The sequence below is a fragment of the Amycolatopsis sp. lyj-90 genome (assembly GCF_046549035.1).
Classification (GTDB): domain Bacteria; phylum Actinomycetota; class Actinomycetes; order Mycobacteriales; family Pseudonocardiaceae; genus Amycolatopsis.
The window spans coordinates 1015455-1126909 of sequence record NZ_JAJPWP010000002.1; the positions used below are offsets into that span (position 1 = coordinate 1015455).

The following is a 111455-nucleotide window of genomic DNA, read 5'->3' on the forward strand; positions in this document are numbered from 1 at the left end:
GAATCCGTACCTGCTGGCGGCCGCCCTGCTGTTCGCCGGGATGGCCGGTGCCGACGAGGAAGCCTCATTGCCGGAACCGGTGGACGTCGACCCGGGAACGCTCACCGAGGAAGAACGCGGCGCACGCGGGATCGAGCGGCTGCCGGTGAAACTGGCGGACGCCGTCGCGGCGTTCGAAGCGGACAAGGATCTGACGGCCGCTTTCGGCGCGCCTCTGGCCACGACGATCGTGGACGTCCGGCGGGCCGAGATCGAGCGGTTCGCGCACGCGAGCGCGAAGGAGATCACCGAAGCGCAGCGGTGGCGGCACTGACCACCGCCGCGCCTTCGGCTGGGATCAAGCGGGGGCGACGGTCTTCCGCACCCCGGCGGACAGCTCGGCCGAGAGCTCGCGCACCGCGTCGAGCCCGCTCGCCGCGGCCGTCACCAGCGCCGAGCCGACGATGACGCCGTCCGCGAACCCGGCGACCTGCGCCGCCTGAGCGCCGGAACGGACACCGAGACCGACGCCGATCGGCAGCTCGGTGTGCGCACGAGTCCGCTCGACGAGGTCCTCCGCGTGCACGCCGACCTGGTCACGAGCGCCTGTCACGCCCATCACCGCGGTGGCGTACACGAAGCCCGAAGAAGCCGCGACGGTCTTCGCGATCCGCTCCTCCGAGGAGGACGGCGCGACCAGGAAGATCCGGTCCAGACCGTGCTGCTCGGACGCGGCCATCCAGTCGTCGGCCTCGTCCGGGATCAGGTCCGGGGTGATCATGCCGAGTCCACCCGCGGCGGCGAGATCCCGCGCGAAACGGTCGACGCCGTAGCGGTGCACCGGGTTCCAGTACGTCATCACGACGGCCTTGCCGCCGCGCGACGACACCGACTCGACGACCTCGAACAGGTGCTTGAGCTTGAAGCCGCCGGAGAGCGCGCTCACCGACGCGGCCTGGATGGTCGGGCCGTCCATCACCGGGTCCGAGTAGGGCACGCCCACCTCGACCAGGTCGGCGCCGCCCTCGACCACCGCGGCCAGCAGGTCCTTCGAGCCGTCGACCGTGGGGAACCCGGCGGGCAGGTACCCGATCAGTGCTCCGCGGCCCTCGGCGCGAGTCTTCGCGAAGACCTCGTCCAACCCACTCATGCGTTCTCCACCAGGCCGAAGTACTTCGCGGCGGTGTCCATGTCCTTGTCGCCACGACCGGACAGGTTCACGATGATCAGCCCCTCGGGGCCGAGCTCACGGCCCAGCACGAGCGCGCCGGCCAGCGCGTGCGCCGACTCGATCGCCGGGATGATGCCCTCGGTCCGCGAAAGCAGCTTGAAGGCGTCCATCGCCTCGGCGTCGGTGACCGGCCGGTACTCGGCGCGGCCGCTGTCCTTGAGCCACGAGTGCTCCGGGCCGACGCCCGGGTAGTCCAGACCGGCCGAGATCGAGTGCGACTCGACGGTCTGGCCGTCCTCGTCCTGCAGCAGGTACGTCATCGCGCCGTGCAGGTTGCCCGGGGTGCCCTTGGTCAGCGTGGCGCCGTGGCGGTTGCCCTCGATGCCTTCGCCGCCCGGCTCGAGACCGACGAGGCGGACCTCGGGGTCGTCGATGAAGCCGTGGAAGATCCCGATCGCGTTCGATCCACCGCCGACGCAGGCCGCGACGGCGTCCGGTAGGCGCCCGGCCTGCTCCAGGATCTGGACGCGGGCCTCCTCGCCGATGATCTTGTGGAAGTTCCGCACCATCATCGGGAACGGGTACGGGCCCGCCGCCGTGCCGAACAGGTAGTGCGTGGTGTCGGCGTTGGTGACCCAGTCGCGCAGCGCCTCGTTGATCGCGTCCTTGAGCGTGCGCGAACCGGTCTTCACCGGGATGACCTCGGCGCCGAGCAGCTTCATGCGGGCGACGTTCAGCGCCTGCCGCTCGGTGTCGACCTCGCCCATGTAGACGATGCATTCCAGGTCGAGCAGCGCGCAGGCGGTGGCGGTGGCCACGCCGTGCTGCCCGGCCCCGGTCTCCGCGATGACCCGCTTCTTGCCCATCCGCTTGGTGAGCAGCGCCTGGCCCAGCACGTTGTTGATCTTGTGCGAACCGGTGTGGTTCAGATCTTCGCGCTTGAGGAAGATCCGGGCGCCACCGGCGTGCTCACCGAAGCGCTTGGCCTCGGTGAGCAGCGACGGACGACCGGCGTAGTCGCGCAGCAGGCGCCGGAACTCGTTGACGAACTCCGGATCGGTCCGGGCCTTGTCGTACTCGGCCGCGACCTCGTCGACGACGCCGATCAGCGCCTCGGGCATGAACCGGCCGCCGTACGGGCCGTAGTAGCCCCGGTCGTCCGGGTCGTGCTCGCCGTGCGGTGTCTCGGTGTACTCAGTGGTCATCGAGAAGGCCTCGGGCACGCGGGGTGCGAACCGGCGGTGACCAGCTTGACCAGCGCGCCCTTCGGGTCTCCGGAGGCGACGAGCCCTTCGCCCACGAGGACGGCGTCGGCGCCGTGACCCGCGTAGGACATCAGGTCGCCGGGGCCGCGGACACCGGACTCGGCGATCTTGAAGACGTCCATCGGCAGGCCGGGGGCCAGCCGCGAGAAGACGTCCCGATCGACCTCGAGCGTGTGCAGGTTGCGGGCGTTGACGCCGATCACCTTCGCACCCGCCTCGAGGGCCTTGTCGGCCTCTTCGGCGTTGTGGATCTCGACCAGCGCCGTCATCCCGAGGGATTCGACGCGGTCCAGCAACGCGATCAGGGCGTTCTGCTCCAGCGCCGCCACGATCAGCAGGACCATGTCCGCGCCGTGCAGCCTGGCCTCGTGGACCTGGTACGGGCTGACGATGAAGTCCTTGCGCAGCACCGGGATGTCGACCGCCGCGCGGACCGCGTCGAGATCGGCGAGCGAGCCGCCGAACCGCCGCTGCTCGGTCAGCACGCTGATCACCCGGGCGCCGCCGTCGGCGTAGTCCTTCGCCAGCGCGGCCGGATCCGCGATTTCGGCCAGCTCGCCCTTGGACGGGCTGCGCCGCTTCACCTCGGCGATGACGCCGATGCCGGACTCGCGCAGGGCGGCGAGCACGTCACGGGGAGGTGCGACCTGGGTCGCACGCTTCTTCAGTTCGTCGAACGGCAGAACCGCCTCGCGCTCGGCGAGATCGGCGCGGACGCCGGCGACGATGTCTTCGAGCACGCTCACCGGAGTCCCTCACCAGCCGTCGTACTCACGGATTCCTTCGCAAGGTCGCTCACAAAAACCTTCCCCTTCCCGCCGAAACGATGCTAACCCCCGCACGAATACGGCCTGGTTCCGGGTATGTCCGTTACTCCGAATGCCAACCGTGTCATCTTTGCCGGGAAAGATCTCCGAAACCCGCGAAATCCGCGGTCGTCACCGGGTCGCGGTGGGATCTTCGCCTTCGGACAGCGCCTCCCACAGCTCGGTCTCCGGATCCTTCGCGGCCCGCTTCTTCGTCCCCGGCGCCGCGTACTTCGCGCCGAGGCGTGGCATCCGGCCCGCGCCCTTGATGGCTGCCAACCCGCCCGCCGCCACGAGAATTCCCCCGAGGATCGCGAGGCCGCGTGCTCCCACCATCTGGGCGACGGGCAGTCCGTCGGCGAATCCGCCGAACGAGCCGCCCGCGACACCGATCCACACCGCCGCGACGCCGGACACGGCGAGTACCACGCCGAGCACCCGGCGTGGCCATCCGCCGGTGGCGATCAGCCCCGCCGTGCCCGCGAGCGCCAGCAGGGCGAGCGGAACCAGCGCAACCGCACGCTGTGAACCGGTTTCCGAGTACAGCACGGTGCCGCGCACCCCGCCGTCACGGAACTCCGCGAACCACACGAGCCGGGAGGACCCCCACAGCGCGATCGCGCCCAGTAGCAGGCCCACCACGGCGATCCACAGTGGACGCTTGGTCTTCCTGGCAGGCGGAGCCGTGTCTTCCGGCGCTTCAGACACGAGCGCTGTCACCCGCCGGGTCGAGCTCGTCCGCCGCGATCATCGTTTCCGCCGCCGCGACGGCGGAAAGCACCGTGCGGGCCTTGTTGAGCGACTCGGTGTCCTCGTAGTCGGCGACCGAGTCGGCGACGACTCCCCCGCCCGCCTGGACGTACGCGGTGCCGTCCTTCATCAGCGCGGTGCGGATGGCGATCGCGGTGTCGGCGTCGCCCGCGAAGTCGAGGTAGCCGACGACACCGCCGTAGAGCGCCCTGCGGGTCGGCTCCAGCTCCTCGATGAGCTGCATCGCCCGGACCTTCGGCGCACCCGAGAGCGTCCCGGCCGGGAAACAGGCGGTGACGGCGTCGAAGGCCGTCTTGTCGTCGAGGAGTTCGCCGGTGACCGTGGAGACGATGTGCATGACGTGGCTGTAGCGCTCGACGTCGAAGAAGTCGACGACGCGCACGGTGCCGGGCTTGCAGACCTTGCCGAGGTCGTTGCGGCCGAGGTCGACGAGCATCAGGTGCTCGGAGCGCTCCTTCTCGTCCGCGAGCAGGTCCTTGGCCAGCTGCGCGTCCTCTTCCGGATCGGCGCCGCGCCAGCGGGTGCCCGCGATCGGGTGCGTGGTCGCACGGCCGTCCCGGACGGTGACCAGCGACTCCGGACTGGACCCGACGATGTCGAAGCCGTCCAGGCGCAGCAGGTACATGTACGGGCTCGGGTTGGACGTGCGCAGCACGCGGTAGACGTCGAGCGCGTCGGCCTGGGTCTCGATCTCGAACCGTTGCGAAGGCACGATCTGGAACGCTTCGCCCGCCTTGATCGCCTCGACGGCCTTCTCGACGGCCGCGTGGAAGTCCGGCTTGGAACGGCGGCGGGTGAATTCGGGCGCGGGCCGGTCGAAGACGGCGGCCGTGGCCGGGGCCGCGACGTGCAGCTGCTTGGTCATCGCGTTGAGCCGCGCGACGGCGTCGTCGTAGGCGGCGTCGACCCGCTCGGCCGAGTCGTCCCAGTTGACCGCGTTGGCGATCAGCGTGACCGTGCCCTCGTGGTGGTCGAAGGCGGCGAGGTCGGTTGCCAGGAGCATGGTGAGCTCGGGGATGTCGAGGTCGCGCTCGGCGAGCTCGGGGAGCCGTTCGAGCCAGCGGACGGCGTCGTAGCCGATGTAGCCGACCATCCCGCCGGTGAGCGGCGGCATTCCGGGCAGCTGCTCGGTGTGGAGCGCGGCGACGGTCTCGCGCAGCACGGTGAGCGGGTCACCCTCGGTCGGCAGGCCGACCGGCGGGGTACCGGTCCAGACGGCCTTGCCGTCACGCACGGTCAGCGCGGCGGGGCTGTCGACGCCGATGAACGACCATCGGCTCCAGGAAGCGCCGTTCTCCGCCGATTCGAACAGGAACGTCCCCGGCCGGTCGGCGGCGAGCTTGCGGTAGACCCCGATGGGGGTCTCACCGTCGGCGAGCACGCGACGGACAACGGGGATGACGCGACGGCCCTCGGCGAGCGCGCGGAAATCCTCGCGCGAAGGGCTGACCGAGCCGAGCCCCGACGGGCTGGCATGTGCGGCGCTGACCATGCCGCCCATTGTGCTGCAACGGCCGGGCGGCCGGGGACCGGGGGATGAATTCAAGTCTTGTTGAATTTTGCGCCGGTCCCGTTCATGATGGCGCCATGGCTGGTGAAGACACTACCGCGCGCCGCCGGGGACGGCGGCCCGGTGGACAGGACACGCGCGTCGCACTGATCGAAGCGGCCCGCGCGGTGTTCGGCGAGAGCGGCTTCGACGGTGCGACGGTGCGCGCGATCGCGACCCGCGCCGGCGTCGACGCGGCGATGGTCAACCACTGGTTCGGCAGCAAGGAGGGGCTGTTCGCCCAGGCCGTCCTGAAACTGCCGTTCGACCCGCACGAACTGCTCGCGGAACTGACGAACGGCCCCGACGACGAGTTCGGGCGGCGGATCGTGCGGACCTTCCTCACCCGCTGGGACGGCGCGGGCGGCGAGGTCTTCCAGGCACTCGTCCGCAGTGTCGCCGGGCACGAACAGGCCGCGCTGGTGCTGCGCAGCTTCTTCCAGAACTTCTTCACGAAGATCATCGCCGGACTCGGCTCGGACCGCGTCGAACTGCGGACTTCGCTCTGTGCCTCGCAACTGGTCGGGATGGGGCTGGTGCGGTACGTCGCGAAGTTCGAGCCGATGGCGACGAGCGAGATCGAGCCGCTGGTGACCGCGATCGCGCCGACGGTGCAGCGCTACCTGACCGGGGACATCGACTGAGCCGGGTGATCAGGGATCCGTTCTCGCGCCCGGCATCCAGGCCGCGGGAACCGCGTACCGCTTGGCCGAAAACCGTCCGCGCGGGAACAGCACGACCATGTCCTGCCCTTCCCCGCCGACCCAGACCGGTACGTCGTGCCTGTCCCGGTAGGGCCGGACGACGTGACAGGTGGAATCCCACGTCGACACGTGTGTTTCGGATCCGTCCGGGAAGTCGAGCCGAAGGTCCGCGGGCGAGCCGCGACGCGACGCCAAAGTGCGGGGTCTCCCCGTCGCCCGTGCCTCGCGCCAGCCCGTCGTCACGACCGACCGGTATCGCCGCGGCCACCGTGTCGCGGCCAGCAACGAGTTGACGCCGATGACGGCGCCTGAAGCGAGAGCGAGGATCGAGCCGAGCACGAGCAGACCGTGCCCCGCGGAGTTCGTGTCGTAGGCGGGAAGCGACGAGTCCGCCATCGCGCGGAGGGCGCCCGCGGCCCCGGCGGTGAGCACCGCGACCCAGAAGATCGTCCAGAGGAACGCGCGGTGCCCGAGCGGACTCAGCCGTCGCGTTTCGAGGTCCCCGACGGTCTCGTCGAGCTCCATGCGGAGCCCTTTCGCCGACAACGGCTCCTCGATGGCCTTCGCCGCCGCGAACGTCGCGTCGAACCGGCGCGCGTTGACCCTGCTGCGCCGATCGGCGATGACCGTGCCGACCAGGCCTCCGGCCAGGAGGGCGGTTTCGGCGGCGATCCCGTTCCCGAACCAGTCGGACCGGGATCCGCCGATCCGGAGGGCGAGCCCGATGGCCCCGGTCACCGCGACCGCGCCCGCTGCGTACGAAAGCACCCGGAAGAGATCCCGCCGGGTCATGTAGGTCTCCGGCCAGACGTATCCGCTCTCGCTCATGGGAGGCTCCTGACCGGTACCGCGCACGGGGGAACCGAGGGACCACGGGGAAACAGCACGACCATGGACTCGCCTTCACCGCCGATCCAGACCGGGACGTCGGGACGCCAGCCGAAGCGATGGCCCGTGCGGAACGTGAACTGCAACCCACGCAGGCGGTTTCGCTCGCCGTCAGGGAACTTCACGTCGTAGATCCACGGCTCGTCTCCCGGGACCGCCGTGTCCTTCCGCTCCACGGTCACCGTCGCGGGGCGCCATCCGGTGGCGAGGACGGACCGGTACCGCCTGCGCCAGGCCTCCTTCGTGAACAGCCCCGCCACGACGCCGCCCAGGCTCATCACGACCGTCGCCGCGACGGCGGCCATCCGATCCTCGGCCGGATCGGGCAGGTAGTTCACTTCCAGGACCACGATCGCGGCCGCCAGTGGGATCCAGCCGACCGTGAAGCCCCACACTCGGCGGTACACGGTGCGCAGCCGCCGCGTCTCGGCTTCCGGATCGGCGCCGTCGAGCCCGTCTTCGAAGGACGGCGAGACACCGAGTTCGGCGACCGCCTTGTCCAGGAGCCGATCGTTGACCCACACCCGATGTCCGCAGACCACCGCCAGCGCCGCCGTCACGAGGAGAACGAGGATCGCGGCCATTCCCACGCTGTCGGACCAGCCTTCGAACGCCCCGAGCTCCGAGCCGAGCTGGAGCACCCCCATCATCACGGCGGGCGAACCGGCGCCCAAGAGCACGGCGATGCCCAGATACCTGGTCCGTCTGCGCCAGTACGTCTCCGCCGGCACTTCCTTGACGACCATGCGAAACGCCCCCAATCAGCGAGGGCGGCCGACGTCGTTCCTCCCCATCGGAACTCGTCTGGTCGCCCTCGACCTGGGAAAAGACTACGCCCGGAAGGTCGTGGTCAAGAAGGGACCAAGGTCCTGCCGTCAGGCCGTGTCCGGCTCGATCTCCTTGACCGGCACCGCGTAGAGCGTGTCCTGGGCGAACCGTCCGCGCGGGAAGATCACGATCATGTCCGTTCCCTCACCGCCGACGAAGACGGGAACCTTCCGGACCCGGGGCGCGATCCTCAGCGAACGGCGCGTGGCGAGGAACTTGTAGTCGTTTTCGAAGAACACGTCGATACGGGGGAACAGCCACCCGGGCCGCACCGTCGCCGTGGCCTCGCGCAGGCCGGTTTTCGAGGCGGAGCGATACCGGCTCCGCCAGAGCCAAGCGGCGGCAAGGCACACCGAAAAGCCCAGGAACGCGAAGAAGGACAGCGGGAACGGCACGTCGCTCACCTGGCAGATGACGAAGAAGATCAGCCAAAGCACCGACAAACCCAGTGCGCGCACCGTGAAGTGCGACAGTTTCTCGATCAGCGGGCCGGCCACTTCTTCGTGCACCGTCTGCGAGGCAAGGCTTTTGAGGTCGTCGACATCCGAAGAGGACAGCGGCCGCCCGGCGACGCGCGGAAGTCGTTTCGCACGATCACGGTCGGCCGAGCTTCTCTTCCCTCGCCCCGGTTTCATGCGCTGAGGTTAGCGGGAAAAAGGGCGTTCCCGGGATAACGAGTTCCCTCTCTCTCCAGGGCAACCGCGAGCTCTCGCCGAGCGTGCAAGTGAGCAGGGTGCCATCCGGTCGCCCCGTTTCACGAGCGCCGCTTACCTCGGGGCTTCAGCGGCTTCTCCCGGGGCGGGACGTCGCGGAATTCCAGTCCATGGCGGCGAGCGGTATCGAGGCGCTCCTCCGGCACGACCTCGGCCTGTCCCTTGCCTCCCCGGACGTCGCTCGCGGCGAACCCGTCGGAACGGGCTTCCCTCACCGGCACCTCGTAGGGCCTTCCCGTGCGCCACCGGCCGTCGGGGAAGACCAAGACCACGTTCTGGCCCGTCCCCGCGACCGAGACGGGTACGTTCCCGCCCTCCTTGAACCGGGTCGCTCCCCGCGTCGACATCACCGCGCGGAACCTGGTGACGGCGCCGTCCTCGAACTTGACGTCGATGTCCGGGAGTTTCCTCCCCTTCCTGTCCCACACCGTCGCCTTGCCCGCGCGCCATCCCGTGGCCAGCACCGCCCGGTAGCGGAGCCACCACATCACGGCGGCGTACCCGGACGCAGGGGCTCCGACCAGGGAAAGGAGCATCAGGACAAGGAACAGCGCCGTGGCGATCCCGTCCTTGTTGGCCTCTTCGAGCGTCCGGACCGAGCGGGGATTCGCGGGGTCGTAGATCACCGTGACCGGCTGACCGACCGTGTAGGCGCGCCCGGAGTCCGGGTCGATCGTCGCCGTGAAGGAGGCGGAGTCCACGCGATAGCCGACGATGATGGTCGGGTACTTGCCGGTGCGGTCGAGGTGAACGCTTTCCACCGTGCCTTCGGCGCGGCTTCCGGTCGCCAGCAGTTCGTCGGCTGAACGCTGAAGGAAGTCCGTCCCGAACACCGCGCCGACGAAGACCGCGATCCACAGCAGGACGAGAACGATCGAGCGTCCGCATAACGCGCGCACTCTCAAGGATCTGTTGTTCGCCGCGGTTTCCCCGTCCCCCAGTCCCATGGACCGAGTTTACCCGGGTGGTCAGCCCGCGATCAGCACCGCGATCAGCGCCAGCGTGCCCGGGACCACCTGCACGAAGAAGATCCGCTTGCTCGCCGTCGCCGTCCCGTAGAGCCCGGCCACGATCACGCACGCGAGGCCGAAGATCTTGAACTGCCAGGCGGTACCGCCGGTCGCGATCAACCCCCAGATCAGCGCGGCGGCCAGGAAACCGTTGTACAGCCCCTGGTTCGCCGCGAGCGGCGCGCTCTCCTTCGCGAATTCCTCGCTGGTGCCGAAGGCGGCGCGAGCGCGCGGGGTCGTCCACAGGAACATCTCGAGCACGACGATGTACAGGTGGATCAGGGCGACGATGCCGACCAGGACGTTGGCGACGACATTCACGGGGTCTTCTCGCTCTCGTCGGCCAGCAGCAGCCGTTCATCGGTGTCGAAACAGGTGTGCGTGCCGGTGTGACAGGCCGGACCGGTCTGGTCGACGCGCAGCAGGACGGTATCGCCGTCGCAGTCGATCCGCATCTCGCGCACGTGCTGGACGTGGCCGGACGTCTCGCCCTTCATCCACAGTTCCTTGCGGCTGCGCGAATAGTACGTCCCGCGCCGGGTGGTGAGGGTGCGCTCGAGCGCCTCGTCGTTCATCCACGCCATCATCAGGACGTCCGAAGTGGAGTGTTCGACGACGACGGCGGCGATCAGCCCGTCGGCGTTGCGCTTCAAGCGATCCGAGAGGGCGGGGTCAAGCGTCATTCGTGGCTCCGAGAAGGTGCCGTTTCACCGGCATCGAGTTGAGCAGGACCGCCGCGTAGATATATCCGGCGAAAAGCAGCCCGGACACGATCTTCACCCAGAAGAGTTCCGCCGCCAGCATGGACAGCGCGTGCAGCAAGGCGAACAGGAAGCTGACGACGAACCCGGCGAACCGCGCCGAAGACATCCTCAGCACCAGCCCCGCCACGACGAGACCACCGAGCACGACCGACGTTCCTGGGAGCAGGAAAGTCCGGGCGGAGGAGTACGGCGCGAACATGAGGATCACGGCCATCCCCACGTACGCGAGGCCGAGCCCGAGCATCAGCGCACAGACGACCTTGACCTCGGTGGCGGCCTTCCACTTGTTCGGGATCACCGGACCACGACTCCCCCGGCGCGCAGGGCGCCCTTGACCTCGCCGATCTTCAACTGTCCGAAGTGGAACACGCTGGCCGCGAGCACCGCGTCCGCACCGGCCTCGACGGCGGGCAGGAAGTGCTCGAGCGCGCCGGCGCCGCCACTGGCGATCACCGGGACGCGGACCGCCCGGCGCACCTTGGTCAGGAGTTCGAGATCGAAGCCGTTCTTGGTGCCGTCGGCGTCCATCGAGTTGAGCAGGATCTCGCCGACGCCGAGCTCTTCACCGCGCGCGGCCCACTCGACGGCGTCGATACCGGTGCCGCGGCGCCCGCCGTGCGTGGTCACCTCGAATCCGGACGGCGTCGGTTCGGTCCCGTCGGGGACGCGGCGGGCGTCCACCGACAGCACGACGCACTGCGCGCCGAACCGGCGGGACGCCTCGCGCAGGAACTCCGGCCGCGCGATGGCCGCGGTGTTGATGCTCACCTTGTCCGCGCCGGTGCGCAGCAGCCGGTTGACGTCGTCGTTCGTGCGCACGCCGCCACCGACGGTGAGCGGGATGAACACCTGCTCCGCGGTCCGGCGGACCACGTCGAAGGTGGTCTCACGGTCCCCGGAGGAAGCCGTGACGTCGAGGAACGTGAGCTCGTCCGCGCCCTCTGCGTCGTACAGGCGGGCGAGCTCGACGGGGTCGCCGGCGTCGCGCAGGTCGGCGAAGTTGACACCCTTCACCACTCGGCCCGCGTCGACGTCGAGACACGGGATGACCCTGACTGCGACTGACATGGGGACAAGCGTAGTCAAGGGCGTTCTAAGCTCGCGGAATGGCACAGGCGGGGCGGCGGCCGGGGCAGACCGAGACGCGGGAGGAGATCCTCGACGCGGCCCGGCGCAGGTTCGCCGAGCAGGGCTACGACGGGGCGACCGTGCGCGGCATCGCGGCCGACGCCGGGGTCAACGCCGCCCTGCTGCACCATTTCTTCGGTACCAAGCAGCGGCTCTTCGCCGCGTCGATGAACCTGCCGATCGACCCCGGCGAGATGGTCCCCCGCATCCTCGAAGGCCCCGAGGACGAGGTCGGCGAACGTCTCGTCCGCGCGTTCCTCGGTTTCTGGCAGGCCCCGGCGGGCCGCGAGCCGTTCCTGGCGATGATCCGGTCGGCGACCACGAACGAGCAGGTCGCGACCATGATGCGACAGTTCCTCGAACGGACCGTGCTGGCGCGGGTCGCCGAAGCACGCGGCGTGCCGAAGGTCCGGGTGGCCGGGATCGCCGCGCAGATGGTCGGGTTCGCGCTGCTGCGCTACGTCATCCGGCTCCCGCCGTTGGTGGACGCCTCGGAGGACGAGGTCGTCGCAATGCTGGCGCCGGTCGCGCAGTACTACCTGACCGACGGCGTTAACCGGCCGGACAACTCGCGCGGCTAACTTCCCCTGGATGCGCATAGCTGCTCTCCTCCCTCTCCCCCTGCTGGCGGCTTCCCTGCTCACCGGTGCGCCCGCCGAAGCGAGCACCGACCCCTCGCCCGTGGCGCAGACCAGGGCGTTCGTCGACGACGCGGGCGCGGACCCGGCCAACGCCGACGCCGACGACCCGGCGATCTGGGTCCATCCGAAGAACCCGTCCCAGAGCGTCGTGCTCGGCACGCTCAAGGAGGGCGGGCTGGCCGCGTTCGACCTGAAGGCGCGGCAGCTCCAGCAGCTCGCCGTGCCCGCGGGCAGGCGGTTCAACAACGTCGACGTCGTCGGCGACCTGGCGGTGGTGAGCGACCGCGGCCGGGACCGCGTCCGCGTCTACCGGATCGACCCGGCCGGTGCCCCGGCGGGCTCGCACGTGCTGCGGGACGTCACGGATCCTTCCGCCGCACCGGTCTTCTCCGCTTCGGAGTCCGAAGTGGACGAACAGCGGACGGCGTACGGGCTCACCGCCGGACGCGATCCGCGCACCGGTGCGCGCTGGGTCGCGGTGACCCGGCGGCACGAAACCCGCGTGGCGCTCTTGCGACTTGTCGACAAACCGGGCGGCACCGTCGGGACCGCGCCGATCGGCACGATCGACCTGCCCACGTCGTTCCGCCTGCCGAACGGCAAGACGTGGTCGCCGTGCGGCGAACCGGACGAGCGACCTCAGCTGGAGGGTTCGGTGCTCGACGTCGAGCACCGCGTGCTCTACACCGCGCAGGAGGACGTCGGGATCTGGCGGATCCCGGTGCGCGGTGACGGTTTCGGGCGTCCCTCGCTGATCGACAAGGTCCGTTCCTTCGGGGCGCCGCAGCGCTTCGACGAGACGACCGAAGAATGCGTCGCCGACGGCCCCGACCCCGGCTTCGGCGGCAAGTGGCTGACCGCGGACGCCGAGGGGCTGACGCTGGCCGCCGGCAAGCTGCTCGCGTCGAGCCAGGGCGACTCGCGGTTCGTGGTCTACGACCGCACCGGCCGCAACGCCCCGCGGCGCGACTTCCGGATCGTCGCCGGACGCGGCACCGACTCGGTCGAGCATTCCGACGGCGCCGCGATCACCACCGCGCCGCTGGGCCCGCTGTTCCCGCACGGCCTGCTGGTGGTGCACGACGGCGAACGCCGTCCGGCGGCCACCGGCCCCACCGGCGAGGAACTGGCGACGACCGGATTCGCCTTCGTCCGGCTGGAGACCGCCGTGCGGTGATCACGTTCACCCGGAAAAGTTCCGCTCCCGATGCATCAGCCGGGTGGTCCCGTGCGTCACTAGAGCGAGACCATCGGCTGAGGGGGACCACGTGCCTGCGACCTTCGACGAGTTCGTCGCGGATCGCCTGGACGGGCTCCTGCGCTACGCGACCGTCCTGACCGACGACCCGTACCTGGCGCAGGACATCGTGCAGGAGGTGCTGCTGCGCGCTCAGCAACGCTGGCCGAAGATCGACTCACCGCCGACGTACGTCCGCCGGATGGTGACGAACGAGTACCTGTCGTGGCGACGGCGCCTCGCGGTCCGCCGCGTGGTGCCGTCGTCGCCGGAGATGCTCGACCTGATGAGCCCGCCGGTCTCCGATCACGCCCTCGAATACGACGAACGCGACGCGATGCTGGACAGGCTCGCGAAGCTCCCGCGCAAACAACGCGCCGCGATCGTGCTCCGCTACTACGAGAACTACACCGACGAGGAGATCGGCGCGGTGCTCCGCTGCGCGACGTCGACCGTGCGCAGCCAGATCTCGCGCGCGCTCGCGACGCTGCGGGAAACCGGCTCGTCCTCGTCTGTTCAGCCCACGGGAGCCCGCAAATGACCCGACTGAGTGAAGAGAACACCGAGGACCTGATCCGGGAGAGCCTCGAACACCTGGCGACGCGGGCGCCCGACGGGGCCGAGATCCGCGACGCGCTGTCCCAACGGCCGCGAAGCCGTCCGAAGATGGCCCTGGCGCTGGTCGCGGCGGCGGTCGCGATCATCGCGCTCGGCGTCCCGCTGGGCCTGCGGGCCTTCACGTCGGTTCCCCCGGCTTCGGCGCGCAACGCCGATTGGTCGGTGCTGCCGTACAAGCCCGGCTGGCTCCCCGCCGGTTTCAAGGAGGCGAGCCGGGGTGGGAAGCCCTATCCCGCACCGTTGTCGAGATCTTGGGCAGGCGGCGAGCTCGGCCAGATCGACCTGCTCATCACACCGATGAGCGACCGGTCCGCGCCGTGGACGATCGCGCCCGCGCCGAACCAGATCATCGTGCACGGCAAGGTCGGCATGGCGACCGAGATCAACGCCGGGTCGACGATGCTGACCTGGTCCCCCGACGACGTCTATCTGCTGAGCATGACGTTGTCCAACATGAAGGACCCGCGCGCGGTCGGTGAGCGGATCGCCGAAGCGATGGTCGAGGACGGGCGCGCCCGGGTCTCGGGGGAACTGCGATTCGGCAGGCTGCCCGCCGATCTGGAGTTGTCGGGGGTCAAGACCTTCATGAACGTCACCGGGGGCGTGACCGAGCTGGAAGCCACCAGCGCCGGGCAGCCCACCGCGGCGGCGGTCGTGACGGCTTCGCTCAGCGGCGACCGGCCGGTGCCGGACGGCGCGGAACCGGTTCCGCTCAAGGTCCGGGGTCTCGACGGCTTCCATCTCCCGGAGCGGGAAGGGCCGCTCGGGCATCAGAACGGGACGGTCGCCGTGCAGCTCGAGGGCGGACGTTGGCTCACGGTGTCGGGCAAGCGGGACCGGGACACCTTGCTCGATATCGCGAACAGCCTCCAGATCGTCCAGGGCGACTACAGCTGGTTCGGGAAGCCGCCGGAATAGGCGCGGGCGGGCGGAGGTTGTCGACGGCATGACGGACACCTACCGCTCCATCGCGTTCACCGAATACGGCGACTCCGGGGTACTGCACGTCCTCGACCGGGAGCTTCCCGAGCCGGGCGCGGGCCAGGTCAGGATCGCCGTCCGCGCCGCGGGGGTGAACCCGATCGACTGGAAGATCCGGTCCGGGCTGATGGCCGAGGTGTACCCGTCCACGTTCCCCGCCGTCCCCGGTGGAGACGTCGCCGGCGTGATCGACGCGGTCGGCGAGGATGTGTCCGGCTTCGCCGTCGGTGACGAGGTCCTCGGGCGCGGGAACGGCGGATACGCGGAGTTCGTGCTCGCCGATCCGGCGGGCCTGACCCGCAAGCCCGAGGCGCTGTCCTGGGAACTGGCCGCGGCGCTGCCCGTGGTCGTCGGCACCGCCTACCGCGCGCTCAACCTGCTGGAGCTCGGCGAGGGCGAGACGCTGCTCATCGACGGCGCGGCGGGTGGTGTCGGCACCATCGCCGTCCAGCTCGCCGTCGCGCGCGGACTCACCGTCGTCGGTACCGCGAGCGAGGCGAACCACGAGTACCTGCGTTCGCTGGGCGCCGTCCCGGTGCGGTACGGCGAACGACTCGCCGAACGCGTCCGCGAGGTCGCGCCGCAGGGCATCGACGCGTCCTTCGACACCTCCGGTCGAGGCTCGCTGTCGACGCTGGTCGAGCTGACCGGTGGCCCGAAACGCGTCGTCACGATCGCCGCGCCGGACGCGGCCGACCACGGCGTCCGTTTCACTTCGGGAGGTCCGGCGGAGCAGGTTCCCGGCGCGCTGGCCGAAGGGGCCGCACTCGCCGCCGAAGGCAAGCTCGACCTGCCGATCGCCCGGGTCTACCCGCTCGCCGAAGCGGCCGCGGCCCAGGACGAGAGCGAAGCGGGCCACGTCCGGGGCAAGCTCGTCCTGGTGCCGTGACCCTCCCCGCCGCGGCGAGCTGGCGACATCAGGATTCGAGGACCGGCCTGGAAGTCGCGTTCTTCAACGGGCACGACGGCGGTTGGCGAATCAATGGCGCCACGACGGCGGTCGAGGACGGGGAATCCTGGTTCGTCGAGTACTCGATCGCCGTCGACGCCGCCTGGCACACACGGCGGGCGGAGATCTCCGGCAGGTCGGCGTCGGGCACCCGGCGCACGGTGCTCGAGTCGGACGGCGACGGGCGATGGCGGGTGGACGGCGTCCCGGATCCGCGTCTGGACGGCTGTTTCGACGTGGACCTCGAGTCGTCGTCGATGACGAACACGCTGCCGGTGCACCGGCTCGGCCTCACCTTGGGCGCCGCCGCCGAGGCGCCCGCCGCGTACGTCCGGGCGGGTGACCTCACCGTGGAGCGGCTGGAGCAGCGCTACGAGCGCATCGGCGACCGCGATTTCGCCTACTCGGCACCGGTTTTCGCGTTCTCGTGCGTCCTGCGCTACGACGAGCACCTGCTGGTGGTCGACTACCCGGGCATCGCCGTCCGGCTGCCCTGAAACACGGCCTCTTGACTCAGGCTTCTCAACGGGCGCAGAATTAAACACATGACTAATTCGGCGATCTCCGTGACCGGCCTGCGGGTCGTCCGCGGCGGCCGCGAGGTCGTCAGGGGAATCGGGTTCGAGACGCCGCGCGGCCGGATCACCGGCCTGCTCGGGCCGAGCGGCTGCGGCAAGACGACGCTGATGCGCTCGATCGTCGGCGTGCAGATCGTCGCGGGCGGTGAGGTCACCGTGCTCGGCCATCCCGCGGGCAGTCCGCCCTTGCGGCGGCTGATCGGCTACGCCACGCAGAATCCGGCCATCTACGCCGACCTCACCATCACAGAAGCCTTGCGCTACTTCGCTTCCGTCCTCCGCGCGCCGATGTCCGATGTGGACAGAGTGCTCGCCGAAGTCGGCCTCACCGACCACGCGGGAAAGCTGGTCGGCTCGCTGTCGGGCGGCCAGCACAACCGCGCGAATCTCGCCGTCGCACTCCTCGGGAAACCCGAACTGCTCGTGCTGGACGAACCGACCGTCGGCCTCGATCCCGTGCTGCGCGACGAACTCTGGTCGCTGTTCCGCCGTCTCGCCGACGGCGGGGCGACGCTGCTCGTGTCCAGCCACGTCATGGACGAAGCCGCGCGATGCGATCGGCTGCTGCTCATGCGCGAGGGCCGGATCCTCGCCGACGACACCCCGGCCGGACTGCGCGAACGCACCGGGACGGCCGAGCTGGAGCAGGCGTTCCTGCGGCTGGTCCGCGAGACGGAGGTGACCCAGTCGTGAATCCCGCCCTGACGCTGGCCACGGCCCGGCGCATCCTCCTGCAGCTGCGGCACGATCCGCGCACCGTCGTGATGCTGGTCGTCGTCCCGTCGCTGCTGATGGTGCTGCTGCGTTTCGTCTTCAACTCCGAAGCGGTGTTCAGCCGCGTCGCCCCGGCGCTGCTCGGTGTCTTCCCCTTCCTGATCATGTTCCTGATCACCTCGATCACGACCCTGCGCGAGCGGACCACGGCGACGCTGGAACGCCTGATGACCCTGCCGATCGGCAGGCTGGACCTGCTCTTCGGCTACGCGATCGCGTTCGGCTCGATCGCGATCGTGCAGGTCGGCGTCGCGGCCGGGATCTCACTGGCGTGGCTGGGCCTCGACATCGCGGGCTCGATCGGCATGCTGCTGCTCATCGCCGTCCTCGACGCCCTGCTCGGGATGGCGCTCGGCCTGTTCGTGAGCGCGTTCGCGCGGACGGAGTTCCAGGCGGTGCAGTTCATGCCGCTGTTCGTGCTGCCGCAGATCCTGCTGTGCGGGCTGTTCGTGCCGCGCGGGGAGATGGGCTGGCTGCTGAACCGGCTCTCGGACGTGATGCCGCTTTCCTACGCCGTCGAAGCGCTCACCCGGGTCACCACATCGGGCACCGTGGACGCGACGCTGATCCGGAACCTGATCGTCGTCGGCGCGTGCGCGCTGGCCGCACTGGTCCTCGGCGCGGCGACGTTGCGCCGTCGAACGGCCTAGACTCTCCACATGGGATCGGAGTTCGAGCGGATCGCCGCCGAGAAGTACGTCGTCCTGACCACCTTCCGCAAGAACGGCACCCCGGTGCCGACCCCGGTCTGGGCGGCGGGCGACGGCGGCGAGCTGGTGCTCTGGTCCGAACGCAAGGCGGGCAAGGTCAAGCGCATCCGCAACAGCGGCCGGGTCGAGGTCCAGGCCTGCGACCTCCGCGGCAAGAACACCCACGGCGACGTCGTCGCGGGCGAGGCGCGGCTGCTGGACCTCGACGGAACCGAACGCGTGCGCAAGGTGATCGCGCGGAAGTACGGCGTCACCGGGCGGGTGACGATGTTCTTCAGCAAGCTGCGGGGGCCGAAGGACCGAACGGTGGGCATCGCGATCAAGCTGGCCGAGTAGCGCTTCAGCGCGTGCTATGAAAGGCCCGTTACTTGCAAATTTTGCAAGTAACGGGCCTTTCATAGCACGCGCGCCACCGGAATCAGGCGGCTTGGAGCGCCCTCAGCCCCGCCGCCATCGCCGCCGAGTCGTGGTCCGGCCCGCAGCCCTCCACCAGGATCAGGTCGCCGGGGATGTGGTCCGCCCGCAGGGGCAGGATCTCCCGGTACGCGGGCGAGTCGTACCACTCCCGCGCGATCGGCATGCTCGGGAAAGAGATCATCACGAGCGCCCCCGGCCACTCGCCTTCGACGACCTCGACCTCGGCTCCGTGCACGAGGAACTTGCCGCCGAAGGGATCGAGCGTGGCCTGGATCCGCTCCAGGTACTCGAAGACCTCTTCCACCAGAGCACCGGTCGGGCGAAGGTGGGCGATTCCGTAGGCGGTCATGATGTCCCTCCAGGTTTTGTCGTCCTGGAAGGAATCCTGACCGAACGACGGCGTGGCGTCGATTACCCCGGAGGTAAAGCTCAGAACTCCGCGACGGCCGCGAGCGCCTCGGGCAGGGTGAACGCCCCGGCGTAGAGCGCCTTGCCGACGATGGAGCCCTCGACACCGTCGCGGGCCAGAGCGGCCAGCGCGCGGAGGTCGTCCACACTGGACACGCCGCCGGAGGCGATGACCGGCGCGTCGGTACGGGCGGCGACCTCGCGGAGCAGGTCGATGTTCGGGCCCTGGAGGGTGCCGTCCTTGCTCACGTCGGTGACGACGTAGCGCTGCGCGCCGTCGCGGTCGAGCCGGTCGAGGACCTCCCAGAGGTCACCGCCGTCCTGCGTCCAGCCGCGAGCCGACAGCCGGTGCCCGGCCTCGGTGATCCGCACGTCCAGCCCGATGGCGACGCGGTCGCCGTAGGACGAGACGACCTTCGCGGTCCATTCCGGGTCCTCCAGCGCCGCGGTGCCGAGGTTGACCCGGCGGGCGCCGGTGGCCAGCGCGGCCTCAAGCGAGGCGTCGTCGCGGATGCCGCCGGACAGCTCCACCTGGACGTCCAGCTTCGCCACGACCTCGGCGAGCAGTTCGCGGTTGGAGCCCTTGCCGAACGCGGCGTCGAGGTCCACCAGATGGATCCACTCCGCCCCGTCCCGCTGCCAGGCGAGTGCCGCCTCAAGCGGACTGCCATAGGAGGTTTCGGTGCCGGCCTCGCCCTGGACGAGTCGCACGGCCTGGCCATCGGCCACATCAACGGCGGGAAGGAGCGTGAAAGTCACGCGCCCACTCTAAGCGAGGGTCCCGAGCCAGTTGCGCAGCAGGTGCGCCCCGGCGTCCCCGGACTTCTCCGGGTGGAACTGCGTCGCCCACAGCGGCCCGTTCTCGACGGCGGCGACGAAGTCCTGACCGTGGTTCGCCCAGGTCACCTTGGGTTGCTGCCCGGCGAGGCCGGAGTCCAGTTCCCAGGTCCGCGCGGCGTAAGAATGCACGAAGTAGAACCGCGTGTCCGCGTCGAGACCGGCGAACAGTTGCGAGTCCTCGGGCGCGCGCACGGTGTTCCAGCCCATGTGGGGCAGGATGTCGGCTTCCAGCCTGTCGACCGTGCCCGGCCATTCACCGGCGCCGGCCGCCTCCACGCCGTGCTCGACGCCGCGTTCGAAGAGGATCTGCATGCCGACGCAGATGCCCAGGACGGGACGGCCACCGGCGAGGCGTTTGCCGATGATCTTCTCCCCCGACACCGACAGCAGCCCCTCCATGCAGGCGGCGAAGGCGCCGACACCGGGGACGACCAGGCCGTCGGCCTCGAGCGCGGCATGGGGGTCGGCGGTGACCTCGACGTCCGCGCCGGCGCGCTGGACGGCGCGTTCGGCGGATCGGAGGTTGCCGGACCCGTAGTCCAGGATCACCACGCGGGGAGTAGACACGCGCCCAGGTTAGCGGACCGGATTTTCTTCGGATTCCCTGTTTCGTCCCTCACTCGTCTGGGTAATAACGCCTCCGAGTGAGGCCGGCGCAGGACCGCCCTGCACTTCTGGAGGATCGATGCAGGACACCGACGAGCTGACCGGCCTGTTCCAAGCCTGGCGCGAGGACATCGACAGCGTGCCTTTTCCTACCTTCGCGGAGCTGCTGATCCCCCAGCAGAAGCAGCGCTCCGCCCCCAGCCGGACGGCGACGGCATCGGTTCAGGTGACGAAGACCACCGGATGGCGCGATCTCTGACACCCGACTCCGGTCGTGTGTGTGGTTTTCTTCATAGGTCGTGACCCACCGAGCCGACCAGGAGTGACCGCATGAGCAGCAGCCCGGATCCGCGCGACTTCCTCGATCTCGACGCCGAACTCTCCGAGGAAGACCGGGCCATGAGGGACGCTGTCCGCGCGTACGCGCAGGACCAGCTCCTCCCGAATGTCGCCGAATGGTACGAATCGGGCAACCTGCCCGCCGCCGAGCTCGCCAAGGGCTTCGGTCAGCTCGGGCTTCTCGGCATGCACCTGGAGGGTTACGGCTGCGCCGGGACCAGCGCCGTGGCCTACGGCATCGCCTGCCGCGAGCTGGAAGCCGTCGACTCCGGGCTGCGCAGCTTCGTCTCCGTGCAGGGTTCGCTGGCGATGTACGCGATCCACAAGTGGGGCACCGAGGACCACAAGCAGGAATGGCTGCCGCGGATGGCCGCGGGCGAGGCGCTCGGCTGCTTCGGCCTGACCGAACCGGACGCGGGCAGCGACCCCGGCGCCATGCGGACCCGCGCGGTGCGCGACGGCTCGGACTGGGTGCTGAACGGCACCAAGATGTGGATCACCAACGGCACGGTCGCCGACGTCGCGGTTGTGTGGGCGCAGACCGACGAGGGCGTGCGCGGCTTCGTCGTCCCCACGAACACGCCGGGCTTCACCGCGAACGAGGTCAAGCACAAGCTGTCGCTGCGCGCCTCGCTGACCGCGGAACTCGTGCTCGACGGCGTCCGCCTGCCGGAGTCCGCCGCGTTCCCCGACGTCAGGGGCCTGCGCGGACCGCTGTCCTGCTTGAACGAGGCGCGCTATGGGATCCTGTTCGGCGTCGTCGGCGCCGCTCGCTCCTGCTACGAATCCGCGCTGGAGTACACGCTGAGCCGGGAGCAGTTCGGCAAGCCGCTGGCCGGGTTCCAGCTCACGCAGCGCAAGCTCGCCGACCTCGTCGTCGAGGTCAACCGCGCCGGGCTGGTCGCGCTGCGGATCGGACGGCTCAAGGACGCCGGGACGCTGCACCACAACCACGTCAGCTTCGGCAAGCTCGCCAACGTCCGCTCCGCGCTGGAGGTCGCCAGGACCGCGCGCGCCATGCTCGGTGCCAACGGGATCTCGCTGGAGTACCCGGTGATGCGGCACATGTCGAACCTCGAAACCGTGCTGACCTACGAGGGCACCGAAGAGATGCACGCGCTCTCGCTCGGCCAGTCGGTCACCGGGATCGCCGCCTTCCGCTGAGCCTCCGAAAAGCCGGCCGCCGGAAACTGTCGGTGCGGGCCGCTACGGTCCGCCGCATGACCGATTTCGCCGAGTTCCAGTCCGTCGTCGAGCTGCGCCGGTACACGCTGCACCCCGGCCGCCGGGACGAGCTGATCGAGCTCTTCGAGCGCGAGTTCGTGGAGCCACTGGAAGCCTCCGGCATGCGCCTGTTCGGTCTGTTCCGTGAGCCCGCCGCACCGGACAGGTTCGTGTGGCTGCGCGGATTCCGGGACATGGAGAGCAGGCGGGCGGCCCTGGAGTCGTTCTACTACGGGCCGGTGTGGCGTGAGCACGGCCCGGCGGCGAACGAGACGATGATCGACGCTTCCGACGTCCTGCTGCTGCGGCCGTCCGGGCCGGGTTTCCCCGTTCCGGACGGCGCCCCGGATTCCCGGGTACTGGCGACGATCTGCCATCCCCTCGGGCCGGTCAAGGAGTTCTCCGAGTACTTCGCGGACTCCGTGGCTCCGGCTCTGAGGGAGGCCGGATTGGACACCTTCGGGCACTTCGAGACCGAACCGGCCGAGAACACCTTCCCCCGCCTTCCCGTGCGAGAGAACGAGACAGTGTTCGTCTGGTTCGCCAAATCCACCGGCGACACGGAGACACACCGGGACCTTCTCGACCGGATCGGCGAGGGGCTCTCGAGCAGGCTCGAACGCCCGTGGCAGCGGCTGGAACTCACCCCGACCCCGCGCTCACTCCTGCGCTGAAAGGAGTTCGGTGAGCCCGTCCGGGTACAGGATCGCCTTGCCGCTCACCACGTCGGCCATCGGCAGCCAGTGCACGCGTGCGCCGTCGTCGAGCACCACGCCGACCTCGTCGCGCTCGTAGAAGGCCTTGTCGGTCAGCTCGGCGGCGAACAGGAACACGATCTCGTGCCCCGGCCTGCCCTCGAAGGTGAACACGTTCTCCAGGACGGCGATCTGCTCGACAGCGGTCAGCTCCGCCGCGAGTTCCTCCTGGAACTCGCGGTGCAGCGCCTCGACGGCGGTCTCCCCGAACTCGATGCCGCCGCCGAGCGGGCGGTGGTAGGTCTCGCCTTTGGCGTTGTCCCGGCCTTCGAACACGAGAAGGTCTTCGCCGCGGCGGATGACCCCGAGCACGAGCGGGCGGATCTTCGTCATCCCGGTGACGCTAGCGGAGGAATTCCTTGACCGACAAGGCGATCGAACCGGCGTCGAGACCGTGCGCGAGGTCGTGGTCGGCCATCTCGCCGTAGATCCGGACTTCAGCGTCACGCCGGACACCGAGCGAGAGCAGCCGGTGCGGGATTTCGGACAGCGCGCCGGAAACCGAATGCGCCGACGTCCCGGCGAGGTAGGGCTCGACGAGCACGACGTCGCTCGCGCCCGCGGCTTCGACGGCCGAGCGCAGCCCCGCGGCGTCGAACGGCCGGATCGTCGAGGTGTAGAGCACGGTCACGTCGAGATCGGCGGTCGCTTCCCGCACCCGGTCGAGCATCGGCCCGACGGCCACCACGACACCCCGGCCGCCTTCGCGCACCGTCTGCAGGCCGGCGCCCAGATACGGTTTCGCGTTCTCCTGCGCGGAGAGCCGGAGGTACACGCGCCCGTTGCCCGGGATGGACTCCAGCAGCAGCCGCCGCGCTTCTTCGGGGTGTCCCGGCACGTGCACGGTCCAGCCCGGCAGCGTGTCGATGAGGGCGACGTCCCCGGGCGCCTGATGCGTCCGCCCGGCGGTCGGCATGTCGTAGGACGCGCCGGAAGACACCAGCACGGCACCGACGTCCTGGTGCCCGAGATCGAGTTTGACCTGCTCGAACGCCCGCTCCACGAGGAACGACGAGAAGGTGTGGACGATCGGCCGCATCCCGGCCAGCGCCAGCCCGCCCGCGGTGCTCATCATCAGCTGCTCGCGGATGCCGACGTTGAGCACCCGGTCCGGATGCTTCCTGGCGGCGAAAGCCAGTTGTGCCGCCGAAATGTCGGCGAGCACGACGGCGACGTTCGGGTCGGTGTCGAGCACCTCGGCGGCGGCGTCGAGGAACGTTTCACGCATGTCCACGGGTTCAGGCCTTTCGCTCGACGGTCGCGACCACGGCGAGCGGCCGGTCCGGATGGGGAGTGGTGAAGGCTTCGTAGAGCGCTTCGTGATCGCGGCCGTCGACGGTGCGGGTCACCCAGCCCTCGACCTCGAACCGGCGGGCGATCCCGCCCGGCCAGCCGTGCGTCGCCGAGGAGTTGTCGATGACGACGGTGGTCAGCTGCGGCATGCCGATGCGGCCCGCCACCGCGATGGCCTCGGAGTTGGAGCCCTCGTCGAGTTCCGCGTCACCGACGAGGGTGACGACCCTGGCGTCACGGAACCCCTTGGCGCGCAGCCCGAACACGGTGCCGATGGCCAGCGGGAGCCCGTGCCCGAGCGAGCCGCTGGCGATCTCGGCGCCGGGCAGCCTCGCCCGGTCGGGATGGTGCCCGAGCCGGGATTCGGCCGAAGTCCAGTCGGCGAGTTCGTCCTCCCGGATGAAGCCCTTCTTCGTCAAGACGGCGTAGAAGGCCATCGGGCCGTGTCCCTTCGACAGCAGGAAGCGGTCGCGGCCGGGATCACGGAAGGTCTCCGGGGTGATGTCGAGCACACGGTCGTAGAGCACCCACAAGACGTCCACAGTGGACTCCGCGGCCGCTTGATGCTTCTCGTCCCCGGTCATCAACGAGATCAGCCGCGGCAGATCCTCGTAGCCGGTCCTGGTGTCAGTGGTCATGTACCGAGGTTGCAACCTCGACTTAGGTCGAAGTCAAGGCTAGCCTGGCGACGTGACGAGATTGGCTGAACACCTGAGCATCGGGCAGGTCGCCGACCGCAGCGGCGTGCCCCATACGGCTTTGCGTTTCTACGAGGACAAAGGGCTGATCAGCTCGGAGCGCTCGGCGGGCAACCAGCGGCGGTATCCGCGCTCGGTGCTGCGCCGGATCGCCTTCATCCGGGCCGCGCAGCGGGTCGGCCTCAGCCTGGACGACATCAGCTCGGCACTGGAGACCTTACCCAGGGACCACGCCCCCACCAAGGCCGACTGGGCCCGCCTGTCCCGTGGCTGGCAGGACGAACTCGACGCGCGGATCGACGCGCTGCAGCGCCTGCGCGACAGGCTGACCGGATGCGTCGGCTGCGGTTGCCTGTCCCTGCGCAGCTGCGGGCTCTACAACGCCGACGACCAGATGTCCCGATTCGGCCCCGGCGCGGGGAAGCTGCGCCCGGCCTCCGAGGGCGGCTTCTGAATTCCGTTGCCACGCGGGTGCCGGACGTGCGTCACTGTGACTCGAAATGGACAAGAAGAACCTCATCCGAGTCTCGAAACGACTCTCCCGGCACCTGCGGCACGCGCCCGGCGACATCGGCATCACCCTCACCCCTGACGGCTGGGTGGAAGTCGGGACGCTCTTGGCCGCGCTGCGGCGCCACGGCTTGACCCTGACCCGCGACCAGCTCGACGAAGTCGTGGAGGGCAACGACAAACGGCGTTTCGCCTTCGACGAAACCGGGCTGCGGATCCGGGCCAGCCAGGGCCACAGCGTCGAGGTCGACCTCGCGCTGCCCGGCGCCACCCCGCCCGACGTGCTCTACCACGGGACCGTGTCCCGGTTCCTGGGCGCGATCATGACCGAAGGCCTCCGGCCGATGAAGCGGCACGCCGTGCATCTCTCGGCCACCGTGGACACCGCGCGGGCCGTCGGGGCCCGGCGCGGCGTCCCGGTACTGCTCGCCGTGGACGCCCGCGGGATGGCGGCCGCCGGGCACGAATTCCAGGTCAGCGCGAACGGCGTCTGGCTCACCGCCGCCGTTCCCCCGGAGTTCCTGCGGCGTCTCCCCTAGGCCAGGCCGTTGGTGCGCAGGAGCGACAACGTGTTCACGGTGAACAGGCCGTTCCACTCCAGCGCGGCCGCGGGCGAATAGCTGGTGTAGTCGACCCGCCAGCCACCGTCGTCGTGCCTGCCGTCCGCGACCCGGCGCAGATCCGCTTCGACGACGTCCGGCCGGAAGAGCTTCCGCGCCGGGCCGTCCGGCACCGGGGCGAAGTCGAGCGGGCGCATGGCCTCGCCCTCGATACCACCGCCGACGGCGACCACGCCGTCGTCCGGGATGAACCGGCCGAGTTTCTCGACCAGGCGTACGTCACCCAGGGCGTCCACCAGCTTCATCGCGAAAGCCAGTACGAGCGCGTGCGGGGCCTCTTCGAGCTTTTCGATCTCGTCGAGGCAGTAGCGCGTGGCCTTGGCAAGCCAGGGATGCGCGGCGACCGCGGGATCGTGCGCCGCGACGCGCTGTGCGGTGAACGCGACGATCGCCGTGATCTGCAGCGAAGAGACCGAGGGGTCGGCGCCCGCCCAGAACGGCGCGCTGCCCACCGGATCCGGCATCGGCAGGGCGAACGGGATCCCGCCGTCCGGCAAGGAGATCGACGCGAGCCAGTCGCACAGTTCGGCCGCGCGCGGGCTGGTCGCCGGGCCGGCGTCGGCGAAGACCTCGAAAGCGTGCAGCGCGCCGCCGGGCTGGCTGTTCGCCGAGCGGCAGTCGGGTTCGAGCCCGTGTCCGTAGCCGCCGTCGGGATTGCGGTATCCCTCCAGCGCGGCGAGCGCCGCCGCGGGGTCGCCGTCACGGAAGAGGACCTCGAAACGGCGCTTGTCGAGCAGCCGGGCTCGCGTGGCCATGAAGGTGGCCGACTCGTGCGGATCGATGTTCGTGAGCACGTTGTTCATGACCACAGCGTCGCGCGGATCGCGGCGCCTGTCTTGAACACATCGGTCATGCGCGGCGGCGCGGGCGGTTGTAGAGCTTGCGGCCGACGCCGAGGAGCGTTTCGCGCAGCGTCTCGTCGTCGAGCGAAGCGACCTCGGGTGAACCGCCCGCGATGGCGATGCCCGCCAGGAGTACCTGGGCCGTCACGATCGCGGTGAGGTCCGGGTCCGGGCCGACCAGGACCTCCAGCAGGCGATTCTTGAAGCTTTCCGAGCTGTGCACGGACTTCTCGATCGCGCGGGCGATGCCGGGGTCGCTGGAGAACAGCGCGACCAGCGCGCGGTGGCGCACCACGAGGTCGACGAACCCGTCGAGCAGATGGTCGATCTGCGCGCCGCGGGTGCGCTGGGCACGGGCGTCGTCGACGATGCCCTCCAGCTCCAGCAGCACGGGCTCGGCGACGGATTCGGTGATCTCCGCCTTCGTCTTGAAGTGGTAGTAGACGGCGGCCTTGGTGACGCCGAGGGCGTCCGCGATCATCTGCAGCGAGGTGCCTTCCACGCCGTGTTCGGTGAACAACCGCAACGCCGTTCCCAGTAGTCGCGTGCGGGTGTCCTCCGCGTGGACGACGTCCATGATCCCTCCTCGTTCAGCCGTCGGAGATTACGTCAAGCGTGGCCGCCGGGCCAAACCAGTACTAGCCGTGCGGCTAGTCACACACTTGCCGATCGGCTTGTAGGCCACTAGCCGATCGGCTAGCTTGGAATGAACCTGATCGAGTGAACGGGAGACTTTTGTGGCCAGCTTCCTGTACCGCCTGGGCCGGTTCTCGTTCCGGCGCCGGGCACTGGTGGCGGCGGTGTGGGCCGTTGTCCTGGTGGCCCTCGGCGCGGGAGCGCTGACCCTGTCCGGCCAGCTTTCGAACTCGGTGACCATCCCGGGCACCGAGTCCCAGAAGGCGATCGACCAGCTCGCGGACCGGTTCCCGGAGGCCGCCGCCGGTGGCGCCACCGCCCGCGTCGTCATCTCCGCGCCCGGTGACATCACCGACGCGAACGGGCAGGCGGCGATCGCGGGCCTGGTGAAGGGGCTCAAGGACGCGCCGAAGGTCGCCGGAGTGGTCAACCCGCTGGAGATGCAGGCGGTCTCGCCCGACAAACACGTCGCGCTGGCCCAGGTCAGCTACCGCGTGCCGGGCTTCGAACTCACCGAGGCCGACCGCGAGGGCCTGATGGCCGCCGCGAACCCCACCAAGGCCGCCGGGTACACGGTGGAATTCGGCGGTGACGCCGTCCAGGCGATGCCCGCCACGAACGCCACCGAAGGCCTCGGTGTCGCCGTCGCCGCCATCGTCCTGATCATCACCTTCGGCTCGCTGCTCGCGGCCGGGATCCCGCTGCTGACCGCGCTCATCGGTGTCGGCATCGGCATGGCGGGCATCACCACGGCGTCCGGATTCCTGGAACTCAACACGAACACGCCGGTACTCGCGCTGATGATCGGCCTCGCCGTCGGCATCGACTACGCGCTCTTCATCGTTTCCCGCTACCGGCACGAACTGGAGATCGGCCGGGATCCGGAGGAAGCCGCCGGACGTGCCACCGGCACGGCCGGATCCGCCGTGGTGTTCGCCGGGCTGACCGTGATCATCGCGCTGGCGGGGCTGACCGTCGTCGGCATCCCGTTCCTCGGCGAGATGGGTATCGCCGCGGCGATCACCGTCGCCATCGCCGTCGTCATCGCGCTGACCCTGCTCCCCGCCATCCTCGGTTTCGCGGGCGGCAAACTCGCGGGCGGCAAGATCCGCTTGCGCCGCAAGGAAGGCGCGACGACGCACGGCGAACGCTGGGCGCGTTTCGTGGCCCACCGCCGGATCCCGGTGCTGATCGCCGCGATCGCCGGCCTCGCGATCGTCGCGATCCCGGCCGCGAGCATGCAGCTCGGCCTCCCGAACGACAGCACCGCCGCGCCGGACACCACCCAGCGCAAGGCCTACGACACCGTCAGCCGCAGCTTCGGCGAGGGCGCCAACGGCCCGCTGGTGATCGTCGTCGACCTGACGGGCAGCACCGACCGGCAGGCCGCGCTCCAGCAGGCCGCCACCCGGATCAGCGGCCTCGGGGAACGCCCGATCGTCACGCCGCCGAAGGTCAACCGCGGCGGTGACCTCGCACTGCTGACCGTCATTCCGCAGAGCGGCCCGAGCAGCACCGCGACCGAAGACCTCGTCAGCGACATCCGCGGCCTGAACGCGGGACTGGGCACGGCCACCGGCGCGTCCTTGGCGGTGACCGGCCAGACGGCGGCGAACATCGACGTCTCGGAGAAACTCGCCGACGCGATGCTGCCCTATCTCGCGCTGATCGTCGGGCTCGCGTTCCTGTTGCTGATGCTGGTGTTCCGCTCGGTCGTGGTCCCGCTGAAGGCGACACTGGGCTTCCTCGGCTCCGTGGTCGCGACGTTCGGCGCCGTGGTGGCGGTGTTCCAGTGGGGCTGGCTCACCGACCTGCTCGGGGTGAAGACGACCGGGCCGATCATGAGCATGCTGCCGATCCTGCTGATCGGCGTGCTGTTCGGGCTCGCGATGGACTACCAGGTGTTCCTGGTGACGCGGATGCGCGAGGAGTACGTCCACGGCGCCGACCCGCAGCAGGCGATGGTCACCGGTTTCCGGCACGGTTCCCGCGTCGTGGTCGCCGCCGCGCTGATCATGATCAGCGTGTTCGCCGGGTTCGTCCTCGCGGAGTCCTCGCTGATCCAGTCGATCGGGTTCGCGCTGGCCTTCGGGGTGCTGGTGGACGCGTTCGTGATCCGGATGACCATCGTGCCGGCGCTGATGTCGCTGCTCGGCCGCGGCGCCTGGTGGCTGCCGAAGTGGCTGGACCGCGTGCTGCCCGATGTCGACGTCGAAGGCGAGAAGCTCACGAAGCAGCTGGACTCACCTGACGAACGTGAGCTGGTCGACGCTTCGAAGTAGGTAAGTACGTGAAGGCCCCCTTCATTGCGTCTAGCGCAATGAAGGGGGCCTTCACGTACTTCGGGCCTCTCCGAGCGCAAACCCGAGGAGATTGAGCCCGCGCCAGCGTTCCGCGTTCTCGACATGCGGATGGTCGGCCGCGAGCCCGATGCCCCAGACGGCGTCGAGTGGGCTGGCTTCGACCAGCACGCGGTTCTTGGTACCGAGCAGGAAGTCCCGGAGTTCCGGATGCTGCCCGAACTTCGCGACCGTTCCGGCCAGGACGATGCCGTAGCGCTCGGCTTCCCAGCCTGCTTGGTCGAACCCGCGGACCTCGCGGCCCAGGGCCTTGGCCTCCCGCGGATGCCTGGCCTTCAGGATGCGCGCGGCGCTGTCGGTGTCCCCGAAGAGAAGCGCCTTGCGCCACATCATGTAGTGCTCGGCCGTCGCGAAGGTCTCGCCGTCCACTGTGAACCGCGCGGGCCACCACTGGCTGAAGCATTCCGGCCCGATCGTTCCGTCACGCCGGGGCTGGTGCCCCCAGAAGAAGAGGAACTTGACGCGGCTCCCCGATCGCTGGAGCCGGACGACTTCGGCGACCGAGCGCGGGTTCGTGGACATGCCGGAAGCATGGCCGCCGGTGACCCGGCGCGCACGCGATTTACCGGAGGGGCCTACGCCAGCCAGGCGATGGCGCCGCCGATCGCCAGCAGCGCACCGATGCCCAGCACCACGGCCAGGAACTTGACGCTCTTCCAGGTCGCGTAGACGCCGCCGATCAGGAAGCCGCCGAGCGCGAGCAGCAGCACGGCGATGGTCGTGTTACTCATGCCCGCCAGGCTGCCACACCCTCACCCGCCCGACTTCCCCGGGTGCACTCCGCAATTCGTCCTCTGGTTGCGGTCCTCAGCGTGTGCAACTATCGCAACCAGAGGACGAAACGCGGAGTTAGAGGACGCCCTTCGTGGACGGGATGCCGCCGGCGCGCGGGTCCGGTTCGGTGGCGGCGCGCAGCGCGCGGGCGACGGCCTTGTACTCGGCTTCCGCGATGTGGTGCGGGTCCCGGCCGTGGATCACGCGCACGTGCAGCGCGATCTGGGCGTGGAACGACAGCGAGTCGAACACGTGCCGCGTCAGCACGAACGGGTAGTTCCCGCCGATGGTGAAGCTGTTGAACTGCTCCGGCTCGCCGAGGTGCACGCAGTACGGGCGCCCGGAGACGTCGATCGCGGCGTGCGCGAGGGTTTCGTCCATCGGGATCCACGCGTCGCCGAAGCGGCGGATGCCGCTCTTGTCGCCGAGCGCCTGCCGCAGCGCCTGGCCGAGCACGATCGCGGTGTCTTCGACGGTGTGGTGCGCGTCGATGTGCACGTCACCGGTCGCCTGCACCTTGAGGTCGAGCGAACCGTGCACCCCGAACGCGGTGAGCATGTGGTCGTAGAACGGGACACCGGTGTCGATCTCCACCTGTCCCGTGCCGTCCAGGTCGAGCTGGACCGAAATGGACGATTCCCTGGTGGTGCGATCCACCTTGCCGACGCGACTCATCGCGGCACCTCCTTGCTGGCCTCGAGAAAGGCGTCGTTCTCTTCCGGCGTGCCGATGGTCACCCGCAGGTGCCCTTCGATACCGACGTCCCTGATCAGCACGCCGTTGTCCAAATAGGACTTCCAGGTCGCGGGCGCGTCCGCGAACCGTCCGAAGAGGACGAAGTTCGCGTCGCTCGGGACTGGGGTGAAGCCCAGGCCCAGCAACGATTCGACCACCCGGTCGCGTTCGGCGGCGAGTTTGGCGACCGAAGCCAGCGTGGCGTCCGCGTGCCGCAGCGCAGCCCTCGCGGCCGCCTGTGTGAGCTTCGAAAGGTGGTACGGCAGCCGTACCAGCTGCAAGGCGTCGACGATCGCGGGCGCGGCCGCCAGGTAGCCGAGCCGTCCGCCCGCGAAGGCGAACGCCTTGCTCATCGTGCGCGACACGATGAGCTGCGCCGGGTACTCCTCGAGCAACTCGACGGCGCTGGGCTGCGACGAGAACTCCGCGTACGCCTCGTCGACCACCACGATGCCCGGCGCCGCTTCGAGCAGCCCGCGCAGTTCGCCGAACGGGATCGAGCCGCCGGTCGGGTTGTTCGGGCTGGTCACGAACACGACGTCCGGACGGCGTTCGCGCACGAGCGCGGCGGCCTTCTCGGTGTCGAGCGTGAAATCGCCGCGGCGCGGCACCGGCAGCCAGTCGGTGCGGGTGCCCGCCGAGATGATCGGGTGCATCGAGTACGACGGCTCGAAGCCGAGCGCGGAGCGGCCCGGGCCGCCGAAGGCCTGCAGGATCTGCTGCAGGATTTCGTTGGACCCGTTGGCGGCCCACACGTTCGACTCCGACACCAGCACACCGGTCGACACCGCGAGGTAGTCCGCGAGGTCCTGCCGCAGCGCGACGGCGTCACGATCCGGGTAGCGGTGCAGCGAAGCGGCCTCGGCGCGGACGGCCTCGGCGACGTCGGCCACCAGCGCGTCCGGCGGCGGGTACGGGTTTTCGTTGGTGTTGAGCCGGATCGGCACGTCGAGCTGCGGCGCGCCGTACGGGGTCTTGCCCCGAAGGTCTTCCCGCAGCGGAAGCGCGTCGAGCGTGATCTCCTCGCCGATGGTCATGCCCGCTCCCCCTCGAACCTCGCCGTGATCGCCTCGCCGTGCGCGGGCAGGTCCTCGGCGTTGGCCAGCGCGACGACGCGGCCGGCGATCTCGCGCAGCGCGTTCTCGTCGTAGTCGACGATGTGCACGCCCTTGAGGAAGCTCTGCACCGAAAGCCCGGACGAGTGCCGCGCGAAACCGCCGGTGGGCAGGACGTGGTTCGACCCGGCGCAGTAGTCGCCGAGCGAGACCGGCGCGTACGCCCCGACGAAGATCGCGCCGGCGTTGCGCACGCGGGCCGCCACCGAACGCGCGTCCGCGGTCTGGATCTCCAGGTGTTCCGCGGCGTACGCGTCGACGACACGGAGACCGTCGTCCACAGTGGACACCAGGATGATGCCGGACTGCTTGCCGCTCAAGGCTTCCGTCACGCGCTCGGCGTGCTTGGTCGCGGCCACGCGGCCGGTCAGTTCCCTGTCGACGGCGTCCGCGAGCTCCACGGACGTGGTGACCAGCACGCTCGCGGCGAGCGGATCGTGCTCGGCCTGGCTGATCAGGTCGGCGGCGACGTGCACCGGGTCGGCGGTCCCGTCGGCGAGGATCGCGATCTCGGTCGGGCCCGCCTCGGAGTCGATGCCGATGATGCCGCGCAGCAACCGCTTGGCGGCGGTCAGGTAGATGTTGCCGGGCCCGGTGACGATGTCGACCGGCTCCAGCGTCGTTCCGTCGGTGTCGGTGCCGCCGTACGCGAGCAGCGCGACGGCCTGCGCGCCGCCGACGGCCCACACCTCGTCGACCCCGAGCAGCTCGGCGGCGGCCAGGATCGTCGGGTGCGGGAGCCCGCCGAACGCGGCCTGCGGCGGCGAGCACAGCACGAGGGTGCCGACGCCGGCGATCTGCGCCGGGACGACGTTCATCACCACGGTCGAGGGGTACACCGCGAGCCCGCCCGGCGCGTACAGCCCGACACGCTCGACCGGGATCCAGCGCTCGGTGACGGTGCCGCCGTCGACGACCTCCGTGGTGACGTCCTGGCGGCGCTGATCGCCGTGGACCTTCCTGGTGCGGACGCATGCCTCCTCCAGCGCCTCGCGGACGGCCGGGTCCAGGTTCTCGAGCGCGCTCGTGAGCTCGGCGGCGGCGACCCGCACGCCTGCCGGGCGGACCTTGTCGAACTTCTCGGTGTACTCGAGAACCGCCTCGACGCCGCGATCGCGGACCGCCTCGACCACCGGCCGTACGTGATGCAGCGCCGCGTCCACGTCGTACTCGGCACGCGGGAGCGTGCTCCTGAGTTCGGCAACGGACGGGACCTGTCCACGCAGGTCGGTACGGTTCAGCATGGGTCAAGGGTACGAGGTGGCCCGATCGCCCCGAGCAGGCACACTGGGGTGGTGACCAGCGATCCCACGATGAGGGAGGCCACCGTGCCGCGAATCGGGTTGTGCCAGCTCACCGCCGCCGAGGATCCCGAAACGAACCTGAAGCTGATTCGGGAAGGCGTGGCGGCCGCGGCGGCCGGCGGCGCGCGGATAGTGGTCTTCCCCGAAGCGACGATGGCGCGCTTCGGCGTCCCGCTGAAACCCCTCGCGCAACCCTTGGACGGCCCGTGGGCGTCCACTGTGGCGGCCGTCGCCGAGGAGCACGGCGTCGTGATCGTCGCGGGCATGTTCACGCCGTCGTCCGACGGACGCGTGAGCAACACGCTCCTCGTCACCGGCGCCGGTGATCACTTCGGCTACGACAAGATCCATCTGTACGACGCGTTCGGGTTCGCCGAGTCCGACACCGTCGCGCCGGGGGCCGCTCCGGCCACCTTCGAGGTCGACGGGGTCACCTTCGGCGTCGCGACCTGTTACGACATCCGCTTCCCCGAGCTGTTCCGGAAGCTGGCCGACGACGGCGCCGACATCGTCCTCGTGCCGACGTCCTGGGGCGCGGGCGAGGGCAAACGCGAGCAGTGGGAGGTCCTGGTGCGCGCCCGCGCGCTCGACTCCGGCTGCTGGGTCCTCGGCTGCGGGCAGGCCGATCCGGCCGCGAGCGGGACGCCGGTGAATCCGAAGGCGCCGACCGGGATCGGCTACTCCACGGTGTCCGACGGCTTCGGACGCGTCCACGCCCAGCTGGGCGCCGGACCGGACATGGTGGTCGTCGACGTGGATCCGGCGGTCAGCGGGAAGGCTCGGGCGGCGACGGGCGCGCTGGCGAATCGTCGCCTTTAGCGTCCACGGAGCGTTCGAAGAACGATTCGAGCACCACGATCGTCTGCGTGCCGGTGACGCCTTCGATGGCGTACAGCCTGCGCAACGACGCCTGCAGTTCTTCGGTGGTCGGCGTACGCACCTTCACCAGGAGCGAGGCCGGGCCCGCGATGACGTGCGCCTCCACGACCTCCGGCAAGGCCTCCAGCGCGGCCTTGGTCGGCGGATCACCCATCCACGAGCCTGCCTCGACCAGCACGAACGCCATCACCCCGCGACCGACCGCGGCCGGGTCGACGTCGACGGTCGTGCGCCGGATGACGCCCTGTTCGCGCAGCTTGCGGACCCGCTCGTGCGCGGCGCCCGCGGACAGTCCGACGGCCTTGCCGAGCGCGGCGTACGCCTGAGTCGCGTCCTGCTGCAACTCGGTGAGCAGTATGCGATCCACCTCATCCATGGGTTGACCATATCAAGTTCGGCGGTTCATGATGAGTGCAATATTTCGTTCAGATCACTGGGGTGAGCGTGGATAAGGTCAAGGCGCGTTTCGAGGTCCTCGACGAGCGGTTCGCGCGCGTCAACGGCGATGAGTGGCTCCACCGGCTGCACACCGGCTGCCGGTGGACCGAGGGGCCCGCCTACTTCCCCGCCGGCCGGTACCTGGTCTTCAGTGACATCCCGAACGACCGCGTCCTGCGCTGGGACGAGACCACGGGCGCGGTCGGCGTGTTCCGCGAGCCCGCCGGATTCCACAACGGGCACACCGTCGACCGCCGGGGCAGGCTCATCAGCTGCGAGCAGGGCGGCCGCCGGGTGACGCGCACCGAGCACGACGGCACGACCACCGTCCTCGCGGAGACCTATCAGGGGAAGAAGTTCAACAGCCCCAACGATGTCGTCGAGAGTTCGGACGGCGCGATCTGGTTCACCGACCCCAGCTACGGGATCGACAGCGACTACGAAGGCCATCAGGCCGAGAGCGAGATCGGTGCCTGCCACGTCTACCGCGCCGACCCGGTGGACGGCTCGGTGCGGATCGTCGCGGACGATTTCACGCGGCCGAACGGGCTGGCCTTCTCCCTCGACGAGTCGCTGCTCTACATCGTGGACACCCGGCAGGATCCCAGTCACATCAGGGTTTTCGCCGTGAACGACGGCGAACTTTCCGGTGGCGAGGTCTTCGCGACCTGTGACGCCGGCGTCTTCGACGGCGTCCGCCTCGACGCCGACGGCCGGATCTGGGCCGCCGCGCACGACGGCCTGCACTGTTTCGCTCCCGACGGCACGCGGATCGGGAAGCTGCATGTGCCGGAGGTCTGTTCGAACCTGACCTTCGGCGGGCCCCGGCGGAACGATCTGTTCGTCACCGCGTCCAGTTCGGTCTACACACTGCGGGTGAACTTCTCGGGACCGCGGTTCTCCTGACGGCCGCTCGGGTCCCGCGAGCTCCGTGTGCGCGTGCTATGAAAGGCCCGTTACTTGCAAAATTTGCAAGTAACGGGCCTTTCATAGCACGCGCGTCACCGCGAAACCGCACCGTCGGGGCGCAACTAGCGCAGCAGGCCTTCCCGGATCGCCACCCGTACGAACCCGGCACGCCGCCGTTCCCCGGTCTTGTCCCGGATCCGGTCCAGATAGGACCGCACCGTCCGCACGCTGATGTTCAGGATCTCCGCCACGTCGACGTCCCGTTCACCGGCCGCGACCAGCCGCAGCACCTGCTTCTCCCGTTCGGACAGGACGATCTTGGGTCCGGCGTGACGGTCTTCGCTGTCCTGGATGATCATCCCGGCCAGCGTCGGCGACACGTAGGCGTTGTCGTCGGCGATGGTGCGGATGGCGCGCAGGAGCTCGTCGCCGTCGACGTCCTTCGAGAGGAAGCCCTTCGCCCCGGCCTGCATGGCTCCCAGCACCTCGGGCTGCTCGGCGTGCGCGGACACCACGAGCACCTTGTGCCCCATCTGCCCCACTTCGAGCACCGCGGCGGCGTCCTGGACACCGCGCAGCTTGAGGTCGAGGACGACGACGCTGCCCGGAGGCTGCTCCTGGACGGCGAACCGCGCGACGGAGTCGGCGACGGCGCCCAGCGCGATGTCGGGGGCTTCGGTGAGGACACGCGCGACGGCGTCCCGGTACAACGGATGATCTTCGATCACCCCGACGTTGATGGGTGTGGTGCGTTTCGGCTGCTGCTCGTCTGCGTTCACCGGCGTCCTTCGAATCCGCCCACGTCGTCGCGGGGCGCGACCGGCCGAGACGGGCCGGGCACCTCCGGCGGAGACGCGAGCCCGAGCTGGATGGCCTTGCGGACCAGACCGGCCCGCCTTCTCTCTCCGAGTTTGTCACGGATCCGGTCCAGGTAACCACGGACCGTCCGGACCCCGATACCCAGGATGCGGGCGATGTCGACGTCGCGTTCGCCCGCCGCGACCAGTCGCAGGACCTGCTTTTCCCGCGCCGACAGCGCGATGTCCGGAGCCCGGACGGGACGGTCGGCGTTGTCCTTGATGATCATTCCGGCCACCACCGCGGAAACGTAGGCCCTGCCCTGCGCGACCGTCCTGATCGCGATCAGGAGTTCGTCGACGTCGACGTCCTTGGACAGGAATCCCTTGGCACCGGCCGCGATCGCGCCGAGCACCTGCTCGGATTCCGCCTGCGCGGACACCACGAGCACGTGATGTCCCAGTTCACAGACCTGGAGCACGGCCGCCGCGCCGGCGATCCCCGGCAGGCCGAGGTCGAGCAGCACCACGCTGCCGGGCGGCTGCGGATGGACGTGGAACCGGGCGACCGAATCGACGACGGCGCCCAGTTCGATCCCTTCGGCCTCGGTGAGGACCCGGACCACGGCATGCCGGTACAACGGATGGTCCTCGATCACCGCGACGTCGACCCGGTCGGTCTCCGGCCTGTCTTCAGTCATCTGCACGTTCCCGCTCACCCCGTCCCACCTGCCGCGGACACCGCACGGCCCGCCTGCGCCGGATCCAGCGCGGGTCCGCGCGGGACCAGTGCCAGCAACCCATTCGGAACCGGCTGCCGTTCGGCTTGGCCGTATCCGAGTGAAGCGAGTGCCTCAGTGCTCGCCACCGGGTACTTCAGGCCCGTGTCGGTCACGACGTAGGCCGTGCCGGAACCGGATTCCGTCACCACCGCGCCTCCCGACGGAGGCACGAAAACCGCGTCGGCGACGAGCGCGTCCGTGCGCGCCGTCACCGGGATCGCCTTCGCACCTTGCGGCAAGGGGACCTGTGCGGAGATAACGATTCGAGAACCCTGTGCGCATAACGTCACGGACTGTCCGGTAACGGGCGCTTTTCGCGGGATGCGGTCCGGATACTCCGCGGGATCGGCCCCGCCCGTCCTCGCGGTGCCCACCTTCGGCACCGCGGCGACGTCGGCCGCGCGCACCGCGACGGGGGCCGGGACGCCGGTGTAGGCGTCCGCGTTCTGCGGCGTGTTGATCAGCAGGCTCGCCTCGGTCTGGCCGATCGGTTCGAGCCCTTCGGCGCGGACGAGGTAGTACGAAGTCGCGTCGTTGGGGGAAGCCATCGCGTCGATGACGCCGAGCACCGAACCGACCTTCGTCGGGGTGCCGCCGACCTTCGGGCCGGGCCGCCCGGCGTCCTCGACCGCGCGGTAGGCCAGATCGCGTCCGGCGGCGACGGTGCCGATCCACCGGGACGAAACCGCGATCGCCGGATAGGTGTCGAACTGCAACGCCGTGGCGGCTTCCGCGGTGAGCTTGTAGCGGCGTCCCGCCGTCACCAGATAGCGCTCTCCCTCGGGGACACGGACCACGACGGCCTGATCCTTCGGCAGGTCGACCCCGGAGGCCGGCGCGCCGAGGAGCACCGTCGTCTCCGGTTCGGACGACGCGGGCGCGTCCTGGGTCGTCCGCGAGCAGCTCGTCCACGGGGTCTTCAGCAGCGCGGCGGCCGCGGGCAGCGAATCGGGTGCGCCGGGAATGCCGACCTGCGCACCGCGTGGCGCCTTCGCGAGCTTGTCCGCGGGGACGGTCACGGTGGCTTCGCCGTTGCCGCCCGCCATCAGCCGGGCGGAGGAGTAGTTGAGCACGGGGTGCAGCGCGCCGTCCTGACCGAGGATGTAGCGCGCGCCGGTGCCCTCTTCGACGATCACCTTGCCGCCCGCCAGCCAGTCCTTACCGCCGGAGGGGTTCAGCAGGCCGATCACGCCGAAGACCGCGGTGATCAGCAGGGCCACACCGAGGCCGCACAGGGTTCCGATGACCAGCCTGCGGCTCGGGGCGACGGGATGGTTGGCGTCCGCCGAGACCAGTGCCGAAACCAGTCTCCTGCGGAGGAATTGGTAGGCCTGGATCTGGTCCCGCTGCGTCCACACGCTCCCGTACCCCGCCGTTCTTACCCACCCCGTTCGAGGGTGCTCACGTTAGGTTCCGACCTGCTCCACGGTGAGGGTAATTTTTACGCCCTCCCCCGCACGGGAGCCCACTACCGTCGTGCACGTGCACGGAGGAGGGGAATTCCTTGTCGGTTGACGCTCCAGCGGTGGGGACACCCCGCCCGGCCCCGGCTCGCGGCGGCCCCGCGGGCGCGGCGCCGTTGCCTTGGCTGCTGCCGATCCGGCCGCTGCAGGCGGCACTGTGGGAGATCGCCGGGATCGCGATCCTGCTGGCCCTCACCGTCGACGGACTCCCCCAGGCCGCGTGGATCAGCATCCTCGCCGCGGCCGGCGTCCTCGTGCTGACGACGTCGGTCCGCTTCGCCGGGCGCCACGCCGCGGGCTGGCTGCTCACGTGGGCCGGATACCGGCTGAAGCGCCGTGACAAGCACGAGATCCCCGACCCGCTGCACCGGCTCGCCGGTCCCGTCCGGGTGCGCCAGCACGTCGACCGCGCGGGCAACCGCTTCGGTGTCGCCGAGGTCCGCGACGGCTGGAGCGCCATCGTGCGGCTCAAGCCCGGCGCGATGTCACCCGGCCCGGACGCCTTGGTCGGCATTCTGCGCGAGGCCTACGCGAGTACCGGGATCCCGTTGTCCAGCGCGCAACTGCTGACCTGGACCGTCCCCAATGGACAGTCGGTGCTCCGGGTCCGCTGGCTCACCGTCCGGTACCGGCCCGAAGACGCGCCGATCGCGGCGCTCGCCCGTGGCGGCGGGGAACTCGGCGCGCTGCGGAGCACCGCCTGCGCGGCGTTGTCACTCATGGGCGCGCTGGCCGAAGCCGGTTTCGAAAGCACCGTGCTCGAAGCCGGTGAAGTGGCGGAGGAACTGCGCGTCGCGATCGGAAGCGGACAGGACGCGCCGGTGAACGGCTGGCGTTCGTGGGACTGGGGCGGCGCGTCGCAGGTCTGCTACCGGCCGCGGTCGGAACGGGATCTCGCGCGGACGCTGGATCTTCACGTGCCCGGCTCGGCGTTCACCGCGACTTCGTACACGCTGCACCGGACCCCCGGCGGACGGGAGAAGTCCGAAGTGACCATCCGGGTCGGCGGACGGCCGGGAGCGGAGACGGTCCGGCCGGACGGGATCGCGGTGACCCCGTTGCACGGACGGCACGCGGCGGCGGTCCGGCGGACCCTGCCGCTGGCCCTGGAGAACTGAGGGGACTGTCCGTGAAGGATTCCTTTCCTCTCTGAGGGTAGGGAAGGAATCCTTCACGGACGTAACGCGATTAGTCCTCTGGATGCGGTGGTTGCGTGTGGCAAGTACCGCAACTAGAGGACTAATTGCGTAGAGGGGGGCGGGGCTCTCAGCCCCGGACGGCCTCGTAGACCCCGGCGATCATGCCGACGAACGGGATCAGCGAGAGCAGCACCAGGAACTCGACGATGTCGAGAGTCCTTGCCCAGTAAGGAGAACGACGCCCCTTCGCGACCCGCGTCGCGTACGTGAGGCAGACGGCCGCCGCGACGACGACCGCACAGCCCGCGCCGAACACGAACGACCGCGGCCCGCCCGCGGCGAGCCAGAAACCGGCCGCGGCCAGGGCAGCCGCGCCGAAACCGATGAGCACGAGCCGCTGTGAACGGCCGGCGAACGCGCGCGAGCGCAACATCAGCGCCAGCCCCAGCAACGCGCACAGGCCCGCTTCCCAAGCCCCGCCTGAAGACGCCAGGACCACCGAAGCCGAGACCACGGTGAGCCCGAGCGCGACGAGCAGCCCGGTCAGCAACGCCTGCGCGTAGGTCGTCCCGCCGACCATGTCCTCGCCGAGCGAAGGGTTCTCGTCGGCGCGGAACGCGTCCATGTCGTCGGGCACGCGGGGCAGCGGCAACCTGCCGAGCCGCAGCGCCATCATCGGCGCCACCGCGGCCAGCCCCGTCGCCACGACGGCGACCACGGCGGCCGCCGAAACCGCGCGCACGTCGGCCAGCAGGACGATGGCGGTGGTGATCGCGCCGAGTCCGGCCGAGACGGTCACCGCGACGAACCACGGCAGCCGGTCCGCCACCGAAACGGCCGCGATCACGCCGTACACGGTCACCACGGCGAGCCCGGCGGCCAGCGGTCCCGCCGACAAGGAGAACAGCGGATGCGGCGGCAGGATCGACATCCCGGCCAGCAGCGCCGCGCCGACCCCGGCGAGCGCGCCGGCGGCACCGGCCTCCGCGTCGCCGTACGCGCGGCTCAGCGCGCCACCGCCCAGTACCAGCACGAGCGCCAGCAGCCCGGTCCCGATCGGCGCCAGCACACTGCCCGACGCCGCCGCCTGCACCAGCAGGCCACCGGCGAGCAGCAGCACCACCGACGCGACGATGCCCGCCTTGCGCGCCACCGAAGGTCCCCAGCGGCCGGTGCCCGACTCGGCGACGCTGGCGATCGAATCGACGACGTCGTCGAACAGCAGCGGACCCCGCGGGCGTTCCCGCGGGGTCAGGTGGAGGACTTCTCCGTCGCGCACTTGGGCCGCGGCGACGGTGAGCCCGAGCGCGAGCGGGGCGCCGCCGAGCCGGGAAAGCACCCACCCGGGATGCTCGGCCGACGCCTGCCCCGAAGCACCCGCGAGCCGCACGAGCTGCGGGACGAGTTCGGCGAACGTGCTCTGCTGCGGCAGCGCCACATCGACCCGCGCCCGCGGTGTCACCACCGTGACGCGGCGGGTGGAGCCCGCGATCGCGGCCGTCATGCTTCGATCGACTTGGCGGACTCGATGACCGGGGCGAATTTGGCGCTGCTGGCCTCGGCCAGTTTCTGCAGCCCGTTGTTGACCGCCTCCAGCACGATCTCCGAGAGGTTGCGCGCGTCGTACTGGCGCAGCGCGCGCGGGTCGATGTCGATCGAGGTGAACCGGCCGTCACCGCGCAGGACGACGGTGACCTCGTTCTGCCGCGAGTGCGCCTTGACCTCCATCGCCTCGACCGAACGCTGGATGCGCTGCACCTCTTCGGTCTGCTTGCGGACCTGGTCCAGCAGCTCGTCCATGTCCGGCATGGCGTAGGGGTCGGTGGTCACGAGTCTTCTCCTTCATCTGCGGTGAAATCCCGCCGGACGTGGACACTGCCCACGAACCGCCGGAAGTCGTCGCCGAGACGGCGGGCCGCCTCGGGCGTTGCGGTGCAGGCGATCTCGAGGATCAGCCGTTCGGCCGGGCTCGCGCCCGGCACGGTCAGTTGCACCTGCGTCTGGACGAGTTCCTGTCCTTCGCCGGTGCGGATGCGCAGCACCTGCGTCACCCCGGGCGCGAGTCCGGTGCCGATCACCTTGCGCCGCACCACTTCGAGCGCCGCCATGGTCCGGCCGAGCCGTTCGACGGCCTCGTCGGCGATGTCGGTGATCTGCGCTTCGTCCGGCCGCTGCCCGACGCTCAAGGTGATGTTCGGGGTGAACTCCGCGTCCGGGACGGAGTGCACGGCGACGAAGACCGCGCCCCCGGCGCCGACCGACGCGGGTTCGACCGGCACCCAGCCGTCGGGGATGTCGAATCCGAGCGGGAGGGAAACCCGGTCCTGCGTCGCCATTTTGCTCATCCCATCACCAGGTGCCCACGTACGAGACCGCGTCGTCCCACGCCTCGCCGACGGCGTCCGCCGCCTGGCCCGCCGCACCGCTCACCGCGTCGACGGCCGCGCCGCCGTACTCGCCGACGGTGTCCGCGATCTTCGGCAGGTCGATGTCGATCTTCGCGCCGATCCCGGCACCGAGACCGAGTGCGACACCCGCCTTGAAGTTGACCTTGATGTGCCCGGCGTCGTAAACCGCCTGGCCGTCGAGCTGCGCGCCGATTCCGTACTGGAGGGTGCCGCTCGCGCCGACGCCCACCCCGGCCACGTCCGCCGCGAGCTCGCCTTCGACCTTACCTCCGACGAAGGCGTTGGCGTGCACGCCGACACCGTGCGCGCCCGCCTGGAGCGAACCGTTCACCTCGCCACCGACGAACGCGGTCCCCTTGGCGCTGCCCGAAGCGACGCCCCATTCCTTCTTGCCTTCGACCTCTTCCTTGAAGGCGGCGAGTTCGGCGTGGCCGGACGCCTTGAGATCCCAGCCCTGCGAGGAGACCTTGGCGTCCCACCCCGGGGTGAAACCGTCCTGCTCCTGCTTCCACTTGGCATAGGTGATCTCGGTGTTGCCCCAGGCCTTGTCCCGCAGGCCCTCCGGCTTCGGCCTGCCGAACGGGGTGTCGCCGGCACGCGGCGCGCGCGTGCCTTCGAGACCGTCCCAGGTGAGCTTCTTCCAGCCGGAATTGCCGAACCAGGAAGGATGCGAGCGCGGGCGCTTGCGGCCGTCGAGCGCTTCGCCGTTGAGCCAGTACAACGGGCCGCGGCCCCATTTGCCGAGTTCGTGTTCGATCCGGCCGGCGCCCTCCGGCGGGAACAGCCGCGCGAGTTCCTCACTCAGCTCGTCGGCGATCTCCTGTGCCGCCTGCGCGGCGCGCTCGCCGAGCTGACGGGCGGCGGAGATGAACGCGTTGACCGCGTTCGCGTTCGCCGTCCGCGCCTGGCTGACGAGCTGTGCGGCGTACTGGTCGAACTGCGCGAGGATCGAGTCCACACAGGACTTCGCGCCCTGCAGGGCCTGCGCGCCCGCCCGCAGCCGGTTCGACTGGTCGCTCAGTTTGGCGCCGAGCTCACCGAGTTCCTGGCTCAGCTTCGCCGCGGCCGTGGCAAACGCGATGTAGGCGTCGCCCTCCCAAGACGCGTTGAGCGCCTTCGCCGCCTTGCCGATCTCGTCCGCCCGGCCCGAAACCGTCGACGCCCGCTCGCCGCACCGCTGGGCGGACGCGTTCAGCGCCGAGGGGTCGCCGGTGACCCGCCGCTGGTACTCGACCACGAGCCGCCGGTAATTCGACAAGATCGAGCTGACGACGCCCGACGCGTCGACCACACCGCTCCCCGACACGGTTTACCTGCCCTTCGCCGGTGAGTCGGCTCCCGCGTCGATGTCGATGTGCTGCTCGAAGTGCTTGCCGCCGTAGTTCATGTCGATGTCGATATCGATGTCCTGACCGCCCGGCGCCTGCACGGTGGACTTCCCGGTGCTCAGGTCGGTGGTGATGGTGACCGTGTTCCCGTTGCCCATGCCCGCGCCCGCGCCCGGCAGGGAGCCGGAACCCGAGCCGCCACCGGACGGTCTGTCCACCGGGATCCAGGAGTCGGCGCCGCCCGGCCAGTTGCCCTGGGCGCCGTTGCCGCCCAGCGCGGGCGGCCGGTACTGGGTGAACGGCGGCGTCTCGCCCGGCGTCGTGCCCCCGCCGGAGCCGCCGCTCGCGCCTCCGCCCGCACCGCCACCGGAACCGCCGACGGCGGCCTGTCCCGCGCCGCTGGCGACCGAACCCGGCGCCTGCGGGTTCGTGACCGGGGTGCCGGAGATGGCCGCGTTGCCCGCCGAGCCGTTGCCGGAATCGCTGTGCCCGAACAGTTTCTGGACCTCGCCGATGATGTTGGCGATCTGGGTGATCTGGTTCGCGAGGTCGACGACACCGAGGGCCTTCAGCAGCGCGCCGATCGCGGTGATGAACGCGCGCAGCGAAGCACTGGTGGCGGTGGAAAGCGCGACGGCGGCACCGTAGGTCCACGGATTCGACATCAGGCCGGCGACCGTCGGGTTCACCGCCGAGACCACCGCTTTGTAGGCGGCCTGGGCGGTCTTGATCAGCGTCCCGGCCATGCCGAGCAGCTCCGCGCCCTTCTGCACGACCTGGACGATCTTGGTCAGCGAGTTCAGGGAGTCGGTGATCTTCTTCATCGCCGAGTCCGAAGCGCCACCGGACCAGATCTTCTTCAGCTGCTCGGCGGCCTTCGTCACCTCGTTGTACATGGTGAGGAACTCGTTGGCCTTCTTGAGCACCTCGAGCACGTGCTTCGCGATCTGCTCCGGCTGACCGGTGAGGATCTGCGGCAGAATGGTGATCGGCCCGCCCGAGGACGCTGTCGCGTCCATCGCGCTGGAATTCGGGTAAGTCAGCATGTCGCTCCTCAGGCCGGAAGTCAGACGGAAGCCGGGCGGTAGACGCTGACCTTCGCCAGGCCGTTGATGTCCGCTTCGACGAGTCCGTGGTTGTAGAGCAGTCCGCCCTCTCCGGCGATGGCGATGACCGGCTTGTTGTCGGAGAACAGGAGCGGTTCGACCACGACGACGTCGCCGCTGTGCACCCCGCCGGGCACGTCGCCGAAGTTGCGCGCCGTACCGGCGTAGACCTCGATGACCCCGACCCGCGCCTGGTTGTCGGCGTCACCGGCCAGCCAGTCGTTGAAGTCCGAGACGCCGTGGAACCGCGCGTCGGTGATCGGGTGGTCGCCGAGCTGCCCCAGCCGCGCGTCCCCCAGGTAGCGCAGCACATTGCCGACCGACGACGGTTCGCCGTTGCTCCCGGCGCTGTCGTTGATGGCCAGCGTCGCCAGTTCGGACGCGTGCGAATTCCCCCAGATCGACGAGGTCGATCCCGCGCCGCCGCCGGGACGGCCTCCGTAGCCGCCCGCGACCGCCTCGTCGGCGGCCTGATAGGCGTCGGCGCTGCTCTTGATGAAGCCGTTGATCTGCTGAAGCAGTTGCAGGAGGGTACGGACCGCGACCACCTGCTGGCTCTGCATGGCCGTGTTGGCGGCCGCCACCGCACTGCCGAACGTGGCGAACGACATCGGCTGCAGGACGGTGCGCTCGAGGTCGCCGACGACATTGATGCCCTGCATGATGATGCCGCCCAGGTTCCCGACCGCCGAGCGCATGGCCTCGGGCTCCGCCCGGTACTCGCCCGTGCCGACCATGGTTCTCCTTTTCTCGTTCCCCCACGTCTGCGTTGACCAGCAGCGTAAGTTCGCCACCAGACGTGAGCGGACGGCAAAAGTACCCACCGCAAGGGCGGCACGAGTGGCCAGAATGATCGGCAGGATTACCCACACGCGGCCAGAAAGACCCTGATGAGCGCCACTCGCGACCGCATGCCGGCCCTGGGCGAGCAGCCCGGTGAAATCGTCCTGCAGTCCCCGCCGATGCTGCCGAAGGGCTCCTCCGGCGGAGCCATGCAACTGCTGATGTTCATGCCGATGATGCTGGGCATGGGCGCCATGTCGTTCGTCTACATCGGACGCGACGGCGGGGTGATGACCTACATCTTCGGCGCGTTGTTCCTCACCGCGATGGCGGGCATGGTGGTGATGTCGCTCGGCCGCGGCGGCGCGGCGAAGAAGGCGCAGATCAACGAGGAGCGCCGGGACTACCAGCGCTATCTGACCGGTTTGCGCGGCCAGGTCCGCGACATCGCGGACAGCCAGCGCGCGGCCATGGCGGCGTTGCAGCCCGATCCGGCGGATCTCTGGGCGTACATCGAGACGGGGAAGCTGTGGGATCGCCGCCGGTCCGACTCGCAGTTCGGGCAGGTGCGCGTCGGGACGGGGCCGCAGCGGCTCGCGACGCCGTTGAAGGCGCCGCAAACCGTGCCGCTGGAAGACCTCGATCCGGTGTGCTCGACGAACCTCAAGCACTTCATCCGGACCTATTCGACGGTCGACGGTCTCCCGGTCGCGGTCTCGCTGAGGTCGTTCGCGCAGGTCAGTCTGTCCGGCCGCCGTCCGGACACGCTCGGGACCGCGCGGGCGATGCTGACCCAGCTCGCGACCTTCCACTCGCCCGGCGACCTGCGGATCGCGCTGTGCGTCAAGGACGACCGTCTGCACGACTGGGAATGGGCGAAGTGGCTGCCGCACGTCGCCTCCACCGCCGCCGACGCGGCCGGTCCGCGACGGCTCGTCGACGCCGACTCCGGGAAGCTCGCCGACCTCCTCGGCCCCGACCTCGGCGACCGGCCCGCGTTCACCCGGCGGCCGGATTCCCGGCTGGACCTGCCGCATGTCGTCGTGATCGTGGACGGCGGGCACACCCTCGCCGACCCGCGGCTCGTGGCCGAAGAAGGCAGGCTCGGCGTCACGGTGGTGGAGATCGGCGCGGAGCAGCCGCGGTCGGTTTCGTCCGAACGGCTGCTGAGCCTGCACATGAGCCCCGAACAACTCGGGATGGTCGTCGGCGACGGCACCGAGCAGCGGCTCGGGTTCCTCGGCACCCCGGACACGTTGGACCGCGGGGCCGCCGAAGCGCTGGCCAGGATGCTGACGCCGCTGTTCCAGGGGGCGGCGGTGGTCAGCGAAGCGCCGATGTCGGCGACGTTCGGGCTGGCCGGGCTGCTCGGCATCGGCGACCCGCGCGACACCGACACCGAGGTCACCTGGGCACCGCGTTCGGCGCGGGACCGGTTGCGGATCCCGCTGGGCATCAATCCCGAAGGCAGGCCGGTCGACCTCGACCTCAAGGAGTCCGCGGAAGGCGGGATGGGCCCGCACGGGCTCGTCATCGGCGCGACCGGGTCCGGCAAGAGCGAGTTGCTGCGGACGCTGGTCACCGCGCTCGCCGTCACCCATTCGTCGGAGAAGCTCAACCTCGCGCTCATCGACTTCAAGGGGGGCGCGACGTTCGCGGGGATGACCGGGCTGCCGCACACCTGCGCCGTCATCACCAACCTGTCCGACGATCTCGCGCTGGTCGACCGCATGGCGGACGCGCTGAACGGCGAACTGTTGCGGCGTCAGGAGCTGCTGCACGCGGCCGGGAACTACGCGTCGGTGCGGGACTACGAAAAGGCCAGGGAATCCGGCGTCAACCTGCGGCCGATGCCGTCGCTGCTGGTGATCATCGACGAATTCAGCGAGCTGCTGTCGTCGCGGCCGGAGTTCATCGACCTGTTCGTCGCGATCGGACGGCTGGGGCGGAGTCTCGGGATCCACCTGCTGCTGGCGTCGCAGCGGTTGGAGGAAGGACGGCTGCGCGGACTGGATTCGCACCTGTCGTACCGGATCGGCCTGCGGACGTTCTCCGCGTCGGAAAGCCGCGCGGTGCTCGGGGTCGCGGACGCCTACCAGCTTCCGCCTGTGCCGGGCTCGGCGTATCTGAAGTCCGACAACGACACCCTCATCCGGCTCAAGGCCGCGTACGTCTCGGGAGAGTTGCCGCCGCGCAGCAAGATCGTGCGCAAGGACGGCCGGAGCCTCGGGCTGATGCCGTTCACGCTGGCTCCGGTGGAGATCCCGGTGACCGTCGAAGCGGAGGAACCGGTCGAAAAGGGCACCGGCGAGACGATCATCGGCGCGATGATCTCGCGGCTCGAAGGCAAAGGCCCGGAGGCGCACCAGATCTGGCTGCCGCCGCTGGCCGAACCGCCCACGCTGGACCAGCTGCTGCCGCCGCTCGGCGAGGACGCCGCACGCGGTCTGTGTCCGCTGGGCTGGGGCGGGAACGGCAAGCTGATGATCCCGGTCGCCTTGGTGGACAAGCCGTTCGAGCAGCGGCGCGACATGCTGTGGGCCGATTTCTCCGGTGCCGCCGGGCACGCGCTGATCGTCGGGGCGCCGCAGAGCGGCAAGAGCACGCTGATGCGGGACATCGCCGCGATGCTCGCGCTCACCCACACGCCGGAAGAGGTCCAGCTGTTCGTCCTGGACATGGGCGGTGGCGCGCTGGCGCCGATCGCCGGGCTGCCCCACGTGTCCGGATACGCGACACGCCGCGACGCCCAGCGCTGCCGCCGGGTCGTCGCGGAACTGACGACCCTGCTCGAACAGCGTGAGGAGTTCTTCTCCGCCAACGGGATCGAGTCGATCACGACGTTCCGCCAGCGGCGTTCGGAGTTCAAGGAGAGCACGGAAGGCCGCGAATTCGGCGACGTCTTCCTGTTCGTGGACAACTGGACCACGATCCGGCAGGAATACGAGCAGCTGGAGGAGCAGATCACCAGCCTGGCTTCGCGCGGCCTCGGTTTCGGCATCCACGTCGTCGTCTCGATCAACCAGTGGATGGGCATGCGGGCGCCGCTGCGCGACGCCATCGGCACCAAATTCGAACTGCGGCTGGGTGAACCGGCGGACTCGCTGATCGATCGCAAGATCGCGCAGAACGTCCCGGCGGACCGGCCGGGACGCGGGCTGACCGCGGACAAACTGCACTTCCTCGCGGCGCTCCCGCGGATCGATTCGGATCAGCGGCCGGACACCGTCGGTGCCGGCGGGCTGGACCTGAACCGGCGGATTTCCGCCGCTTGGAAGGGAAAGCCGGCTCCGGCCGTGCGGTTGCTGCCGCCCGAGATCCCACTCGACTCGCTGGAGGCCGGGCCGCGCAAACAGGTCACGCTCGGCATCGCGGAATCGAATCTGCGGCCGGTGTACCTCGATTTCGCCACCGAACCGCATTTCGTGGCCTTCGGCGACGTGGAATCCGGAAAGAGCTCGCTCCTGCGCGCGATCGCGCAAGGCATCGTTTCGAAGTACTCACCGACCGAGGCCGCGATCATCGTCGCCGACTACCGGCGAGGGATGCTCGGCGCGGTGCCGGAGTCGCATCTGCTGGGCTACGCGGGTTCCGAGACCGCGCTGACCGGGCTGATCGAACAGTGCCAGCAGGCCATGCGGAACCGGCTTCCGGGTTCGGATGTCACGCCGGAGCAGCTGCGGAACCGGTCGTGGTGGCGGGGGCCGGAGCTGTTCGTGCTGGTCGACGACTACGAAATGGTCGCGACCGTGGGCCGGAACCCGTTGCTGCCGCTGCTGGAATTCCTGCCGCAGGCACGGGACATCGGCCTGCACCTCGTCCTCGCGCGTGGGAGCGGCGGGGCCGGGCGTTCGCTGTTCGAGCCGGTGCTGCAACGGATCCGCGAACTGGGGTCGCCTGGTCTCGTGATGTCCGGGTCTCGTGAGGAAGGCGCGCTGCTCGGGGACGTGAAGCCGGGGCCGCAGCCCGCCGGGCGGGGCGTGCTGGTTTCACGGCGGCATGGGACGGGGCTGGTCCAGGTGGCTTGGACGAAGCCGGTGGAGGACTGAGGCGGACGGTCGTAACCTTTGACGAATGCAGTGGACGACGCTACTGACCACGCTCGTCGGTGCGGCCATCGCCATGAGAACCGCATTGGCGGTTCAGGCGCGCAAGGATCGGCACGAACTGGCTGCCGAGTGGCGGCAGATCCGGCACGAGATGTACGGGACCTTTCTTTCTTCGTTGACGAAGGCGCGCAGTGAACTGTTGGCTTTGTCCAAGAGAGTCGATCTGACCGAAGCCGAACTGGACGAGACGGCACGCCAGGTGTTCGCACCGTGCTACGAGCAGCGTCACCAACTGGAAGTGGTCGCGCCGGCTGAGGTGACGACGGCGGCGGTGAGCTACTTCCGGACCGTACGCGGCTTACGCACTGTGGCCGCCGGGGGCAAAGACGTCACCGACCCTGAACGGGAAGCCAACGCCAGGGAACTGAAGCGCACCCGGGAGTCCGTACAGGAAGCGATGCGAGACGACTTGCGGTCGCATTGAAGTCCGCGACGCCTCGTGAATGGGCCCGCAACCCGGGAAAGGTCACTCACCGGACCGTTCACTCTCCGCGTAAATCCGGTCACATATTCAGTGGTGATCGAACTCACGTTCGACTATGATCATCGGCATGACCACAACTCTTGCTTTTAACCTGAAAGCTGCTCGGTTTCTTGAGACCGCGTTCGACGAGGAGGTTTCACATCGTCAGGCGCAGGGTCGTCAGGTCCGCGCGTTAGCCGAGTTCGCCGCCGTCGGCGGGTCGCGAAGATCGGTGACCGAGGAGGTGGCTTTGCGCCTCTCGGTCTCCCGCAATCAAGCGTTCCTGCTCGTCGAGACCTCCTGCGCTCTGGTGGCCCGATTGCCGAACACCTTGGCGGCACTGGAGAAGGGCGATATCGATCTGTTCAAGGCGTCCAAGGTCACCAGGTTGACCCGTGACGTGTCGAACGAGGTCGCCGCGCAGGTGGACGAATGGATGTCCCTACGTCTGGCGGGTCGTGATCCTTCGGCGATCCGCAGTTCGGTGAACCACGCCGTGCAGAAGTTCGATCCCGACGGATATCGGGATCGAGCGAAAAAGAAACGCGAGCTACGGCATATTTCGCTGGAGCACGACGACGAGACCATGTCCACGCTCTCGGGACATCTTCCCGCGGAGGTCGCCGGTTCGATCTACGCCTCGCTGAGCCGGGCTGCACGAAGGCGCCGGGCGGAAGACAAGTCCCGCACTCTCGACCAGCATCGCGCCGACATCTTCGGCGAACGTCTCCTCGCCGAAGATGGCCGCGGAAAGCCTCGCGCGCACATTCACGTCTACGTGGATCTCCTGACCCTGGTCGGTGTTCGCGAGGACCCTGCCATCCTGGCGGGCTACGGGTTCATTCCGGACTGGCTGGTCCGTGAGATCGCTTCGGACCCGGATTCGACTTGGTCGCGGTTGATCACCGATCCCGCGACCGGTCAACTCCTCGAAGCCAGTGCCGGCACCTATCGGTCACCGGCCTCATTGGCCCGGCTGATCAAGGCGCGGGATCGGGAGTGCACCCATCCCGGCTGCCACCGTCCGGCGGAGTTCTCCGAGATCGACCACATCACCGGCTGGGCACGCGACGGTGTCACCGATCACCACAACTGCCACGGCGCCTGCAAAATCCACAACCTCCTCAAAGAAGAGCCCGGCTGGTACGCCGAACCCACCGGAAACGGCGGCATGACCATCACCACCCCGAGCGGGCACACCTACGACTCGACACCCGAACCACTCCACGAACCACGCGAAGAACCAGAGGACGACAGGCCGGCGTGATCAGGCCTTCCGTGGATCTGGTGGCTATTCACGGAACCCGGGGCGCACAAACGTTCACAAAGCCCACCCGGACTTGACCGACGAGCGGCATGGCGTCCAAACAGGACCTGACGCACCACCGGTGGCGAACTCGTCAATCAGCCCCGGCTCAGCCACCTAGGTGACCCGCGAACCGATCTCCCGCGCACACACCAAAGCCTCGTTCAGCCCTGTATCCACCTCGAAGTCATACACCACACCCTGATGGACGGCCTCGGCCTGCGCCTCCGCCATCCCCGCGACCCGATCCCCTCGCGCCATCTCCCGGCCGGCGGCGACAGCGCCATCACACCGGACACCGACCCACAACACTTCGAGCCCGTCCAGCGCCTCACGCCACCGCCGCTGCGATTCCGCCCCGCCCAGGAACGCGTCGTCGATGATGACCCGCGCGCCCGCCCGCACCATCGCCGCGACACCGGCCATCCACGCGTTTTCGAGACGTTGGAACCCGGAGCCGACGTTCACCCCGCCGTCGCTCGAGAAGTCGATCCCGTCGTCGACAGTGGACGGCATGGCGTCGATCAAGGTATCGACGCCGAGGGTGAGCCAAGGCTCCGGCAGCACCGCCTGGAGGCATCGGGCGATCCCCGACTTACCCGAACTGGACCCACCGTTCAGCACGATCACCCGAGTAGTCACCCACCACACCCTAAGCGGCTCAACCGGCCAACGCGGAACCAACGCGCCAAGAAACGCCTTCCCGGAGAAATCGGAGAATCCACCCGAAATACCCCAGCCTCACGATCCGGCATCACGATCCAGCGTCACTGTCCAACCACACTGTCCCGCCTCACAGTCCAGCGTCACTGCCCAGCGTCACTGCCCAGCGCCACGATCCCAATCGGACACCGCCGCCCCCGACCCGGACGGCCCAATACTTTCCTCGTAACGCTTACCGACTTCGGTAGGTTACAAAAGCCCTTACCGCCGCCTAACTTGGTGAAACCGTTTCAAGTCGAAACGAACTCCCCGACGCAGGCCGAAGGGCGTATTCATGCGTATGTCCAAGATCGTCGCAACGGTGGCCGGCGCCGCCGCGGCGCTGACCCTTGCCGCCACCCCTGCCGCGAACGCGGGCCAGGACATCATCGGCGGCGGCACCGTGAGTTCCGCGCCGTGGGGCGCCCAGATCTACTGGGACGACGCCACCGCGTTCGGCGGTTTCAACTGCTCCGGCACGATCATCGCCCCGCAGTGGGTCCTCACCGCGAAGCACTGCCTCAACAAGCCCGGCATGCACGTCAAGGTCGGCAACGTGAACCTGAACCAGGGCACCGAAGCCGACGTCGACCAGCAGAAAGCCGCCCCGAGCGGCGACATCGCGCTGCTGCACCTCACGACCGCGGTCAGCACGACGTACATGAAGCTCGGCACCGCGAACCCGGCCAGCGGCACCACCAACCAGATCTACGGCTGGGGTCGCACGCAGGGCAACAACCCGCCGTCGAGCGTCCTGAAGACGGCCAACGTCCGCATCACCGGAACCAGCAGCGACGCGTACGGCGGCCAGGCCATCGCCAGTGTCGGGGTCAACGGTTCTGCGTGGCACGGCGACTCGGGCGGCCCGCAGCTCTCGGGCGGCGTCCAGGTCGGTGTCTGCTCGACCGGCAGCAACTCCGGCACGAACCCGCAGGGCACCCAGAACTACGCCAGCGTCGCGGCGAGCCGCAGCTGGATCCGCACCACCGCGGGAGTCTGATCCCAGCGAAAAGGGCCGTTCGAAGAGAACGGCCCTTTTCTCCTGCCCGAAACCCCGAAATCCCGAAAACTCAGGCGCACTTCGCCTTCGGATTGACCATCGACACCGAGCCGACCTTGTCCCCCGCGACGGTGAACTCGTAGACCCAGTCCGGTTTCCCGTCGACGGGAACCTGGAACCGGCCGTTGTCGCCGGTCTTCATCCCCTTGGCGTCGTAGGCCGTCTTGAGTTCCGCCAACCCCGAACCGGCACCGATCCCCTCGGCCGTCTTGGCGTCCGACGGCGCGGCGAGCTCACGCAGCCCGTCCTTGCCGAAGGAGGCGCCACCGGCGCCCACGAACGCCTTGTCGCGTTCCTCCCGCTTGCCCGCCAGATCAGCGGACGCCTGCGCGGCATCGGCGAACAGCAGAGCGTCCTTGGCGGACTTCTCCGCCGACTTGGCGCTTTCCTCCGCGGACGCGCCCGGCTTCGACTCCGGATCGGCCTCGAGTTCGTCGGCCTTCTTGTTCAGGTCCTTGGCCTTGGCCTCGACGTCGGCCTCCGCCTTCATCCGCGCCGGGTCGGGTGCCGGGCCGCCGGTGTAGGAGAAATCGGTACAACCGTCCAAATTGGACGTCGGTGCCGAAGCGAGCTTCCCGCCCGCCAGCGCGGCGTCCTTGGCCATCCCCAAGGTCAGCCCGCGATATCCCGCCGGACCGAACGCCTCGGGCGCCGCCGGAGCGGCCGCATCGGAAGAAGATCCCGACGAACAAGCCGCCCCGCCGATCAGCACCACCCCGCCGATCAACACCGTCGCGGTGACCAGCACGCCCCCGCGTCTGCCCGAAAACCGCCGATAAGTCCGCGTTCCAGTCACGCTTACCCCCTTCATCGTCCCGGAAACTATCCGATCGCGAGGGAAGTCCCGAGTGGATTTCGCGGAGATACGGTGAAGATCACGTCAGCTGGTGCATCGGTCTCGGAGCCCGCAGCGAAAGCACCGAACCGGCCGTCACGACGGCGATGATCCCGGCGCCCGTGACCAGCGTCCAGAAGTCGGGGTGCACGATGGACTGTCCCCGCTGAGCCTGCCAGGTCAGCAGCACGAGCAATCCCGCGAAACCCACCGAAGCGGTCCGGACCAGATTCCGCCGCACGAATTCCGATTCGAGCACCGGATACCGCCGGGCGAGTATGAGCAGTCCGTAGGCGACCAGCGGCAGCGCCTGGATCGCGTGGATCCCGACGAAATGCGGGATCCGCATGTCCCCGCCGACGGTGCTCCAGCCCACCACGGGCAGTCCCGGACCGCCGTCGGGCACACCGACCGCGTGGGCACCGATGATCGACGGCCGTTCGCCGGAGCGGAACTGGGCCGCCTGCTGTTCGTTCGGCCCGAACATCAGCAGCGCGATCCCGATGCCCGCGACCGACAACGCGGCACCCGCGCGTAACGCGGAGTTCATCGCCCGGTCGGGAAGACGTTGGAACAGCAGGAGAACCGCGATCGCCGCCGTCGCTCCCCAGCCCGTGAAGGCGCCGTTCGCGACCATGTTGTTGATCCACTGGTCGGCCGGGGTCTCCTGATTGAAGTGGAGCGTCCTGCCGCGGACGATGACCTGCCAGAACAGCAGCGCCATGTCGAGGCCGAGGCCGACCGCGAACACCGTCCCGAGCCACCAGCCCAGCCGCCGCCCCCGGGTCAGCTGTCCGATCAGCCAGGCCAGTGTCACCGCGTAGAGCCCCACGGAAATCGTGAACTTGAGCGGTTTGAGCCAAATGGGCGCGTTGACGAGGCTGCGATCGTCGAAAACGAGACCGCCGAGCGCGATCGTCCCGAGCACCGCCATCGCCGCCGCCAAGATCATCAACGGGCGATGTAGTACCGTCCTGGATCCCCTGTCCACCATGGATTAGAGGGTGCCGGGAGGCTCCACTTCGAACACTGGAGTACTCCCCCGGATCGAAGGTGGGGAAGGCCCTACCCCCGAGCTGTGGGTAATAGTGCCGTCACCCTGACCGGCAGTTGTGCCGTTTGACCACACTCCCCCCTTTTCTAGCGTGTCCTTCACAAGAGCAGACAGGGCGTCCCCTGGTGCTCACCGGGATTTCCAGCGAGATGAGAGGAGGTGGCCCATCCATGACCGGTACGGGATATCAGGCAGACGCAGCTGCGATGGCGCGCGCCGTCCAGGGGTTCGAGGAAACCGCGTCGAATGCCAAAACGACGATGGCCAGCTTGGAGAGCGAGCTGACCCAGACCCTGCACAACTACAAGGGTGACCAGGCCGTCGCGTTCTGGGACCTGCAGCGCCGCCTGCAGGAGAAGATGACCATCGCCGTGAACGAGCTCAACACGATGTCGCGCCTCGTCCACGAAAGCAACCGGAACTACAACTCGGGTGACGAGCAAGTCCGGGAAAGCCTGACCGGGGTCAGCGGGACCGTCGACCAGACCGTGATCCACCGGCTCAACCCCTGATCCGCGAGAGGACCACCAATCATGGCTGACGTCGTCGAAATCAACTTCGCCGCGCTGCAGCACAGCTCGGCCTCGCTGGCCGCCAAGGCGAAGGCGCTCACCTCCCAGCTCGAACAGCTGCACACCAACCTGCAGCCGATCACCCAGACCTGGTACGCCTCCGGCAGTTCCGCCGGTGAGGCCGCCCGTGCGTCTGAAACCCGCCTGCGCCAGGCCACCGCGGACATCGTGGCGATCATCGCGCAGTTCGGCGGCAAGGTCGGCGACGCCCACGATATCCAGCACAGCCTGGAGAACCGTAACCAGGGCCTGTTCGCCGGCTGAGTCCCCATCCGTCGGCCGGCCGGTGCTTTCACCCCCCTCGGCACCGGCCGGCCGGCTTTGCGCGTAGTCGTCCCTTGTAGGCATGGCCGATCACGAGAGAGCCGGGATCAATGCAAGACCAGTCGTACTACGTCCATCTGGAATCACTGAAGGACTTCGTGCGGGAACTGGAGACCCAGATCCACGCGATGTCCAAGCCGAACGACTTCCTGCTGACCCTGGGCGAGCAGCCGCTGCTGTTCGGCGAGTTCGGGGAGGCGGGTTCCCTCGATAAGGCGCACAAGGCCGCGGTCGCCGAGATGCAGGGCCTGCTGGACCAGGTCAAGGGAGCGATCACCTTCGCGCAGGACGTCACCACGACCGTCGCCGACGGTTACGCCGCGGCCGACGAATCGGTGGCGGGCGACATGAACCACTCCAGCCAGCAGACCGGGCTGCTCGATCCCCTGCTCAACGTCCTCGGCGGGGTGCTGGGTGGCAACAGCGGCTCGAACGGCGGGGGGAACAAGGGATGACCAGCACCGCTCACACGAACTTCGCCGCCTACTCGCACCAGCAGCTTTACGCGATGCTGCAGGCGGGCGACCCCAACACGGCACGGCACGCGGCCCACAAATGGCAGTCCACCGGCTCCGGGCTGTTCGAACAGGCCGAGAACCTGACCGGCGAGTTGAAGGACTTCTCCGGCAGCTGGACCGGCGGCGCCGCCGACAAGTACCACACGATGATCACCGACCTGGTCGGCGGCATCCGCAAGGTCGCCCAGACCGCGCACGCGATGAACCACCTCCTCGAGGACGCGGCGGACGCGCTGGTGAAGGCCAAGAAGGAGATGCCGCCGCCGGTCGCGGTGCCCGACGTCTCCCCCGCTGACCTCGCGCTGGCCGTGAACCCGCCGCTGCTGCCCCCGGATTCGTCGCAGGCGACGGTCATCGCCGCCGCGCAGCAGCGGCAGCAGGCGATCTCGAACGTCGAGGCGCAGCAGCAGGCCGCGGGCGCGGCCAACGCGGCGCACAGCAAGGCGATCGTGGTGATGACCCAGCTCGCCGGCGAGTACTCCACGGCCGAGGAGTCCATTCCGGCCTCGCCGAACGCCGTCGCCCCGCCGCCGGTCACCGGTGGCGGCACGGCCCCCGGCGGCGGCTCCGTCGGCAACAACATCGGCGGGACGCCCGGCGTCGGGGTGCTGCCGGGCGACAACACGCACCCGTTGCCGTCGGACGGCTCCACCCCGCCCACCACCGGGCAGCCCCAGCCCCCCAAGTCGAACCCGCTGTTCGGCGACATGTTCACCGCCGGCCTCGCCGCGGCCTCGGCCGCCGCGTTCGGCCGGTTCGGCTCGATCATGCCGCGCGTCCCGGGCTGGGCGAACGGCAAGAACCCGAACGACGGCAAGGACAAGAACGGTGAACCCGCCGGAGGTGGCGCCGGTGCGGCCGGCGCGACCGCGGGCGGTGCCGGTGGCGGCATCCCGATCGGCGGCGGCGGAGCGCCTTCGCTGGACGGCGGCGCGATCGGCGCGGGTGGCGGGTTTTCCGGTCCCGGCGAGGCACCGGCCGCGTTCTCCGGTCTGGCGGGCGACGGTTCTTCGGGCAGCGCGATGAGCGGGCTGGCGGGCGGAGCGGCCGGTGCCGCGGGCGCGGCGGCGGCCAAGGGCGCGATGCCGATGATGCCCATGATGCCGATGGGCATGGGCGCGGGCGGCGACATGGGCTCCGGGCGCCGGATCCCGCCGTGGCTCGTGGAGACCGAGAACGTCTGGGGTCAGTCGTCCCCGGTCGCTCCCGCCGTGCTCGGCGAAGAATCCGAACAGTACTGATTTCTTTCTGAACATTTCTTTCTGAACAGGAGAGGCGGCTCGGTGATGGCATCCAGTGCGGGCGGTTACCGAGTCGCCCCCGCCAGGCTCGAAGCGGCGGCGGCCGAACTCGAACAGCGCGCCGGCGTGCTCAAGACAGCGCAGACCGCGCTCGCGGGTGAGAACGTCCCCGCCACCGCGTTCGGCCAGGTTTCGGCCTCCAGCGCGGCTTCCGCGACGTTCACCAAGACGATCAAGGACGTCGCGAGCAAACTCGACGGCCAGCTCACCAAGGCGACGGTGATCCACCAGGGCCTCAGCGCGGCGGCGGGCGGCTACCGGCGCGCCGACGTCCAGGTCGCCGCCTCGTACCGCGCCCTGATGCCGGAGAGCCCGTTGCCCAAGGCCGGGAATCCGGCGGGCGTCGGCGGCGCGGCCGACACCGGGCAGTGGGCGGCGGCGATCGCCGAGAACCGCACCAAGGTCTCCGACGCGCTGACGTCGGAGCGCGAGCGGCTCGCGAACCTCTTGGCGCACGGCGGAAAAGCCGACGACATCACGAACGCGCGCAACCGCATCGCGCTGTACGAGGACATCATCGCCAACGACCGGCAGATCCTCCGGTTCGATCCGCGCGGGCTCGGGCGTATCGCCGAACTGGTCGGCCGGATCGAACCGGGCACCCGCAACGTCGGGCTGTTCGTCCCGGGCGTCAACACCTCGTTCGACAACTTCCAGAGCTACGCCGACCTCGGCAAGAGCCTGGTCGCCGCGGACGCCACCGGGCGGACCGCGATGGTGGTCTGGGCCGACGGCGTCTTCCCCCAGAACGTGATCACCGAAGGCCCCGCCGCGCACTACGCGCAGACGATGGCGCCCGAACTCAAGGCGTTCGGCGACGAACTGCGCGGCCAGATCGACAGCCACGCCGGCCCCGGCGTCGTGGTCACCGCCGTCGGGCACAGCTACGGCGGCGCGACCGTGGGGCTCGCCGAGCAGCTCGGGCTCCGGGCCGACCAGGTGCTGCACGTCGAATCCGCGGGCATGGGACACGGGATCTGGGGCCCGGACGATCTTCCGGCCAGCCAGGCCGGTGTGCAGCGATACTCCATGACGGCCCCCTTCGACCCGATCGTGGTCGCGCAGGGCAACGCGGGCCTCGTCGAATGGCTCGGCGCCGGGCACGGAGCGGACCCCGACCGCTTCCCCGGCGTCGTCGAACTGGAAACCGGCCGCGACGCGAACGGCGACCTGCAGTGGGGCATGGATTCCCACAGCGGGGTGCTCAAGCCCGGTTCGGATTCGTGGAACAACATCTACGGTGTGATCACGGGCGGACCGCTCACGCACGAGGGCTTCACGAGTGGCTCGCTGCGGGAGATGGCCGTCGAAGGCGTGGGCCGAGGCCTGTGAGGGGTTGGTCATGATCACCAGGAACACCGAACTCGACCCGCTGGCCGAGGATCTGACAGCGGTCATCGACGGCGTCGCGGGCACCTTCGGCACCAGCGCGGAGCGCACCGTGGAAGGCGAACTGGACTGCGACCCGACCCAGCCGGGGCGGCTGCTCTGCTGGCAGTACGGCCTCCGCGTGGACGACGCGTCCGACGCGGTCCGCAAGCTCGTCGACGTCGTCCTGCCCCTGCTGGAAAGCCAGGGCTGGCGGGCGCGCGACCGCAGCAACCCGCGTGAGCTGATCGCGCAGTTCAGCCGCGACGGCGCCGACTTCAACGTGCACGTCTCCCGCGCCGGAGACGGCGTGGCCATCGTGGGCTCGACAGCCTGCGTATCCGTCCCCTAGTACCCCGGGGGTCGCAAAAAGACCTCGTGAGCGGCAGTGGTGTCCCCCAGTACTCCGCTGCCGCTCACGAGGCGCGAAAACGCGAAGGCCGCCAGCCCCGGCGCTTGCCCCGCCGGGCCGCGGCCACCACCACTCCCGCCGCGATGGCGACGGCAACCCCGACGACGGCGAGTACGCCCGCGACCTTGTCCGCGTTCGCTCGCGCGGGGGCGGCCGCGGGGGCCACGTAGGTGTCCGGGCCGACGCTCGGCGGTCCTCCCGGACCGGGCGTACCGGCCGGGATGGCGGCGGAAACGGCCGCGTAGGCATCGATCGCGCCCCAGCCCCGCCGGGGATCGTGCGCCCCGTTCGGACCGCGGTGCGCGGTCAGCGTCAGCCGGGCGACGACCTGCTCCGGCGACAGCTCCGGGTGATACGCGCGCACGAGCGCCGCGACACCGGCGACGTGCGCGGCGGCCAGGCTGGGATCGCTCACCGGCCACCGGTGCGCCACGGTCCCGCCCGCGCCCGCCGACGTGCTGACCAGTTCGGCGCCGGGCGCCGAAACCCCCACGTAGGCACCGGATTCCGTCTGCACCGCCTCGCCGGCCTGATTGGTCGAACCCACGGCGAGCACGCCCGGGGTCGCGGTCGGGTAGGACGTCTGGCCCTGCTGCGTTCCCGCGGCGGGAGAGACGATCAGCGCGCCCTTCTCCCTGGCGCGCGAGACGGCGCTGGTCAGCGCGGGGTTGTCGGAAGCGGCCGGGACGGCGATCAGGATGATCCCGGCGCCGCGGTTCAGCGCGGTCTCGATGGCGGACGCGAGCTGCCCGGGGTCGCCGCCGCCGTTCACCTGGGTGTAGCGGATCGGGAGGATCTTGGCGCCGGGCGCGATCCCGGTGAACGTGGTGGACGGATCCGGTTGCGCGCCGACGATCCCGGCGGCGATGGTGCCCCGGCCGTCGCAGTCTTCGGCCTCGGTGCCCTGGCCGCCGACGAGCTGACCGGGCGCGAACTGGCCGTTGCGGCCGTCGACCCCGGTGCCGATCACCGCGACGAGCTGGCCGGTGCCGCGGGAGAGCGGCCAGATCCGCGCGGGATCGATCAGCCGTTGCCCCCACGGGACGGCCGCGGTGTAGGTGCCCGTCGGGTTCGCGCACTGCTCGGCGACCGCCGTCCCCGGGACGGGGGTGCCGAGCAGTGCCACGAAGGCCACGCCTCCCGCGACGGCACTTTTACCGGCAATGCCCACCATTCCTCCAGAATTCCCTTGTCACATAAGGGAATTCTAGTTTGCCAGTGGTTGCCATCGGAAGTCCTCCCGGGGTATTCGGCGGATCCAGGTTTCCGCTGGGCGTGCGGCCGTGAGGTCCTCGTACCGGGTTGTACTCGGGTCTCACGGCCGTGCGTCCAGCGGGAAGCTGGGCCGTCGAGACCTCAGGAGGACTTCCGATGGTGACCACTCAGGTCAGCGCAGGTCCATCCCGAGGTCGAGTGCGGGTGAGGAATGGGTGAGCGCGCCGACGGCGAGGAAGTCCACACCGGACTCGGCGTAGGCCCGCGCGACGTCCAGCCGCAGTCCGCCCGAGGATTCGAGGCGGGTCTTCGGCGAGACCTCGTCGCGCCGGTCGACGGCCTTCGCGCACTCGTCGGGGGTGAAGTTGTCGAGCAGCACCTCGTCGGCGCCCGCGGCGAGCGCCTCCTCCAGCTGGTCCAGGTCGTCGACCTCGACCTCGCAGTGCAGTTCGGGCGCGTACTCGCGGGCGGCGGCCAGCGCCGCCGTCACCGAACCGGCGGCGACGACGTGGTTGTCCTTGATCAGCACCGCGTCGCCGAGGCCGAGCCGGTGGTTCACCCCGCCGCCCGCGCGGACGGCGTACTTCTCCAGCAGCCGCAGCCCGGGCAGGGTCTTGCGGGAATCGCGGACGCGGCAGCCGGTGCCGTCCACAGTGGACACCCAGGTGGCGGTCGCGGTGGCGATGCCGGAAAGGTGGCACAGCAGGTTCAGCGCGGTGCGTTCGGCGGTGAGCAGGCCTCGCACCGGGCCGCGTACGACCAGCGCGGGCTCCCCGGCGGTCAGCCGCTCGCCGTCGTCGCGGGCGGCCAGGATCTCCAGGCCCGAACCGAGAACGACGTCGAAAACCGCGAGAGCCACCGGGATCCCGGCGATCACGCCCGCTTTCCTGGGCGTGAGCTCGGCCAGCGCGTGCGCGGACTCGGGCACGGTGGCGTTCGTCGTCGCGTCGGGTCCGTAGCGGAGGTCCTCGGCCAGCGCCGTCGTGACGACCCGGTGGACGTCGGGGACGTCGAGTCCGTGGTCGACCAGCGCCTTGGTGACCCAGTGGGAGAATTCGCTCATGCCACACCCTCCAAAGCGATCGGATCGGCCAGTACCGGCTGCCCGGACGGGCTGAGCCGGATGAGCTGGCCGCGTTGCCAGGTGTTGTCGTCTCGTCCGGGGAAGTCGGTCCGCACGTGGCAGCCCCGGGATTCCGTCCGGCGCGCGGCCGCCGCGACCAAGGCCTCCGCCACCACCGTGAGGGCGGCGTCCTCGACGATCCGAGGGGTCCACAAAGGACTATCGATCACCGAGAGATCCAGCACCGAACCGACGACGGCGAGCCCTTCCTCGTCGCGGCCGATCGCGGCGTACCGGCTCATCGCGCGCTGCAACGCGTCGCGATCGGTGACCGCGACCGTGGCGGGCGGTTTGAGCACACCGCGACGCGGGTCCGCGAGCAGCCCGGTGGCGAGGTCCGCGGCGACCGCCTCGGCCACCCGGCGCCCGACGACGAGTCCTTCGAGCAAGCTGTTGGAGGCCAAGCGGTTCGCGCCGTGCAGGCCGGTCCTCGCGACCTCGCCCGCCGCGTAGAGGCCGCGGACGCCCGACCGTCCGTCCACAGTGGTCACCACGCCACCGCAGGCGAAATGCGCCGCCGGTGTGACCGGGATCGGGTCCTTCGCCGGGTCGAGACCGATCACCGCGCACGCCGCGTGCACGGTCGGGAACCGCTTCGCGAACCCGGTGATCCCTGTGGCGTCGAGGAAGACGTGGTCGTCGACACCGCCGGGCGCCTGCACCATCCGGCGCGTGATCGCCGCCGACACGACGTCCCGGGGCGCGAGGTCACCGAGCGGGTGCACCCCGCGCATGACCGAAGCGCCCGTCGCGTCGTGCAGGGTCGCGCCCTCGCCGCGCACCGCTTCGGTGACCAGCGGGCACCGGCCGCGCGCGCCCGGGGTGAACAGGACCGTCGGGTGGAACTGGACGAACTCGACGTCCGCGAGCTGCGCCCCCGCGCGCAACGCGAGCGCCAGCCCGTCGCCCGTGGCGAGCTCCGGATTCGACGTCGCCTGGTAGAGCTGCCCCAGCCCGCCGCTGGCCAGCAGCACGGCGGGCGCCCGGACGACCCCGGGAACGCCGTTGTGGTCCAGCACGGTCACGCCCGCCACCTCGCCGGCGGGCGTACGGATCGCGTCGACGGCGATGTGGTGTTCCAGCACCGGGATCCGCCGATCACCGGCCTTCGCGACCAGTGTCCGTTCGACCTCCGCCCCGGTCGCGTCGCCGCCCGCGTGGATGACCCGGAAAGCGCTGTGCCCGCCTTCCCGCGTGCGGGCGAGTTCGGGCCGCCCTTCGACCGCCGGGTCGAAGCGGGCGCCCTTGGCCCGGAGCCTGGCCACCGCGGCCGGGCCGCCCGCGATGATCGAGCGGACGGCGTCCTCTTCGCAGAGCCCGGCACCGGCGGTGAGCGTGTCCGCGGCGTGCTTGCCGACCGAGTCGCCCTGCTCGTGCTCACCCTCCAGCACGACCGCGACCCCGCCCTGGGCCCACCGGGTGTTCCCGTCGGAGACCGCCGCCTTGGTGACCACCAGGACGCGCAAGCCGAGCTCCTGGGCGCGCAGCGCGGCGGTGAGCCCGGCCACTCCGCTGCCGATCACCACAAGATCGGCGGCGGCCTCCCACTCCGGATGGGTTTTCGCCTGAAGGGCGGTAACCGGGTCGGTCATTCTCCGCCGCCAGGCTGCCCGATCTCGATCATGCGCTGCACGGAAGCGCGGGCACGGGCGGCGGTCTCGATGTCGACGTGGACCTCGTCGGCACCTTCACGCAGCGACCGCAGCAGGGCGGCCGGCGTGATCATCTTCATGTACCGGCAGGACGCCCGGTCGTTCACCGCGCGGAAGTCGATCTCCGGCGCGGCCTTGCGCAGCTGGTGGATCATGCCGATCTCCGTGGCGACGAGGACCGACTTCGCCTTGGTGTCGCGGGCGGCGTGGACCATGTCGCCGGTCGAGAGGATCTTGACCCGCTCGGGGGCGACCGCGCCCTCGCCGGCGAGGTACAGCGCCGACGTCGCGCAGCCGCATTCCGGGTGGATGAACAGGTCGGCGTCCGGGTTCTCCGCGGCCCGCTCGGCCAGTTCGGCACCGTTGATCCCGGCGTGCACGTGGCACTCACCGGCCCAGATGTGCATGTTCTCGCGGCCCGTCACGCGCTTGACGTGCGCGCCGAGGAACTGGTCCGGCAGGAACAGAACCTCCTGGTCAGCGGGGATGGAGGCGACCACGTCGACGGCGTTCGACGACGTGCAGCAGATGTCGGTCTCCGCCTTGACCTCGGCCGTGGTGTTCACGTACGACACGACGACGGCGCCGGGATGCTCGGCCTTCCAGGCGCGCAGTTCGGCGCCGGTGATCGAGTCCGCGAGCGAGCATCCCGCCCGCGCGTCCGGGATCAGGACCGTCTTCTCGGGCGCCAGGATCTTCGCCGTCTCGGCCATGAAGTGCACGCCGCAGAAGACGATGGTGGACGCTTCGCTGCTCGCCGCGATCCGGCTGAGCGCGAGGGAATCGCCGGTGAAATCGGCGATGTCCTGGATCTCGGGGACCTGGTAGTTGTGCGCGAGCAGGACGGCGTCGCGCTGGCGAGCGAGGCTCCGCACCTCCTCCGCCCAAGCCGCGTCGGCGACGACGCCACCGTAGGGAGTCAGGTCGTTCTGCAGGGTGCTCGTCATCGTTCTGGCCCTCCTGGACCGATTTGTCCACTGTCGGTTTTCGCCTTACAATCGAAAACCGTGCGAAGTCATCTTAACACCCAGACCCCCCTCGCCCACGAGGTTTTGGGAGCGGTCCTGCAAGTGCGCTCGGACACACTCCGGGTCCTGCTGTGGCGGCGCGCGCTCGATCCGCATCTGGGCCGCTGGTCGCTTCCGGGCGGCAGGCTTCGGCCGGATGAGGACGTCGAGGCGTCCATTCGGCGGCAGCTCGCGGAGAAGGTCGACGTACGCCAGTTGAAGCATGTGGAGCAGCTGGCGGTGTTCAGCGCGCCGGACCGGGTGCCGGGCCCGCGCGTCGTGGCGACGGCGTTCCTCGGCCTCGTACCGTCCGATGTGGACCCCGAGATCCCGGAAGACACCGAATGGCACGACGTTTCCGAGCTGCCGCGGACGGCGTTCGACCACGAGTCCATCGTGCTGCGCGCGCGGGACCGGCTCCGGTCGAAGCTCTGCTACACGAATCTCGGGTTCGCGCTCGCCCCGGAAGAGTTCACCGTATCGGCGTTGAGGGGGCTCTACTCGGCTGCGCTGGGTTACCGGGTGTCCGCGACGAACCTGCAGCGTGTGCTGTCCCGGCGAGGGCTGCTCCTCCCCACCGGGCACACCGCTCCGCCCGGGCGCAGCGGCGGGCGTCCGGCGGCCCTCTTCTCCTTCGCGGGCAAGGGGATGCAGATCACCGACCCGTTCGCGGTGTTCCGCCCGCCCGCCGGAAAGTGACCGTCCTGCGAAGTGCGTGCGGTGCCCGTACCTTGAACGGGTGACCGAGCCGAGCGATGAGTCCACCGGGAAGGCGATCTTGCCGCTGTTCCCGCTACAGACCGTGCTTCTGCCCGGAACACACCTCCCTCTGCACATTTTCGAACCGCGGTACCGGCAGCTGATGACCGACCTCGTCGGTGACGTCATCCCGGACCGCGAATTCGGGGTCGTCGCGCTGCGTTCGGCGATGATCCGGGAGGTGAGCGGGCCCGAGCACGTCCACGAAGTCGGCTGCAGCACGGTGCTGCGCGAGGCGAAGCGGCTGCCGGACGGCAGATTCGACGTCGTCACCACCGCGCGGCGCCGGTTCCGGCTGCTCGAAATCGACCGCGTCTCCGCGCCCTACCTGATCGGCTCGGTCGAATGGATACCCGACGACCGGGTCTCGTCGGTGCACGGCGACACCGTCGCCAGGCTCGCCGACGTCGCCAAGGCCGCGCACCGGCGCTACTGCGAGTCCGCCTGGCACGCCGACGACTGGACCACCCCGCCCGACGACGGCGACATCGCGGCGCTCGCGTACCGGCTCACCGCCGACTGCCTGCTCCCGATGGAGGACCGGCAGCGCCTGCTGGAGGAGTCCAACCCGCTGCGGCGGCTGCGGATCGCGTGCCGGCTGCTGACGCGGGAGGCCGGGTTCCTCAGCACGCTCGGCGCGGTCCCGATGCCGCCGGGGGAACTCGGTGAGTTCACGCGCCCCTCGAACCTGAACTGAGCGGGCCCGCCGGATGCTATGAAAGGCCCGTTACTTGCAAATTTTGCAAGTAACGGGCCTTTCATAGCGCGCGAGGGGCTACTTACCGGACTCCGGGGTGCTGTCGGAGCCGTTGCCGAACTTGTTCCACACCTTGCCCGCCGCACCGGACACCGCCTCGCCGACGTCGCTGAACACCTTCGTGAGCGGGTCGGCCGAGCTGTTCCAGGAATCCTTGTAGGACTTCGCGGCCGACTTCAGGTCGTCGGTCCAGGTGGAGGAGGGCGCGTCCGCGTCGCGGCGCGGGTACTGGCCCGCCAGGATCGCCCGGTACTCCTCGGAAGCGGCCCACTTCTGCAGTTGCGCGGCCCGCACGACGGCCAGCGGATGCGACATCGTCTCGACGTAGCGCAGCTTCAGGTAGCTGTCGCGGATGTCGTCGACCGATTCGTACTCGGCCGCCTGCTGCAGGAACGCCGGGATGTCGATCTTCGAGGGGTCGATGCCGCCCGCGACCAGGATCTGCGACCGCAGCGCCGCCGTCGGGTCCTGCGAGCACAGCAGCCCGGCGCGGTCGCACGACAGTTCGGCCTTGCGGTACCACTCGCGCAGCGCGGCGATGACGACGCGGATGCCGATCGCGCTCACCGGCGTCCACGACATCGACATCTGCAGGCCGATCAGCCGGAGCATGATGGTGCGGTACACCGCGTGCCCGGACAGCACGTGCCCCATCTCGTGCCCGATCACGAACCGCAGCGACGCGAGATCCATCGCCTCGACGGCCGCGGTGTTGAGCACGATGAACGGCTCGTCCATGCCGATCGTCTGCGCGTTGACCTCGGGACTGCGGGCGACGTACAGGTTCGGCACGCGCTCGAGGTCGAGGGTCTCGGCGCATTCGTTGCGGAGCTTGTCCAGTTCCGGGTACTGCTTCGGGCCCACCCGGATCCCGGACGCGAGCGCCATGAGCCGCTCGCCGCGTTCGGAGTAGAAGCCCGAAACCGCCTTCACGACCTGCGCGAATCCGGGAACCGCGCGCAGGGTGGCCAGCGCGCCGCGGTCGACGGGGTGTTCGTAGGCACGCGGGCTGATACCCGGGAAGCGGACGGCGTTGTGCCGGGAAACCTCGATGTCGTCGGTCAAGAAAAGTCCCCCCTTGCCCCCGCCACCACCCTCAACGGAGGCGCTAGCGCCCAGTATCAAATCTAGAGAAGTTGCCGCCCACCCTAGAGGAAATTCGTCAGCCGAGGCGGCGACCCAGATCTTCTCGCCCGTTCCACGCGGTCAGCAGCGTGTACACCAGCGTGGTCATCAGCGGCGCGGCGAGCATGATCCACGTCGATTCGAGCTGTGGCGCCTTCGCGATGACGTCGCCGACGGCCGGTGCCGCGGCGATCTCGTAGCGGCCGTTGGCGAACGAGACGCCCATCGTCGCGCCCAGCCAGCCCGCGAGGGTCGCGCCGCCGGTCGCGGCGATCAGCACGACCGGACCGCGGCGTTCCCGCAGCATCCAGGTCACGACGCCGATCAGCAGCCCGGCGCCGAGCGCGAGGAAACCGTAGATCGCGAGGTCGTCGAAGCGGTGCCAGCTCTCCAGTTCCAGCGGCGCGAGACCGCCGCGGTCGTTGATCACGCGCATCCGCTGCGGCGGCGCGAGCCGCGACCACAGCCAGGCCAGCGGGAAGCCGAGCAGGCCCGCCGTGGACAGCACGCTGACCGCCGGCAGCAGATCGGCCTTGATGACGACCTTCGGGTGCGGGCGGCGCGGCCTCGGCAGCACGGGCACCGACCAGGGGTCGGACACGCTGGAAGACAGGTGTGCCGGTTTTCCCGACGTCTCGCCCAACCCGGACTCCTCCCTCACGCAGCTTGAGCAGAGCGTAACCAATGACGCTCCCAGCGCACGCAACCCGGCACCGAGTCGCGGGAATCAGCCGGCGAGTTCACCGTGACGGCTGCACCGGGCCGTCCAGCCCACCGGGGTGATCTGGACGACCATCCGCCGCGCGCAGAACGTGCAGTAGCGCGGCGGTTCGAGGGCCGTTCTCGGGTTGTGGCAAGCGGGATGTTCCGCGCCGCCGTCGGACGGCTGTCCACAGTGGACGCAGAACGCAGGTCGGTCAGAGGACGTCACTGATCGCCTTCACCGGCATCTTCAGCTCGTCGAGCATCTCCAGGTCCGCGGTGGCCGGGCGGCCGAGGTTGGTCAGGTAGTTGCCGACGATGATCGCGTTGATGCCGCCGAGCATGCCCTGCTTGGTGCCCAGGTCGCCGAAGGTCAGCTCACGGCCGCCGGAGAAGCGCAGCAGCGGGCGGGGCATCGCCAGCCGGAACGCGGCGACGGTGCGCAGCGCGTCCTTGCCTTCGACGACCTCGTAGCCCTCGTACGGCGTTCCCGGCTGCGGGATGAGGAAGTTCATCGTGCACTCGTCCGGGTTCAGCTCGGCCAGCTGCGCGGCGAACTCGGCGCGCTGTTCGACGCTCTCCCCCATGCCGATGATGCCGCCGCAGCAGACCTCCATGCCCGCCTCGCGGATCATGCGCAGGGTCTCCCAGCGCTCTTCCCACGTGTGCGTGGTGACGACGTTCGCGAAATGCGAGCGCGCGGTCTCCAGGTTGTGGTTGTAGCGGTGCACGCCCATCTCGACGAGCTCGTCGACCTGTTCCTGGGTGAGCATGCCGAGCGAGCAGGCGATCTGGATGTCGTTGCCGTCCTCGCGGATGGCCTTGATCCCCTCGCGGACCTGCGAGAGCAGCCGCTTGTCGGGACCGCGGACGGCGGCGACGATGCAGAACTCGGTCGCGCCGGTCTCGACGGTCTGACGGGCGGCCTTGACCAGGCCGGGGATGTCCAGCCACGCCGAACGCACCGGCGTCGGGAAGCGGCCGGACTGCGAGCAGAAGTGGCAGTCCTCGGGGCAGCCGCCGGTCTTGAGGCTGATGATGCCCTCGACCTCGACCTCGGGGCCGCACCAGCGCATCCGCACCTCGTGGGCCAGCGCCAGCAGATCGGTCAGGTGGTCGTCGCCGAGCCGCAGGACTTCGAGGAGCTGCTCCTCGCCGAGGCCGACGCCACGCTCGAGGACCTGTTCACGCGCCACGGCGAGGATGTCGACGGTCTCCGGGGCTGTGGTCACGAGGCGGCTCCTGTTCGGGGTGGGGCGTCAAAGCAAAGGCACATCATCGTGCACGACCGGGCGTCCCGGACACAGCGACGCAGATCACTTCTGCGCCGACGCGCGGCCGACGAAGCATTCCGGATCGAACTCCCCGCCGAACCACGGCGAGAGACCCGCCCTGGCCCGGGCGGCGAACTCCTCGGGCTCCGCCGAGCCCAGGCCGGCGGGCAGCACGCCCAGCAGCGGGGCGCCGGCGGCGACCGGCAGGTCCCGCAGGTTCGACACCGCGGCCAGATCGGGCTCGTCGGGCCATGAGCCGATGATCACCCCGGCCACGGTGAGCCCGCGTTTGGTCGCGACCTCGGCGGTCAGGGCGGTCGCGTTGAGCGTGCCCAGCCCGGCCTCGGCCACGACGATCACCAGCGCGCCGAGCGACCAGGCGACGTCGGCCAGCGAGGCGCCGTCGGCGTCGAACCGGACCAGCAGCCCGCCCGCGCCCTCGACGAGGGTGAGGTCGTGTTCGCCGTCGAGATCGCTCGCCGCGGCGGCGATCTCGCTCGGGGACAACGTCGGCAGCCCGGAAAGCCTGGAGGCCGCCTCGGGTGACAGCGGATCCGGATATCGCCGCAGCTCACGCGTGGTGACCGGCCCGGCGAGGCGGAGGACGTCGTCGAGGTCGCCCGGCTCGTCAGGACCCACCCCGGTCTGCGCCGGTTTCAGCACGGCGACGCGTTGGCCCTGCCCGGCGGCCAGCGCGGCGATGGCGGCGGTGGTGATCGTCTTGCCGACACCGGTTCCGGTGCCGGTTATGACCAGCATGCTCACGTGGGTTGAATCTAGTGGGTCGGCCTGGAGGAGAGCTGAAGGGGACCATCCCCGCATGCGATCGGGTGAAGGACGCTTCGGCCCCATCGCATGCGGGTAAGGCGTCCTTCAGCTCCCGGAGGTGGTCACGGCCCCGACGGGAGTGAACGACGGGCTGCCGTCGTCGGTCAGGTAGACCTGAGCGGCCCCGACGTCGAAGTACATCCCGGTCAGGTGCAGTTCGCCGCGTGCCTCGGCCTCGGCGATCAGCGGGTAGTGGCGCAGGTGCTCCAGCTGCTGCAGCACGTTCTGCAGGGCCAGCCGGTTGACCTCGGTGTCCGGGCGTTCGCCGTCGAGGGTCACCGGGCCCTTGCGCTTGGCGCTCGGCTCGGCGTGCCGCAGCCAGGAGGCCAGCATCGGCGCGCCGTCGGGAGCGCCGGTGGCCAGCGCCTGCATCGCACCGCAGCCGGAATGCCCGCAGACCACGATTTCGCGCACCTTCAGCACGCCGACGGCGAACTCGACGGTGGCCCCCATCGACGGGTCGGCACGCCGGGCGGGCACCAGGTTCCCGATGTTGCGGACGGTGAACAGGTCGCCGGGACCGCTGGTGGTGATCATGTTCGGCACGATCCGCGCGTCACCGCAGGTGATGAACAGGGTGTGCGGTGACTGGCCGCCCGCCAGCTTGCTGAGCGCGGGCTGCATGAGCGCCGCGGTGCGCCGCTGGAATTCGGTCGCCCCGCGCAGTGTCGGACCGCCGCGCTGGCCGGGCACCTGGACGTCCTTGGCCTGCCAGTCGGACCACGGCGCGAGGAGCCGCGGCACCGAGCGCACCGCGTCCGTCCTGGTCAGGGTGGGATCGCCGGATTTGCCGTTGGCGAACCACGGATGCCCGACCTCGTCGACGATCACCTCGCCGCCGGTGCGCTCGTGTCCCTGCTGCCAGTTCGAAAGGCTCTCGAAGGCGGCGTGGTCGAGGTAGTCGACGACCAGCTCCAGGGTCACCTTCGCGCCGTCGGGCACGGTCGCGAGCACGCGGCTGAGCCTCGGCACCGAAAGGAATGTCAGGACGCCTTCGACGACGACGCGCCACTCCTCACCGTCGCGTTCGGCGTGGATCCCGGACCACACCGTGCGCCGCAGCATCAGCAGCACCGAGAGCGCGATGCCGAGCAGGACACCCGTGAGCAGGTCGAAGACGACGACACCGGCGAGTGTCAGCAGGTACAGCCCGAGGTCACCGTGTTTGAGGACCTGTTTCATGTGGCCGGGGTTGACCAGTTTCGCGCCGACGTGGACGAGCAGGCCCGCCAGCGCGGCGAGCGGGATGTTCTGGATCAGCCCGGCGAACGCGGCGACGAACACCAGGATCCAGACCCCGTGCAGGATCGCCGAGGTGCGGGTGCGGGCACCGGCGGCGACGTTGGTCGAGCTGCGGACGATCACGCCGGTGACCGGGAGGCCGCCCAGCGCGCCGGAGGTCATGTTCGCGGCGCCCTGTCCGATCAGTTCGCGGTCGAGGTTCGACCGCGGCCCGGTGTGCATCTTGTCGACCGCGACGGCCGAGAGCAGGCTTTCCACGCTGGCGATCAGGGCGATGGTGATGACGGCGACGGCGAACGCGCCCCAGCCGGTGCCCGGGAATTCGGGTGCGAAGCGGATGTTGAGCAGGTCACCCGGCAGCGTGACGCGGGGCAGGGTCATCCCGGTGGCGACGGACAGCACGGTCACCAGCGCGATCGCGGCGAGCGGGCCGGGCACCTTGCGGACGGCCTTGGGCAGCCTCGGCCACAGCAGCAGGATGCCGATGGTGAGCACGCCGATCAGCGCGGCGGTGTCGTGGTGGCCGACGATCTGCGCGGGCAGTTCGGCGATGTTCTTGAGCGCGGAGCTCTGCGCCGATCCGCCCAGCACGACGTGCAGCTGGCCGAGGACGATCGTGACGCCGATCCCGGCGAGCATGCCGTGGACGATGGCGGGTGAGATCGCGAGCGCGGCGCGCGCGATGCGGCTCAGCCCGAGCAGGATCTGGAGCGCGCCCGCGGCGACGGTGATCGCGCAGGTGGTGGCCCAGCCGAAGGTCGCGATCGTTTCGGCCATGATCACCGTCAGACCGGCGGCCGGACCGCTGACCTGAAGCGGGGAGCCGCCGAGCGCGCCGGCGACCACACCTCCCACCACGGCCGCGATCAGCCCCGCGACGATCGGCGCTCCTGACGCGAGAGCGATCCCGAGTGACAGCGGGACGGCGACGAGGAACACCACCAACGAGGCGGGCACGTCGTGACGAAGCACGGCGAGGGGTCGGGGCTTTTCTGAACTGGCCAGCATGATCACCAGGAAACTGGTGAATTGTCCGATATGCACCACCTGATCGAGTGAATATCACCCCACAGTCGAGTGGCGTGGCCCACTTTCGCGTTCTTTCGTTGCTTTGAGATGTCCTCAGCATTTCGAAAAGCCTTACGGGCTCCCAAATATTGGGATTCAGGCCGTCGATCGCGAATGACATTCGGGTTTCGGTGGGGACCGGGTGTGCCGCGAAAAGGCTAGGACTTCACCGGGGTGGCGGCCGACGTGAACGACCGGTGCGCCGCGTCGAGCAGGTAGACGTTCGCCTTGCCGACGTCGAAGTACATCCCGGTGAGCCGGAGTTCGCCCCGGGCCAGCGCGGCGTCCACGACCGGGTACGAGCGCAGGTTTTCCAGTTGCTGCACGACATTGTGCAGAGCGAGCCGGTCGGCCTCGTGATCGGGACGGGCGCCGTCGAGCAGCACCGGCCCCTCGCTTTCCCGGCGCCGCATCGTCGCTTCGCCGTGGCGCAGCCAGCTGCCCAGGTGCACGAGTCCGGTGGGCGCGTCCCCGAGCAGCGCCTTCATCGCTCCGCAGCCGGAATGCCCGCACACCACCACTTCCCGCACCCGCAGCAGACCGACGGCGTACTCGATCGCCGCCCCGACGGAGAAATCCGCCTCGGCACTGGCGTGCGGAACGAGGTTTCCGATGTTCCGCACGGTGAACAGGTCACCCGGTCCGCTGGTGGTGATCAGGTTCGGCACGATCCGCGCGTCGCCGCAGGTGACGAACAGCGTGTGCGGCTGCTGCCCGTTCGCCAGCCCGTCCCAGGTCCGCCGCAGCAGCGGCGCGGTCCTCCGCTGGAACTCGGAAGCACCGCGGCACAACGGAACGCTGCCGCCGCGCTGGCCCGGCAGTTCGAGATGCTCCGCCTGCCATTCCGACCACGGCGCGAGCCAGCGCGGCACCACCCGGGACGCGACACCGCGCCGCACGGTCGGCACGCCCGCCTTGCCTCGCCCGAACCACGGATGCCCGATCTCGTCGACGACCACGACTCCCCCGGCCCGCTCGTGCGCGCGCTGCCAGCCGCGCAGGCAATCGAAAGCGGCGTGGTCGAGATAGTCGACGAAGAGTTCCAGCGTCACTTCCGAACCCGCGGGGACTCCGGCGAGAATGGTCGTGAGCCTTGGCACGGAAAGGAAAGTGAGCGCGCCTTCGATGACGACGCGGGTCCGCGCGCCGTCCGGTTCGATGTGGATCCCGGAGAACAGCATCCGGCGCAGCATGAGCACGAGCGCCACCGCGACCCCCGCGGCGACCCCGGTGAGCAGGTTGACGGCGACCGCGCCGGTCAGGGTCGCGAGGTAGACCGGCAGGTCGCCGTGGCGGCGGACCTCACGGAGGTTGGTGACGTTGACCAGTTTGGCGCCGACGTAGACGAGGAGCCCGGCGAGGGCGGCGAGCGGGATCAGCCGCAGCGCGCCGGCCAGGAACAGGCAGCAGCCGAGAATCCAGGCGCTGTGCAGGATCGCCGACATCCGGGTCCGGGCGCCCGCTTCGAAGTTGGTCATGGTGCGCACGACGACGCCGGTGACCGGGAATCCGCCGAGCGAGCCCGCGGCGACGTTCGCCAGGCCCTGGCCGACGAGTTCGCGGTTGAGGTCGGTGCGGGGACCGTCACGCAGTTTGTCGACGGCGAGGACCGAGAGCAGGCTTTCCAGGCTGGCGATGAGCGCGATGGTGAAGACGGCCGCGGTGATCGCCGCCCAGGACCCTGACGGCGCCTCGGGCACGAAACCCAGCCCTGGCAAGCCGTTCGGGAGGTCGACGCGCGGCAGGTCCATCCCGGCCGCGACGGAAAGCCCGGTGGCCAGCACGACGGCGGCCAGCGGACCGGGGACGCGGCGCACCGGACGCGGCATCCGGGTCCACGCCAGCAGGACACCGACGGTGACCACGCCGATCAGCGCGGCCTGGTCGTGGTGGCCGACGATCTGGCCCGGCAGCGCGAGGACGTTCGCGATCGCGGAACCGTGCGCAGCGCCGCCGAGCGCGACGTGCAACTGGCCGAGGACGATGATCAGGCCGATCCCGGCGAGCAGGCCGTGCACGATCGCCGGCGAGATCGCGAGCGCGGCCCTGGCGATCCGGCTGACGCCGAAGAGGATCTGGACCACGCCCGCCGCGGCGGTGATGGCGCAGGTGGCGGCCCAGCCGAAGGTGGCGATGGTCTCCGCGAGGACGACGGTCAGCGCGGCGGACGGTCCGCTGACCTGAAGGGCGGAAGCGCCGAAGAGGCTCGCGACGAGTCCGCCGACGACGGCGGAGACGAGTCCGGCGAGCAGAGGGGCTCCGGCGGCGTGGGCGACGCCGAGCGAAAGCGGGACGGCCACGAGGAAGACGACGACCGAAGCCGGGAGGTCGTGGCGCAGGTTCTTCAGGAGGGTCGATGCGGGGTTGCGGCGGCCCGGGGGCCCGGTGTCGTGCTCGTCACCAACGATGTCGATCATGGGGGCAGGAAACCTGATCGGCGCGCAAAAGTCCGCTACGCAAAGGTTTCTCAGGTTTGCTTGTGCACCGGAGAAATGGGACATAACGGCCTTTTGCGACAAACGCCAGGGTAAACCTCCCGATCGGACTCGCCCGATCGCTTGACCAGGATCAGCTCGAGGTCACGCGCTGTACCGAGCGTGGCCTTTGCGGTTTGCTGTGGCCGTCGTCACACTCTTTAGGTTGAACTTGGCCTATTTCAGGCTTTTTGCGCCGCCGCGACCACGGCCGACGTGATCGTCGCGAGGTCCTCGGCGCCGGAGATGTACGGCGGCATCGTGTAGATCAGGTTCCGGAACGGGCGCAGCCAGACACCGTTCGCGGTGAGGACCTCGGTCGCGATCGCCATGTCCACCGGATGGTCCAGCTCCACCACGCCGATGGCGCCGAGCACCCGCACGTCGGCGACCGCGGGCAGTTCGCGAGCGGGTTCGAGCCCGGCTTTCAGCGCGGCCTCGATCCGCGGGACGTCGGACTTCCAGCCGCCCTCGGCGAGGATCCCCAGCGAGGCGTTGGCCACGGCCGAGGACAGCGGATTCGCCATGAAGGTCGGGCCGTGCGCCAGCACGGGCAGCTCGCCCCGCGAGATCCCGTCGGCGATCTCCGGTGTGCACAGCGCCGCCGCCATCGTCAGATAACCGCCGGTCAGCGCCTTGCCGAGGCACAGGACGTCCGGTGTCACCCCGGCGTGCTCGGCGGCGAACATCTTGCCGGTGCGGCCGAAGCCGGTGGCGATCTCGTCGAAGATCAGCAGGACGTCGTTGGCCTCGGTGAGTTCACGCAGCGCGCGCAAATACGCGGGCGGGTGGAACCGCATGCCGCCGGCACCCTGCACGACCGGCTCGACGATGACCGCGGCCAGCTCGCCCGCGTGCCGCTCGATTTCCGCCGCGAGGACGTCGAGGTAGGCCTGATCGGGCTCGTCGTCGAACCCGCCGGGCGGTTTGGGCAGGAACAGCTGGTCCGGCAGGATCCCGCGCCACAGCGAATGCATCCCGCCGTCGGGGTCGCAGACGCTCATCGGAGTGAACGTGTCGCCGTGGTAGCCGCCGCGCCAGGTCATCAGGCGCCGCTTTTCCTTGCGCCCCAACGACTGCCAGTACTGCAGGCACATCTTGACGCCGACCTCGACCGACACCGACCCGGAGTCGCACAGGAAGACGTGCCGCAGGCCGTCCGGCGTGAGGTCGACCAGCGTCTTCGCCAGCCTGATGGCCGGCTCGTGGGTGAGCCCGCCGAACATCACGTGACTCATCCGGCCCGCCTGCTCGGCCAGCGCCGCGTCCAGCACCGGGTTCCGGTAGCCGTGGATCGCCGCCCACCAGGACGACATGCCGTCGACCAGTTCGCGGCCGTCGTCGAGGGTGAGCCGGACCCCGCTCGCCTCGCGGACCAGCAGGGAATCGATCGTGCTCGGCATCGGCCCGTACGGGTGCCAGACGTGTTCCGCGTCGAGCGCGAGGAGTTCGGCGGCGTCCATCCCGCGACCCTATGACACGCCCGCGTCAGCGCAGACGCACAGGGAGGGTTTCGAGACCGTGGACGAGGGTGCTTTCCCGCCACCGCAAGGATTCCGGCTCGGCGTCCAAGCTCAGGAGCGGGAACCTCTCCAGCAGTCCGCGCAACGCGATCCCGGCCTCCAGCCGGGCCAACGGGGCGCCGACGCAGTGGTGGATGCCGTGCCCGAACGCGAGATGCCCGGTCGCCTGCCGCGTGACGTCCAGCCGGTGGGGGTCCTCGAATCGCTCGGCGTCCCGGTTCGCGCCGATCAGGGAGACGAGCACGAACTCACCTTCCGGAATCACGACGTCACCGACCGGCAGGGGCTCGCGCGTGAACCGGATGGTCGCCAAATGGATCGCGCCGTCGTAGCGCAGGAACTCCTCGACCGCACCCGGCAGCAACGCGGGATCGGCACGGAGCGCGGCGAGCTGATCCGGTTCGCGAAGCAGGGCGAACACGCTGTTCGCGATGAGGTTGACCGTCGTCTCGAACCCCGCCACCAGCAGGAGGAACGCCATCGACAGCAGTTCCTCGCCGGAGAGCGAATCGCCCTCGTCACTGGCGTGGATCAGGCCCGAAAGCAGATCCTCGGCGGGCCGCGCGCGCTTCTCCTCGATGAGGTCGACGAGGTACGCGTGCATCTGCGCCGCGGCGTCGCGGAGTTCCTCCGGCGTGGACCAGGCGACCATCGTGTTCGACCACTTCACGAACGACGGCTGGTCGCCCGCGTGCACGCCGAGCAGTTCGCAGATCACCCTGATCGGCAACGGGACGGCGAACGCGGGCAGCAGATCGGTGCGCCCGGCGTCGCCGATCCCGTCCAGCAGTTCCGCGGTGATCTGCTCGATCCTGGGCCGCAGCCGGGAAACCGTCCGCGAGGTGAATGCCTGGTTGACCAGTTTGCGCAGCCGTGTGTGATCCGGCGGATCCGAGTTGAGCATGTGCCCGTTCAGCGCGCGGACGGCGTTGTCACCCGCGGATTCGAAGCCGTCGCGTTCGAAGAGCCGCCGGATCTCGCCCGTGTCCTTGCCCATGCGGGGGTCCGAGAGCACGGCGCGGGCTTCGGCGTGCCCGGTCACGAGCCACACGTCGAGACCGCGCGGCATCCGGACCTTGCGGACCCGGCCTTCTTCCCGCAGCAACGCGGAAATCCGGTGTGGCTCCTGGACGAGATCTTCGGCCAGATTCTTCAGGTTTTCGCGCATCGGCCCGCCTCCCCCGGCGCGCCGGTCAGCGTTCGGCCAGCGCGGCCACCACCCGCTCGGTCACCTCGGTCCAGTATGCCCGCTGTTCCTCGCGCTCGTCGGCGCCCGCGAGCCACTCCTGGTGGAAACGGAACGTGGTCTTCTGCTCGGTGCCGCTCACCGTGATCTGCAGGGTCGAGTCGTGATCCCAGTCCTTCGGCCGCCAGGTCAGCCTCAGCTTGTCGCCCTCGGAACGACCGCGGATCTCGCCGGTCGTGCCGTTGGCCGTTTCGTACGCCTCGCCCAGCTCATGGCCGAGTTCGGCACCCGGCCCGAGCCAGATCCCCACTCCGTCGCGTCCGACCAGGAAGTCCCACACCTGTGCGCTGCTCTGCGGCACAGTTTGGGAAACCCCTACCTGCCAACCACTTCCGGCTGTTTTGGCCACTGCTTTCGTCACCGGCCCATCCTCTCACCGGGTGTACCGTGCGACAGTCACCGGTCCGGGTGGAGGATCTCTGTCTGTGCGCTACCGTCCGATTTCTCCCGCTCTGCTGGTCTCCGAACTGACCGACCGCATCACGGCGATCACCGGCCGCCGCCGGATCGCGGTCGCCGTCGACGGCGCGGCCGGTGCGACCAACACCACAGAACTCGCCGACGCCCTGGTCGATCCCCTGCGGATAGCCGGTCACGCGGCGTTGCGGATCTCGGCGAACGACTTCCTCCGCCCCGCCTCACTGCGTTTCGAACGCGGCAAGGAAGACCCGGACTCGCGCTACAGCGACTGGCTCGACCTCGGCGCCCTGCGCCGCGAGGTGCTCGACCCGCTCGCCGAGGGCGGCAGCGGCCGGGTCCTCCCCTCGCTGTGGGACCCGGTCCGCGATCGCGCCACCCGTGCCGAACGCGTCGAACTGCCCGAAGGCGGCGTCGTGCTGGTGGACGGCGAGTTCCTGTTCGGCGCGGGACTCGCCTTCGACCTGAGCGTGCACCTGTGGCTCTCGCCGTCCGCGCTCAAGCGGCGAGTCCCCGACGAGTGGGCGCTACCCGCTTACGAGCGCTACGAACAGGAAGTCGACCCCACGGCGCTGTCCGACGTGGTGATCCGCGTCGACGACCCGAACCACCCCGCGCGCTACGAACCCTGACCGGCTATCGGATCGCGGCGACCGGGTCGCCGTCGAGCAGCCCGGAAAGCCTGCTCGCCATGGTGTCCCACCGCCAGTTCTCGCCGACCCATTCGCGGCCGGCGGTCCCCATCCGCCGCGCCCGCACCGGATCGTCCAGCAACGCGGCCAGCGTCTCCCTCAACTGCTGTTCGTCACGGCCGTCGACGACGTGCCCGGTGACCTCGTCCAGCACCGTTTCCGGGGCACCGCCGGAGTTCCCGGCGACGACGGGCAGCCCGGTCGCGGAGGCCTCCAGGTACACGATGCCGAGGCCCTCGACGTCGAGCCCCTTCCCGCGGGTCCGCGCCGGCATGGCGAAGACGTCACCCGCGTTGTAGTGCGCGGGCAACTCCTTCCACGGCACCGATCCGGTGATGACCACGTCGTTTTCGAGCCCCAGCGCTCCGACGAGGCCGGTGAGCGTCTTGCGGTACGGGCCGCCGCCGACGATCAGCAGCGCCACGTCCGGGACGCGCCTGCGGAGTTCGGGCAGGATCTTGATGAGCATGTCCTGGCCCTTGCGCGGCACCAGCCGCGAAACGCAGACGATCGTCGGACGGTCGCCGAGACCGTGCCGGTCTCGGATCTCGTTGCCCGCGGCGGCGTCCGGGCGGTAGAGCGCGGTGTCGACGCCGCACGGGAGCATCTCCAGCCCCGCCATCGGGCCGAAAGCGGCCGAGAACCGGGAGCGCGTGTACTTGCTGACGTAAGTGATCACGTCGACGGTGTCACCGATGCGCCGCAACGCCTGCCGCGAGCCCGGAAGCATCGACCAGCCGACCTCGTGGCCGTGCGTCGAGGCCAGGACCCGGCGGGCGCCCGCCGACCGCAGCGGCTGTCCCAGCAGGGCGAGCGGGGCGGCGGCGCCGAACCAGACGGCCTCGCAGTCGCGGGCCCGCATGATCTCCTTCGCCCGCTTGAGAACGTCCGGTGTCGGCAGCATGAGCGACGTCGGATGGCGCACCACCTCGAACGGGGCGGCGGCGTCGAACTCGCCGTGCGAGCCGGTGCTCGATTCCCAGGACGGGGCGTAGACGACGAGGTCGTCCGCGGGCAGGCGGGTGGCCAGCGAGTTCAGGTAGTTCTGGATGCCGCCTGGCCGGGGCGGGAAGTCGTTGGTCACGAGCAGGGTCCTCAGCACTCCTGCAGGCTACTTGGCCCCCGGTACGCGAAAAGGGCGGCACCGCCTGCGCGGTACCGCCCCTTTTCGGTGTTCGTCAAGCCGTCGGGCGACGGGCTCCGACGTAGTTGTTCTGCAGCGGCGACACCTTGACGACGTCGCCGGTGGTCGGCGCGTGCACCATCATGCCGTTGCCGACGTACATGCCGACGTGCGAAACCGGTGAGTTGTAGAACACCAGGTCGCCCGGCTGGAGCTGCGAGCGCTGCACCGGGGCGCCGAAGGTCGACTGCTGACGGCTGGACCGCGGCAGGGTGACACCCGCCTGCTTGTACGCCCACAGCATCAGACCCGAGCAGTCGAACGACGACGGGCCGACGTCACCCCAGCCGTAGGGGCTGCCGAGCTTGCTCTTCGCGGCCGAGAGGGCCGAAGCGGCGGCGGGACCCGGGGCGGGCAGGTTGGGGAACGCGCCGCCCTTGTCCTTCTGGGCGGCCTTGTCCGCGGTGCTCAGGTTGCCGCTGGCCCGCTGGATCTCCTTGAGCTGGTCGTCCAGCGTCTTCTTGCGCGCCTCGATGTCCGTCGTCAGCTTGGAGGCGGAGTCACGGGCGGCGGTGGCCGCACCCTGGGCGTCCGACGCCTGCTTCGCGGCGGCCGCGGCCTGGGCGACGGCACCACTCAGGTTGTTCAGGGCGGTGTTCTTGTTCGCGGCGAGGACCTCGAGCGCCGAAGAGCGCTCCAGGAAGTCCTGGGTCGACGCGCCCGACAGCAGCGAGGACAGCTTGTTCAGCTGCACACCGCTGGTGAACGACGCACCGGCGAACTTGTTGACCTCGGCCTGGAACGTCTTCTCGTCACCGGCCGCCTTGACGCCGATGTCCTTGGCGGCTGCGGCGTCGGCGGTGGCCTTGTCGAGCTCGCCCTGCTTCGCGGTGAGGTCGTCCTTCGCCTTGAGGAGATCCTCGTTCGCCTTCTCGGCCTGTGCCGCGAGGTCGCGGTACTTGGCGAGCGCGTCCGATCCGGAGGGGGGCTGCTGGGGGGCGGGGGCTGGGGCGGCAGTGGCGGCAGGCTGGGCGACCGTTACGGCTGTGATCACCGCGGCCGCGGCCAAAGCTCCTGACACCACGCGCTTGACTGGATGCGACTGCACGGTCGCGCGTGTCTCCTTTGCTGTCGGCCACCTACTCCGGAACCCGGGACGAAGAGGTCGGGGGCCCTCTTCCGCGAAGCCGCGTCGCCGGCCGTGAGGCCCGCGCGGTTCCCCGCGTTTCCCGCCTTGCGCCTGGCCGAGTGCTATCGCAACAGGTTTGGCGCGTGGCTGGTTCTGGTGCAACTCCCCGACAAAGCTGCTTTCAGTGGCGATCCCGTGTCGTCATCTGGCGACGACTTCCGGCCACGAGATCTCGGACAGGTTACGAAACCACGGGCACCGCGTCCACCGTGCCCACCACAAAAACTCTCCGTGATGCGCCGAAACACCTTCGGACCAGCATGAGCGGAAAGTTGTGACGGGCGTTACATCCTGGGGCTTGTCACGACTACCTACCGTTCACCCGATCGGATCGACCACTCGTCGAATGCCCCGGTCGCGGCGTGTCTCAAGCCGTCATCCGGCGCTCCTGACCGACGATCTCGACCATGCGGAGGCGCGGGATCATCCCGGCTTCCGCGAGCGCGTCGACGGCCTTCCGCTCGTCGGCGTCCCATTCGAGCGCCGGGGGCGCGCCGAGGAGAACACTGACGACACAGTCATGACATGCGTCACCGCGGACCGCGCAGCGGTCGCAATCGATGACGAACGTCTCTATGTCCGCTATATCGGCGATGGCCTTGTCGTCCATCTCGGACTCCTCACTTTCAGTGGTGAGGTGCACGTTAAGAGCGACCACCGACAGTTTCCGGACCTCGTGAGCGGTAGGAGCGGAGCGCCGCGGCACGTTCGAGTGTGGAGTGCTCAGCGCGTGCCGGGTGTCGACGATGAAGGAATCGGGACGTTGAGTGTCCCGATTCCTTCATCGTCGAGGCGGGTGTTCCGTTCTCGAAGCCGAGTGGGGAAGATTCCGGACGTTGAACGTCCGGAATCTTCCCCGCTCACACGCCAACCAGCGAGAGCCCCAAGGGATACCGACACAGGGCCGGATTCCTGTAGGTCGGCGCAACTAGGGGTCCGTTAGAACCGTCCTAGCCACTCACGAACCCCACACGCCACCGCACCCTCTAAACGCGGCTGAGCTACACCCGGCTGAGCCTCGACACCAGCACCGCCGAGGGCACCGGATGCGCGCCCTTCCGCCGCACCGAGTCGGCCACCGCGCGGTCCGTGCTCGCGACCACCATCGGCCGCCCGGGCGGCTCGGCCGCGACCAGGGACCGGATGACGTCGTCCGCGAGCACGCCGCGTTCGGAGAACAGCACCCGCACCCCGCGCGGCACCGCCGCGGGCACGGAGAGCACCCCGGCGCCGTCGAACACCACGGTCACCTCCGCGCTGGTCCGCGCGGCCAGCGCGGAAAGCTGGTGGATCAGCCGGTCGCGCTGGTCGGAAAGCGCCAGCTCCGGATAGCCCGTCTTCGTGACGTTGTAGCCGTCGACGATCAGATGCACGTTGGGCAGCGCGAGATGCCTGTCGAGCGCGGTGACGTCCTGGATCTTGCCGCCCGCCCCCAGGCCCGACGTCGCACCGCGGACCATGTCCGCCGGGCGCTGGCCCCGCGCGCTCACCGAGAGTTCCCGGCGCAGCCCGCCGACGGCGCCTTCGATCGTGTCCAGCAGCAGCCCGAGCCGGACCTCGTCGGCCTGACGCGCCTCTCGGGCGGACTGACGGGCGATCTCGGCGTCTGTGACGGCCTTCTCCGCCCGCACCCGCTCAGCCGCGACTCGCTGCCTCTCACGGTCCAACTGGGCCTTCAGCGCCTTGACCTCTTCGGCGCGCTCGGCACCGCCGCTCTCCATTTCGGCGTGAGCCTGCGCGACCGCGTCCTTGGCCTGACGCAGCTGGACACCTTGCTCCCGCAAGCGCTTCAGCAGCTTCTCGACCTCGGCGTCACGTTCGCCCCGCGCGCCACCGGCGATCTCCTTGGCTTCGCGCAAGTCTTCACGCAGCTGCGCCACTTCGGACTCGAGCCGCTGGTTACGGGCGAGCGCGGCGTCGCGTTCTGCACGCAACGCCGTCTCCTCGGCGTTCTTCGCCACCAGCCGGACCCGGCCCGCCGCACCCGCTTCGCCCAGCAACACGGCGGCGGCCGCCGCGGCGACGGAATCGGGGGCGTTCGGGTCGAGGGCGTCCGTGCGGTGGTCGCGCAGCCATTCGGTGACCGCGACCCGGAACTGCGACGACTCCCCCAGCGCGGCGAGCAACGCCGTCCCGCCGAGTTTCGCGCGTTTGGCCGGGGCGAACTTGGCGACCGGGCGCAGCTGCCTCGGCACGTCGGCGACCGGCAGCTTGCCGACGGCGGCGGCCGCCAGCTCGGCGATCCGCTCACGTACGGTCTCCGGCAGGGACGTCCAGCCTTCGGCCGGGACCTCGTCGGACGGCCCACCTGACGACGCCACGACCCCCGAGGGGCCGCCAGTGGCGTCCTCGGGCAGTTCGGGCACTGCGGGCTGCGGCTGCATCGCTCCAGCGTAGGCCCCATGGGCTCAGGGCGCGCTCGATGGGACACCGTGCGCGAATACTGAGATTGTCGGTGCCCACCCCTACTGTGCCCGACCATGGACACCGGACGGCGGCCGGGGGCGGCACAACTCGCCTTCGACGAACTCGGAACACCCTTGCGGGACACCACTTTCGTCGTCTTCGACCTGGAGACCACCGGGACGAAACCCGGGCCGGACGGGATCACCGAGATCGGCGCGGTCAAGGTCCACGCCGGCGAGATCGTCGGCGAGTTCGCCACCTTCGTCAACCCGGGGATGCCGATCCCGCCGCAGATCGTCGAGCTCACCGGCATCACCAGCGCGATGGTCTACGACGCCCCCCGGATCGAGCGCGTCCTGCCGGCGTTCCTCGAGTTCATCTCCGGTGCCGTGCTCGTGGCGCACAACGCCCCCTTCGACACCGGTTTCATGCGCGCGGCCTGCGAGGGGCACGGTTACCGCTGGCCGAAGACGGCCGTCGTCTGCACGGTCCGGCTGGCCCGCCGGGTCATCTCCCGCGACGAGACACCCAGCTACCGGCTTTCCGCGCTGGCCGCGCTGTTCGGGGCGAGGACGACGCCCAACCACCGCGCCCTCGCGGACGCGCGCGCCACAGTGGACGTCCTCCACGCACTGCTCGAACGCGTCGGCAACGTCGGCGTCCACACGCTCGAAGAGCTGCTGGACTACCTGCCCGAGGTGACCCCGGCCCAGCGCCGCAAACGTTCGCTGGCCGAGCATCTGCCGTCGAGGCCCGGGGTCTACCTGTTCCGCGGCCCGAGCGAGGAGGTCCTCTACGTCGGGACGTCGTCCGACCTGCGGCGGCGCGTCCGGCAGTACTTCACCGGCTCGGAAAGCCGCGGGCGGATCCGGGAGATGGTCGCGCTGGCCGAACGGGTCGACACGGTCGAGTGCGCGCACGCGCTGGAGGCCGCGGTCCGGGAGCTGCGGCTGATCGCCGCCCACCGCCCCATGTACAACCGCCGTTCCAAGAACCCGCGGCACGCCTGGTGGGTCTCGCTGACCGAGGAGGCGTTCCCGCGCCTTTCGGTGGTCCGCCTGCCACGGGACGGGACGCTGGGCCCCTTCCGCACCCAGACCGACGCCCGGTCGGCCGCGGACACCCTCGCCGGCGCCACCGGGCTGCGCACGTGCACCCAGCGCATCTCGGCCACCGCGCCGAGCGGCACCCCCTGTGTTCTCGCCGAGCTCGGCCGCTGCGGCGCGCCGTGCGCCGGTCTGCAGACGGTCGAGGCGTACCGGCCCGGCGTGCTGGCGGTGTCCGGTCTCATCGCCGGGACGGACGCCCGCCCGCTGCGGGCCGCCGCCGACCAGCTGGCCCGGCTCGCCGAGGCCGAACACTACGAACAGGCCGCCCAGCACCGCGATCAGCTGGCCGGGCTGATCCGCGCGGTCGGCAGGGCACACCGGCAGTCGGCGCTGGCGGGTATTCCCGAACTGATCGCCGCCGGGCCGGACGGGAAGGGCGGCTGGGAACTCGCGGTGATCCGGCACGGCAGGCTCGCGTCGGCGGGCGTCGCCCGGCGCGGGGTGCCGCCGATGCCGGTGGTCGAGATGCTGGTGGCCTCGGCGGAGACGGTGATCCCCGGTCCAGGGCCGCTCTTCGGCGCGATCTCGGAGGAGGTCGGCATCCTGCTCCGCTGGCTGACCCGCCCGGGGGTCCGGCTCGTGCGCACCACCCACCCGTGGGCCGAGGCGGCCGTCGCGGGCGGCTGGCAGGAGTGGCTCGACCTGGCCGCGAGCGCGACGGCGCTGGAGCGGGTCGCGGGCTAGGATCTTTTTGCCGGGACCAAGCCCGACGGAGACGCGCGACAACGAACACAGGAGGACCCTTTGATCACGGCGATCGTGCTGATCCAGGTCGAAGCCGATGCGATCCCCGAAGCGGCGCAGGCGATCGCGGACATCGAGGGCGTCCGCGAGGTCTACTCCTGCGCGGGCGACGTCGACCTGATCGCTTCGGTCCGCGTCGCGGCCCACGAAGACCTCGCGGATCTGATCCCGGCGAAGATCGGCAAGGTCCCCGGAGTGCTGAGCACGGTCACGCACATCGCGTTCCGCTCGTACTCGAAGGCGGACAGCGAGTCGGCCTTCGACATCGGGGTGGAAGGCGCCTGACAATTCCTTTCCGGACATACGTCGCAAGAGTGATTTCCTGACTCCTCCAGGCGGATCTTGCGCGAATCGGACATCAGCGGTTAGGTGAACCTCGACCGGGATTTCACTGGGGGAATTCCGGGAACTGGGGATAACTGAACATGTACCGAAGATCGGTCCCTTCGGGGATCGCGGCGATGGCCGCTGCCGTTTTTCTGTCCGGAAACCTCGCGATCGCGTCACCGATGGCCGCCGAAGTGGCGAAAGACGTCGCCACGACGGAAGTCCCGGCCGCCGGTGTCCTCGAAAAGGCCAGGGCCGTCACGGCCCTCGGCGAAGAGATCACCGGTGAGTGGACCTCACTGGACGACAAGGCGTTCGTGTTCCGCGTGTACGACCGGGCCGACCCGGCGCAGTACCCGCTGACCAGGATCGAGGCGTATCGCGTCTACAAACTCGAAGTCGCCGACGCGTCGGCGTTCATCCGCACCGGGATCCACGAATTCGTCGAACGCGACCACGACGAGAAGATCCGGCGCGACCGGGAAGCCGCGCTGGCCAGGAAGGCCAGGGAGGACGCGGCGCGCTGGGCCGGGATCACCGCCGACGCCGCGATGCTCGACGGGACCGACCAGAACTTCGTCTACCAGGTCTGGAAACGCGCTTCCGGGCCGAAGGTGAAGAACGGCGCTCTCGACGCCTGGGGCGGCGACGCGGCGGACTGGAAGACGTACATCACCACCACGATCTACGACCTGCACACGCGAGACCAGCTCGACGCCATCGAGCGTGAACGCGAGCGGGACGAAGAAGCCGCGAAGAAACTGGAATCCGACTTCGCCCGCACCAACGCGGTCAACGCAGTCCCGGTCCCGCCGAACCCGGCGTGGCTCGGCCTGGCCGACGACGACTTCATCCGCGAGCTGCTCAAGACCACCCAGCTCGCCGATCCGGTCCACGCGGAGGTCAAGGCCGCCGCGCTGGCCGCGCTGCAGAGCAGCGACAGGCTCGTGTGGCGGGCGTACATCGACCGCGGCGTCCACGACGCGGTCAAACGGGACGGCGTCCGGGAACAGGCCGCGCGCGACGAGGCCGACCGCCAGAAGGTGCGGGACATCAGGGCGAAGGCCGAGACCTCCCGGTTGCGGCCGCGGCTGGTCCAAGCCGCCGACGCGGCACTGCGGGGCACTCCCGCCGACGTGACCGCTTTCCTGCGGGACGGGCAGTTCCTCCCGCTGGCACAGTCGCTCATGGCCACCTCCCAAGGGCGGCGTGGCTACTACGTGACCGGCAACGTCGTCGGCGACGGGACCGTCGGTACCGGCGACATCCCGAACCGGCCGACGGGGACCAGGCCGTTCCCCGCGGCGAACTGGCGGATGGTGACCGGGCTGGCCGACGCGGGCTGCTATTCGCTGGAATCCACCCGTCAGGCGGGTGTCTACCTCCGGCAGCAGAACCTCGCGGTGAAGGTGCAGGGTCACGACGGCACGGACCAGTTCAAACTCGACGCGACCTGGTGCCCGAAACCCGTCTCGGCCCACGTCGCCCTGGAATCGAAGGCCCAGCCGGGCCGGTTCCTCCGCCATTTCCAGAACAAGCTCTGGGCGGCGGCACGGACCGGGTCCGACGCCTTCGACGGCGGCCCGTCCTTCATGGCCGACATCGCGTGGGCGACCCGGGAACCGGACCCCGAGATCACCACGGTCCTCATGCTCCGGTGGCACAACGACGCCGCGGCCGCCGCGGCGGTGGGCGCGCCCGTCGCCCCCGAGGTGTTCGAAGGCTATGACGGCAACGGGTTCCGGTACCGCGACTTCGCCAAGGGCCGGATGTACCAGCACGATCGGCTCGGACCGGCCGCGAAGTGGATGGGCTCGCCGTTCGTCGCGAGGTACGTCGCCTTCGGCGGCCTCCAGTTCTCGTTCCCGGAGACCGACCAGGAGACCCTCCCCGACGGCGCGCACCGCGTGAAGTTCCGGAACGGGGCGAGCCTCTACTGGGGCGACAAGTCGATCGAACCGAAACTCGTCTACGGCGCCATCCAGGACAAGTGGATCGCCGAAGGCGGCGGGACGGGTTATCTCGGATACCCGATCAGTGACGAATACGCCGTCGAAAGCGGAAGACGCAGCAACTTCCAAGGCGGCTGGATCGTGCATTACCCGGCGACGGGGCAAACGCTGGCCTATCGCCGCTGACCCTTTCCATTCACAACCGAATATCCATTCTGCACCGAAGTGATTGGGGGCTTCCGTGTATCTACGAATGCTGTCCTGTGCCCTGTGCGCGGCCGTCCTGTTCACCGGGACGGTCTCCGTTCCGGTGGCGGGCGCGGCCATGCCGGGGGTCGTCTCGGCCTCGGCCTCGATGCCGGGTGAGATCGCCCGGCGAGAAGTGTTGTACCACGCGAAATACGGCTTCTACGCGACGGTGAAGACCGACGCGTGGGTGGCGCTGCTGAGCGAGGATCCGGACGCGGCGGCCATCGAGTTCCTGCGTCTTCCCGACGGCGGCCTCGTCTTCGCGAAGGAAAGGGCGCAGAACCTCGACAAACGCAACATCGATTTCCTGAACAGGCTGCTGGAAACGCACACCCGGCAGTATTCGCCGGAGGTCTACGAAGCGGCCTCGAACTACCTGACCGAGTCGCCGTCGAAACGCGAAGAGTTCTGTCACGGCGGCGGTTACGAGGCCGCCAAGGCCCGCGACCTGAAGTTCCGCGCCGATCTCGGAGAGCAGAAACGGGCACTGGTCGAGGAGGACCGCCGCTACATCCGGATGCTGGCGCAGAACGATCCCGGCGCGCAGGTGCGGTTCGCCGCCTCCTACGCCGTCCGGGCGGGAGCGACCGACGACGATCTGACCGACTTCTTCGCCTGGGGCTGGGCACACGCGGCGCGACTGGACATCGAGTCGTTCCGTGAGCGGGTGCTGGACCAGAACCAGCAGTGGCTGCACACCATCGCGCGGCTGATCACCGACGCGGAAGCCGCGGAGAAGGCCGCCAGGGAGACCGAGGGCGAAGCCGGGAAAGAAGCCAGGGACAAGGCCGCCGCGGCCTGGCGGAGCGTCGGCACGCAGGCCTCGCCCGCACAGTCCAAATGGGAGGAGGCGCGTGACTTCTCGCGGCAGCAGGCCGAAACCTGGCGCGCCATCCTGCTCGCGGCCCAGCAGGCGCAGAACCCGAACTGGAACGCGATGATCGACCCGGCGAAGGCGACCGAGGCCGATTGGGAGAACAACCGCTCGATGGCCGTCGACCAGGCCGCGTACTGGGAATCGCTGCTGCGACAGGCACTCGAAGGCGAACAGCGGGTCAAGAACCCGAGCTGATCACGACCGTCTCTCTCGAGAAGAAGGAACTGGGGTATGCGAAGAACGACTATGTCCACGTCACGGTTGTGCCGTGGCCTGGCGGTGGCCACCGTCGCCGCCGCCTTCTCCGGACTGCTGGGCATTCCCGCCCACGCGGCCGAACCACCGCCGGGGCAGGCCGTGCCGCCGGCGATCCCGACGGCCGAACCCGACGTCGGCTCGACGACCATTCTCCCCGCCACGCAACGGGAGAAGTACGACGCCGTCAACGCCATCCACGTCGGGGAACCGACCGACGACTGGCTCCGGCTGTCCGACAAGAACTTCGTCTTCCGGATCTACGACAAGATCAGTATCGACAAGTTCCCCCGCACCAAGGCCGAGGCATCCCGGGTCTACGGGCTCGCCGTGCCCGACGCCTCGGTGTTCATCCGGACCGGCGTCCACGAATTCGTCCAGCGCGATCAGGACGAGCAGGTGCTGCGCGACGCCGAAAAGCAGCATCGCGTCACCACCCGGATGAAGGCGATCGAGAACGCGCACATCGCCCCGGACCCGGCGATGCTCGACCTGACCGACCGGAACTTCGTGTTCCAGGTGTTCAGCCGGGCCACCACCGGGAGCAAGGTCAAGGCGGGCGCCGCCACCGCGTACCAGGGTGACGCCGCCGTGTGGAAGACCTTCATCGAGGTCACCGTCCTCGAACTCGCCGAGCAGGACGACTTCGCCGCCATCGAAAAGGCGCGTCAGCAGAGCGAGGAAGAGGCACAGCGCGTCGAGCGCGAGCTCAAACGGCGTTCGGCGGTGGCCGCCATCCCCGCCACCTTCCAGACCGTTTGGCTGCAGGCACCCGACGACGTCTTCATCCGCGAACTGCTGCGTCTCCCCGAACTCGCGGTCCCGGCGAACGTCGAGATCAAGGACGCCGCCGATCTCGCTTCGCGCAGCACCGATCCGGCCGTGTGGCGGACGTTCGTCAACACCGGCCTCAAGGAGGCGGCGGACCGGGGCAAGGCCCGCCGCGAACGCGAGGAGGACGAGGCGAACCGCCGTGTCGTCCGGGAGATCAGGACCAGGGCGGAGAACGGCGGTGTCCGGCCCCGGCTGGTCGCGGCCGCCGACACCGCGCTCACCGGTTCGCGTGCCGACGTCGTCGCGTTCCTGCGCGAGGGCCAGTACCAGGTGCTCAACCAGTCGCTCCAGACCGTGACCCCCGGGGTGAAGGGCTGGTACGTGCACTCCGGCGGCGGCGATGCCTGGATCACCCCCGGGCAGGCCGGTACCGACGGCACCAAACCGCTGCCGTACGCGACGTGGAAGGTCGCGAGCGGGCTCGCCGACCCGCTCTGCTACTCGTTCGAATCCGTCGACCGCACCGGGAACTACCTGCGGCAGCAGGACTTCCGGGTCAAGCTGCACGGCAACGACGGCACGGACGCGTTCAAACGGGACGCGACCTGGTGCCCGAAGCGCACCGGCTGGGGCATCGCGCTGGAGTCGAAGGCGCAGCCGGGCCGGGTCCTTCGGCACACCGACGCGCAGCTGTGGGTCGCGCAGCTCGGCGGCGGCAACTGGTTCGACACCGAACGGCTGTTCAACGAGGACTCGGGCTGGAAGGTCGTCGCCCCCAACCCCGAGGTCTCCACCCCGCTGATGCTGGGCTGGTACAACGACGACCAGCTGCGCGCCCTGGCCGGGAACCCGAAGGCCGCCGAGGTCCACGACGCCGGCGTCCGCTACCGGGACTTCCAGAACGGGCGCGTCTACTGGGGCCCGGAGACCGGCGCCAGGTTCGTCACGGGTGAGGTCCACACGCGGTATCTGGCCCTGGGCGGGCACAAATGGCTGCTGCCGCTGACCCATCAGGTCTCCGGGAGCGGTTCGGCGAAGATCTCGCTGCAGCAGGGCGTCGCGATCTACTGGACCCCGGCGACCGGGGCCAAGCTCGTGATGGGCGCCATCCGCGGCAAATGGGATTCGCTCGGCGCGGAGACCGGTCAGCTCGGTTTCCCGACCAGTGACGAGTACGACATCCCCGGCGGACGCCGCAGCGATTTCCAGAACGGCTGGTCCATCAGCTGGAACGCGGCCGACGGCGAACTGAGGGTATTCCGCCGCGTGGGCGTCCCCGTGGGCTGAGTCCGGCCCGAATTCGGCAGGGGACCGGGAGGTCCCGGTCCCCTGCCGGTCTTCTTTCTCCTCGACGAAGGTATTCCGAAATGCGAAGAACACTGGGGAACACCGGAAAACTGACCCGGACGCTCGCGATCCTGACCGTCGCCACCGCGCTGACCGGTCTGGTCACCCCGGCGGGCGCGAGCGCCGCACCGCCACCGCCCGCGCCCGAGGCGCCGCTGGAGAGCCCGGACGCGACGGCGGCCGAACTCCCGGCCGCGACCGAACTGGAAAAGGTCAGGGCGGTCCACGAGATCGAGGTCGGCGACGCGACGTCCGAATGGCGCAACGCCACCGACATGAACTTCGTCTTCAAGGTCTTCGACCGGATCAACGGCACCGATTTCCCGCTCACCAAAGAAGAGTCGTACCGCGTCTACCGGATCATGGTGCAGACGCCCACCGCGCCGGACGCGACGGCGTTCATCCGCACCGGGGTCTTCGACTTCGCCGCGCGGGACCGGATCGAACGCCAGCGCCGCCAGGACGCGTGGAACGAGACCGTCCGCGTCCGGCGGGAGGCGCTGATCGACGCCGAACTCGCCTACGACGACGTCATCCTCAACGACAACGACCAGAACTTCGTCTACAAGGTCTACCAACGGGCTCCGGCGGGAACCAAGCTCAAGCTCGGTGCCCTCGACGCCTTCGGTGGCGACGCGGCGGTCTGGAAGGACTTCATCGAGAACAAGATCCGGGAGCTGCACCACCAGGACCAGCTCGACTACATCGAGCGGGAGAAACAGAAGGGCGAGGAAGAAGGCCGTCGCGCCGAAGCGGTCGCGGCCAAGAAGGACGCCTGCCACAAGATCCCGGTCGTCGCCGTCGCGAGCTGGCTGCTGCTGCCCGACGACGACTTCATCCGGGAACTGCTGAAGACGCCGGAACTGGCCGACCCCGCGCACCGCGAGATCAAGAACGCGGCGAACGCCGCCTTGATCGCCGGGGCGGCGGACTGGACGCGGTTCATCGTCACCGGCATCGGCGAGGCCCGTGCCCGCGACGACGCCCGGATCCTGCGCGAGCGTGAGGAAGCCGACCGGCAGAAGGTGCGGGACATCAAGACGAAGGCCGATGCGAGCAGGCTGCGCCCGCGGCTCTCGGCCGCGGCGGCTTCGGTCGCGGCGACCGGGACCTGGGACCAGGTCAAGGACTTCCTCGCCAGGGGCCAGTACCTTCCGCTCGAGCAGGGTTTCTCGGGAGTCACCTTGAACACCCGCGGCTGGCACGTGCGCAGCGGCGGAGGCGACGCCTGGGCGACCCCGGGGACGCAGCCGGCGAACACCGTCACCGCCCCGCTCGGCGAGGCCAGCTGGAAGGTCGTCACCGGGCTCGCGGACGCGAACTGCTTCTCGCTCGAATCGGCCACCCGGGTCGGCAGCTATCTGCGGGTCGCGCCGAACCTGCGGGTCCAGCTCGCGGGCAACGACGGCACCGACGGGTTCAAGCTCAACGCGACCTGGTGCGCGCGGCCGGGCCTGGACAACAGCGCGGGCAACGTGAGCCTGCAGTCGAAGGCGCACCCCGGCCGGTACCTGAGGCAGTACTGGGGCGAACTGTGGGCCGCGCACGGCCAGAGCGCCGAGAACAACTTCGACACCACGGGCAATTACGCGACCGACGCCTCGTGGAAGACCGTCGACCCGAATCCCAACATCTCCACGAAGATCGACCTCCGCCTGCTCAACGAGGACTGGTGGCGTGAGTACTTCGGACCGGCGGTGACGCCGGAGTACATCGAGAACGGGGTGCGGGTGCGGAAGTTCCAGAACGGCGCGGCCTTCTGGAACCCTTCGCTGGGGCCGAAGAACATCCTGTTCCCGATCCTGACCAAGTACTGGTCCATGGGCGGGCACAAGGTCCCCGCCAACCTGCCCGTCGTCGACAACCTCTTCCTCCCGGACGGGGTCGGCCGGGCGACCCATCTCGAAAGCGGCCGGTCCATCTATTGGAGTCCCAGCACGGATTCGCGGCTGATCTTCGGTGCCATCCGCGAACTCTGGGAAAAGATGGGCTGGGAACGAAGCTGGCTCGGCTATCCCATCTCCGACGAGATGGACGTCCCGGGTGAACCCGGGAAGCGCCGGAGCATGTTCCAGTTCGGCAACATCGATCACACCGCCCAGAAGGGCGCGTGGGCGTACGCCAGGTGACACCGGTGGCCTCGCCGGGAAACCGGCGAGGCCCCCTTTCCTTTTCCAGGAAACGAAGACTTCTGGGGGTTCAGATGTCAAAACCCGAACACGCGCTGAGAGCGCTCGTCCTCTTTTTGGTCCTGACCGTTTTCGCCGGGCTGATCCAGCCCGGTTCCGCGTCGGCCGACGATCCACCACCCGTCACCCCGCCACCGACGTCGCCCGCACGGCCGATGCCGGAAGACCCGTACCGCAACTGGGACGGACAGGCGGGTGTCCCCTCCCTCGTCGGCGAACCGTTCGTCCGCCAGATCGTCACCGACTACGCGGAACTGGCCGAAGAGCCGGAAGTCCGCGAAGCCGCCGCGGCCGCGCTGGCCGCCGGAACCGCCGCCGCGCTGGAGGAATTCCTCGAACAAGGTCTCGACGCGGCCAAAGCCCGCGCGACGGCACGCGTGGCCGAGACGGCGAGGCGGAACCGGGCCACGATCCAGGCGTTGGCGGGCACCGGCGGCCCGATCTTCAAGGCCGAGGTCCAGCGGGTGCTGGCGGGCACCGACACCGATCGCGAGCAGTTCCTGGCCTACGGCAGGGAGATCGCGCAGGAACGGGACACGCAGATCGCCGCCGGGAGCCAGGCAAGGGCCGACCAGCTGCGCGCGCGGGTCACCACCCTGCTCGGCGTCGCCGGCCACCACGTGAAGACCGCGGCGCAGGCCGCGCTCGACGCCGGTGACGCCGCTATCGCCGAATTCCTCAACACCGGCTACCTGGCCGCCGCACGGCGCGACGCCGAAGACCGCGACAAGCAGATCCGCGACCAGGAAGCCGCCGAACGCGCGGCCGACCAGCTGAGCGATCTCGCCCGGCGGTCCGCCAGGGCGATGACCGCGCGCGGACAGCTCGTGGTGGCGCACGGCGACGCGCTGCGGGCGCTGCAGCGGGTGGCCAACGCGATGGTGCAGGCGGGCAACGAAGCCCGTAAGGCCAAGCAGATCCTCGACGCCAACGACGCGGCGGGGAATCACCCGGCGGACTCGTTCACCCTCGTCAAGGCCGAAGCCGCGCGTCAGGTGGCCAACGCCCGCACCGCGTCGACCGACGCCGTCGGTGCCGCCGAACGAGCGGGTGTCCAGGCCGCCGAACTCATCGCCGCCGGGCTGCCCTATGGCACGCAGTGGGGCGACATGGCCCGGGGAATGGCCGCGGCCGCCCAGGGCGCCGTGCACGCTGCGGAGACCGCGCAGCACGCGATCGACGCCACCGAGGCGGCCGATCAGGCCCGCAACGCCCAGGAACGGGCGGAGCGGCACGCGGAACAGGCACGTCAGTGGGGCCTGCACGCCGAACAGCACGCGCAGGCCGCCAAGGCGGTCGCCGATGCCGCGGCCGCACAGGCCGCGGCGGCCAAGGACGCCGCCGTCCGCGCCAAATCCGCTCGCGAACAGGCGGAAACCGCGGCCGAGGCGGCCAGGGCGGCCGCGGACCGGACCCGCGGGCACCGGGAAGAGGCGCAACGCCAGCGGGACCGGGCGAAGAGCGCCCGGCAGGTCGCCGAGGCGGAACGCGTCAACGCGGCCAACGCGCGGCAGCGTGCCGACCAGGCGGCGGCGGAAGCGCGACGGCAGCGCGGCGAGGCCCAGCGTCAGGCCGGGATCGCCGAGGACGCCAACCAGCGGGCGCAGCACCAGGAGCGGCTCGCGAGCGACGCCGAACAGCGGGCGGTCACCGAGGAAGGCAACGCGCGGACGGCCCGTGACAACGCCTTCGCGGCCGAGCAGCGCAAGCAGTCGGCCCAGGCCAAGGCGGACGCGCTCACGGCGGCCGAGGCGGCGGCACGCGGGACGACGGCCGAGGGCGACGCGCGCCGGGCGGCCGACTCGGCCCGGGCCGAGGCAGGACAGGCCACCACGGCGGCTTCCGCGGCACGGGACGCGGCCAACCGGGCGACCGGGGCGGCCGTGGTCGCCAGGGAAGCGGCGACCGAGTCGACCCGGGCCGCGGCCCGGGCACGCGCGGCCGCGCAGGAGGCCAAGGCAGCCGCCGCGGCTTCGGACAGGGCAGCGGGCCGGGCCGAGTCGTCGGCCGCGGAAACGCACCAGCACGCGACCGTGGCCAACGTCAAAGCCAGCGAAGCGACCCTGGAGGAGACCAAGGCGGGCGAGGCCGCGCGGGCGGCCGTCCAGCTGGCCGAGCAGGCGTCCCAGGAGGCGATGCGGTCGCTGATGGCGGCGGAACGGACGCGTGCCGAGGCCGACGCGGCCTTCAACGAGTCGGTTTCGGCGGCCACGCAGGCGTCCGTCGCGCTCCGGGCGTCCACGGCGGCGAGCTCTTCGTCGGCGGCCATCACCGATCCGGCGAACACCGCGATCCGGGTCGTCGCGCCGTACGCGGGCACGGACATCGACGCGGACTTCGTCATCCTGGTCGCGAGCCAGGCCAGGGCGGTCGGCGACGAGCAGGCGAGGGCCGCGCGGGAACGGGCCACCGAGGCCCAGTCGGCCGCCGAACGCGCCGCGGACGCGGCCAGGCGGGCGGCGGACGCGGTGAAACCCGCCTTCGAAGCCGCGGCACGGGCGGCGTCGTCGGCCGCGGCAGCCGCGAATTCCGCCGCGGAGGCTCAGGAAGCGGCGGCACGCGCGGCGGCCGAAGGGGCACTCGCCCGAGCGGCGGGCGAACGGGCGAACGCGTCCGACGCGGCCGCCAGGGCCGACGCGCAGACCGCCAGGGCCGCCGCCAACGAGGCGAACGCCGACGCGGCCATCGCGGGCCGGAGCGCGGCCGCGGCCGAGCGGGAGGCGCAGGCCGCCCGTGACTCCGCGAGCCGGGCCGAGAGCGACGCGCGGCTGGCCAGGGAAGCGGCGACGAACGCCGAAAGGTCGGCGGCCGAGGCCAGGGACGCCGCCGACCGGGCGGAGGAGCACGCCCGCAACGCCGCCGCCGCGGCCGAGCGGGCGAGGCAAAGCGCGACCGAGGCCCAGCAGGCCGCGGACCGCGCCGAAGAACGGCAACGCCAGGAAGAGGAGGAAGTACGGCGCAAGGCGGCCGAGGCGTCCGGGCAGCTCCCGGACCTGACGCCGGAAGAAGTCGCGATGCTTTCGACGTCCGATTTCGGGCGCATGCTCCTGGACGAATACCGGCAGGCGAGGGACAAGGCCCAGAGCGGCGGCGGGGTCGTCGAATTCCTCGTCGAGATCGGCGCCGAAGTGCTGCTGGAGGTCATCGGCTGGCGCGACGCGGAAAGGTGCTTCGGCGAGGGCAACATCGAAGCCTGCATCTGGACCGTGCTCAACGTCGCGTCGGTGGTCGCGGTGTTCCTGAAGTTGCCGAAGGTGGCTTCGGCGGTCGTGAAGATCATCGACAACATCAAGAAGTTCGTGAGCAAATCCGCGCTCTTCAGCAAGGTCGTGGAGAAGGTCACGCCGATCTTCAAGACCATCCGCAAATGGTGCAAGCGGCTCTCCGAAGTCCCGGTGGCCGCCGCCAAGACAGCGGGTCTCCCGGACTTCTCCTGCGGGATCGTCGACTACGACAGCGGCGGGATGTCTTCCATCGCGATGGACGCGCGGATCGGGTCCGGCTTCGGGATCGGGCACAACATCGCGGTCGCCTATCTGGAAGGCTGGACCAACCCCGACGGCAAGTATCCGAACTACGTGATCGGTTACAGCGACGGCGATGACCGGCACTCCGAGAAGGACATCGTCGAGAAGGTACGGGCCAAGGGAAAGAACCCGAAGGACATCAAGGCCCTGTACTCCGAACGAAAGCCGTGCCCCGACTGCGACCGGGATTGGGTGCCCGAAATGGGGGACGATCTGGTCGTCTCGTTCTCCGTGAACTGGACCAAGGACAAACTGCTCAATTCGGGGTACAAGACTATCCTGCAGGGCTACATGCGGACCGCCTACCGGAAACGCGGTATCCACTTCCCCGGCGCGCTGATCGCCGAGACCAAGGAGGAACGCGTGCTCGTGGGTGCCGGATGACGTCGCCGCGACGGGTCTCCCCCGCCGACCAGGAACGGCTGCTCGCACTGGGCGGCCGGACCGCGGCCGTCCTGCGGGAGGCGGGTTTCCGGGTGATCGCCGAACCGGACCTCTCCGGCCTCAGCGACGAGGGCGGCGCGGCGATCGACGTGGACCTCTTCGGCGAAGCCGGCGGCGTCTACGTGAACTGGCTGATGAACGTCGCCTGGCAGGAGGAGGTCTACCGGCATCTGACGGCCGGGGAGATCGAGCATCCGAGGGTGCGGCAGCTGAACTCCGCACACGCGGCGGTGAGGGCGGCGCTCACCGCGGTCCTCTCCGCCGCGGGCCTCACCGTGGTACCGAGCGAGGACGACATGCGGCCGCTGGAGCTGCGGGTCGTCGGCTGACGCTCGTGTGACTGGTCCGTGAAGGCCTCCTTGAGGGACCCTGGGTCCCTCAAGGAGGCCTTCACGGACATCGCGGTCAGACCAGGACGACACAGTCCCAGCGCTCACGTCGGCAGGGTTGGCAAGGGCCCCTTCGCCACCTCAGCATGGTCCGGGCCGCTGCCCGGGTGTCGCGATAGCCACTTTCGGGACATCAGGTGTCCCGAAAGTGGCTTTCGGGACACCGGCGTCGGCGCGTGAGCGAGCGAAGCCCTTACGGCCCTATAGCTTCACGCAAGACGAAGGGCGCTTTCCCCGCATGCGATGCGGGGAAAGCGCCCTTGGTCGCGTGTAACGAGGGGAAAGTCCCCTTCAGCGGCGGTCCGCTAGTGCCCGGAGGTGATCTCCTTGCGCTCCTGCGAGGGCTCGCCGCCGATGTCGTCGACCTTGCCGTTGCCGTTGCCGTGCCCGTTGGACCGGGCGCGCTCCAGCGCGATCGTCTCCTCGACCGGGTCCGGAGACCAGGTCGAACCCGCGACGGGGTGTCCGGCCGAGCCGAGCTTGTTCATCTTCTTCGGCACCGACGCGCCCTGGTACTCGAGCGGCAGCGGGTGGCCGTGGTCGTCCACCGGGCCGAGCGGCTGGTGGATTTCGATGAACTCACCGTGCGGCAGGCGCTTGATGATGCCGGTTTCGACACCGTGCTCCAGCACCTCGCGGTCGGCCCGCTGGAGACCCAGGCAGATCCGGTAGGTGAGGTAGTACGCGATCGGCGGTGCGAGCAGCACACCGATCCGGCCCGCCCACGTCGTCGCGTTCAGCGAGATGTCGAAGGCGAACGCGATGATGTCGTTGAAGCCCGACAGCATGATGACCGCGAAGAACGTCAGGGCCATGATGCCGAGCGAGGTCCGGACCGGGACGTCGCGCGGACGCTGCAGCAGGTTGTGGTGCGCGGTGTCCTTGGACAGCTTTCGCTCGATCCAGGGATACATCACCAGCAACCCGATCAGCAGTGGCATCCCGACCGCGCCGGGGAAGAACACCGCGGGGACCGTGTAGTTCCCCAGGTAGAGCTCCCACGCCGGCCAGATCCGCAGCATGCCGTCGGCCCAGGCCATGTACCAGTCAGGCTGCGAGCCCGCCGAGACCTGCGCCGCGTTGTACGGGCCGATGTTCCAGATCGGGTTGATCTGGAAGAGGCCCGACATCAGCGCGATGATGCCGGTGACCAGTGCGAAGAACGCACCGCCCTTGAGCGCGAAGACCGGCATGATGCGGACGCCGACGACGTTGGTCTCCTTGCGGCGCACGCCGGGGAACTGCGTGTGCTTCTGGTACCAGACCAGCGCGAGGTGCGCGCCCACGAGGGCGAGCATGATGCCCGGCAGCAGCAGGATGTGGATCGTGTAGAGGCGCGGGATGATCTCGTTGCCGGGGAACTCCCCGCCGAACAGCGCCCAGTGGATCCAGGTGCCCATGACCGGCACCGAGAGCACGATGCCCGACAGGGTCGCGCGGATACCGGTACCGGAGAGCAGGTCGTCCGGGAGCGAGTAGCCGAAGAAGCCCTCGAACATGCCCAGGACCAGCAGCAGCGCGCCGATGACCCAGTTCGCCTCACGCGGACGGCGGAACGCTCCGGTGAAGAAGATCCGGAACATGTGCACCATCATCGACGCGACGAAGATCAGCGCGGCCCAGTGGTGCAGCTGGCGGACGAACAGACCGCCGCGGACGTCGAACGAGATGTCGAGCGTGGTCGCGAAGGCCCGCGACATCTCGACGCCCTGAAGACCTGTGTAGCTGCCGTTGTAGACGACCTCCTCCATGGAGGGGTCGAAGAACAGCGTGAGGTACACACCCGACAGCAGCAGGATGATGAAGCTGTAGAGCGCGATCTCGCCCAGCAGGAACGACCAGTGGGTCGGGAACACCTTGTTGATCTGGTGCCGCATGCCCTTGGCCAGGTGATACCGGTCGTCGGCCCACTTGGCACCCGCACCCGCGGCCTTCTCGACCGGGTTCGTCCCCTTCGTCGGGGTGGTGAGTGAACTCATGACTTACGCTCCCAAAAGGCCGGTCCGACGGCCTCGTTGAAGTCTCCGCGCGCGATCAGGAAGCCCTCTTTGTCCACTGTAATCGGAAGCTGGGCCAACGGCCGCGTCGCCGGACCGAAAATCGGCTTGGCGTAGTGGAGCGCGTCGAACTGCGACTGGTGACAGGGGCAGAGGATGCGGTTGGTCCGCTGCTCGTACAGGGAGGTCGGGCAGCCGACGTGGCTGCAGATCTTCGTGTACGCGTAGTAGTCGCCGAAGTTGTAGTCCTCCTGGCCCTGACGCTTGATGACCTTGGCGGCATCGGTCGGGCGGAGGCGGATCAGCATGACGGGGTTGTCGACCCGCTTGAAGGCGGCGGACAGCGCGTGCTCGTCCTCCCGCTCCGACTCGCGGAACGGGAACACCGTCTCCATGGCGCCCGCGTCGAGGTCCTCGACCCTGACCAGGGACACCTCGTGCGGACGGCCGGTGTTGCGGCGCAGGTAGACGACCTCGTCCGGGAAGTTCTTCTTCCAGCCCGAGTGCCACAGCGAGTCGCGGCCTTCGGTGTCCTTCCAGGGGTCCTTGATGAAGGACGCCACCGGCAGGGCGGCCACGGCGAGACCGAGCACACCGGCACCGGCGCCCGCGGACCGCTTGATCAGCGACCGGCGCGCGATGGTGCTGTGGCTGCCCGAGTGGGCCAGCTGGGCGAGGATGGTGGCCTTGTCGACCTCTTTCGACCCGCCGTCCCCGCGCTCCTGCACCGCGACCTCGGCCGGGATGAACTTCTTGGTGTAGAGGACCGCGCCGATGCCGATGCTGAGCACGGCGAGGCCGAGCGTGACCCCGAGCAGCGGCGTGTACAGCGTGTACTTGGTGTAGCCGGTCGTGCCCGGCTCCTTGTACTCGAACCAGTGCGGCCACGCGATGAGGACCACGAACGCGAGACCGGCGATCGCGGCCAGCACGAACCACAGCGCGACAGCGCGCTCGGCGCGCTTCTCCGCCCGCGTCCCCTCGACCGGCCACGGAGTCGGGTACTCGACGATCTCGACACCGTCGAGCGCGGTACCCAGCTTCACCAGCTGGTCGCGATCCATGTCCGCCAACTCCGCCTCTGTCGGCGGCTTCGGCCCTTCGGCGCTCATGCCTTCGATCCAATCCACAACGTCACGCCGATCAGCGCGGCGATCCCGACGATCCACGCGATCGCGCCCTCCGAGGCCGGGCCAATACCGCCGAGCGAGCTACCGCCGGGTGAGTTGTTCCCGTTACTCACGGACTTCACGAACGCGATGATGTCCTTCTTCTCCTCCGGCGACAGCTGCCGGTCGGAGAACTTGGGCATGTTCTGCGGCCCGGTGAGCATCGCGGTGTAGATCTGCTCTTCCGTGGCCGGGTCCAGGTTCGGGGCGAACTTGCCCGACGAGAGCGCGCCGCCGCGGCCGGTGAAGCCGTGGCAGGAGGCGCAGTTGAGGCGGAAGAGTTCGCTGCCGCGCGCGACGTCCTCGCCGCGCAGCGCGTCACCCTTCTCGGTGGGACGCTGCGCGCCGCCGCCGTTGGCCTGGATGTAGGCGCCCAGCGCGTTGATCTCGGCCTCGGACAGCTTCGGCGGCTTGCGGATCGCCTGCGCCTCCTGGCGCACCGCCGGCATGCGGCCGGTCGAGGTCTGGAAGTACACGGCCGCGTCGCCGATGCCGATGAGGCTCGGGCCGCGGTCGGGGACGCCTTCGAGCTTCGGCCCGTGACATTCGATACACGTGTTGTTGTAGAGCTTCTCGCCCTCGCGCAGGAGGGCGGACTCGCCCTGCGCCTGCGCGGTCTGCGGCTCCGGAGCGAAAACGGCGTACAGGCCGCCCACGCTCAGCAGCGCGATCCCGAGCGCCAGCGCGCCGGCGAACCGCTTGCGCGCCTTCGAGCGCTTGCGGAAGCGGCGCTCCGTCTTGTCCTTGCTGGAGGTCATCTTGCGGCAACCCTTGCTGTCAGTTCAGGCCGATAGGTCGTGGTGGCGGCTTCGATCACGGAAGGATGTAGATCACCGCGAACAGGCCCACCCACACGATGTCGACGAAGTGCCAGTAGTACGACACGACGATCGCCGAGGTGGCCTGGGCCGGGGTGAACTTGCTCAGCTTGGTGCGGATGAGCAGGTACACGAACGCGATGAGCCCGCCGATGACGTGCAGGCCGTGGAACCCGGTCGCGAGGAAGAAGACCGTGCCGAACGGGCCGGACGGGATCGTCATCCCCTCTTCGATCAGGTGGAGGTACTCGTAACCCTGGCCGCCGACGAAGATCGCGCCCATGATCAACGTGATGATGTACCAGCGGCGGAGGCCGAAGACGTCACCCTTTTCGGCGGCGAACACGCCGAACTGGCAAGTGAACGAAGACGCCACGAGGATCACCGTGAACGGGATCGCCAGCGCGATGTTCAACTCGAAGGGCTCACCGTGCAGCGGCGGCGGCCACTGGCCGGTCGCGTTCTGCGCCTTCACGGTGAAGAACATGGCGAACAGTCCGGCGAAGAACATCAGTTCGCTGGACAGCCACACGATGGTGCCGACACTGACCATGTTCGGCCGGTTCAGCGAGTGGACCCGCTGGCTGATGGTGGGAGCTGCCGTTGTCACGCGTCGCATTATGTCCTCTCACGCACGGGGCCCGCCGGGTGGGTCCACGGCAAGTCGCGTGCGTGTCGGGTCACATCTGAACGAAAGAGGGAACCGGGCTACTCATGGGTTTACTAGATCGGCTTCGTGACCTGGTCAAGAAGCCGAACCTCCCAGGTCTGACGGTCGACACGCCCGGCGTGGAGATCGTCGCGGAGGCCTTCGATCCGGCCGAGGCGGACTCTTCGGTGCTGGCGAGATCACCCGCTTGGGTCGCCGAAGCACCCGCGATCCTGCGCCACCACTTGAAACTTCCGCCCGAAAAGGTGGCGGAGGCGACCTCGATCCTCGCCCAGGACGGCTGGGAGCTGCGAGAACAGGGGCCGGACGGCGGCTTCACGCTGACGCACGCGGTGCGCGTCCAGACCCTCGACGCGCTGCACTGCGCGCAGGAACGGTCGCGGATGGCGGGCCTCGCGCAGCGGCTCGGCGGGGACTCGCTGGGCTGGGACGCGCTCCAGCCGTCGGGTGCGTCACGTGATGTCGGTCATGACGGATAACATCGCGGGGTCGACATGACTAGACGAGGCGGAGGCGCGCTCATGGGCGAGCAGGCGATGCGGATCCTGGTGTTCAGCCACAAGGCGGAGGTGCGCGAGGCGATCATCAACGCCGTCGGCCGCAGGCCCGCCGCCGACCTCGGCCGGGTGGACTACACCGAGGCGTCCGGCATCTCCGAGGTCCTCGTCGAGATGGACGCGGGCAACGTGGACCTGGCCATCCTCGACGGCGAGGCACAGCCGACCGGCGGCATCGGGCTGACCCGTCAGCTCAAGAACGAGATCGGGGTGGGGGCGGGCCGGGCTGGTGAGAACACAGACTGCCCGCCGATCATCGTTTCGGTGCGGCGCAAGGACGACCGATGGCTGGCGACCTGGTCGCAGGCCGACGCGGTGCTGGTCCACCCGCTCGACCCGCTGACCGCCGCGGAAACGGTCGCCGACGTACTGCGCGCCCGCCGGGTGCCAGTCGTGCACGGCTGAGCCGATGAGCGCGGCCGCCAAGTGGTTGCCATCGGAAGGCATTCGGGGGTATTCGGCGGATCCAGGTTTCCGCTGGGCGTGCGGCCGCGAGGTCCTCGTACCGGCGTTGTACTCGGATCTCGCGGCCCGTGCGTCCAGCGGGAAGCTGGGCCGTCGAGACCCCCGGAGGACTTCCGATGGTGACCACTAAGACCTGGCCGTCCCTGCTCAACCAGCTCATCGCGCGCGCGGACCTGTCCGCTGAGGACACCGCGTGGGCGATGGACCAGATCATGAGCGGGGCGGCGACGCCCTCCCAGATCGCCGGATTCGCCGTCGCGCTGCGCGCGAAGGGCGAGACACCGGCGGAGATCTCCGGCATGGCCGACGCCATGCTGGCGCACGCCAAACGGGTGACCATCGACAGGCCGTCGGTGGACATCGTCGGCACCGGTGGCGACCGGTCCAACTCGGTCAACATCTCCACCATGGCCACGGTGGTGACGGCCGCGGCCGGCGCCCCGGTGGCCAAGCACGGCAACCGGAGCGCCTCGTCGAAGTCCGGCGCCGCCGACGTGCTGGAGGAACTGGGCGTCACCATCGACCTGCCGCCCGAGACGGTGCAGCGCAGCGTGAACGAACTGGGGATCGGCTTCTGCTTCGCGCCGAAGTTCCACCCCGCCCTGCGCCACGCCGGCCCGACACGCGGCGAACTCGGCGTGCCCACGACGTTCAACCTGCTGGGCCCGCTGACCAACCCCGCGCAGCCGCGCAGTTCGCTGATCGGCTGCGCCTACGAGGACAAGACCCGCGTGCTGGCCGAGGTGTTCGCGCGGCGCGGGATGACCGTGCTGCTCGTCCGCGGCGACGACGGGCTCGACGAGATCACCACCACGACCACCAGTTCGGTGTGGGTGGTCACCGGCGGCGAGATCACCGAGCGGACCTTCGACCCTTCGTCACTGGGCATCGCGCGAGCGACCGCGGAGGACCTGCGCGGCGGCGACGCGGCGCACAACGCCGAGGTGTTCCGTCAGGTGATGGCCGGGAAGCCCGGGCCGGTGCGGGACGCGGTCCTGCTCAACGCGGCGGCCGCACTGGCGGCCTTCACCGGGTTCTCGGGCTCGCTGGAAGACGACCTCGCCGCGGGCCTGGCGCGGGCGGCCTCGGCCATCGACTCGGGTGCGGCCGCCGACCTGCTGAACCGGTGGATCGCCTTCGCGTAGCCCCCTCAAGCGCGCTATGAAAGGCCCGTTACTTGCAAATTTTGCAAGTAACGGGCCTTTCATAGCGTTGGGGAGCGGAGCGACCGTCCCAGCGAGCGGAGCGGACGGCCGCGCTAAGAAGCGGTGCTGAACCGCGCCCGGTAAGCCGAGGGAGTCAGTCCCGTGGCCCGCCGGAGCTGGGTCCGCAGGTTCGCCGCGGTGCCGAAACCCGAAGCCCGCGCCACCCGGTCCAGCCGCTGCTCCCCGCGTTCGATCAACCGGCACGCCAGCGCGATCCGTTCCGTCGTGAGCCACGCCAGCGGCGTCGTCCCCAGTTCGGCCCGGAACCGCCGGTGCAGCGTCGCCTGGCTGGCCGCCGCCCGCGTGGCGAGGTCGGCGACGGTGAGCGGCCGGTCCAGCCGTTCCCGCGCCCATTCGAGCACCGGCGCCAGCGAGGTGTCCGCCACCGGCGGCACCGGGCGTTCGACGAACTGCCGCTGACCGCCGTCCCGGTGCCCGGCGAACACCAGCCGCCTGCTCACCGCGTTGGCGACCTCGGCGCCGTGGTCGCGGCTGATCAGGTGCAGGCCCAGATCGAGCGCGGCCGCGCTGCCCGCCGCGGTCAGGACGTCGCCGTCGTCGACGAACAGGACGTCCGGCTCCAACCGCACTTCGGGGAACCGCGCCCGGAACTGCCCGGCCCATCGCCAGTGCGTCGTCGCGCGCCGTCCGTCCAGGACACCCGCCTGCGCGAGGGTGAAGGCGCCGGTGCAGAAGCTCACCAGCCGGGCACCCCGCGCGGCCGCGTCGCGGATGGCGGTCAGCACCGCTTCCCGCGCCGGGCTCTCCGGATCGGGCCGGTTGGGCACGATCACCGTGTCGGCGGACTCCACGGCGTCGAGCCCAGCGACCCCACTGAGGGTGAACATCCCCAGGTGCATGCGCACGGACGGCTCGGCGGCGCACAGCGTGAGGCCGTACCAGGGCCGATCCAGTTCCGGCCGCCGCAGGCCGAAGAGCTCGGTCGCGACGCCCAGTTCGAAGGGATTGGACCCCTCGTCGACCAGGACTGCGACCTCGTGCGAGAAATCATGCGACATATGCGATTCCTAGCACTCACTGCCCGGGTGGTCCAGCGGCCAGGATCGGTTCATGAGCAAGCAGCCGATCGATCTGGGAACCGCGCTGGCCGGATTCGACGAGATCTGGAGCCCGCGGATCGTCGCCCACGTCAACGACTACGACGTCCGCCTCGCCAAGGTCGCGGGCGAGCACGTCTGGCACGTCCACGAGAACACCGACGAGTTCTTCCTCGTCCTCGACGGGACGCTGGACATCGCGTTGCGCGAGGAGGACGGCGAACGCGTCGTGACCCTGCCCCGCGGTTCGGTGTTCGTCGTGCCGCGCGGCACGTATCACAAGCCGTCCTCTGTGGACGGTGCCTCACTGTTGCTGTTCGAACCGACCGGGACGCTGTCGGTCGGCGACAGGCACGACGAGGTGCCGGACCACGTCACGGTCACCGTCGGGCAGGAAATCTCCTTCTAGCCGACGGAAAAAGTCCGGCGGTAGGCGCTCGGACTGGTGCCGCGGAGCTTGCCGAACTGGTGCCGCAGCGCCGCGGCGGAGGCGTATCCGCAGGCGACCGCGATGTCCTCAATGGACAGACGGCCTTCTTCGAGCAACGACTGCGCGCGATCGAGACGGCGTTCGGTGAGCCAGCGGTGCGGGGTCGTCCCGGTGGCCGCCGAGAACCGGCGGAGGAAGGTCCGCTCCCCCAAACCGCTGCGGCGGGCGAGTTCCGCGACGGTGAACGGCTGATCCAGCCGCCGCTCGATCCATTCGAGCGCCTCGGCGAGCACGGTGTCGTCCGGCGCGGCGGTCTCGGGCACCGGCGCCTGCACGAACTGCGCCTGCCCGCCGACCCGGTGCGGCGCCGCGACCATCCGCCTGGCCAGCGCGGTGGCCGCGGCGACACCGCGCAGTTCGCGCACCAGATGCAGGCACAGGTCGACGGCGGCGACGGTCCCCGCGCTGGTGAGAACGCCGCCGTCGTCGACGTACAACGCCTTCGGGTCGACCTTCGCCGTCGGGAAGCGCGTCCGGAACTCCTGCTCGTAGACCCAGTGCACGGTGCAGTTCCGCCCGTCGAGAAGCCCCGCGTAGCCGAGCGAGAAGACTCCCGCGCAGAAGCCCGCGATCCAGGCACCCCGGCTCGCCGCCTCGCGCAGGACCTCGAGGACCGGCTCCGGCGGGCTCGCGCTGCGCGGCGCGCAGGTCGGGACGATCAGCAGATCGGCGGACGCCGCGAAGTCCAGGCTCTCCAGCCCGTTCAGTCCGAATCCGGACCAGCTCAGGACGTTCTCGCCGCCGGGCGAGCAGACCGCGAAGTCCCAGCCCTCGATGCCGTCCGCGCTGCGATCGGTACCGAAGACCTCGCACGCGACGCCGAGTTCGAACGGCGACACCTGGTCGGCCAGCACCACCGCGACCTTCTTCACGTCCATCGAGGCAGTGTGTCACAAGTTTTGCGGTCGATGTCATCTCTGACACTGGTTGGGAGTGCGTACGAGGGCGAGAGTGGTCGCCATGACCAAGAACAACCCCCTGCTCCAGTGGACGGCCGCGATGGCCCTCTCCGGCACGATCGGTGCCGTCGTCCTCGAAAGCGGCGCCGACGCGCCCGCCGTGGCGTTCGCGAGGAGCCTGGTCGGCGGCCTGCTGCTCCTGGTGTGGAGCGCCGCCCGAGGCTGGCTCCGCCCGTGGACACTCACCCGGCGCGAACTGCTGCTCGCCATTCTCGGCGGGCTGTTCCTGGTCGGGAACTGGGTGCTGCTGTTCGCTTCGTACGCGCTGTCGTCGATCTCCGTCAGCACCGTCGTCTACCACACGCAACCGCTGATGCTGGTCGGTCTCGCCGCGGCGTTCCTCGGCGAGAAAATGGCGAAGAGCCAGCTGGTCCGGGCGCTGATCGCGTTCGGCGGCGTGACGCTCATCTCGCTGTCCGCGCACGGCGCCGACGGCAAGCCCGTGCAGCTGTCAGGAATCGCGCTCGCCCTCGGCGCGGCCGCGCTCTACGCCGGCGCCTCGTTCGTCGCGAAACAGCTCAAGCACCTGCGGCCGCACGTCCTGGCGGCCGTCCAGCTGGTGACCGGCACGATCGTGCTCGCGCCCGCGCTGCTGGTCACGCCGCTGCCGACGGATACCTCCGGGCTGCTGTGGCTGGTCCTGTTGGGGACCGTGCACACCGCGCTGATGTACGTCCTGATGTACGCGAGCATCGGCAAGCTGCCGACCACGACGGTGGCCTTGCTGTCCTACGTGTATCCCGTGGTCGCCGTGGTGGTGGACGTCCTCGCCTACGGGCACCGGCCGACGTGGCCGGAAGGCGTGGGGATGCTGGCCGTCCTGGCGGCCGCCCTGGCACCGAAGAGGGCCCGGGCACCCCAGCAGCCCCAACCCGCCCGCGTTTAGTCCTCTAGATGCGAAAACGGCGCCTCGGTCCGAAGACCAGGGCGCCGCTTTCGCGAAGCAGTGAAGACTCAGTCGTGATTCGGACCGGTGTGGTACTCGAACACCAGCCCGCCGATCGCGACGATCACCAGGCCCAGCGCGATGATCAGCAGCCAGACGTGGAAGAACGCGAGCGCGACACCGGTCAGCGCGGCGGCCGCCGCGAGACCGATCGGCCAGTAGCTGCCGGGGCTGAAGAAGCCCAGCTCACCGGCACCGTCGCTGATCTCGGCGTCTTCCCGGTCCTCCGGCCGCGGCTCGATGCGCCGCGCCACGAACTGCAGGTAGCTCCCGGCCAGGAAGGCCAGGCCACCGGTGAGGATCAGGGCCACCACACCGACCGGCTCGACGCCGTCCCGGGTCATCGTTCCGGTCATGTACGCGTAGATACCCGCCACGACGACGGAGAAGACCGCGACGAGGAAGAAAATCCGTCCTTCGACCTTCATGGACGTTGCCTCACTCCTGTTTCGGGCTCGAACAGCCGGGTCAGTTGGACGCGACCCGCGCGGTGCGGTCGGTGTTGAACGGGGTGGTGGTGACGGCGTAGGGCGAGCACAGTTCGCCACAGTTCATCGCCGTCAGCGCCTCGGAGGCGGTGTTCGGCTTGCCGCTCTTCGGGTTCACCGTGCCGCGGAGCTGGATGTACTGCGCGTACTTGTCCGCCGACAGCGCCCTGACCTCGAAGTTCATCCCCGAGTGGTAGGTGCCGCACAGTTCGGCGCAGCGGCCGACGAACGAACCTTCCTTGTCGATCGAGTTCTGGAAGGTGAAGTCCTGGTTGTTCTTCTCCGGGTCCGGCATGACGTCCCGCTTGAAGTGGAACTCCGGCACCCAGAACGAGTGGATGACGTCCGCCGACCGCAGGTTGTACTGAATCGTCTTCTTCGTCGGCAGGACGAGCAGCGGGATCTCGGTCGAGCTGCCGACCGTGGTGATCTCGGGGTCGTCGTGGTTCTTGGAGTCGCTCTTGTACTTGAACTCCCAGTTCCACTGGAACGCGACGATGTCGACCGTGACGTCCGGGTTCTCCGTCTCGGCGAGCACGCGGTTCTCGGTGGTCGCGGTGAAGAAGAACAGCACGCAGACCATGATCGTCGGGACGACGACCGTGAAGATCTCCAGCGGGATGTTGTACTGGAACTGACGGGGCAGTTCCTCTTCCGCGCCGTCGGCGGTCTTCTTCTTGCGGTGGAAGATCGCGGTCCAGAAGATCAGCGCCCAGACGATGACACCGACGATCAGGGCGGCGACGACCGTCCACGTCCACAGGGTGCGCATGTCGTGCGCCTGCGGGGTCACCCCGACCGGCCAGCCGAAGCGGAGGATCTCGTCCCCGGAACAGCCCGTCGCGGTCAGCAACACCAGCGCGGCGAGCGCGGCGACGCGACCAGCTCGCTTTACCGGCTTGCGCTCTGGATTTCCCACTGCGCCTTGCCCTTTCACCCAGAGCCTCCTCGACCGATCTTTGTGACAGGGCGGAGCCTAGCCGAGTTACGGCGCCGTGCTGACCAAGGGGTAACCCCAACACGCGTATCCCCCACCACATCCGGGTGTACGCACGCACGGGCATACTGGGCCCTTCTCCCCCGCTCGGCCAACAAGAGGTGTGTGAACTAGACGTGTGCGGCCTGCTTGGACTGATCTGTTCGACCGAAGCCGACGCGGCAGGCGCCCGTGAGGCCGTCGACGCGGCGATGCGCTGCCAGCGGCACCGCGGCCCCGACGAGCACGACACCTGGGCCGACGCCGAGGTGGTCTACGGCTTCAACCGGCTGGCCTTCATCGACGTCGACCACTCGCACCAGCCGCTGATCTGGGGGCCGCCGGAGGCCCCCGAGCGCTACACGCTGAACTTCAACGGCGAGATCTACAACTACCGCGAGCTGCGCGACGAGCTGGCTTCCGAACACGGTGCGAAATTCGCCACAGAGGGTGACGGCGAGGCGATCGTCGCGGCGTACCACTACCTCGGCGACGACGCGGTGAAGAAGCTGCGCGGCATGTTCGCCTTCATGATCTGGGACTCCCAGGAGAAGGTCGTCTTCGGCGCGCGCGACCCGTTCGGCATCAAGCCGCTGTACTACGCCGCCGGCCCCGGCAAGGTCGCCTTCTCGAGTGAGAAGAAGAGCCTGCTGGAGCTTTCGAGCGTCCTCGGTGTCGAGGACGAGCTGGACCGGACGGCGTTGCAGCACTACCTGGTGTTGCAGTACGTGCCGGAGCCCGAGTCGATGCACGCCGGGATCCGCCGTGTCGAGTCCGGCACGTCGTTCCGGGTGGTCCCCGGCGGCGAGGTGGAGTTCACCCGGTACTTCCACCCGCAGTTCAGCGCGAAGCCGGTCAACGGCCAGGCCGAGGCCGACGCACTGTACGAGCGCATCGCCGACGTGATGCGCGACTCGGTCGGCAAGCACATGATCTCCGACCCGGACGTCACGGTCGGCGCGTTCCTCTCCGGCGGGATCGACTCCACCGCGACCGCGACGCTGGCCAAGGAGCACAACCCGAACCTGATCGCGTTCACCACCGGGTTCGAACGCGAGGGCTACTCCGAGGTCGACGTGGCCGCCGAGACGGCCGCCGCGATCGGGGTCAAGCACGTGGTCCGCACGGTGTCGCCGGACGAGATGATGGAGGCGCTGCCGCTCATCGTCTGGTACCTCGACGACCCGGTGGCCGACCCGGCGCTCGTACCGCTGTGGTTCATCGCCCGCGAAGCCCGCAAGCACGTCAAGGCGGTGCTGTCCGGCGAAGGCGCCGACGAGCTCTTCGGCGGCTACACGATCTACAACGAGCCGATTTCGCTCGCGCCGTTCGAGAAGATCCCCGGCGGGATGCGGAAGATCATCGGCAAGGTCTCCACGAAGATCCCGGAGGGCACCCGCGGCAAGGACCTGCTGCGGCGTGGCGCGCTGCCGCTGGAGGACCGCTACTACGGCAACGCCCGCAACTTCCGCGACGACCAGCTCCGCAAGGTGCTGCGCACGTACGAGGAGGGTGTCGGCTTCAAGGACGTCACCGCGCCTTGGTACAAGATCTCCGAGGGCTGGGACCCGGTCGCGCGGATGCAGCACGTGGACTTCTTCACCTGGCTGCGCGGCGACATCCTGGTCAAGGCCGACAAGGTCACCATGGCGAACTCGCTGGAACTGCGCGTGCCGTTCCTGGACGCCGAGGTGTTCAAGGTCGCCGCGAGCATCCCGCTCGACCAGAAGCTCGCGCACGGCACCACGAAGTACGCGCTGCGCCAGGGGCTGGCGAAGATCATCCCGGCGCATGTGCTGAACCGTCGCAAGCTCGGCTTCCCGGTGCCGATCCGGCTGTGGCTGCGCAACGAGATGTACGACTGGGCCAAGGGCATCATCGCGGACTCGCAGACCGACGCGCTGCTCGACAAGAAGGCCGTCCTGGCGCTGCTCGACGAGCACAAGGCCGGTCAGCTCGACCGGAGCCGTCAGCTGTGGGCGCTGCTGGTGTTCATGCTGTGGCACGGGATCTTCATCGAGAACCGCATCAAGCCCGAGGTGCCGGAACCCGTCTA

112 protein-coding genes (2 of these 112 cut by a window edge) are annotated in these 111455 nt (G+C 69.6%); 47 read left to right on the forward strand and 65 right to left on the reverse strand.

Going from position 1 to position 111455, the window contains the following annotated elements:
* Nucleotides 1-313 carry the 3' end of a glutamine synthetase gene (locus tag ACLJPX_RS10590; RefSeq protein WP_410599911.1) on the forward strand. The gene continues 1061 nt to the left of window position 1, outside the view, so 313 of the gene's 1374 nt are visible here — the last part of the coding sequence; the start codon falls outside the window, past its left edge; it ends in the stop codon at nucleotides 311-313.
* Nucleotides 314-337: 24 nt separating this feature from the next.
* On the opposite strand, the gene trpA is transcribed toward ACLJPX_RS10590, so the two are convergent.
* The 5 genes from trpA to ACLJPX_RS10615 form a co-directional block, all read right to left on the reverse strand.
* On the reverse strand, nucleotides 338-1129 hold the full coding sequence (gene trpA, locus ACLJPX_RS10595; RefSeq protein ID WP_410599912.1) for a tryptophan synthase subunit alpha: 792 nt from the start codon (nucleotides 1127-1129) through the stop codon (nucleotides 338-340).
* Nucleotides 1126-2355: a tryptophan synthase subunit beta gene (gene trpB / locus ACLJPX_RS10600; protein WP_101613381.1), complete on the reverse strand. Its 1230-nt coding sequence runs from the start codon at nucleotides 2353-2355 to the stop codon at nucleotides 1126-1128. The genes trpA and trpB overlap by 4 nt, the downstream gene beginning before the upstream one ends.
* Nucleotides 2352-3161, reverse strand: coding sequence for an indole-3-glycerol phosphate synthase TrpC (gene trpC / locus ACLJPX_RS10605; protein ID WP_101609411.1), 810 nt, complete (start codon nucleotides 3159-3161; stop codon nucleotides 2352-2354). Before trpC ends, trpB begins: the two co-directional genes overlap by 4 nt.
* A 192-nt stretch (nucleotides 3162-3353) precedes the next feature.
* Nucleotides 3354-3929: a Trp biosynthesis-associated membrane protein gene (locus ACLJPX_RS10610; RefSeq protein WP_410599913.1), complete on the reverse strand. Its 576-nt coding sequence runs from the start codon at nucleotides 3927-3929 to the stop codon at nucleotides 3354-3356.
* On the reverse strand, nucleotides 3922-5484 hold the full coding sequence (locus tag ACLJPX_RS10615; protein ID WP_410599914.1) for an anthranilate synthase component I: 1563 nt from the start codon (nucleotides 5482-5484) through the stop codon (nucleotides 3922-3924). The genes ACLJPX_RS10610 and ACLJPX_RS10615 overlap by 8 nt, the downstream gene beginning before the upstream one ends.
* A gap of 95 nt (nucleotides 5485-5579) precedes the next feature.
* Here ACLJPX_RS10615 and ACLJPX_RS10620 point away from each other — a divergent pair, with 95 nt between their 5' ends.
* Nucleotides 5580-6185 carry a TetR family transcriptional regulator gene (locus tag ACLJPX_RS10620; protein ID WP_410599915.1) on the forward strand — a complete coding sequence of 202 codons (606 nt, stop codon included), beginning with the start codon at nucleotides 5580-5582 and terminating at the stop codon, nucleotides 6183-6185.
* A 9-nt stretch (nucleotides 6186-6194) separates the two neighbouring features.
* Here the strand turns inward: ACLJPX_RS10620 and ACLJPX_RS10625 are convergent, their stop codons facing one another.
* The 8 genes from ACLJPX_RS10625 to hisF all read right to left on the reverse strand — a co-directional run bounded on the left by ACLJPX_RS10625 (nucleotide 6195) and on the right by hisF (nucleotide 11516).
* Nucleotides 6195-7073 (reverse strand): hypothetical protein, encoded by an 879-nt coding sequence (locus ACLJPX_RS10625; protein WP_410599916.1) that lies wholly within the window; start codon nucleotides 7071-7073, stop codon nucleotides 6195-6197.
* Nucleotides 7070-7879 (reverse strand): hypothetical protein, encoded by an 810-nt coding sequence (locus ACLJPX_RS10630; RefSeq protein WP_410599917.1) that lies wholly within the window; start codon nucleotides 7877-7879, stop codon nucleotides 7070-7072. Before ACLJPX_RS10630 ends, ACLJPX_RS10625 begins: the two co-directional genes overlap by 4 nt.
* A gap of 129 nt (nucleotides 7880-8008) precedes the next feature.
* A complete protein-coding gene (locus ACLJPX_RS10635) occupies nucleotides 8009-8596 on the reverse strand; it encodes a hypothetical protein (protein ID WP_410599918.1) in 588 nt (195 codons plus the stop codon).
* A gap of 119 nt (nucleotides 8597-8715) precedes the next feature.
* Complete coding sequence (locus ACLJPX_RS10640; protein WP_410599919.1) at nucleotides 8716-9621, reverse strand: DUF3592 domain-containing protein; 906 nt, start codon at nucleotides 9619-9621, stop codon at nucleotides 8716-8718.
* 21 nt (nucleotides 9622-9642) lie between these two features.
* Nucleotides 9643-10005 carry a DUF1304 domain-containing protein gene (locus ACLJPX_RS10645; RefSeq protein WP_101609417.1) on the reverse strand — a complete coding sequence of 121 codons (363 nt, stop codon included), beginning with the start codon at nucleotides 10003-10005 and terminating at the stop codon, nucleotides 9643-9645.
* The gene (hisI, locus tag ACLJPX_RS10650; protein WP_410599920.1) at nucleotides 10002-10367 is read right to left on the reverse strand and encodes a phosphoribosyl-AMP cyclohydrolase; all 366 of its coding nucleotides are present in this window, start codon (nucleotides 10365-10367) and stop codon (nucleotides 10002-10004) included. Before hisI ends, ACLJPX_RS10645 begins: the two co-directional genes overlap by 4 nt.
* Entirely contained in the window at nucleotides 10357-10746 is a 390-nt protein-coding gene (locus ACLJPX_RS10655; RefSeq protein WP_410599921.1) for a hypothetical protein, read from the reverse strand. The genes hisI and ACLJPX_RS10655 overlap by 11 nt, the downstream gene beginning before the upstream one ends.
* Nucleotides 10743-11516 carry an imidazole glycerol phosphate synthase subunit HisF gene (gene hisF, locus ACLJPX_RS10660; RefSeq protein WP_410599922.1) on the reverse strand — a complete coding sequence of 258 codons (774 nt, stop codon included), beginning with the start codon at nucleotides 11514-11516 and terminating at the stop codon, nucleotides 10743-10745. Before hisF ends, ACLJPX_RS10655 begins: the two co-directional genes overlap by 4 nt.
* Before the next feature lie 38 nt (nucleotides 11517-11554).
* Here hisF and ACLJPX_RS10665 point away from each other — a divergent pair, with 38 nt between their 5' ends.
* The 9 genes from ACLJPX_RS10665 (at nucleotide 11555) to ACLJPX_RS10705 (ending at nucleotide 18400) form a co-directional block, all read left to right on the forward strand.
* On the forward strand, nucleotides 11555-12157 hold the full coding sequence (locus ACLJPX_RS10665; protein ID WP_410599923.1) for a TetR family transcriptional regulator: 603 nt from the start codon (nucleotides 11555-11557) through the stop codon (nucleotides 12155-12157).
* Between the two features lie 10 nt (nucleotides 12158-12167).
* Nucleotides 12168-13394 (forward strand): phytase, encoded by a 1227-nt coding sequence (locus ACLJPX_RS10670; protein WP_410599924.1) that lies wholly within the window; start codon nucleotides 12168-12170, stop codon nucleotides 13392-13394.
* Between the two features lie 91 nt (nucleotides 13395-13485).
* Complete coding sequence (locus tag ACLJPX_RS10675; protein WP_410599925.1) at nucleotides 13486-13995, forward strand: SigE family RNA polymerase sigma factor; 510 nt, start codon at nucleotides 13486-13488, stop codon at nucleotides 13993-13995.
* Nucleotides 13992-14990, forward strand: a complete 999-nt coding sequence (locus ACLJPX_RS10680; protein WP_410599926.1) for a hypothetical protein — start codon at nucleotides 13992-13994, stop codon at nucleotides 14988-14990. The genes ACLJPX_RS10675 and ACLJPX_RS10680 overlap by 4 nt, the downstream gene beginning before the upstream one ends.
* A gap of 28 nt (nucleotides 14991-15018) precedes the next feature.
* On the forward strand, nucleotides 15019-15942 hold the full coding sequence (locus tag ACLJPX_RS10685; protein WP_410599927.1) for an NADP-dependent oxidoreductase: 924 nt from the start codon (nucleotides 15019-15021) through the stop codon (nucleotides 15940-15942).
* A complete protein-coding gene (locus tag ACLJPX_RS10690) occupies nucleotides 15939-16499 on the forward strand; it encodes a putative glycolipid-binding domain-containing protein (RefSeq protein ID WP_101609425.1) in 561 nt (186 codons plus the stop codon). The genes ACLJPX_RS10685 and ACLJPX_RS10690 overlap by 4 nt, the downstream gene beginning before the upstream one ends.
* Nucleotides 16500-16547: 48 nt before the next feature.
* The gene (locus ACLJPX_RS10695; RefSeq protein ID WP_410599928.1) at nucleotides 16548-17273 is read left to right on the forward strand and encodes an ABC transporter ATP-binding protein; all 726 of its coding nucleotides are present in this window, start codon (nucleotides 16548-16550) and stop codon (nucleotides 17271-17273) included.
* Entirely contained in the window at nucleotides 17270-18004 is a 735-nt protein-coding gene (locus ACLJPX_RS10700) for an ABC transporter permease (RefSeq protein ID WP_410599929.1), read from the forward strand. Before ACLJPX_RS10695 ends, ACLJPX_RS10700 begins: the two co-directional genes overlap by 4 nt.
* Before the next feature lie 9 nt (nucleotides 18005-18013).
* Nucleotides 18014-18400 (forward strand): PPOX class F420-dependent oxidoreductase, encoded by a 387-nt coding sequence (locus ACLJPX_RS10705; RefSeq protein WP_410599930.1) that lies wholly within the window; start codon nucleotides 18014-18016, stop codon nucleotides 18398-18400.
* Nucleotides 18401-18482: 82 nt separating this feature from the next.
* Here the strand turns inward: ACLJPX_RS10705 and ACLJPX_RS10710 are convergent, their stop codons facing one another.
* The 3 genes from ACLJPX_RS10710 to hisH form a co-directional block, all read right to left on the reverse strand.
* Entirely contained in the window at nucleotides 18483-18830 is a 348-nt protein-coding gene (locus tag ACLJPX_RS10710) for a DUF1330 domain-containing protein (protein WP_410599931.1), read from the reverse strand.
* A gap of 80 nt (nucleotides 18831-18910) precedes the next feature.
* Nucleotides 18911-19648, reverse strand: coding sequence for a bifunctional 1-(5-phosphoribosyl)-5-((5-phosphoribosylamino)methylideneamino)imidazole-4-carboxamide isomerase/phosphoribosylanthranilate isomerase PriA (gene priA / locus ACLJPX_RS10715; RefSeq protein ID WP_101609431.1), 738 nt, complete (start codon nucleotides 19646-19648; stop codon nucleotides 18911-18913).
* 9 nt (nucleotides 19649-19657) lie between these two features.
* On the reverse strand, nucleotides 19658-20281 hold the full coding sequence (gene hisH, locus ACLJPX_RS10720; RefSeq protein WP_410600042.1) for an imidazole glycerol phosphate synthase subunit HisH: 624 nt from the start codon (nucleotides 20279-20281) through the stop codon (nucleotides 19658-19660).
* A 133-nt stretch (nucleotides 20282-20414) separates the two neighbouring features.
* Between hisH and ACLJPX_RS10725 the strand changes: the two genes are divergently transcribed.
* The 3 genes from ACLJPX_RS10725 (at nucleotide 20415) to ACLJPX_RS10735 (ending at nucleotide 22572) form a co-directional block, all read left to right on the forward strand.
* Nucleotides 20415-20594, forward strand: coding sequence for a hypothetical protein (locus tag ACLJPX_RS10725; protein ID WP_410599932.1), 180 nt, complete (start codon nucleotides 20415-20417; stop codon nucleotides 20592-20594).
* Between the two features lie 71 nt (nucleotides 20595-20665).
* Complete coding sequence (locus ACLJPX_RS10730; RefSeq protein ID WP_410599933.1) at nucleotides 20666-21838, forward strand: acyl-CoA dehydrogenase family protein; 1173 nt, start codon at nucleotides 20666-20668, stop codon at nucleotides 21836-21838.
* Nucleotides 21839-21894: 56 nt separating this feature from the next.
* The gene (locus ACLJPX_RS10735) at nucleotides 21895-22572 is read left to right on the forward strand and encodes an NIPSNAP family protein (protein ID WP_410599934.1); all 678 of its coding nucleotides are present in this window, start codon (nucleotides 21895-21897) and stop codon (nucleotides 22570-22572) included.
* Here ACLJPX_RS10735 and ACLJPX_RS10740 read toward each other — a convergent pair.
* The 3 genes from ACLJPX_RS10740 to ACLJPX_RS10750 are packed head-to-tail and all read right to left on the reverse strand — an operon-like array spanning nucleotide 22558 to nucleotide 24584.
* Nucleotides 22558-22986 carry an NUDIX hydrolase gene (locus tag ACLJPX_RS10740; RefSeq protein ID WP_101609436.1) on the reverse strand — a complete coding sequence of 143 codons (429 nt, stop codon included), beginning with the start codon at nucleotides 22984-22986 and terminating at the stop codon, nucleotides 22558-22560. The two genes, ACLJPX_RS10735 and ACLJPX_RS10740, sit on opposite strands and share 15 nt — an antisense overlap.
* A gap of 10 nt (nucleotides 22987-22996) precedes the next feature.
* The gene (locus tag ACLJPX_RS10745; RefSeq protein WP_410599935.1) at nucleotides 22997-23887 is read right to left on the reverse strand and encodes a transketolase family protein; all 891 of its coding nucleotides are present in this window, start codon (nucleotides 23885-23887) and stop codon (nucleotides 22997-22999) included.
* A gap of 4 nt (nucleotides 23888-23891) precedes the next feature.
* On the reverse strand, nucleotides 23892-24584 hold the full coding sequence (locus tag ACLJPX_RS10750) for a transketolase (protein ID WP_101609438.1): 693 nt from the start codon (nucleotides 24582-24584) through the stop codon (nucleotides 23892-23894).
* A 52-nt stretch (nucleotides 24585-24636) separates the two neighbouring features.
* Here ACLJPX_RS10750 and soxR point away from each other — a divergent pair, with 52 nt between their 5' ends.
* Nucleotides 24637-25098: a redox-sensitive transcriptional activator SoxR gene (gene soxR / locus ACLJPX_RS10755; protein WP_101609439.1), complete on the forward strand. Its 462-nt coding sequence runs from the start codon at nucleotides 24637-24639 to the stop codon at nucleotides 25096-25098.
* A gap of 46 nt (nucleotides 25099-25144) precedes the next feature.
* On the forward strand, nucleotides 25145-25693 hold the full coding sequence (locus tag ACLJPX_RS10760; protein WP_410599936.1) for an RNA 2'-phosphotransferase: 549 nt from the start codon (nucleotides 25145-25147) through the stop codon (nucleotides 25691-25693).
* On the opposite strand, the gene ACLJPX_RS10765 is transcribed toward ACLJPX_RS10760, so the two are convergent.
* Nucleotides 25690-26577 (reverse strand): hypothetical protein, encoded by an 888-nt coding sequence (locus ACLJPX_RS10765; protein WP_410599937.1) that lies wholly within the window; start codon nucleotides 26575-26577, stop codon nucleotides 25690-25692. The genes ACLJPX_RS10760 and ACLJPX_RS10765 overlap by 4 nt on opposite strands.
* 46 nt (nucleotides 26578-26623) lie before the next feature.
* Complete coding sequence (locus ACLJPX_RS10770) at nucleotides 26624-27193, reverse strand: TetR/AcrR family transcriptional regulator (protein ID WP_410599938.1); 570 nt, start codon at nucleotides 27191-27193, stop codon at nucleotides 26624-26626.
* A gap of 160 nt (nucleotides 27194-27353) precedes the next feature.
* On the opposite strand from ACLJPX_RS10770, the gene ACLJPX_RS10775 reads away from it, so the two are divergent.
* Nucleotides 27354-29534 (forward strand): MMPL family transporter, encoded by a 2181-nt coding sequence (locus ACLJPX_RS10775; RefSeq protein ID WP_410599939.1) that lies wholly within the window; start codon nucleotides 27354-27356, stop codon nucleotides 29532-29534.
* A gap of 51 nt (nucleotides 29535-29585) precedes the next feature.
* On the opposite strand, the gene ACLJPX_RS10780 is transcribed toward ACLJPX_RS10775, so the two are convergent.
* The 5 genes from ACLJPX_RS10780 to hisD form a co-directional block, all read right to left on the reverse strand.
* Entirely contained in the window at nucleotides 29586-30134 is a 549-nt protein-coding gene (locus ACLJPX_RS10780) for an NADAR family protein (RefSeq protein WP_410599940.1), read from the reverse strand.
* A 53-nt stretch (nucleotides 30135-30187) separates the two neighbouring features.
* On the reverse strand, nucleotides 30188-30343 hold the full coding sequence (locus ACLJPX_RS10785; protein WP_168214369.1) for a hypothetical protein: 156 nt from the start codon (nucleotides 30341-30343) through the stop codon (nucleotides 30188-30190).
* 118 nt (nucleotides 30344-30461) lie between these two features.
* Nucleotides 30462-31061 carry an imidazoleglycerol-phosphate dehydratase HisB gene (gene hisB, locus ACLJPX_RS10790; RefSeq protein ID WP_101609443.1) on the reverse strand — a complete coding sequence of 200 codons (600 nt, stop codon included), beginning with the start codon at nucleotides 31059-31061 and terminating at the stop codon, nucleotides 30462-30464.
* Complete coding sequence (locus ACLJPX_RS10795; RefSeq protein ID WP_410599941.1) at nucleotides 31058-32158, reverse strand: histidinol-phosphate transaminase; 1101 nt, start codon at nucleotides 32156-32158, stop codon at nucleotides 31058-31060. Before ACLJPX_RS10795 ends, hisB begins: the two co-directional genes overlap by 4 nt.
* A complete protein-coding gene (gene hisD, locus ACLJPX_RS10800) occupies nucleotides 32155-33480 on the reverse strand; it encodes a histidinol dehydrogenase (RefSeq protein WP_101609445.1) in 1326 nt (441 codons plus the stop codon). Before hisD ends, ACLJPX_RS10795 begins: the two co-directional genes overlap by 4 nt.
* A gap of 84 nt (nucleotides 33481-33564) precedes the next feature.
* Between hisD and ACLJPX_RS10805 the strand changes: the two genes are divergently transcribed.
* Entirely contained in the window at nucleotides 33565-34359 is a 795-nt protein-coding gene (locus ACLJPX_RS10805; RefSeq protein WP_410600043.1) for a carbon-nitrogen hydrolase family protein, read from the forward strand.
* On the opposite strand, the gene ACLJPX_RS10810 is transcribed toward ACLJPX_RS10805, so the two are convergent.
* Nucleotides 34307-34795 (reverse strand): Lrp/AsnC family transcriptional regulator, encoded by a 489-nt coding sequence (locus ACLJPX_RS10810; protein WP_410599942.1) that lies wholly within the window; start codon nucleotides 34793-34795, stop codon nucleotides 34307-34309. The two genes, ACLJPX_RS10805 and ACLJPX_RS10810, sit on opposite strands and share 53 nt — an antisense overlap.
* A gap of 68 nt (nucleotides 34796-34863) precedes the next feature.
* Between ACLJPX_RS10810 and ACLJPX_RS10815 the strand changes: the two genes are divergently transcribed.
* Nucleotides 34864-35763 (forward strand): SMP-30/gluconolactonase/LRE family protein, encoded by a 900-nt coding sequence (locus ACLJPX_RS10815; protein WP_410600044.1) that lies wholly within the window; start codon nucleotides 34864-34866, stop codon nucleotides 35761-35763.
* A gap of 125 nt (nucleotides 35764-35888) precedes the next feature.
* On the opposite strand, the gene ACLJPX_RS10820 is transcribed toward ACLJPX_RS10815, so the two are convergent.
* From ACLJPX_RS10820 to eccB, 3 genes are read right to left on the reverse strand one after another with little or no spacing between them, the layout of a single operon-like run.
* Nucleotides 35889-36545, reverse strand: coding sequence for a response regulator transcription factor (locus ACLJPX_RS10820; RefSeq protein WP_037309519.1), 657 nt, complete (start codon nucleotides 36543-36545; stop codon nucleotides 35889-35891).
* A complete protein-coding gene (locus tag ACLJPX_RS10825; RefSeq protein WP_410599943.1) occupies nucleotides 36542-37264 on the reverse strand; it encodes a response regulator in 723 nt (240 codons plus the stop codon). Before ACLJPX_RS10825 ends, ACLJPX_RS10820 begins: the two co-directional genes overlap by 4 nt.
* Before the next feature lie 14 nt (nucleotides 37265-37278).
* Nucleotides 37279-38703 (reverse strand): type VII secretion protein EccB, encoded by a 1425-nt coding sequence (gene eccB, locus ACLJPX_RS10830; RefSeq protein WP_410599944.1) that lies wholly within the window; start codon nucleotides 38701-38703, stop codon nucleotides 37279-37281.
* 167 nt (nucleotides 38704-38870) lie between these two features.
* Here eccB and ACLJPX_RS10835 point away from each other — a divergent pair, with 167 nt between their 5' ends.
* A complete protein-coding gene (locus ACLJPX_RS10835) occupies nucleotides 38871-39926 on the forward strand; it encodes a type VII secretion protein EccE (RefSeq protein WP_101609449.1) in 1056 nt (351 codons plus the stop codon).
* A 148-nt stretch (nucleotides 39927-40074) separates the two neighbouring features.
* Here the strand turns inward: ACLJPX_RS10835 and eccD are convergent, their stop codons facing one another.
* The 6 genes from eccD to ACLJPX_RS10865 are packed head-to-tail and all read right to left on the reverse strand — an operon-like array spanning nucleotide 40075 to nucleotide 45526.
* The gene (gene eccD, locus ACLJPX_RS10840) at nucleotides 40075-41451 is read right to left on the reverse strand and encodes a type VII secretion integral membrane protein EccD (RefSeq protein WP_410599945.1); all 1377 of its coding nucleotides are present in this window, start codon (nucleotides 41449-41451) and stop codon (nucleotides 40075-40077) included.
* A complete protein-coding gene (locus ACLJPX_RS10845; RefSeq protein ID WP_233223736.1) occupies nucleotides 41448-41777 on the reverse strand; it encodes a YbaB/EbfC family nucleoid-associated protein in 330 nt (109 codons plus the stop codon). The genes eccD and ACLJPX_RS10845 overlap by 4 nt, the downstream gene beginning before the upstream one ends.
* Nucleotides 41774-42283 carry a hypothetical protein gene (locus ACLJPX_RS10850; protein WP_410600045.1) on the reverse strand — a complete coding sequence of 170 codons (510 nt, stop codon included), beginning with the start codon at nucleotides 42281-42283 and terminating at the stop codon, nucleotides 41774-41776. The genes ACLJPX_RS10845 and ACLJPX_RS10850 overlap by 4 nt, the downstream gene beginning before the upstream one ends.
* Before the next feature lie 13 nt (nucleotides 42284-42296).
* The gene (locus tag ACLJPX_RS10855; RefSeq protein WP_101609451.1) at nucleotides 42297-43646 is read right to left on the reverse strand and encodes a WXG100 family type VII secretion target; all 1350 of its coding nucleotides are present in this window, start codon (nucleotides 43644-43646) and stop codon (nucleotides 42297-42299) included.
* 18 nt (nucleotides 43647-43664) lie between these two features.
* Nucleotides 43665-44729 (reverse strand): hypothetical protein, encoded by a 1065-nt coding sequence (locus tag ACLJPX_RS10860; RefSeq protein WP_101609452.1) that lies wholly within the window; start codon nucleotides 44727-44729, stop codon nucleotides 43665-43667.
* A 20-nt stretch (nucleotides 44730-44749) separates the two neighbouring features.
* Nucleotides 44750-45526: a WXG100 family type VII secretion target gene (locus ACLJPX_RS10865; protein ID WP_101609453.1), complete on the reverse strand. Its 777-nt coding sequence runs from the start codon at nucleotides 45524-45526 to the stop codon at nucleotides 44750-44752.
* Nucleotides 45527-45679: 153 nt separating this feature from the next.
* Between ACLJPX_RS10865 and eccCa the strand changes: the two genes are divergently transcribed.
* From eccCa to ACLJPX_RS10880, 3 genes are all read left to right on the forward strand, one after another.
* Nucleotides 45680-49621 (forward strand): type VII secretion protein EccCa, encoded by a 3942-nt coding sequence (gene eccCa, locus ACLJPX_RS10870; RefSeq protein WP_410599946.1) that lies wholly within the window; start codon nucleotides 45680-45682, stop codon nucleotides 49619-49621.
* Nucleotides 49622-49646: 25 nt separating this feature from the next.
* Nucleotides 49647-50105, forward strand: coding sequence for a hypothetical protein (locus ACLJPX_RS10875; RefSeq protein ID WP_410599947.1), 459 nt, complete (start codon nucleotides 49647-49649; stop codon nucleotides 50103-50105).
* 127 nt (nucleotides 50106-50232) lie between these two features.
* The gene (locus ACLJPX_RS10880; RefSeq protein WP_410599948.1) at nucleotides 50233-51411 is read left to right on the forward strand and encodes a DUF222 domain-containing protein; all 1179 of its coding nucleotides are present in this window, start codon (nucleotides 50233-50235) and stop codon (nucleotides 51409-51411) included.
* 156 nt (nucleotides 51412-51567) lie between these two features.
* On the opposite strand, the gene cpt is transcribed toward ACLJPX_RS10880, so the two are convergent.
* Complete coding sequence (gene cpt / locus ACLJPX_RS10885) at nucleotides 51568-52092, reverse strand: chloramphenicol phosphotransferase CPT (protein ID WP_410599949.1); 525 nt, start codon at nucleotides 52090-52092, stop codon at nucleotides 51568-51570.
* Between the two features lie 361 nt (nucleotides 52093-52453).
* Here cpt and ACLJPX_RS10890 point away from each other — a divergent pair, with 361 nt between their 5' ends.
* A complete protein-coding gene (locus ACLJPX_RS10890; RefSeq protein ID WP_410600046.1) occupies nucleotides 52454-53152 on the forward strand; it encodes a S1 family peptidase in 699 nt (232 codons plus the stop codon).
* Nucleotides 53153-53222: 70 nt separating this feature from the next.
* On the opposite strand, the gene ACLJPX_RS10895 is transcribed toward ACLJPX_RS10890, so the two are convergent.
* Together ACLJPX_RS10895 and ACLJPX_RS10900 are read right to left on the reverse strand one after the other, a co-directional pair.
* Nucleotides 53223-54008, reverse strand: coding sequence for a hypothetical protein (locus tag ACLJPX_RS10895; RefSeq protein ID WP_410599950.1), 786 nt, complete (start codon nucleotides 54006-54008; stop codon nucleotides 53223-53225).
* Between the two features lie 79 nt (nucleotides 54009-54087).
* Nucleotides 54088-55041 carry a hypothetical protein gene (locus tag ACLJPX_RS10900; protein WP_410599951.1) on the reverse strand — a complete coding sequence of 318 codons (954 nt, stop codon included), beginning with the start codon at nucleotides 55039-55041 and terminating at the stop codon, nucleotides 54088-54090.
* A 230-nt stretch (nucleotides 55042-55271) separates the two neighbouring features.
* Here ACLJPX_RS10900 and ACLJPX_RS10905 point away from each other — a divergent pair, with 230 nt between their 5' ends.
* The 6 genes from ACLJPX_RS10905 (at nucleotide 55272) to ACLJPX_RS10930 (ending at nucleotide 59536) form a co-directional block, all read left to right on the forward strand.
* Nucleotides 55272-55613, forward strand: a complete 342-nt coding sequence (locus tag ACLJPX_RS10905) for a WXG100 family type VII secretion target (RefSeq protein WP_073848466.1) — start codon at nucleotides 55272-55274, stop codon at nucleotides 55611-55613.
* A gap of 21 nt (nucleotides 55614-55634) precedes the next feature.
* Entirely contained in the window at nucleotides 55635-55937 is a 303-nt protein-coding gene (locus tag ACLJPX_RS10910; protein WP_076168025.1) for a hypothetical protein, read from the forward strand.
* 110 nt (nucleotides 55938-56047) lie between these two features.
* Nucleotides 56048-56452 carry a hypothetical protein gene (locus tag ACLJPX_RS10915; protein WP_101609459.1) on the forward strand — a complete coding sequence of 135 codons (405 nt, stop codon included), beginning with the start codon at nucleotides 56048-56050 and terminating at the stop codon, nucleotides 56450-56452.
* A complete protein-coding gene (locus ACLJPX_RS10920; RefSeq protein ID WP_410599952.1) occupies nucleotides 56449-57756 on the forward strand; it encodes a WXG100 family type VII secretion target in 1308 nt (435 codons plus the stop codon). Before ACLJPX_RS10915 ends, ACLJPX_RS10920 begins: the two co-directional genes overlap by 4 nt.
* 45 nt (nucleotides 57757-57801) lie before the next feature.
* Entirely contained in the window at nucleotides 57802-59148 is a 1347-nt protein-coding gene (locus tag ACLJPX_RS10925; RefSeq protein WP_410599953.1) for an alpha/beta hydrolase, read from the forward strand.
* A 10-nt stretch (nucleotides 59149-59158) separates the two neighbouring features.
* Nucleotides 59159-59536 carry a hypothetical protein gene (locus tag ACLJPX_RS10930; protein WP_410599954.1) on the forward strand — a complete coding sequence of 126 codons (378 nt, stop codon included), beginning with the start codon at nucleotides 59159-59161 and terminating at the stop codon, nucleotides 59534-59536.
* A gap of 64 nt (nucleotides 59537-59600) precedes the next feature.
* Here the strand turns inward: ACLJPX_RS10930 and ACLJPX_RS10935 are convergent, their stop codons facing one another.
* From ACLJPX_RS10935 to nadA, 4 genes are all read right to left on the reverse strand, one after another.
* Nucleotides 59601-60770 (reverse strand): S8 family serine peptidase, encoded by a 1170-nt coding sequence (locus ACLJPX_RS10935; protein WP_410599955.1) that lies wholly within the window; start codon nucleotides 60768-60770, stop codon nucleotides 59601-59603.
* A 213-nt stretch (nucleotides 60771-60983) separates the two neighbouring features.
* A complete protein-coding gene (gene nadC / locus ACLJPX_RS10940) occupies nucleotides 60984-61874 on the reverse strand; it encodes a carboxylating nicotinate-nucleotide diphosphorylase (RefSeq protein WP_410599956.1) in 891 nt (296 codons plus the stop codon).
* Nucleotides 61871-63526 carry an L-aspartate oxidase gene (locus tag ACLJPX_RS10945; protein ID WP_410599957.1) on the reverse strand — a complete coding sequence of 552 codons (1656 nt, stop codon included), beginning with the start codon at nucleotides 63524-63526 and terminating at the stop codon, nucleotides 61871-61873. Before ACLJPX_RS10945 ends, nadC begins: the two co-directional genes overlap by 4 nt.
* Nucleotides 63523-64533 (reverse strand): quinolinate synthase NadA, encoded by a 1011-nt coding sequence (nadA, locus tag ACLJPX_RS10950; protein ID WP_101609466.1) that lies wholly within the window; start codon nucleotides 64531-64533, stop codon nucleotides 63523-63525. The genes ACLJPX_RS10945 and nadA overlap by 4 nt, the downstream gene beginning before the upstream one ends.
* A 123-nt stretch (nucleotides 64534-64656) precedes the next feature.
* Here nadA and ACLJPX_RS10955 point away from each other — a divergent pair, with 123 nt between their 5' ends.
* Both ACLJPX_RS10955 and ACLJPX_RS10960 read left to right on the forward strand, forming a co-directional pair.
* A complete protein-coding gene (locus tag ACLJPX_RS10955; protein ID WP_020630377.1) occupies nucleotides 64657-65292 on the forward strand; it encodes an NUDIX hydrolase in 636 nt (211 codons plus the stop codon).
* Nucleotides 65293-65332: 40 nt separating this feature from the next.
* Complete coding sequence (locus tag ACLJPX_RS10960) at nucleotides 65333-66049, forward strand: LON peptidase substrate-binding domain-containing protein (protein WP_101609468.1); 717 nt, start codon at nucleotides 65333-65335, stop codon at nucleotides 66047-66049.
* 78 nt (nucleotides 66050-66127) lie between these two features.
* On the opposite strand, the gene ACLJPX_RS10965 is transcribed toward ACLJPX_RS10960, so the two are convergent.
* The 10 genes from ACLJPX_RS10965 to ACLJPX_RS11010 form a co-directional block, all read right to left on the reverse strand.
* A complete protein-coding gene (locus ACLJPX_RS10965; protein ID WP_101609469.1) occupies nucleotides 66128-67174 on the reverse strand; it encodes a M48 family metallopeptidase in 1047 nt (348 codons plus the stop codon).
* Between the two features lie 97 nt (nucleotides 67175-67271).
* A complete protein-coding gene (locus ACLJPX_RS10970; RefSeq protein WP_101609470.1) occupies nucleotides 67272-67877 on the reverse strand; it encodes a DUF2567 domain-containing protein in 606 nt (201 codons plus the stop codon).
* Nucleotides 67878-67961: 84 nt separating this feature from the next.
* Nucleotides 67962-68165, reverse strand: a complete 204-nt coding sequence (locus tag ACLJPX_RS10975) for a hypothetical protein (RefSeq protein WP_101609471.1) — start codon at nucleotides 68163-68165, stop codon at nucleotides 67962-67964.
* Nucleotides 68152-69168, reverse strand: coding sequence for a biotin synthase BioB (gene bioB / locus ACLJPX_RS10980; RefSeq protein WP_101609472.1), 1017 nt, complete (start codon nucleotides 69166-69168; stop codon nucleotides 68152-68154). The genes ACLJPX_RS10975 and bioB overlap by 14 nt, the downstream gene beginning before the upstream one ends.
* An 84-nt stretch (nucleotides 69169-69252) precedes the next feature.
* Nucleotides 69253-69969: a dethiobiotin synthase gene (gene bioD / locus ACLJPX_RS10985; protein WP_410600047.1), complete on the reverse strand. Its 717-nt coding sequence runs from the start codon at nucleotides 69967-69969 to the stop codon at nucleotides 69253-69255.
* A gap of 114 nt (nucleotides 69970-70083) precedes the next feature.
* Nucleotides 70084-72288 carry a SulP family inorganic anion transporter gene (locus ACLJPX_RS10990; protein WP_410599958.1) on the reverse strand — a complete coding sequence of 735 codons (2205 nt, stop codon included), beginning with the start codon at nucleotides 72286-72288 and terminating at the stop codon, nucleotides 70084-70086.
* Nucleotides 72289-72506: 218 nt separating this feature from the next.
* Entirely contained in the window at nucleotides 72507-74765 is a 2259-nt protein-coding gene (locus ACLJPX_RS10995) for a bifunctional SulP family inorganic anion transporter/carbonic anhydrase (RefSeq protein ID WP_410599959.1), read from the reverse strand.
* A 239-nt stretch (nucleotides 74766-75004) separates the two neighbouring features.
* The gene (locus ACLJPX_RS11000) at nucleotides 75005-76285 is read right to left on the reverse strand and encodes an adenosylmethionine--8-amino-7-oxononanoate transaminase (RefSeq protein ID WP_410599960.1); all 1281 of its coding nucleotides are present in this window, start codon (nucleotides 76283-76285) and stop codon (nucleotides 75005-75007) included.
* Nucleotides 76286-76310: 25 nt separating this feature from the next.
* A complete protein-coding gene (locus ACLJPX_RS11005) occupies nucleotides 76311-77513 on the reverse strand; it encodes a cytochrome P450 family protein (RefSeq protein WP_410599961.1) in 1203 nt (400 codons plus the stop codon).
* A 25-nt stretch (nucleotides 77514-77538) separates the two neighbouring features.
* Complete coding sequence (locus ACLJPX_RS11010) at nucleotides 77539-77892, reverse strand: SRPBCC domain-containing protein (RefSeq protein WP_410599962.1); 354 nt, start codon at nucleotides 77890-77892, stop codon at nucleotides 77539-77541.
* A gap of 124 nt (nucleotides 77893-78016) precedes the next feature.
* On the opposite strand from ACLJPX_RS11010, the gene ACLJPX_RS11015 reads away from it, so the two are divergent.
* Entirely contained in the window at nucleotides 78017-78640 is a 624-nt protein-coding gene (locus ACLJPX_RS11015; protein ID WP_410599963.1) for a uridine kinase, read from the forward strand.
* Between the two features lie 4 nt (nucleotides 78641-78644).
* Here ACLJPX_RS11015 and ACLJPX_RS11020 read toward each other — a convergent pair whose 3' ends face one another.
* The 4 genes from ACLJPX_RS11020 to ACLJPX_RS11035 form a co-directional block, all read right to left on the reverse strand.
* Complete coding sequence (locus ACLJPX_RS11020) at nucleotides 78645-79802, reverse strand: glycosyltransferase family 4 protein (RefSeq protein WP_410599964.1); 1158 nt, start codon at nucleotides 79800-79802, stop codon at nucleotides 78645-78647.
* Nucleotides 79803-79878: 76 nt separating this feature from the next.
* A complete protein-coding gene (locus ACLJPX_RS11025) occupies nucleotides 79879-80931 on the reverse strand; it encodes a C40 family peptidase (protein ID WP_410599965.1) in 1053 nt (350 codons plus the stop codon).
* Nucleotides 80932-81379: 448 nt separating this feature from the next.
* A complete protein-coding gene (locus ACLJPX_RS11030) occupies nucleotides 81380-81622 on the reverse strand; it encodes a hypothetical protein (RefSeq protein WP_101613393.1) in 243 nt (80 codons plus the stop codon).
* A gap of 391 nt (nucleotides 81623-82013) precedes the next feature.
* Nucleotides 82014-83396: an NYN domain-containing protein gene (locus ACLJPX_RS11035; RefSeq protein ID WP_410599966.1), complete on the reverse strand. Its 1383-nt coding sequence runs from the start codon at nucleotides 83394-83396 to the stop codon at nucleotides 82014-82016.
* Nucleotides 83397-83492: 96 nt separating this feature from the next.
* Between ACLJPX_RS11035 and ACLJPX_RS11040 the strand changes: the two genes are divergently transcribed.
* From ACLJPX_RS11040 to ACLJPX_RS11075, 8 genes are all read left to right on the forward strand, one after another.
* A complete protein-coding gene (locus tag ACLJPX_RS11040; protein ID WP_410599967.1) occupies nucleotides 83493-85211 on the forward strand; it encodes a DEDD exonuclease domain-containing protein in 1719 nt (572 codons plus the stop codon).
* A 60-nt stretch (nucleotides 85212-85271) separates the two neighbouring features.
* On the forward strand, nucleotides 85272-85556 hold the full coding sequence (locus ACLJPX_RS11045) for an Lrp/AsnC family transcriptional regulator (RefSeq protein WP_005154220.1): 285 nt from the start codon (nucleotides 85272-85274) through the stop codon (nucleotides 85554-85556).
* A gap of 176 nt (nucleotides 85557-85732) precedes the next feature.
* Nucleotides 85733-87736 (forward strand): AbfB domain-containing protein, encoded by a 2004-nt coding sequence (locus ACLJPX_RS11050; RefSeq protein WP_410599968.1) that lies wholly within the window; start codon nucleotides 85733-85735, stop codon nucleotides 87734-87736.
* Nucleotides 87737-87791: 55 nt separating this feature from the next.
* Nucleotides 87792-88871 carry a hypothetical protein gene (locus ACLJPX_RS11055; RefSeq protein WP_146044385.1) on the forward strand — a complete coding sequence of 360 codons (1080 nt, stop codon included), beginning with the start codon at nucleotides 87792-87794 and terminating at the stop codon, nucleotides 88869-88871.
* Nucleotides 88872-88907: 36 nt separating this feature from the next.
* A complete protein-coding gene (locus tag ACLJPX_RS11060; RefSeq protein ID WP_410599969.1) occupies nucleotides 88908-90992 on the forward strand; it encodes an AbfB domain-containing protein in 2085 nt (694 codons plus the stop codon).
* A gap of 80 nt (nucleotides 90993-91072) precedes the next feature.
* The gene (locus tag ACLJPX_RS11065) at nucleotides 91073-93181 is read left to right on the forward strand and encodes an AbfB domain-containing protein (RefSeq protein ID WP_410599970.1); all 2109 of its coding nucleotides are present in this window, start codon (nucleotides 91073-91075) and stop codon (nucleotides 93179-93181) included.
* Nucleotides 93182-93255: 74 nt separating this feature from the next.
* Entirely contained in the window at nucleotides 93256-97152 is a 3897-nt protein-coding gene (locus ACLJPX_RS11070) for a nucleic acid/nucleotide deaminase domain-containing protein (protein WP_410599971.1), read from the forward strand.
* The gene (locus ACLJPX_RS11075) at nucleotides 97149-97541 is read left to right on the forward strand and encodes a hypothetical protein (protein ID WP_410599972.1); all 393 of its coding nucleotides are present in this window, start codon (nucleotides 97149-97151) and stop codon (nucleotides 97539-97541) included. The genes ACLJPX_RS11070 and ACLJPX_RS11075 overlap by 4 nt, the downstream gene beginning before the upstream one ends.
* A gap of 365 nt (nucleotides 97542-97906) precedes the next feature.
* On the opposite strand, the gene ACLJPX_RS11080 is transcribed toward ACLJPX_RS11075, so the two are convergent.
* From ACLJPX_RS11080 to ACLJPX_RS11095, 4 genes are read right to left on the reverse strand one after another with little or no spacing between them, the layout of a single operon-like run.
* A complete protein-coding gene (locus ACLJPX_RS11080) occupies nucleotides 97907-99580 on the reverse strand; it encodes a cytochrome b (protein WP_101609489.1) in 1674 nt (557 codons plus the stop codon).
* The gene (locus tag ACLJPX_RS11085; protein WP_410599973.1) at nucleotides 99577-100710 is read right to left on the reverse strand and encodes a ubiquinol-cytochrome c reductase iron-sulfur subunit; all 1134 of its coding nucleotides are present in this window, start codon (nucleotides 100708-100710) and stop codon (nucleotides 99577-99579) included. Before ACLJPX_RS11085 ends, ACLJPX_RS11080 begins: the two co-directional genes overlap by 4 nt.
* A complete protein-coding gene (locus ACLJPX_RS11090; RefSeq protein WP_101609491.1) occupies nucleotides 100707-101525 on the reverse strand; it encodes a c-type cytochrome in 819 nt (272 codons plus the stop codon). The genes ACLJPX_RS11085 and ACLJPX_RS11090 overlap by 4 nt, the downstream gene beginning before the upstream one ends.
* A 55-nt stretch (nucleotides 101526-101580) precedes the next feature.
* Nucleotides 101581-102204 carry a heme-copper oxidase subunit III gene (locus ACLJPX_RS11095; protein WP_073848452.1) on the reverse strand — a complete coding sequence of 208 codons (624 nt, stop codon included), beginning with the start codon at nucleotides 102202-102204 and terminating at the stop codon, nucleotides 101581-101583.
* Between the two features lie 95 nt (nucleotides 102205-102299).
* On the opposite strand from ACLJPX_RS11095, the gene ACLJPX_RS11100 reads away from it, so the two are divergent.
* The 3 genes from ACLJPX_RS11100 (at nucleotide 102300) to trpD (ending at nucleotide 104422) form a co-directional block, all read left to right on the forward strand.
* Nucleotides 102300-102734, forward strand: coding sequence for a hypothetical protein (locus tag ACLJPX_RS11100; protein WP_101609492.1), 435 nt, complete (start codon nucleotides 102300-102302; stop codon nucleotides 102732-102734).
* Between the two features lie 42 nt (nucleotides 102735-102776).
* Nucleotides 102777-103217, forward strand: a complete 441-nt coding sequence (locus ACLJPX_RS11105) for a hypothetical protein (protein ID WP_410600048.1) — start codon at nucleotides 102777-102779, stop codon at nucleotides 103215-103217.
* A gap of 176 nt (nucleotides 103218-103393) precedes the next feature.
* A complete protein-coding gene (trpD, locus tag ACLJPX_RS11110) occupies nucleotides 103394-104422 on the forward strand; it encodes an anthranilate phosphoribosyltransferase (RefSeq protein ID WP_410599974.1) in 1029 nt (342 codons plus the stop codon).
* Nucleotides 104423-104535: 113 nt separating this feature from the next.
* On the opposite strand, the gene ACLJPX_RS11115 is transcribed toward trpD, so the two are convergent.
* Nucleotides 104536-105501, reverse strand: coding sequence for a helix-turn-helix domain-containing protein (locus ACLJPX_RS11115; RefSeq protein WP_410599975.1), 966 nt, complete (start codon nucleotides 105499-105501; stop codon nucleotides 104536-104538).
* 52 nt (nucleotides 105502-105553) lie between these two features.
* On the opposite strand from ACLJPX_RS11115, the gene ACLJPX_RS11120 reads away from it, so the two are divergent.
* On the forward strand, nucleotides 105554-105949 hold the full coding sequence (locus ACLJPX_RS11120) for a cupin domain-containing protein (RefSeq protein WP_410599976.1): 396 nt from the start codon (nucleotides 105554-105556) through the stop codon (nucleotides 105947-105949).
* Here the strand turns inward: ACLJPX_RS11120 and ACLJPX_RS11125 are convergent.
* Nucleotides 105946-106908, reverse strand: coding sequence for a GlxA family transcriptional regulator (locus tag ACLJPX_RS11125; protein ID WP_410599977.1), 963 nt, complete (start codon nucleotides 106906-106908; stop codon nucleotides 105946-105948). The genes ACLJPX_RS11120 and ACLJPX_RS11125 overlap by 4 nt on opposite strands.
* Before the next feature lie 82 nt (nucleotides 106909-106990).
* On the opposite strand from ACLJPX_RS11125, the gene ACLJPX_RS11130 reads away from it, so the two are divergent.
* Nucleotides 106991-107875: a DMT family transporter gene (locus tag ACLJPX_RS11130; protein WP_410599978.1), complete on the forward strand. Its 885-nt coding sequence runs from the start codon at nucleotides 106991-106993 to the stop codon at nucleotides 107873-107875.
* A gap of 68 nt (nucleotides 107876-107943) precedes the next feature.
* Here the strand turns inward: ACLJPX_RS11130 and ACLJPX_RS11135 are convergent, their stop codons facing one another.
* The gene (locus ACLJPX_RS11135; RefSeq protein ID WP_005164186.1) at nucleotides 107944-108363 is read right to left on the reverse strand and encodes a cytochrome c oxidase subunit 4; all 420 of its coding nucleotides are present in this window, start codon (nucleotides 108361-108363) and stop codon (nucleotides 107944-107946) included.
* Nucleotides 108364-108403: 40 nt separating this feature from the next.
* On the reverse strand, nucleotides 108404-109342 hold the full coding sequence (locus ACLJPX_RS11140; protein ID WP_168214370.1) for a cytochrome c oxidase subunit II: 939 nt from the start codon (nucleotides 109340-109342) through the stop codon (nucleotides 108404-108406).
* 194 nt (nucleotides 109343-109536) lie between these two features.
* On the opposite strand from ACLJPX_RS11140, the gene asnB reads away from it, so the two are divergent.
* Nucleotides 109537-111455 carry the 5' portion of an asparagine synthase (glutamine-hydrolyzing) gene (gene asnB, locus ACLJPX_RS11145; RefSeq protein WP_410599979.1) on the forward strand. 16 nt of this gene lie beyond the right edge of the window, so only the first 1919 of its 1935 coding nucleotides appear in the window; its start codon is at nucleotides 109537-109539; the stop codon falls past the right edge of the window.

Bases quoted from the DNA above. Each gene is read 5' to 3' on its own strand.
- ACLJPX_RS10665 (WP_410599923.1), top strand. From the start codon at position 11,555: ATGGCACAGGCGGGGCGGCGGCCGGGGCAGACCGAGACGCGGGAGGAG.
- ACLJPX_RS10810 (WP_410599942.1), bottom strand. From the start codon at position 34,795: ATGGATGAGGTGGATCGCATACTGCTCACCGAGTTGCAGCAGGACGCG.
- ACLJPX_RS10705 (WP_410599930.1), top strand. From the start codon at position 18,014: ATGGGATCGGAGTTCGAGCGGATCGCCGCCGAGAAGTACGTCGTCCTG.
- nadA (WP_101609466.1), bottom strand. From the start codon at position 64,533: ATGACGAGCACCCTGCAGAACGACCTGACTCCCTACGGTGGCGTCGTC.
- ACLJPX_RS11070 (WP_410599971.1), top strand. From the start codon at position 93,256: ATGTCAAAACCCGAACACGCGCTGAGAGCGCTCGTCCTCTTTTTGGTC.
- ACLJPX_RS11030 (WP_101613393.1), bottom strand. From the start codon at position 81,622: ATGGACGACAAGGCCATCGCCGATATAGCGGACATAGAGACGTTCGTC.
- ACLJPX_RS10625 (WP_410599916.1), bottom strand. From the start codon at position 7,073: ATGAGCGAGAGCGGATACGTCTGGCCGGAGACCTACATGACCCGGCGG.
- ACLJPX_RS10860 (WP_101609452.1), bottom strand. From the start codon at position 44,729: ATGCTGACTTACCCGAATTCCAGCGCGATGGACGCGACAGCGTCCTCG.
- ACLJPX_RS10630 (WP_410599917.1), bottom strand. From the start codon at position 7,879: ATGGTCGTCAAGGAAGTGCCGGCGGAGACGTACTGGCGCAGACGGACC.
- ACLJPX_RS11090 (WP_101609491.1), bottom strand. From the start codon at position 101,525: ATGACCTCCAGCAAGGACAAGACGGAGCGCCGCTTCCGCAAGCGCTCG.
- ACLJPX_RS11060 (WP_410599969.1), top strand. From the start codon at position 88,908: ATGCGAAGAACGACTATGTCCACGTCACGGTTGTGCCGTGGCCTGGCG.
- ACLJPX_RS11085 (WP_410599973.1), bottom strand. From the start codon at position 100,710: ATGAGCGCCGAAGGGCCGAAGCCGCCGACAGAGGCGGAGTTGGCGGAC.
- trpA (WP_410599912.1), bottom strand. From the start codon at position 1,129: ATGAGTGGGTTGGACGAGGTCTTCGCGAAGACTCGCGCCGAGGGCCGC.
- ACLJPX_RS10990 (WP_410599958.1), bottom strand. From the start codon at position 72,288: ATGCTGGCCAGTTCAGAAAAGCCCCGACCCCTCGCCGTGCTTCGTCAC.
- nadC (WP_410599956.1), bottom strand. From the start codon at position 61,874: ATGAGCGAATTCTCCCACTGGGTCACCAAGGCGCTGGTCGACCACGGA.
- ACLJPX_RS10680 (WP_410599926.1), top strand. From the start codon at position 13,992: ATGACCCGACTGAGTGAAGAGAACACCGAGGACCTGATCCGGGAGAGC.
- ACLJPX_RS10825 (WP_410599943.1), bottom strand. From the start codon at position 37,264: ATGACTGAAGACAGGCCGGAGACCGACCGGGTCGACGTCGCGGTGATC.
- ACLJPX_RS10780 (WP_410599940.1), bottom strand. From the start codon at position 30,134: ATGTCCACGAACCCGCGCTCGGTCGCCGAAGTCGTCCGGCTCCAGCGA.
- ACLJPX_RS11120 (WP_410599976.1), top strand. From the start codon at position 105,554: ATGAGCAAGCAGCCGATCGATCTGGGAACCGCGCTGGCCGGATTCGAC.
- ACLJPX_RS10930 (WP_410599954.1), top strand. From the start codon at position 59,159: ATGATCACCAGGAACACCGAACTCGACCCGCTGGCCGAGGATCTGACA.
- hisI (WP_410599920.1), bottom strand. From the start codon at position 10,367: ATGACGCTTGACCCCGCCCTCTCGGATCGCTTGAAGCGCAACGCCGAC.
- ACLJPX_RS10875 (WP_410599947.1), top strand. From the start codon at position 49,647: ATGCAGTGGACGACGCTACTGACCACGCTCGTCGGTGCGGCCATCGCC.
- ACLJPX_RS11095 (WP_073848452.1), bottom strand. From the start codon at position 102,204: ATGCGACGCGTGACAACGGCAGCTCCCACCATCAGCCAGCGGGTCCAC.
- ACLJPX_RS10935 (WP_410599955.1), bottom strand. From the start codon at position 60,770: ATGGTGGGCATTGCCGGTAAAAGTGCCGTCGCGGGAGGCGTGGCCTTC.
- ACLJPX_RS11000 (WP_410599960.1), bottom strand. From the start codon at position 76,285: ATGGACGCCGCCGAACTCCTCGCGCTCGACGCGGAACACGTCTGGCAC.
- ACLJPX_RS11005 (WP_410599961.1), bottom strand. From the start codon at position 77,513: ATGCGCGAAAACCTGAAGAATCTGGCCGAAGATCTCGTCCAGGAGCCA.
- eccD (WP_410599945.1), bottom strand. From the start codon at position 41,451: ATGACGGCCGCGATCGCGGGCTCCACCCGCCGCGTCACGGTGGTGACA.
- ACLJPX_RS10725 (WP_410599932.1), top strand. From the start codon at position 20,415: ATGCAGGACACCGACGAGCTGACCGGCCTGTTCCAAGCCTGGCGCGAG.
- ACLJPX_RS10915 (WP_101609459.1), top strand. From the start codon at position 56,048: ATGCAAGACCAGTCGTACTACGTCCATCTGGAATCACTGAAGGACTTC.
- ACLJPX_RS11035 (WP_410599966.1), bottom strand. From the start codon at position 83,396: ATGCAGCCGCAGCCCGCAGTGCCCGAACTGCCCGAGGACGCCACTGGC.
- ACLJPX_RS11100 (WP_101609492.1), top strand. From the start codon at position 102,300: ATGGGTTTACTAGATCGGCTTCGTGACCTGGTCAAGAAGCCGAACCTC.
- ACLJPX_RS11065 (WP_410599970.1), top strand. From the start codon at position 91,073: ATGCGAAGAACACTGGGGAACACCGGAAAACTGACCCGGACGCTCGCG.
- hisD (WP_101609445.1), bottom strand. From the start codon at position 33,480: ATGCTGAACCGTACCGACCTGCGTGGACAGGTCCCGTCCGTTGCCGAA.
- ACLJPX_RS10710 (WP_410599931.1), bottom strand. From the start codon at position 18,830: ATGACCGCCTACGGAATCGCCCACCTTCGCCCGACCGGTGCTCTGGTG.
- ACLJPX_RS10905 (WP_073848466.1), top strand. From the start codon at position 55,272: ATGACCGGTACGGGATATCAGGCAGACGCAGCTGCGATGGCGCGCGCC.
- ACLJPX_RS11115 (WP_410599975.1), bottom strand. From the start codon at position 105,501: ATGTCGCATGATTTCTCGCACGAGGTCGCAGTCCTGGTCGACGAGGGG.
- ACLJPX_RS11125 (WP_410599977.1), bottom strand. From the start codon at position 106,908: ATGGACGTGAAGAAGGTCGCGGTGGTGCTGGCCGACCAGGTGTCGCCG.
- ACLJPX_RS10765 (WP_410599937.1), bottom strand. From the start codon at position 26,577: ATGAACAACGTGCTCACGAACATCGATCCGCACGAGTCGGCCACCTTC.
- ACLJPX_RS11080 (WP_101609489.1), bottom strand. From the start codon at position 99,580: ATGAGTTCACTCACCACCCCGACGAAGGGGACGAACCCGGTCGAGAAG.
- ACLJPX_RS10945 (WP_410599957.1), bottom strand. From the start codon at position 63,526: ATGACCGACCCGGTTACCGCCCTTCAGGCGAAAACCCATCCGGAGTGG.
- ACLJPX_RS10795 (WP_410599941.1), bottom strand. From the start codon at position 32,158: ATGACCATCGGCGAGGAGATCACGCTCGACGCGCTTCCGCTGCGGGAA.
- ACLJPX_RS10670 (WP_410599924.1), top strand. From the start codon at position 12,168: ATGCGCATAGCTGCTCTCCTCCCTCTCCCCCTGCTGGCGGCTTCCCTG.
- hisB (WP_101609443.1), bottom strand. From the start codon at position 31,061: ATGAGTCGCGTCGGCAAGGTGGATCGCACCACCAGGGAATCGTCCATT.
- ACLJPX_RS10865 (WP_101609453.1), bottom strand. From the start codon at position 45,526: ATGGTCGGCACGGGCGAGTACCGGGCGGAGCCCGAGGCCATGCGCTCG.
- hisF (WP_410599922.1), bottom strand. From the start codon at position 11,516: ATGTCAGTCGCAGTCAGGGTCATCCCGTGTCTCGACGTCGACGCGGGC.
- trpB (WP_101613381.1), bottom strand. From the start codon at position 2,355: ATGACCACTGAGTACACCGAGACACCGCACGGCGAGCACGACCCGGAC.
- ACLJPX_RS10785 (WP_168214369.1), bottom strand. From the start codon at position 30,343: ATGAGTAACACGACCATCGCCGTGCTGCTGCTCGCGCTCGGCGGCTTC.
- ACLJPX_RS10620 (WP_410599915.1), top strand. From the start codon at position 5,580: ATGGCTGGTGAAGACACTACCGCGCGCCGCCGGGGACGGCGGCCCGGT.
- ACLJPX_RS11135 (WP_005164186.1), bottom strand. From the start codon at position 108,363: ATGAAGGTCGAAGGACGGATTTTCTTCCTCGTCGCGGTCTTCTCCGTC.
- ACLJPX_RS10920 (WP_410599952.1), top strand. From the start codon at position 56,449: ATGACCAGCACCGCTCACACGAACTTCGCCGCCTACTCGCACCAGCAG.
- ACLJPX_RS10735 (WP_410599934.1), top strand. From the start codon at position 21,895: ATGACCGATTTCGCCGAGTTCCAGTCCGTCGTCGAGCTGCGCCGGTAC.
- trpD (WP_410599974.1), top strand. From the start codon at position 103,394: ATGGTGACCACTAAGACCTGGCCGTCCCTGCTCAACCAGCTCATCGCG.
- ACLJPX_RS10730 (WP_410599933.1), top strand. From the start codon at position 20,666: ATGAGCAGCAGCCCGGATCCGCGCGACTTCCTCGATCTCGACGCCGAA.
- ACLJPX_RS10640 (WP_410599919.1), bottom strand. From the start codon at position 9,621: ATGGGACTGGGGGACGGGGAAACCGCGGCGAACAACAGATCCTTGAGA.
- ACLJPX_RS10635 (WP_410599918.1), bottom strand. From the start codon at position 8,596: ATGAAACCGGGGCGAGGGAAGAGAAGCTCGGCCGACCGTGATCGTGCG.
- ACLJPX_RS10925 (WP_410599953.1), top strand. From the start codon at position 57,802: ATGGCATCCAGTGCGGGCGGTTACCGAGTCGCCCCCGCCAGGCTCGAA.
- ACLJPX_RS11050 (WP_410599968.1), top strand. From the start codon at position 85,733: ATGGCCGCTGCCGTTTTTCTGTCCGGAAACCTCGCGATCGCGTCACCG.
- ACLJPX_RS10615 (WP_410599914.1), bottom strand. From the start codon at position 5,484: ATGGTCAGCGCCGCACATGCCAGCCCGTCGGGGCTCGGCTCGGTCAGC.
- ACLJPX_RS11130 (WP_410599978.1), top strand. From the start codon at position 106,991: ATGACCAAGAACAACCCCCTGCTCCAGTGGACGGCCGCGATGGCCCTC.
- ACLJPX_RS11040 (WP_410599967.1), top strand. From the start codon at position 83,493: ATGGACACCGGACGGCGGCCGGGGGCGGCACAACTCGCCTTCGACGAA.
- ACLJPX_RS10695 (WP_410599928.1), top strand. From the start codon at position 16,548: ATGACTAATTCGGCGATCTCCGTGACCGGCCTGCGGGTCGTCCGCGGC.
- ACLJPX_RS10850 (WP_410600045.1), bottom strand. From the start codon at position 42,283: ATGGCGACGCAGGACCGGGTTTCCCTCCCGCTCGGATTCGACATCCCC.
- ACLJPX_RS10890 (WP_410600046.1), top strand. From the start codon at position 52,454: ATGTCCAAGATCGTCGCAACGGTGGCCGGCGCCGCCGCGGCGCTGACC.
- ACLJPX_RS10880 (WP_410599948.1), top strand. From the start codon at position 50,233: ATGACCACAACTCTTGCTTTTAACCTGAAAGCTGCTCGGTTTCTTGAG.
- ACLJPX_RS10740 (WP_101609436.1), bottom strand. From the start codon at position 22,986: ATGACGAAGATCCGCCCGCTCGTGCTCGGGGTCATCCGCCGCGGCGAA.
- ACLJPX_RS10760 (WP_410599936.1), top strand. From the start codon at position 25,145: ATGGACAAGAAGAACCTCATCCGAGTCTCGAAACGACTCTCCCGGCAC.
- ACLJPX_RS10685 (WP_410599927.1), top strand. From the start codon at position 15,019: ATGACGGACACCTACCGCTCCATCGCGTTCACCGAATACGGCGACTCC.
- ACLJPX_RS10900 (WP_410599951.1), bottom strand. From the start codon at position 55,041: ATGGTGGACAGGGGATCCAGGACGGTACTACATCGCCCGTTGATGATC.
- ACLJPX_RS11075 (WP_410599972.1), top strand. From the start codon at position 97,149: ATGACGTCGCCGCGACGGGTCTCCCCCGCCGACCAGGAACGGCTGCTC.
- ACLJPX_RS10770 (WP_410599938.1), bottom strand. From the start codon at position 27,193: ATGGACGTCGTCCACGCGGAGGACACCCGCACGCGACTACTGGGAACG.
- ACLJPX_RS10995 (WP_410599959.1), bottom strand. From the start codon at position 74,765: ATGATCGACATCGTTGGTGACGAGCACGACACCGGGCCCCCGGGCCGC.
- ACLJPX_RS10910 (WP_076168025.1), top strand. From the start codon at position 55,635: ATGGCTGACGTCGTCGAAATCAACTTCGCCGCGCTGCAGCACAGCTCG.
- ACLJPX_RS10750 (WP_101609438.1), bottom strand. From the start codon at position 24,584: ATGACCACTGACACCAGGACCGGCTACGAGGATCTGCCGCGGCTGATC.
- ACLJPX_RS11105 (WP_410600048.1), top strand. From the start codon at position 102,777: ATGGGCGAGCAGGCGATGCGGATCCTGGTGTTCAGCCACAAGGCGGAG.
- eccCa (WP_410599946.1), top strand. From the start codon at position 45,680: ATGAGCGCCACTCGCGACCGCATGCCGGCCCTGGGCGAGCAGCCCGGT.
- bioD (WP_410600047.1), bottom strand. From the start codon at position 69,969: ATGCTGGTCATAACCGGCACCGGAACCGGTGTCGGCAAGACGATCACC.